A 109,428-nucleotide genomic window follows, 5' to 3' on the forward strand; every position below is an offset into this window, starting at 1 on the left:
ACTCCGGCGTCGTCGCGAAATTGATCTCACTGGTGTCCTGGATCGCCAGCACATGACGACCGGCGCTAGCCTCAGCCGTCGCAGCGCCCCAACCTTCAATCAGCCTGTCCGTCGTCACCCGAGCGTTCGCCAGGAACCGACAAAAGCCCACGATCCCGCTACGGGCTCCTCCAGCCAAGCGGCGCAGGCACACGCTCTCGCGCGACACCATCCGCTCCAGAAGCTGGACCCCCTTTTTTCGAGCCGTTCGTCACCGAACGACCCCAACAATCCCATAGATGACACCGCGACACCTCCCTCAGTACGTCGCCTACAGAATCACACACCAACCCGACGCCGCAACTCACAGATGAGTCATCGACGCAACGAAAAGATGTGTGCATCCCCTAGCCATTTTCGTGGGGCGAGGAACCCAAGCTGCAATGAAGGCGCGGCGCCGACATGAAGCGATTTTTCCTGATTATAGCAACTTTGTTCTTGCTTTGTGCCGGCAGCTATGCTACTAATTTGGGTATGGTGCTGATTGGCGCCGAGGACCCGCCGTCGAGGCGGGTTTTTTGTTTCACGGTTTGGCGTCACCTTTCGAGGACCCAGCGCTCACCTGATCCAGTTGCTCTTCCCCGAGCCCGGCAAATGCGCCAGAGTCGATTGTCGGCGGGGGTGCAATGGCTCGCCGCCGGGAGGGATCGTCCATGAACTTCGTGTTCTTCTCGCCGCATTTTCCAGCCAATGGCGCCGATTTCTGCGACCGGCTGAAGAAGGCCGGCGCCACCGTGCTCGGCATTGGCGACGCGCCGTTCGATGCGCTGGACGGCAAATTGAAGGCAGCCCTTTCGGAATATTACCGCATCGACGACATGGAGGAGTACGAGCCGGTGTTCCGGGCGATCGGCCATTTCATCCACAAATGGGGCCGCGTCGACCGGTTCGAATCGCTCAACGAGCATTGGCTGGAGCTGGAAGCCAATATCCGCACCGACTTCAACATCTTCGGCACCAAGCTCGACTTCGTCAAGAATTTGAAACGCAAGAGCCGCATGCGGGCGTTCTTCCGCAAGAGCGGCGTCGAAACCATCCCGCAGCGCAAGTGCTCCGACCGCGCCGGCGCCATGACCTTCATCCGACGTGTCGGCTATCCCGTGGTGGTGAAGCCGGATTCGGGCTCCGGCGCCTCGAACACTTTCAAAATCTCCAACACCGGCGAACTCGACAGCTTCTTCAGGGACAAGCCGGAAGGCGTCAGCTTCGTCATGGAGCAATTCATCGAAGGGCTGGTGGTGACCTATGACGGGCTGGTCAACCGCGACGGCGAGGTGGTGCTGGCCGCCAGCCACCGCTACGACCAGAGCGTCATGGAGGTGGTCAACCGCGACCGCCATATGAGCTATGTCTGTTTTCCCGAGATCAGCCGGGCGGTCGAGGAGGCCGGCAGGAAAATCCTCAAGGCGTTCGACGTGCGCGAGCGCTTCTTCCACATCGAGCTGTTCGAAACCAGGGACGACCGGGTCATCGCGCTGGAGGTCAACATGCGGCCGCCTGGCGCCTGGATGACCGATGCCATCAATTACACCTTCGATATCGATGTTTATGCCGCCTGGGCCGACATGGTGGTCAAGGACGCCGCCGGCGGCCCTTACAGGGGCAAGTATTTCACCGCCTATGCCAGCCGCAAGCGGCACCTCAACTATGTGCACAGCCATGCCGACGTGCTGGCCGCCCATGGCGACATGATCGTCCATCATCACGCCATCGAGGAGGTTTTCAGCCGCGCCATGGGAAACTACGCCTATCAGCTGCGCTCCACCGACCCGAAGGCGCTGCGCCGGGCGGTCGACTACATCCATGCGGAAAAGGCGTGAGGCGATGGACGTTTCCTACCACAAGGGTTTTGGCCGCAACCTCGGCCGCGACATGGAATACAAGCGCTACGGCCATGCCGGCCGACCCGTGGTTGTGTTCCCGACTTCGCAAGGGCGGTTCTACCAGTTCGAGGATTCCGGCGCGGTCTCGGCTCTCGCCGAGTTCGTCGACACCGGTCGCATCCAGTTGTTCACGCTGGACGGCATCGATGCGGAATCCTTCTTCGACCGCCATGCCGAGCCGGCCCATCGCATCGCCCGGCATGAAGCGTATTTCCGCTATGTGCGCGAAGAGGCGCTGCCGGAACTCCTGTCTGTCGCGGCCGAGTCCAATGGCGGGCGTACGCTGAAGCCGCTGTTTTGCGGCTGCTCGATGGGCGGCTACCATTCGTCGAATTTCGTCTTCCGCTTTCCGGAACTGGCCAGCGGCGTCATCGCGCTGTCGGGGGTTTACTCCACCCACGATTTCTTCGGCAGCGCGCTCGACGGACAGATTTTCTTCAACTCGCCGCTCGACTACCTGCCGGGTATCGTCGATCCGGGGCTGCTTGTCAGGCTGAAGGCGCTGCGGCTGATCTTCTGCTGCGGGCAGGGTGCCTGGGAGGAACGGATGCTTGCCGATACGCAGGCGCTGGAACAGATCCTGCGTGACAAGTCGATTCCGGCCTGGGTCGACTACTGGGGCGGCGATGCCGCCCATGACTGGCCGTGGTGGCACAAGCAACTGGTCTATTTCTTCGCTCGCTGGCTGGACGACGATCTGATGCACCGGCTGGATTAGGCCACCTGGAGGAAGGAAATGACCACGCCCGATGCCATCCGCCGCTTTGTCGAAGCCACCAACGCCGGCGACACCAAGGCTTTCCTCGAGACGTTCACGCCCGATGCCTTCCTGAGCGACTGGGGCCGGTCGTTCAAGGGCCGCGAGCAGATTGCGCGCTGGAACCAGTCGGACAATATCGGCGTGCAGTCCAAACTTAGCATCATTCGTATCGAACCGGCGGGCGAGACCTATCACGTCCGCATTGCCGTCACAGGCAACGGCTTCAACGGCGAGGGCGACATGGCATTCACCGTGGACGGCAACCGCATCTCCAGCCTGGTGATCAGCTGAAGGATATTTTGAGGGCCCTTTAGGCCACCTCGCCGCCACGGCCGCCGTTGCTCGCGCGGGACTCATTGGCTTGATGCCAAAAACATGACTATGTTTATCATCTTTTAGTGGAAACGCCAGGCCGGCTGTGGCATGCCGCAAAGGCGCCGACGTCCAGGGCGATCTCGAATTCAACGGCATCGAAAGGCTTAGCGATGGAGCAATTGAGTGCGCAAACCCGGATCAGCGGTGCCGCCATCCGGTCGGTGATGGACAGGCTGCGCGCCGAGCACGGCGAATCCGAGATCGATACCGGCCTTGCCGATCATTGGGAATTTCGCACGCACTACGGCTCGTTGAAAGCCGCGCTCGGTGACGACAACGTGCTGATCCGCGTCGCGGCCGAGGATGAAACCTGCCTGTCCTACATGAAGATGGCGGTCGCCGGCCATTTCTCGCAACATCTCGGCACGACCAGGGGCATCGCCTGGCAGGGCGACGGCAGCGATGCTGGCACGCCGGTGTTCTTCCGCGAGATCACGGTGCTGTCCTCGACGCGGATTTCTCCGCATATGCAGCGCGTCCGCTTCACCGGCAACGATCTCGGCCGCTTTGGCCGTGGCGGCCTGCATGTGCGGCTGCTGCTGCCGCCGCGCGGCAGGCTGCCGGTGTGGCCGTCGATGGGCGCCGACGGCCTGATGGTCTGGCCGTCGGGCGAGGACGCGCTCGTCGTGCGGGTCTACACGATCCGGGCACTGGACGCCGCAAGCGGCTGGCTGGATGTCGATTTCGTCCTCCACCCCGGTATGGATACGCCGGCGGCCGCTTTCGCCGAAAAGGCAGTTGCCGGCGAGATCATCGGCATGATCGGACCGGGCGGAGGCGGCGTGCCCGAGGCGCAAAACCTGCTGCTGCTCGGCGACGACACCGCGCTTCCGGCGATCGGCAGGATCCTGGAGCAGCTTTCGCCGTCAACCCGCGCCGAAGCGTTCATCGAGGTCGGTGGTCCCGACGATCGGATGCCGCTGGCCGCGGGCGAGACCGTTGCCGTCACCTGGCTCTATCGGCATGGGCGCGAGGCCGGCACGGCCAGCCTGTTATCGGCCGTGCTGCGACAGCGGAGCCGGACCGCGCTTGCCGACAATCTCTATGTCTGGGCCGGATGCGAGTTCGGCGATTTCCGCGAGATCCGCAGGATCGTCCGCAAGGAATGGGGTGTGCCGCGCGACCGGCACCTGGTCACCGCCTACTGGCGCCACGGGACGCAAGCGGCGGACGGCGGCGAAGAATAGCGCGCCGCCCCTCGGGGGCAGAGGATCGCATACGGATTCTTGCGAAGAAGACCCCCACCCCTAACCCCTCCCCACAAGGGGGAGGGGAACTTTTGCGGCAGAGCCACTCAGCGGCAAACTTCGACGATTCTAGCCGAAACAGCAGCGGCATCGTCCCCCTCCCCCTTGTGGGGAGGGGTTAGGGGTGGGGGTACGCGGCCTGGCAAATACCCCAAACTTCCATATGCGATTCCCCTGCTGCACAAGGGCGGGCGGGGTCAGTGGCGGTCGGATACGAAGGCGATCGCCGGGGCGGCCAGAAGCGCGACGAGGCCGGCGCCTGCGAAGAACGCGCCATAGCCGAAATACTGCGCGGCGTAGCCGGCCGCGATCCCGCCGGCCATGCTCATCAGTGCGTCCATGCACTGGAACAGCGTGAAGTCGACGCCCGCCTGTCTTGGATCTGACCAGCGCATGAACTGCGCGTAAAGCGCGACGAAACCGAGAGCCATGAAGCCGGACGAGCTGAGCACCGCGATGGCCATCAAAGCGGTGGTCGAGAAGCCGCCAAGAAAATCGAAGACCGAAAAGAAGAACAGCGATCCGGCCTGCAGGAAAAGCGCCAGGACGAGCACGTTGCGCGGGCCGAACCATTTAACGAGAGCGCCGCCGGCGAGTGCGGCAGCCAGGCCGACGAACATGCTGCCGACGCCGTTGACAAGTCCGACCATCGAGAGGTCGAGCCCGGCGTCGATCAGGAATGGTCCGAGCATGGCGAGTGCCGCCTTCTGGGCCAGGACATAGATGGCCGACGCTGCCAGGCCGCGCCGAATTTCGGGACGCTTCAACGCGTCGAGAAGGCTGGGAACATGCTCGCGCGTCTCCTCGCGCGCGCGGTTGGCCACGCCAAGCAGGAAGGGCAGACCGAGCGGCAGGAGCAGCAAGGCCATCGCCCAAACGGCGATGCGCCAGCCATAAGCGTCGACCAGAAGCAGAAACAGGCCGGCGCCGATGGCCGAGCCGAGATAGGCGCCGCCGACCTGCGCGGCATTGCCCCAGCCGTGGTTTTCCTTGGCCAGGCTCTGCACGGCGAAACCATCGCAGGCAATGTCGACGGTCGAGGCGGCGAAGGCGACGATGGTCAGGCAGGCCAGAACCGGCCAGGCCTCCGGGCCGAGCGCGCCGACGGCCCACAACCCGGCGATGGACACGAGCCCACCGGCGGCGACGATCGTGCCGGTGCGGTTCTTGCCGACCGGCGGCAGCCGATAGCGCTCGACGGCCGGCGCCCATAGAAACTTGAGCGCCCATGGCAGCGCGATCAGCGAGACCAGGCCGATCCGGTCGAGTGGCAGGCCCTGGTCGCGCATCACCGCCGGCAGGCCCGCCCAGGTGATGCCGCCGATTACGCTCTGCGCGACGTAGAGCCCGCCGATCGCCAGGACGATCGCGACAGGCGTCGATGCCCGGCTGGAAACGGCGATCGACATCAGAAGCGGTAGCGCAGGCTGGCGAACAGCGAGCGGCCCTCGTCGCGGTAGCAATAGCCGGCCGAGCAGATGGATTTTTGAGTGTCGAACAGGTTCTTGGCGTTGACCTGCAGCTTCACGCCCTCGAGTTTGGGATTGCGGTAGCCGAAATCGTAGGAGAGCGAGGCGTCGACGAAGGCGCGCGCGTCGTTCTTGAAGGTGTTGGTGTCATTGCCATAGCTCGAGCCGGCAACGCGAACGCCGCTGCCCAGCCCGACCCCCTGCAGCGTGCCGTCCTCGAACTGGTACTGCCCCCAGAGCGACAGGATGTGATTTGGCGTCGCCGACAGTTCCTTGCCTGCGGTTCCCGTGGCGCCGCGTTCGATTTTCACGCGCAGATAGGTGTAAGAGGCGAGTATGCTGAGGCCGTTGTCGAGCGAGGCGCTGGCTTCCAGTTCGACGCCGCGCGAGTTCAGGTCGAGCTGGCGCTGCTTGTTGATGCCGGTCGAGGCCTCGAAGACGACGCCATCCTTCTGGTCGATGTCGAACAGAGCGGCGCTGACGGCGGCGTTATAATCGGCAAATTCGTATTTGACGCCGATTTCCTTCTGCGTCGCAATGGTCGGACGGGCGACGCGACCGACAGGGCTGCTGACATCGTCATAGACGAAGCCGATATTGGGCGAGAACGACGTCGAATAGTTGACATAGGGCGTGATGCCCCATTCGGTCTGGTAGGACAGGCCGAGCCGGCCGGAAAGGGCACTGTCGTCCTGCTTGGACTTGGTGAAGTCGGCGGCGGTCGAGGTGGTGTCGGCCCAGTCGTAGCGACCGCTGGCGAACAGGGTGAAATCGTTCCACTCCATCTGGTCATGCAGGTAGGCGCCGAGCTGGTTCATCTCCTGCCCGCCAGAGTAAGGAACCGGAGCGGCCTTGATGTCGTCGACGGAAACGTAGGAAATACCGCTGCCGGCGTCATAATTAGACCAGGCGTAATCGATGCCGGCTACCGCCGTATGCCTGACCTGGCCGGTATCGAATTCGAACTGCGCCATGTTGTCGACGACGAAGTTCTTCATGATCTCGGTGTAGTGGCCCCAGTAGCGTTTCAGGTCCACGCCGTCCGGGTAATGACCGCTATATTCGATGTCGCTGTCGACGGCGCCGTAGCGAAGGTTCTGCCGGACCGTCAGCACGTCGTTGAAACGGTGCTCGAACTCGTAGCCGATGCGGCCCTGGGTCTGGTCGAAGTCGTTCCAGGCGGGATCGCCCTCATAAAGGTGCGTCAGAGCGCCGCCCGAATTGTAGAAGGCAGCGGTGCCGCCGGTGACGGATTTCGAATATTCGCCGAGGATGGTCAGCCTGGTGTCCTCATCCGGCTTGAAGGTGACTGCCGGCGCCAGATAGATCTTGTCGTCGGGATAACCGGGCAGGTCGGTGTCGCTGGTGTGGCCGAGGCTGGTGAAGCGATAGAGGATGCTGCCGTCTTCGTTCACCGGGCCGGAAGCATCGAGTGCGGCCTGGAAGCGATTGTGCGCGCCGAGCAGCATTTCGACCTCGCGGAACTGTTCTTCCTTGGGGCGCTTGGTGACGACATTGACGATGCCGCCCGGACCGCTGATGCCGTAAAGCGAGGAGGCCGGACCCTTCAGGATGGTGACGCCTTCGATGCCGTAGGGCTCGGTCTTGAACCAGGCGGAGGGGCCGTTGTACTGGCGCAGCCCGTCGCGGAACATGCCGTTGTAAAAGGCCTGGAAGCCGCGCAGGAAGAAGGCGTCGTAGCGGGTGTCGAAGCCGAAGCTGTTCGGATTGGCGCTTGCGACATAGCCGAGCGATTCGTTCAGCGTGCGTGGCTTCTGGTCCTCGATCTGCTTTTGCGTCACAACCGAAACGGCTTGCGGAATCCTAGAGATCGGCGTGTCGGTCTTGGTGCCGATGCGGTCCTTCTTGGCGACATAGCCGTCTTGCACGAGGATCTCGTCGCTCTCGGCATCGACCTCGATCTTGTTGAGAACGGTGACGCCGCCCTGGTCCTGGGCGTGAGCCGGCCCGGACAGGTCGAGCAGGGCCATGCTGCCCGGCAATGATAACCCCAGGAGCCATGTCATCGTCCGTTTCCGCATCAATTCGTCTCCACTCTTCCGTACATTGACGGAAGGGGCTCTCAAATCTGAGTATTTGAGTCAAGTTATTTTTTGAGCTCGTGCGGGTGCTGGCCCGATACGGTCGGCGGCAGCAAAGTGCGACCGGTTTCAGGAAAACCGGCTGCGAATCAGGCAGAGGCAAGCTGCTATCGTTTGAGGCTTCTCGCCACCAGCCGCGCCACGCTTGGGCCGACCAGAAGCACGATCAGGAAGCGTGCCGATTGCAGCGCCATGACGAAGGAGATGTCGACATGCTGCGCGGCGGCGGCGATGATGGCGACGCTGTCCATGCCGCCGGGGCTGGTTGCCAGATAGGCGGTCAGCGGATCGATGCCGAGCAGGCGGCTGATCAGGAAGGCGAGGCCGCCGCAAAAGACGATCAGGGCAATGATCGAGCCGACGATCTGCGGCAGCGCGCGGGCCGCGTGGCGCAAAATGGCCCTGGTGAAATTCAGGCCGATGCTCGGCCGATCATCGTATAGCTCAAGGCAAGCAGCCAGGGTGGCAACTGCATGGTCACGCCGAGCCCGAGATGGATCACGGTGCCGAAAATGAAGGTGCCGAGGAAAAACGGCGACGGCAGCCGGAAAAGCTTTCCGGCGAGGCCGCCGACCAGCGCCACGCCGAATGTTGCGGCCAAGCCTTGCGGGTCGACCGGCGGGAACCAGACGATGGCCGGCACCTCGATGCCTGAGGTGTCGACCCAAAGCTTGGCCACCAGGGCTGCCGTCATCGAGACGCAGATGACGCGCAGATAAAGCATGAAGGCGACGAGGCGCTGGTCGGCGCCGAAGGCACCGGCCATCAGCACCATGGCGGTAGCGGCGCCCGGCGACGAGCCCCAGACCGCGGTGGTGCCGGGCAGGATGCGCCAGCGGCTGATCAGCCAGCCGAGCAGGCTGGATGCCGCGACCGTCGCCATCACGACGCCAAGGAACAGCGGCCATTCCTTGTAGAAGACGGGAAAGATATCGGCCGAGATGGAACTGGCGACGAGGCAGCCGACGACCGCCTGGGCTGAGCCGAACAGAACCCGCGGCACGCGCACCGTGGCGCCGTTGGTGCCGGCAGCGATGGCCGCCAGCATCGGTCCGATCAAGAGCGCGGCGGGCAGGGCGGCGAGTTCCAGCGCGCCGGCAAACAGCACCGAGACCACCACCAGGACCGGCCACTGCCAGGCCCTGTGGATCCGCGCCAGATGCTCGATGGCCGGCGGGTTCGGGGAAGAATCCATAGATGGGCTCTTAGACCGGTGGCGAAAAAATGCGAACCCTTTTTGCGCGGAAAAGGGCTTGGGTGGTAATGGCACCAACCATCCGCAGCGATCCTTCGCGCCCCCCTCTGTCCTGCCGGACATCTCCCCCTCTAGTGGGGGAGATTGGATGTCACGTCGGCCTTCGCCAATCTCCAAAAAAGAGCGCTGTCGGCGAAGCTGCCAATCTCCCCACTTGAGGGGGAGATGGCCGGCAGGCCAGAGGGGGGCGCTGTCCCATAGGCCTCTCCCTCTATCCCGCCTTCACCGCCGGCAACCCGAACCCGCCAACAGGATGCGTCTCCACCTGGAACTCGAAGCCGGCGATGATCGGCCGTGCCTTGGCGATTGCCGCCTGGACTTCGGGCAGCTGCAGCGAAGCCTTGTGGCTTTCGGCGTCGGTCCACACTTCGGTCACCCAGATCGCGTCGGCATCGGCCGGGTCGGTGGCGATGATGTAGTTCAGGCAGCCGGGCATGGCGCCGGTGCTGGCGAGCAGGATATCCATCATTGCGTCACGCTGGCCGCGCATCGCCCGCATCTTGCCGATCAGTCCGTACATTCGCTTTGCTCCGTTGAGATGACGCAACCAGGAGTATGCAGTTCGCCGTCTACGGCATCAACTGCCCGCCATTCACCTCGATCACCTGGCCGGTGATGTAGCCGCTCAACAGATCGGAGGAGAGGAACAGATAGGCGCCAACGCAGTCCTCGGCGGTGCCGGCGCGGCCCTGCGGGATGGTGGCGATCATGCCCTTCATCTGGTCGTCGGTCGAGTAGCGCTCGTGGAAAGGTGTCGCGATCGTGCCGGGCGCCACCGCGTTGACGCGGATGTTGAAACCGATCAGCTCCTTGGCCATGCCGCGCGTGACGTTGGAGACGAAGGCCTTGGCCGAGCCGTACAGGCCGGCGCCGCCGCCGGCGCCGTTGCGCGCGGCGATCGAGGAGGTGTTGACGATGAAGCCACCCTGCCGCTTCAGCCATGGGATTGCCTTGCGCGAAGCTGTCAGCACGGAACGCGCGTTGAGGTCCATCACCGCGTCGTAATGCGCCTCGGTCTGCTCGGCATAGGCCACGCGGCCGAGCATGCCGCCGGCATTGTTGACGAGGCCGTCGAGCCGGCCGAAATGTTGCGCACTGTCCTCGACGACGCGCTCGACATCGGCGGGAATCGAGAAATCGCCCTGGGCGAGGAACACGTCGCCGCCGCCGTTGCGAATGGTCGCGGCCAGGTTTTCGGCAGCCGCGCGGCTCGAATTGTAATGCAGTGCGACGCGGCATTTCTGCGCGGCGTAGGCGAGTGCGAGCGCCGCGCCGATGCCGGTCGAGGCGCCGGTGACCAGGACCGCCTTTCCGGCAAGGTCGGGGATGACGAGAGAGGGGCTGACAAGGGTGGTGGTGGCTGGCACGTCTATTCCTCCGGGGACTCTGCCTGCTCTTCGTAGGCCCTCGCAGTCCTCGCGTTCAAGTCCGTAAAAGTTTAGGGCGGTTCACCGTTTCACGGAAACGGCGAACCGCTCCCTCTTTGTCTTGACGCAATTCCGGACGGCAAACCGTTTCACACTTTTCCTGGAATTGCCCTATGGCCTGAGATAGGCGTAGCCCTGGCGTTGCAATTCGGCGAGCTTGACGACGCCGCCCCTGTCGGCTGCATGGAAGCCGTCGAGCAGGTCGGCCAGGCCGATATCCATGCCGTGCATGGTGTTGGCGCAAGCGTGCGGGCTGAGCCCATCCTGGACAAGGCCGGCGAACCGCCCGGAAATGGCGGCCGATATACCCTTCGACTTGAAGGCGGCAAGTGCCGGGCCGTGCACGACAAGCGCGATGTCGACTTTGCCGTCGGTGCCTTCGAAGTGGTTCTTGATGTTGCCGAGCACGAAATTGACCTTGTCGAGATCGCTGAGGTGATAGGCGACCTTTTGCCTTTCCTCTTCGACGGCCTTGACTTCAATGGCTGCCGCCTTGGTGGGGCGCAGCCCGAAAAGCCCGGCGGCTCCGGCAAGACCGACGCGGAAAATATCGCGGCGTCGCATGGCTTCATCTCCCATTTGGCCGGCGCGCGCAATTTGCGTGGCCTCGGCCTCGATCCTAACATAAATTGAAGCCACGTCTTGTCGGGGCAGGGGGAGCCAGCATGATATCAAGGACCGTGATGGGCGCCGGAGTTGGGGTTGCCTTGCTCGCCGCCGTCGCCGGCTCTGCTTTCGCCGACGACACGCTCAAACTCACCGAGCTCAGCCCCGACGGCAAGGACGCCTGCTTCGGCCGCGTCTATGACGCCGCGCATCTCAAGTCGCATCCGCAGCAGAAGGTGACGCGCATCTTCTTCTATTACGGCCGCGATCCGGTCAGCCGGCCAAACGAGGAGCCAAGCGCCGGCATCGATTCCTCCTACAATGGCTTCATGGCGACGACGGTGCGCGGCGCCGAGGCGCCTGAATGGCTTGGCGGCTGGTGCAGTCATGAGTCGGAGGACGGCAAGACCGGCCCGATCCGGTGCGGTATGGACTGCGACCGCACCATGGCTTCGCTGAAGGTCGACGACAAAGGCCGGCTGATCGTCTCGGACGTGCAGCCCGACCTCTATCTCGACGCCGGATCGGAAGACGAGCTCGGCAAGGCGGAGTACGAAAGGCAGGCGCTGGGCAAGGACGACAACGGCTTCAGGCTCGATCCGATGCCGGCCGCCACCTGCAAGGCGGAGTTCGCGCGCATCGACCCGATCGATCCGGCACTTGGCCCGCCATTGCGCGAGCGGCTGAAGCCGGACCAGGCCTTCTGCTACGGACGCGACTACGACGCCGAGCATCTCGGCTCGCATCCCGACCAACTGACCCAGTCGATCAGGGTGTTCCGCGGACCGGTCGAGCTGGCGTCTTTCGCCAAGGAGGGCGATCCGGCCAATTGGCCAAGCGGCGCTATCGCCGTTTCGGTTACCACGCGGCAGAAATCGGCCAAGGTCACGCAGGTCTATAATTGTCAGGGCGAGGGCGACCAGTGGCGCTGCGCGGCGAGCGCGAAGACGGGTGCTGCGTCCTGTGACATCGCGCAAAGGGAGGTCTTCCTTCGCCGCGGCGCCAACGGCACGATGATGCTGGCCAACCCGAACAGCGGCCTGCCGATCATCGATCTGTGCTCGAAAGCGGCGGAAGGTGACACCAGCTCCGACGACAAGGTCTACCGGCTGGAGCCGATGCCGCAGGCTGCCTGCGGGCTGTAGCAGTTCAGAGACGCGATGCCGGCGGGACAGAGGGGGGTGCTGTCCCGCCGACCTCAAGGTTTTTGGATGGCGGCGTCCCGCTATCGCTTCACGCGAACGGCACGGCCGTCGTGCCCTTGGGCAGTTTCGCCTCGTCGTCGGGCTCGACATGGATGATGACCCGCACGGAAGGGATTTCGGCCTGCAGCGCGTCTTCGATGCGGTCGCAGATGACGTGGCTGGCGCCGACAGACATGTCGGCGTCGACGACCAGGTGGAACTCGATGAAGGTGGCGCGGCCGGCGATGCGCGTCTTCAGGTCGTGGACCTCGAGCGCGCCCTTGCAATTGGCCGAGATGATGTCGCGTATGCGGATATGTTCCTGGGTGTCGACGGCGCGGTCCATCAGCCCGTTCATCGACGAGCCGATGACGTGCCAGCCCTGCCACAGGATGTTCAGCGCCACGATCACGGCAAGAGCCGGATCGAGAACCTGCCAGCCGGTCAGCACGGCGCCGACCAGGCCGATGAACACACCGACCGAGGTCGCCACGTCGGTCATGATGTGCCTGCCGTCGGCAACGAGAGCCGGCGATTTTTCGCTTCGGCCGGTGCGGATCAGCGTCAAGGCCCAGACAGCGTTGATGACCGTTGCGACGCCATTGACGGCAAGGCCGGTCCATGGCTGTTCCAGCAGGGCGGGATGCTGCCAGGACCACCAGACCTCATTGAGGATCAGCAAGGCGGCAAGCACGATCAGCACGCCTTCGAGGACGGCCGAGAAATACTCGGCCTTGTGGTGGCCGAACGGATGGTCCTGGTCGGCTGGCTTGTAGCTGACCTGGATCGCCCAATAGGCGGCGGCAGAGGCAATGACATTGACGATCGATTCCAGCGCGTCCGAATAAAGCGCGACCGAACCGGTGACGTACCAGGCCACCAGCTTCAGGCCGAGCACGACGCAGGCGACGACGATCGACCAGAAGGCGAGGCTGGCGACCTTCTGCCTGGCGGCGGCTTTGATTTCCGCCGCGGTCACTGGGGAAAAGATCCCAACACTGAGCCCTCGAATTAAGCGGCCTTTTCCTTGGCCTTGCGCGGCAGGTGCGCGACGATGTTCTCGATGATGCGCATGCCGGCATTGTGGCCGAGCGTCATGATCGACTCCGGGTGGAACTGCACTGCGGCGATCGGCTCCTTGCGGTGCTCGAAGGCCATGATGATGCCGTCCTCGGTCTCGGCGGTGACGACAAAACCATCGGGCAGCCGCACCGGATCTGCAAAGATCGAATGATAGCGGCCGACCGTCACCTCCTTGGGCAGGCCGGAGAAGATGATGCCCGGCTTCGACACGCGGATGCGCGACGGCTTGCCATGCATCGGGATGTGCAGTTGGCGCAGCTCGCCGCCATAGGCCTCGGCCAGCGCCTGCAGCCCGAGGCAGACGCCGAAGATCGGCAGGTCGCGCGCACGGGCCCGCTTGATGGTGGCGGCGCAGTCGAAGTCCTTCGGCGTGCCGGGGCCGGGCGAGAGCACGACCAGGTTTGGCTTCAGCCGGTCGAAGATCTCATCCGGCACTGGTGTGCGCACCGTCGAGACATTGGCGCCGGTCTGGCGGAAATAGTTGGCGAGCGTATGAACGAAACTGTCCTCGTGGTCGACCAGCAGGATGTTGACGCCGTCGCCGACACGCGCGGTGCTGCGTTCGGTGCTGGCGGCATTGCCTGATTTGGCGTCGCGGATGGCGGAGAGCATGGCGGATGCCTTCAGTTCGGTTTCGGCTTCTTCTTCCTCGGGAATGCTGTCGAAGAGCAGCGTGGCGCCGGCGCGCACCTCGGCGATGCCGTCCTTGATGCGAATGGTGCGAAGCGTCAGGCCGGTGTTCATGTCACCGTTGAAATTGACCATGCCGATCGCCCCGCCATACCAGGCGCGCGGGCTCTTCTCGTTCTGCTCGATGAAGCGCATGGCCCATAATTTCGGCGCGCCGGTGACGGTGACCGCCCAGGCATGCGACAGAAAGGCGTCGAAGGCGTCCATGCCTTCGCGCAGCCGCCCCTCGATGTGGTCGACGGTGTGGATCAGGCGGGAGTACATTTCGATCTGGCGGCGGCCGATGACGCGCACCGAGCCCGGCTCACAGACCCTCGACTTGTCGTTGCGGTCGACGTCCGAGCACATGGTGAGTTCGGATTCGTCCTTCTTCGAATTGAGCAGCTTCAGGATCTGCTCGCTGTCGGAGATGGCGTCGTCGCCGCGCTTGATGGTACCGGAGATCGGGCAGGTCTCGACGCGGCGGCCGTTGACGCGCACGAACATTTCCGGCGAGGCGCCGATCAGATATTCGCCCTCGCCGAGATTGATGAAGAAGGAATAGGGCGAAGGGTTGATGCTCTTCAGCTTGCGGGAAATCTCGGAGGGCTGGGTTTCGCAGCGTTCGTAGAACATCTGCCCCGGCACCACTTCGAACAGGTCGCCGCGCTCGAAGCTCTTCATCGCCTTGCGCACCAGCTTGGCATATTCGCCGGGCTCGTGGTCGCCGCGCGGCGGGATGCGGTCGGCGGTCCTGAACGGCTCGACGATTTCGTCGCGCGGCAGGCCTTCGGTCGAGAAGCCATCGCCGGAATAGTCGTAGCGATCGGTCCAGGCCTTGGTCGAATAGTGGTCGACGACGAGGATCTCGTCGGGCAGGAACAGCACGAGATCGCGCTGGCTTGGCTTGCGCTCGAGCTTGTAGTCGACCGGATCGAACTGGAAGGCGAGGTCGTAGCCGAAGGCGCCATAGAGGCCGAGATTGGCGTCTTCCTCGGTCTTGAACAAAGCGGTGATGGCGCGCAGCACGGTGAAGACGGAGGGGACGCGGCTGCGTTCCTCCTCGGTGAAGACACGGCCGGGCCTGGCGACCTCGAGGCGGATGAGTCTGTTGGACGTCTCGGCGATCGTTACGTCGTCAAGGCCGGCAAGCACTCTGCCAATCACCGGCAAAAGCACCTCGCCGCGGCGGTTCAGCGCCTCGATGCGCATGGCGCGGCCGTGTGCCGAGATCACCACCGGCGGATCGATGATGGCGGTGTCCCAGCGCGTATAGCGGCCGGGATATTCGTAATTCGAGGAAAACACGGCGCCGCGGCGCGAATTCAGGCCATCGACATAGCCGTCGATCGCCCCCTCGTAAGGCCGGTCATGGCGCTGGCGGGTAATCGCCACGCCACCCGCCGTGACAAAGCGCTCGGCGCCATTCTCCAGAATTTTCGTCGTCATTGCCGTCTCCATCAGCGTCTTTGGGGCAACGGACCCGGGAATGGCTTGAAAAAACAAATGGCCGCCCGGACATTCCGCTGCGGCCACCCTCTATTGTCACGCGAACGCGTTCGAACAGGCCGCTGTCAGCGAGCCCACCACCAAATGGTCTTGATCGAACGCATATTCATGGCGAAATCCATAGCCGCGAAAAGCGGTATGCGCAACAGGTTTGAAAGTCTGTGGGGTGGCTGCCGCTTTCGCAACCCATGGCACATGGCCAAGACCGGCCGTCCTGCCTAGACTCTGCATCAAACAGCAGGAAGACGGGAAAACATCAAATGACCCAGCAGTTCGACCGCGCACGGACGTTCCATTCTCTCCATGTCAAGGGAAACCCGATTGTCCTCTACAATGCCTGGGACCCAGGCTCCGCCAAGATCATCGAGAAAGCAGGGGCCAAGGCCATCGCCACCGGAAGCTGGCCGGTCGCGGCCGCTTTCGGATTCGCCGATGGCGAGAAAATCCCGTTGGAACTGGCGCTCGAAAACATCAAACGCATCGTTGCGGCGGTGGATGTGCCGGTAACCATGGACCTCGAGGGGGGTTACGGGGTCGCTCCGGAGGTTGTCGCCCGCAGCGTGACGCTCGCCGTGCAGGCTGGAGCCGTCGGCTTTAATTTCGAGGATCAGATCGTCGGCGGCAGTGGGCTGCACGACATCGCCATACAGGTGAGGCGGATCGAAGCGGCTGCAGCGGCGGTGAAGACGTCGGGTATTCCGGCCTTCATTAACACCCGAACCGACATTTTCCTGAAGACTAAACCGAATGCGCACGACAAGGCTCTTCTCGATCAGGCGATCGAGCGGGCGCACGCCTACGAAAGGGCCGGAGCGCATGGCTTCTTTGCGCCGGGGCTTGCCGATGAAGGCCTGATCGAGGCGCTCTGCGAGGCAACGGCATTGCCGGTCAACATCATTGCCCTGGCGCATGTGCCGCCGCGCCAGAGGCTTGCCGAACTCGGCGTCGCCCGCGTGAGCCATGGTCCGGTGCCGTACCGGCAGATGGCCGAATGGCTGGAGGCCAAGGCGCGACAGGCGATTTCGGGGTAGCCTGGCGGGGTGCGTCAGTCCTCCAGCGTTCCCGACCTTGCATCGGCGCTCGTCCCGTCGCCGACCAGCTTCAAGAGGTCTTCGCCGGCGCGGATGATGCGGCGGGAACGCCGCGTCAGGATGAGGCCCGCCTGCGGCGCCAACACTTCCGTGCGGCCGTCGGGCTCGCCGGGCGCGTGGACGATGGTGGCAAGGCGCGCACCCTTGGTGACGCGGTCGCCCGGCTTCACGTCGTAAAGGATCGCGCCCGAGCGGGGCGCCGGCATCATCTCGATGTTTTCGAGCGGCGCGACGAGCCCAACGAAGCTGCCAGGCGCGGGCAGCGCCTGATCCTGGATGACGTCGCGCGCCACCAGCAGCCGGTAGAGCCCTTCGGCATCGGCGCCGGCGAGGGCGCCGTCGACATCGAGTATGCCGCGATATTCGACCGTGGTGGCGACGCGCCGGTCGAGGCACGCGACGTCGGCGGGAACGTTCTGATACGGCATGATCGAGGCGCCTTCGAAGGTGCCGTCGGGGTCTTCGTCCCACAGCATCACCGCGTCGACGCCCATGGCCGCTGCACAATCCGCCATGGCCGGCCACAGGCTGGTGTGGACGTAAAGATAGGCGAGGCCCTCATCGTCGCAATGCAGGTCGAGCACGATGTCGTGGCCAATGGAGAGCTGCAGCAGCCGCGTTTTCAGCCGCTGGTCGACCGTGCCGTGCGCCGGCAGCAGCGTGAGGTCGGGCGCGGCGAGCCGCGGAAAGCCGCGATTGAAATTGGTGCGCGTGCCCAGATGAAAGCGGCCCTGATGGTCGCCGTAAAGATATTGCGCGCGGCCGATCGGATTAGCCCAGGGCACGATGGTCATATTGCCGGTGATGCGGCCTTCGGCTTCCGCCTTGCTGAGCATCGGCATCAGCGTGTCGATGGCGACGACGCCCGGCAATTCGCCGGCATGAAGTGCCGCCTGCAGATAGGCGGAAGGCGCCGTCTTGTCCGTTCCGGCGAAGCGGAAGACGGGGAATTCGTAGGAAACGCCTTCGCTGTCGCCGGCGACGCGTTCGATGGACTTCTGCATGGGATGGCTCCGGGAGAAGAGGCGGAACACATGCCCTTTTGCCGCTGGGCTGTCGATTGGTCCAGTCGCTGCCGCTATGGGCGCACGATTCTACCCGGCCGTCACACCAGCGGCTTGAGTTCCTGGGCGATGGTCGGCAGAAGCTCCGAGACGTTCGGGTGGATGTGCACGGCGCGCGCCAGCGTGCTGACCGGCGCCTTGGCATACATCAGGTCGAGCACGCAGTGCACCGCCTCGTCGCCGCCCGGGCCGAGCACCGAACAGCCGAGGATCTCCTTGGTGTCGGCATCGACCAGGATCTTCATGAAGCCTTGCGTCTCACCTTTTTCGACGGCACGGCTGACGCGGGTCATTGGCCGCTGGCCGACCAAGGCGCGGCGGCCGGATTTCCTTACCGCGGCTTCGGTCATGCCGCAGCGGCCGAGCGGTGGGTCGATATAGAGCGCATAGGCCTCGATGCGGTCGCTGACCTTGCGCGGATCGTTGTCGAGCAGGTTGGCGGCGACGATCTCGTAATCGTTGTACGAGGTGTGGGTGAAGGCGCCCTTGCCGTTGCAGTCGCCCATCGCCCAGATGCCGGGCACGCTGGTGCGCAACTGGTCGTCGACGACGATGAAGCCGCGTTTGTCGACCTCGACGCCGGCTTTGTCGAGGCCGAGATCGTCGGTGTTTGGCGTGCGGCCGAGCGCCAGCAGCACATGCGAGCCGACCGCAGCCGCCTTGCCTGGCGAGAAGGTCACGGCGATTTCGTTGCCTCGCCTGGCGAAGCGGATGTCGTCGGCGCCGAGATGGACGGCAATGGCTTCGTTTTCGAGGATCGACAAAATGGCGTCCGAGACATCCTCGTCCTCGCGACCGATCAGGCGCGGGCTTTTTTCGATGACCGTGACTTCGGAACCGAAGCGGCGGAACATCTGCGCGAATTCGAGCGAGACATAGCTGCCGCCGACAACGATGAGATGGCGCGGCAGCACGTCGAGATCCATCATCGAGGAATTGGTCAGGTAAGAAATGCCGTCGATGCCAGGCAGGTCGGGCACCGAGGCGCGCCCGCCGGTGTTGAGGAATATCTTTTCGGCGCTCAGCAGATCGTCGCCGACGCGCACCGTGTTGGCGCTTACGAAGCGCGCATGGCCGCGATAGAGCGTGCATTTGTCCATGCCGGCAATCCAGTCTTCGAGATTGCCGCGGGCGTCGTTGGAGACCTTGTCCTTGCGCGCCTTGATCGCCTTGTAGTTTACGCCGACGGGACCGGACAGCGTCACCCCGTAATCCGCGGCGGAGCGGGCGAGATGCGCGGCATAGGCGCTTGCCACCATCGTTTTGGTCGGCGTGCAGCCGGTGTTGACGCAAGTGCCGCCGACCAGCTTTCGCTCGATCAGCGCCACGCTCATGCCGGCCGCATTCAGCCGGCCGGCGAGCGGTGGGCCGGCCTGCCCGGCACCGACGATAATGGCGTCGAATGTCTTTGCCGTCATGCCACCGCCGCCACGATCAGAAGCCCGCCGACGATCGCCACCGCGTCCTCGATGAAGGCGGCGGGCGGGTCGTTGCCGAAGGCGGTGGCCAGGCGCTTGCGCGCCTCGGCACCGCCCAGCGTGCCGATCACCGCGCCGATGGCGCCGGCGATCAGGCCGCCGATGATGGCGCCACCGGTGGCGCCGATCACCGCGCCGGTGAAAGCGCCCAAGACGATGCGCGTGCCGAATTGCTGCGGCACCTTGCGGCTCGGCGCCGAGGGCAGCTGGTCGGTGACCAGTTCGGCGATGGCCAGGATGGTGAAGATGCCGACGGCGATCCAGTGGCCCATGAAGCTCGCCCAGGTGCCGGCGACCGGCAACCAGCCAAGCCAGGCGCCCCAGGCAACCGCGGCGGGCGCGGTCATGGCGCGAAGCCCGGTAACGATGCCAATCAGGAGGGCAAGAATGTACAGCATGATTGATCCCTCGATGGCCGGCTTGGGACATATCCGAGAGAGCAAGCTACCATAGGTCCGGTATTTGACCAGAGGTGGTGTCGCCGCCGGCGCTTCCGTATTTGCAGCACTTGTGCTTTGGCAAAGATTGAGACTGGAGTTGCGGCCATGGCCGAAAGCGAACGCACGAAAATGGCGGCGGGCGAGTGGTATTGCTGCCTCGATCCGGAACTGGAGGCGTTGCGCATCACGGCGCGAGACGCGGTGTTCGAGCACAACAGCCTGCCGCCCCGGCAGCGTCGCGACATCGGGCCTGAATTGCGGACGCTGCTCGGCGCTGCGGGCGAGGGCGCCCGGATCGAGGCGCAGTTCCACTGCGCTTATGGCTTCAACATCTTTCTCGGCGACCGCGTTTTTCTCAATGCCGGCTGCATCATTCTCGATACGGCGCCAGTGCGCATCGGCAAGGGAACGCTGCTCGGCCCGAATGTGCAGATCTATTGCGCCGAGCACCACAAGGAGGCTGCCGGGCGACGGGCAGGGCTGGAGATCGCCAAGCCGGTCGAGATCGGCGACAATGCCTGGATCGGCGGCAGTACCGTCATCCTCGGCGGAGTCAGGATCGGCGATGGCGCTATCGTCGGCGCCGGTTCTGTGGTTACGCGCGACGTCGCGGCGAACACCACGGTGGTTGGCAATCCGGCACGGATAATCAGCAACAGCTGAGCACCGTGCTTCTGTCGCCGGTCATGTCCTCGTTCTGATGGACATAGGCGGCTGTGTCACTTGGCCGGAGGTGGATGCAACCGTGTGTCGAGCGCAAACGCCTCCCGGGTCTTCATGGCGTATGCCCCTCTGGCGAGGCTCGCGTCGAAGATCAGGTTCCAGCTACGCTGCGATACGGCGCTCGGAATCACCACGAACCGGTGCCGTTGCAGAAGATCGTCGCCAAACGCCTGTTGCCCGGAGCTCGGAATGCCCGGGCGCAACCAGTTGGGGTTGGGCACGGCGGCGGGGTCGACGATATGCACATCCGCGACATCGCTGACGATCGCTGCCGTCATGACATGCGCAATCGTGTCGAGCGCCCTGAAGCCCTTATGAACCGCAACCTCGAGGATCGCAGTCGACGGATCGATCGAGCAGTAGACGGCGCGCACGCCCTTGCTGTTCCAGCGTCCGCCCACCCTGTATGCGCTCTCGCCACTATCCCATGTAGGCGCAAACGCGGCTTGATCGAGGCGCCATCCGATGAGGTCGGAGCCACCAAGCGCCGCCGGCAGCGGCGTCATGCATAAACGCCATATTCAAGCCGTTCCAGATAGTCTTCTACAAGCTCGATCCCTGCCGGTGTCGCCAGAAGGTCGATTGGACGACGCTGGTCGAGCCCAATCGCCGGGCGCTCCAGCCATTGCTCTGCCTCCGCCTGCGAACCGAACACGTCGGTCGCTTTCGACAGGATCTCCGCGAACTTCCAGGTTCGTCCGCTCTGGTCCTGACTGAGAGGCTTGGACGGAGCATCCTTGCGGCGCTGGTAGGTGCGCAGGCTCATGCCGACGGCCTTCTCCAGCGAATCGGTCTTCTGGATGAAGACGAGTTGCCCGATAAGATGGTCCAGCGCTGAAGCCGGCAGGCCGTGCAGAAGCAACTCGTGGGCATCCAAAGCGCTGCTGAGGCGCCTTGCCAGAATGCGGCTGCCGCCTAGCAATCTAGCCACCTTCTGAAGTTCATTGTTTTTTGCTGCTGGCGCAGCCTTTTCCAATGCCATCGCCACGGCGAGCCCTCTTCGCGTCATCTGTCGCTTTAATATATGACAGATGACGCAAAGCCTTTCAAGCACGACAGGATCGAGAGCAGGGCAATCGCTTCAAGAGAAAAGCCAGATGGCAGTCCAAGGTCGGCACTGAAGCGATTGCCCTGGAATCGAGCGCGAGCCGAATTTCACCTCGGCATGTGCGCCACGCGCTCCTCCTGAGCACTCCTCGAGAATTCGCGCCGGTACTGCGCCGGCGAGGTTCTGAGGCGCGCTGCGAAGTGCTGGCGCAGCGAGGTAGCGCTGCCGAAGCCGGCCTCGAAGGCAACCGTGTCCATCGATTTTTCCGTTGCTTCCAGCAGCCGCTGCGCCAGCTGAACGCGCTGGTCGGTCAGCCAGTCGCCGAAACTGGTGCCGATCGTTTTCTGGAAACGGCGCGTGAACGTCCGGCGGGTGAGGCCAGCGAGACCGGCAACGCTGTCCAGACTGTGCGGCTCACCCAGGGTTTTGCGCACCGCTTCGAGAGCCTGGGTGAAGCGGTCCGCATTGCCGGTCCTGGCGATGGGACGTTCGATGAATTGCGCCTGCCCGCCCTGCCTGTGCGGAGAAAGCACAATCTGCCGGGCAAGGCGAAGTGCCGCCTCCGCGCCGTAACGAGCCCGTACGACGTGCAGGCAGCAGTCGAGCCCGGCGGCGACGCCGGCGGATGTCACGACATCGCCATTGTCGATGTAGAGCACTTCCGGTTCGACGAGAATGTCGGGATAGAGTTCCTGCAGCTGATCCGCGTAGGCCCAGTGCGTCGCCGCTCGCCGCCCCGAAAGCAGTCCGGTCGCCGCAACAGCGAACGTTCCCAAGCACAGTCCGACGATCAGCGCGCCGCGCTCGTGCGCGCCAAGCAACGCGTCGATCAATGCGGCTGGAGGCGAGCTCCCGAGATCCTTCCAGCTTGGCACGATGACGATGTCGGCGTCATTGAGCGCGGAAAGCCCGTGCGGGACGCTGATGGTCAGCCCGGCATCGGTGCGGATCGGCCCGTCCTCAATCGCGCAGACCCGGAAGTCGAAGCGCGGCAGGCCGAGCTCCGTGCGATCAGCGCCGAACACAAGACACGGCACGGAGAGATGAAACGGGCTGATGCCATCGAAGGCGATGGCGGCAACGGCAGGATCGGTCATGGGAGCTCCAGCAACGGGTGAGGCCGATTGTCCCAATTCTTTCGAATAATGTCAATCGGGACACTTTTTGCAATCCGGTGCCGAGCTTATCGTCCACCCATCAATGTCCAACGGGAAAGGAAAACCCCATGTCGCAACCAGCCAAAGACAAAGCTCCGCGCCGCGCCCTCATCGTCATCGATGTTCAAAACGACTATGATGGCGGCAACCTCGCCATCCAGCATCCGCCCTTCCGCGACAGCGTCGTCAATGTCGCGCGAGCGATGGACGCGGCCACCGAGGCAGGCGTCAAGGTGGTGGTCATCAAACAGTTGGCGCCGGAAACCTCACCGGTCTTCGCCAAGGGCAGCCATGGCGCCGAGTTGCACCCGGAAATCGCCAGGCGAGACCGCGACCACTACATCGAAAAGAACTTGCCCAGCGCCTTCACCGGCACGGACCTCGAGGAGTGGCTGCGCGCCAACTCTATCGATACGATCACGGTCATCGGCTACATGACTCACAATTGCGATCTGTCGACGGTCATCCACGCCGTGCATATGGGCTTCGAGGTCGAGTTCCTGTCGGACGCAACGGGGTCGTTGCCGTACGCCAACAGCGCCGGTTACGCTTCGGGGGAGGAAATCCATCGCGTCGTGACGATCGTATTGCAGTCGCGCTTCGCGGCCGTTCTCAAAACCGCCGAGTGGATCGATTGTCTGAAGACCGGCGTGGTACCCCAGCACGACACACCCTATGCCTCCAACCAGCGCGCGCTGGCGCGAAGCGCGGCGTAGGGACGAGATCGTCGCGAAGACGCCAAAAAGGGCGCCGCAGCGTTGCGGCGCCCTTTGCCGTTCAAGCGTTGATTATCCCTAAAACAGGCCTTCGATCTGGCCCATTTCGTTCAGGAAAATCTTTTCCGAGGATGGCGCTTTGGGCAGGCCGGGCATGGTCATCACCTCGCCGCAGATGATGACGACGAAGCCGGCGCCGGCAGACAGTCTGACCTCGCGCACCGGTACGGTGTGGCCGGTCGGCGCGCCGCGCAGATTCGGATCGGTGGAGAAGGAATATTGCGTCTTGGCCATGCAGACCGGCAAATGACCGTAGCCGGCGTGCTCCCAGGCGTGGAGCTGGTCGCGCACCGATTTGTCGGCGATCGCTTCCGAACCGCGATAGATGCGCTGGACGATGGTGTTGATCTTCTCGAACAGCGGCATGGCGTCGGGATACAGCGGGGCAAATTGCGACGCGCCGGATTCGGCCAACGCCACGACTCTTTTGGCCAGTTCTTCGATACCGGCCGATCCCTGGGCCCAGTGCTTGCACAGGATCGCCTCTTCGCCCATCGAGGCGACGTAGTCCTTCATCGCCTGGATCTCGGCCTCTGTGTCGGAGTAGAAATGGTTGATGGCGACCACAGCCGGCACACCGAACTGGCGGATGTTCTCGATGTGGCGGCCGAGATTCGCACATCCCTTCTTGACCGCCTCGACGTTCTCCTTGCCGAGGTCCTCCTTCTTGACGCCGCCATTCATCTTCATGGCGCGAACCGTGGCGACGATGACCGCCGCGGCGGGCCTCAGGCCGGCCTTGCGGCATTTGATGTCGAAGAACTTTTCGGCACCGAGATCGGCGCCGAAACCGGCTTCGGTGACGACGTAGTCGGCAAGCTTCAGCGCCGTCGTCGTGGCAACGACGGAGTTGCAGCCATGCGCGATGTTGGCGAAGGGGCCGCCATGCACGAAGGCCGGGTTGTTCTCCAGCGTCTGCACGAGATTGGGCTGCATGGCATCCTTCAAGAGTACGGCCATGGCGCCGTCGGCCTTGAGGTCGCGCGCATAGACGGCCGACTTGTCGCGGCGATAGGCGACGATGATGTCGCCGAGGCGCCTTTCCAGGTCCTTCAGGTCGGTCGACAGGCACAGGATGGCCATGACTTCCGAGGCGACTGTGATGTCGAAACCGGCCTCGCGCGGGAAACCGTTGGCGACGCCGCCGAGCGAACAGATGATCTCGCGCAGCGACCGGTCGTTCATGTCCATGACGCGGCGCCAGACGACGCGGCGGGTATCGATGCCGAGCTCGTTGCCCCAGTAGATGTGGTTGTCAATCAGCGCCGACAGCAAGTTATGGGCGGTGGTGATGGCGTGGAAATCGCCGGTGAAGTGGAGGTTCATGTCCTCCATCGGCACGACCTGCGCGTAGCCACCGCCGGCGGCACCGCCCTTGACGCCGAAATTCGGTCCGAGCGAAGCCTCACGGATGCAGACGATGGCCTTCTTGCCGAGGCGGTTGAGGCCATCGCCCAAGCCCACCGTCGTCGTCGTCTTGCCTTCGCCGGCCGGTGTCGGGTTGATGGCGGTGACGAGGATCAGCTTGCCATCCTTGTTGCCCTTCACCGACCTGATGAACTCGGCCGAGATCTTCGCCTTGTCGTGGCCGTAGGGCAGAAGATGTTCGCTCGGAATGCCGATCTTCTGGCCGATCTCCTGGATCTGCTTCTTCCTGGCGCCGCGCGCGATCTCGATGTCGGACTTCACTTCGGCCATGGACGACTTCCCTCTGAATTGGACGGATTTGACTAGTGTGGTCGCACGAATAGCCCGGCATTGCAGGCGCGGGCATGTTCTACCCCTGTCGCTGCCGCGGCGTCAACTTTCATGCAACTATGTTTCCTGCGAAGAAAATACCTCTGCGGCCGGCTGCCCTGCTACAGGTTCTTTTCGCGCCGGTTGCCGCGCCGTATAGAAGCCAGAGCAGGCGCGGTTCCGCCGTCTCAAAACAGCCGCGTAATACGCGAAAAGCGACAGAAGCAACGGCGCAAATTCACCAGCGCCGGCTGTGCGGGACGATCCGCTACTGCGTCAGCACGTTGCTGATCTCGACCATGTTCGAGCGCACCCTGAGTATGTAAAAACCCATCGTCGTCAGATGTGTCGGCAACAGCCAGCCGTCCTCGCGGCCATTGGCGATGATGAAGGGCTGGATGCGCAGCGCCGAGACGAACTGCGCGTCCATCGTATCCCACAGGTTCTGCAGGTGCTTTTCCTTGATGACGTCCTCGAAGTCGGCCTGTGCGCCCTTCATCAGCCCGTAATAGGCATAGAGCTGGCCATAGGCGAACCAGAAGCGGTCGTCGGCGCGAGTGTCGAACCAGCCATTATTGTGGTTTTCGGCACGCTCCTTGAGGATCGCCGAGGTCGAACCGATGTCGGACGAGATGCGGTCGATATACTGCTTGAGATTGTCAGCGCGGGCATCGAACGTCGCCTGGCAGGCTGCGAGGCGGGCGTTGAAGGAACGCAGCTTGCGCACCGCGTCACGATAGTAGCTCGGCGTCGGCGTCTTGGGGCCGAACGGGTTCAAGCCGAAATACCAGGTTTCCTCGTCGAACTGCAGATTGCCGCGGGCATCCTGCAGGTCGGCGTCGATCTGCGAGGTGGTGCGGACGCGGCCGAGATTATCGGCAAGCTCGGTCGCCGTACGCCGCACCGCCTGGTTGATGCCGCGCTGGAACGAAGCCTTGTTGTCCATGAACGGCGTGTGATCCCAGTCGATGCCGAACAGGCCGAGCTTGTAAAGAATCATCGACGACACCCAGGCATTCTGGTTGACGTTGAAGTCGGTCAGGTCGGCCGCAACCTGGGCAATGGCTGAATTTCCGCAGGTCTTGGCCGTGTCGGTGCCGGCGCCGGCGGAAACCTGTTCACCGGCGGAGCTGTTGCGTTTTTCGAACGTGTATTTGTCGACGTAATTCGGGTCGAAATTGTTCCACCACTGGGTGGCGTAGAAGAAGTTGACATAGAGACCGATCAGCACGAGCACAGCCAGGCCGAGCACCGCCTTCAGGATCCAGCCGCGTTGCGTGTACCAGCGCCCCGCCCACAGGAACGGCCACAGGATCGCGCCGATGAGCAGGCCGATGCCGCGGCCAATCCACTGGAAAATCCGGGTGAAGAAACTCACGATCGGATCAAGCATGGCGATGTCACCCCTCAGTCAGTCAAGCCGTAGAGGCGCGTGCGAAACGCCACCTTGTCCTTCAGATATGTGGTTTTCAGAACGTCCACAACATGCGATCGCCAGGCGTCGCTGAAGCCCTCATAGTCCCTGTAGAAGCCCGGCTTGTTGAAGACGTAACGCGAAACGAAGTCCTGCGGCACGAAGTCCGAGATCAGCTGGTTGGTCAGCCAGGCGTCGGCATGGTCCGGCTTGGCGCGGATGACCAGGAAGCGCTGCTGCGGGAACACGTCCTCGATCTTGAGATGGCCGAGCTGGGCGATCTCGCGCTTGGCGGCGTTGAGGAAGGGAAAATTGCCGTCCCTGGTGATCAGATCGGTATGGCCGTGGATCCAGGTCTGCAGCCAGACCTTGTCGACGTCGGTCAGATTGCGGTCGGGATCGGCGTCGCGGATCAGCGCGCGCACCACCATTTCGGCGCGATGCTCGAGATAACCGGAGGTTTCGATCCATGAGGCGCGCGGCAGCTCGATGCGGCCGGTCGAGGCGAGGAACTTGAACACCTTGTCGGCATCGTGGATCGAAAGGTAACTCACCTGCCACGGCCGCGAGCGGCGGAAACCGGGCGCTGCGGGGTCGCTGATCACCGTCGTCACGTCGGGATCGACGAACACATAGAGCCCGCCGAAATGGCTGGTCCAATAGGCATTGTGACGGAAGATCACCTGGTCCGGCACCAGCGCATTCTCGCGGATGTCGCCGCAGACCTTCGCCAGCTCGACCATGTGGGCCAGCATGGCGTTGTCGCGCCAGGCATCCGGCTCCTGCTTCAGCCGGTCGACCAGCTTGCCGAGCTCGGCGGCCTTGCCGAGCACATCCTCGGCCGACAGCACCTTGAACTCGACCTGGTTGATCGACAGCAGGTCCTCGATGTCGTCGACCTTGGGGACCGAATCCTCGATCTCGCCGTAGATGACGTCCTTGATCGTCAGCGCATCGATGGCGCGCTGGTTCTTGGACATGAACTCGTACATCAGCAGCGAGGTGTTGGAGAACGCCGTGTGCACCACCGGCAGGTCGATCTGCGACGGCGTCAGGATGATGAAGCGGCGGTTGACCTCGTTCGGATCGAGGTAGCTGTAGTCGCCGCATTCCTCGGCGACCTGCGGCGAGAAGCCAGTGCGGTCGATCTCGAAGCTTCTCAACTTGGTCGGCTTCAAGCCGAACGCGACCATCGCCTTGTTGTAGCGCTGGATCAGGTGCGGCTCGTCGATCGTCAGCAGCCGGCCGTAGATCAGCTCGTTGTCGCGCAACAGATCGGGTTTCTTGGCCATTATTCCTTCTCCGCGTTCACGGGGAGACGGTGCCCGAAGGGCGGATGAGGGGCGCGAACGCGCCTTCTCCCCTTGTGGGAGAAGGTGGCCGAGCGAAGCTCGGTCGGATGAGGGGTGTTCCAGCTTGACGAATACCCCTCATCCGTCGCCTTCGACGCCACCTTCTCCCACAAGGGGAGAAGGTGGCGTCGGCGCATCTCACGCATTCCACAGCCCCTTTTTCTTCAACCCCTCGATCTCGCGGACGGCACGCTCCCGCAGACGGGTGTCGCGGATCATCTTGGTCACCGCCGCATCATCGGACTTGTCGGAATAGCGGAATTCGGAATCCGCATAGCGGTTGATCTCCTGCATGACCATGTCCATCGAGAATGGCCCGCGCAGCTCCTCGATCATCGCTTTCTTGTCGTCGTAACCCTTGTGCATGAAGGCTTCCGGCTTTTCGAACCACTCGTCCGGCAATTCGATGTCCATGGCGCGCATCTTGATGGCATCGGTAACGTTCTTGATGGCGCGGCCGGTAAAGCGCGGCTCGGCATCCTTGATCAAGTGCAGATAGGTGCCGATGTCAGCCATCGTCTTCGGCGCGCCGTTTTCCTTCATGTAGCGCTCATAGACCTTCATCAGCCCGTCTTCCTGCGGCTTTTCATGTTCCTCATAGGCCTCCATCACCGCGCGCTGGATCTCTTGCGCCGCATAGAGCTTGTGGTCGCCGAGCGGGATCTTGTGGTTCTTGCCGGCGAGCAGAACGAAGATGTCGATGTAGTCGTCGCGGCTCTGCGGGCCATCGACCAGCCAGCGCGCGCCGGCGCGCTGGCGTAGCGCGTCGTCGACGTTTTCGGGATAGTTGGAGAACATGCCGAACGAGCAGTTGCCGCGCACCACGGTCGCCGCACCTCCAAAGGCGTCCATCAGGACGCCGGTGATTTCCTGCTGGCCGGCCGAGGCGCGGTCGTCGGACCGGCGTGCCGCCACCTGGTCGATATCGTCGATGGTGCCAAAGCCGATGACGCGCGGGTTCAGCACATTGTTGATGAACTGGCGGCAGTTCTGGCCCGACTTGCCCTGGTAGGAGGAGATCTGGTCGACGCCGAAATTCTCGTAGGCGAAGGGATAGCCGGCGACCTGGCAATAACCATTGAGAAGACCAGCGATCATCTGGATCAACGTTGTCTTGCCGGTGCCGGGCGCGCCATCGCCGATAAAGGTGAACAGGAAGCCGCCGAGTTCGACGAATGGGTTCAGCTCACGCTCGAAATCGTAGGCCATCAGCATCTTGGCAAGCTTGACCGACTGGTATTTGGCGATGTGGTTGCCGACGACCTCTTCCGGTTTTTTGAAGGTCATCACCAGCGGCTTTGCCCGCTTACCCGGCGCGACGTCGAAGCCGTCAAGGGTAAAATCGTCGACGTCGATGCGGATATGCGCGTTCTCGAACGGACCGATGCCGTCGAAGCGGCCCTTTCGCGCCAACAGCCCGTCGATGGCGACGCGGGCAAAGGCGCGGGCGCGGGTCATCAGGTCGGCATCGTCCTTCGAACCTGCTATCGCCCTGTCGAGCCCGGCCACGATCGACTTCACCGCATCCTGTGGCGTGTCGAACAGAAAGTCCGGCTCGGGCGTGTCGTTCGGCGCCTCGCCGTCGCTGTCGATCAGCTGGAACAAATAGGAGGCAAGGCTGAAGGCGGAGATGTAGGCAGAGGCCGACAGCAGCTTCTTGAAGGTGGCAGCTTCATCGCCTTCGAGCGGCGAGCGGGCGTTTTTCGCCTGCAGACTTTCGAGGTCCGAGCCCTCGGCGAAGACATCCGATATGGCCAGCGCTATCGCTGTGCCGCGCCGGGCGCGAAACAACAGCGTGTGCTGCGGGATGGTCAGCAACTGGTCGTCGGAATGGACGGCGGCGACGGTTTTGGAGAGCTCGACCTCGCGCGTGCGGCGCACCGAGCCGACCGAGACGGTAGAGACGAAGCGGCGGTTGGTGCCGGCAAGCGCGGTGCCGGACTCGCGCGATGGGTCCTCCAGCACGACGATGCGAGTGATGAAACTTTGCGCAGTGGCACGGTGCTTTTCAATTGCCGCTTCCGGGATGGTGGTCAGGCCGGTGTCCATGGAGGATGCTCCGCGATTTGACGGTCAGACGTCGCTGATGACCTGCCCTTTGGACAGGATGTGGACCTTGTAGCCCGAAAAGATCTTCTGCGCCTCGCCGGCGGCATAGAGCGCCTGATAGGCCTCGTGCGGAATCAGCGCATGGTTCTCGTAGTTGGACACGCCTTGCCGCGCGGCCTCGAGATCGTCGGTATTGATGAAGAATTCCTGTGTCGTCTTTTCGCTCGAAAACAGCCCCTTGCGGCCTGGCTTTTCGGCCTTGGAAAAGACCTCCTGGATGGTCCAGGTCAGCAGCCAGGCGTTTTCCGGCTTGCGCACCTTGGCCAGCACTTCGCTCACCGTCGAATTGTTGTCGGTAATCCCTGCAGAATAGAACGGGCCGAGCACGACGCGACGCAGCTGCTTGGGATGCAGCGGCTCGAAATCCTTGTCGAGGTTGACCGCGATGGTCGCCGGCGACAGCGCGTAGGCGGAATTCTTCTCGGTGAAATCGTCGAAACGATGGGCAAGCTCGGGATTGAGCAAGCCGTCGACCGGCAGCGGAATGTCGACCCTCTCATTAAGTTTGCCACCGGAGTCGACAAGCTGCCGGATCATGTCGTCCGAGGAATCCTCAACCGTCACCATATACACAAGCGGCAGGTTGGCGCTGCCGTCGAAGCACGCCCAGTGGACCAGATAATACGGGCGCAACGTCTTCGGATTGACCGACACCTTGACCGTCTGGGCCAGCGTGAACGGGCCGAAGGTGGTCTCGCTCTTGACGTCCTCGAGGTAAAGCCGCTCGGCCATCGACTTCTGCAGCGCTTCGGGGAATTCCTTGTGGCGCAGGATGAAGTCGGCCATTTCCTCGCGCAGCTCGCTGGCCGAAGGGATGACGGCGAGACGGCCGTCGGCCTGGAGCCGGTCGTTTTCCAGTTCGAGCAGGTTCTGGAAGACCGGAAAACCGCTTTCGGCGCGCGAGATGCGGAATGTCTCGGTGAAGCCCAGCCGGTTGCGCCAGCACGAGAACGACTTGTCGAGCCGCGCAATATATTCGGCGACGACCTTGGCGACGATGCCGTGCCGATAGAGCGGCGAGCGATCGTCGCGCATGAACACTTCGAGGCCGCCAAGTGCCGCCGTGATCGCCGAGAAATAGCGCGCCGCAGCTTCGTTTTCGGGGGTCATGCTGCCAGCCCTTGGGAGCAGTGCACGTGCAGCAATTACGACTGCACGTAATTTGCCGAATTGTGCTTCTTCATCACATCGTCGAAGCGGCGGGCGAAGGCATCGTCGGCGAGCTTCTTGCGGCGCTGGATGTCGGCGGTGGCGACCATGTTTTTCTCGTGCATTTCAAGCAGATCGCCGATGTGCTTTTGCGAGGCGGCACCAATGCCGGCCATGGTCTCTTCGGCGGTGTTGTCGACCTGGCTGCCCAGCGTGTTGATCTTGTGGGCGACATCCTGTTGGGCGGCGGTCTTCAGCGAATCTTCCAGCGCCTTGTACAGCACGATGCGCTGCTCGGTATCGATGGTCAGCTTGTTGATCAGCGTCGATTGCGCCGCGATCTGGTTGTTGAGGGAATCGACGAAGGTCTGGAACATCGAGGTGTAGCGCTCCAGCGTCTGGCTTTCGGCCAGCAATTCCTGCTCCTTGGCCTGCTTTTCGTTGTATTCCGTGGCCAGTTTCGAGCGTTCGCCTTCCAGCTGCGTGCGCTCCTTCTGGCTGGTCGAGGCGGCGATCTTGTTCTCGATGTCGAGCAGCATCGGGTTGAGCTCCTCGATGCGTTTCTGCACGGTCTCGAGATTGGACATGGTGGTCTTGCGGCGCTCGATCACCTGCGACAGGCTGGCCTCGGAGGTCTTGTAGCGCGTGTCGAGAACCTGCTTCTGCGCCTTGAGGATGCCGACGATGGTGTCGGATTTCGCCAGCAGCTCCTGCAGATTGCCGGCCAGCGACATGTTGCGGACGCGGTCGGTGCGCAGGCGCTGCTTGCGCTGGCTGGAGAAGACACCGACGAAATTTTCCCAGCCGGTGTAGTTCTTCATGCTCTCGAATTCGGCGCCGAAGACGTTGGTGGCGTCCTCGAGGCCGATAATCAGGTCGGCGATATTGCCTTCCATCACCTTCTGCTGCTTCAGCACGTCCTCGATGCGGGCATTCTCGATGTCGAAATTGGCGTCGCCGATCTTCTTGTCGGCGGTGGCGAGCGTGTCGAGCACAGTACCGGACTGCTCGATCTTGGTGCGCATGTCCTCAACGACCTGCTTGGTCTTGGCAATCTCGGCGTCGAAATTCTGCAATGTCGCCATTGGGGCCTCCCGCTTCGGCATCGGTTTCGTTTCGCAAACCGCCGCGAATATATGTGCCGGGTTTGGCGAATGAAAGACGGAAGACATGGGATTACAGGAAAACAAAAGAATTTCAGGAGGCCGACCGCAGGATAGTCAGGCAATGACTACGGTGTAACTGCCGTCCGGTCAGACACCGCTTCAACCGCGGCTGGACTTTAGGTCGGGGAGCGACGCTCAGGGCTTGGGATCGGCCTTGAGGTAGGCGATGACATTGGCGATGTCGTCGTCGCTGGTCAGGCCGGAGAAGGCCATTTTGTTGCCAGGGACCTTCTGCCGCGGCGCGCGCAGGTATTCGGCGAGGTTTGCTTCGTCCCAGACCAGGCCGGCGGCGCCGGCGTCCTTCATCCCCTGCGAGTAGCGGCTGAGATAACTGTCCGCGGTGCCGGCGGTGCGGCCGACGACACCCAGCAGATGCGGGCCGACCTTGTCGTGGTCGCTCGTTGCCTCATGACAGGCCATGCATCTGTTGAAGACTTTCTTGCCTAGAGCGGCATCGCCGTCGGCATGCGCGGCAAGAGCGCCGGCGATGAGGAAGGCAGCGGCAGACGAAATGGCTCGAAGCATGGGAACTCCCCGACGGCTCTGGCTGAGAGGTTCTGAAATAGCAAGCAGGCCTTAAACAAGCGCCGCACGATGGCGCGATTGGCGAACGAATGTCGGCCGGGAGGTCGGATGAAAGCAATAGCGCTGGTCAGGTTTTGGTGAAGCCGATGAAATCGTCGGGCACGGCGCGGCCCATTTCTTCTTCCCAATGGCGGCGGCAGAGCGAGACATAGACATCCTTGCCGATCGCCACCTGTTCGCCCTGTTTCGCCACCTTGCCGTCGGCGCCGAGGCGCACCACCATCGTCGCCTTGCGGCCGCAACGGCAGATGGTGCGCACCTCGCGCAGGTCGTCGGCGATTGCCAGCAGGGTGCGCGATCCGGAAAACAGCTTGCCTTGGAAATCGGTGCGCAGGCCGTAGCACATGACCGGGATGTTCAGCCGGTCGGCGATGCGGGCGAGTTGCCAGACTTGCTCCTCTTCGAGGAACTGCGCCTCATCGACGAAGACGCAATGGACCGTGGCGTGGTCGTGATGCTCGGCGACTCGGGCGAACAGGTCGTCGCCGTCGCGGAACATCTCGGCTTCCGTCTCCAGGCCGATGCGCGACGAGATCAGCCCGGTATCGCCCTTGCGGTAGTGGCCGGCGATGAACAGCATCGTCGTCATGCCGCGCTCGCGGTAATTATACGAGGCCTGCAACAGCATCGTCGTCTTGCCGGCATTCATCGTCGCATAATGGAAGTACAGCTTGGCCATGCCGTCCATTTAAGCCGAGTTGCAACAAAGCGGGGAGGGGGAGCGCCTACATTCCACCGGGAAAAGGCGACTTCCATCCGGAAAGCGGCGGGCGTGTCGCTGATCGGCCAGCCTGCGCCGTTGTTCGTGATTGCCTTAGTGCTTGAAACCGCAGCAGAATGATGTTTGGCTGACGGAACAAAGGCGGAGATAAACCGTCGCTCCGCTTCACCGAGAACTGAAATGGGAGAATTTTCATGTCGCGTATGAGTTCATTCGTCGCCGGCCTCGGCCTGGCGGCTTTTCTATCCACGACTGGGGCCTTCGCCGGCGATCCGGAAAGCTGCAAGACGGTGCGGCTGTCCGATGTCGGCTGGACCGACATCCAGGCGACCACCGGCGTCGCCTCGGTGCTGCTCACGGCGCTGGGCTACGAGCCGCAGGTGATCCAGCTTTCGGTGCCGGTGACCTATGCGTCGCTGAAGAACAAAGACCTCGACGTGTTCCTCGGAAACTGGATGCCGTCGATGACCAACGACATCAAGGACTATGCCGCCGAAGGCTCGGTCGAGACCGTCAGCGAAAATCTCAGCGGTGCCGGCTACGGCATCGTCGTTCCGACCTATGTCGCCGATGCCGGTGTCAAGACGCTGACCGATCTCGGCAAGTTCAAGGACAAGTTTGACGGCAAGATCTACGGCATCGAGGCCGGCAATGACGGCAACCGCATCATCCTCGACATGATCAAGGATCCGAAGACCAATCTCGAAGGCTTCGAACTGGTCGAATCCTCCGAGGCCGGCATGCTCACCCAGGCCGAGCAGTCGATGAAGAACAATGAATGGATCGCCTTCCTCGGCTGGACGCCGCATCCGGTGATGGGCGCCATGAAGATCACCTATCTCGAGGGGATGGGAGATAGCGGCTTTGGTGCTGCCACCGTGCATACCAATGTACGCAAGGGCTACATGAGCGAATGCCCGAACGCCGGCAAGTTCATCGCCAATCTGAAGTTCAACCTCGACATGGAAGGCGAGATGATGGACGCGATCCTGAAGGGCGGCGATGCCAATACGGTCGCGACCGACTGGCTGAAGAAGCACCCGGACGCGGTCGCTCCCTGGATCGCTGGCGTCACCACCTTCGACGGCGGCGATGCGGCGGCTGCGGTGAAAACGGCGCTCGGAAGCTGACCCGACCATCTGGCATGACGAGACAAAGGGCAGCCACGGTAGAAATGGCTGCCCTTTTTCATATCCTGTGACAAGATGACCGTCCGGCGAAGGACGGCGCCGGCAGAAGAGGGGCTAGATGGATCCGATCTCCAAATTCCTGGTCAGTTACAAGATTCCCATCGGGGCATGGGGGAAGGCGTTTTTCGGCTTTCTCACCGACAATTTCGACACCATCTTCAGGGCTTTTTCCAACAGCCTCAACTTCCTGCTCGACGGCATCGTCGACGGGCTGCTGTTGCTGCCGCCGGTTCTGCTGATCGCGCTGATCGCTCTGCTCGCCTATTTCCTGCAGCGCTCGAAAGGCCTGGCTTTGGCGGTATTCATCGGATTGCTGTTCATCCTCAACCAGAACCTGTGGAAGCAGACGGTGGAGACGCTGGTGCTGGTGGTCGCCGCCGCCGCCGTGTCGATGGCCATCGGCGTGCCGCTCGGCATCTGGGCCGCGCACAAGCCGAAGGTGTATCGCGTGATGCTGCCGGTGCTCGACCTGATGCAGACATTGCCGACCTTCGTCTATCTGATCCCGGTGCTGACATTGTTCGGGCTCGGCAACGCGCCCGGCCTCATCGTCACCATCATCTTCGTCATCCCGACCTCGGTCCGTCTCACCCATCTCGGCGTCACCTCGGTGCCGAAATCGATCGTCGAGGCGGGCGAGGCGTTCGGCGCCACCAAGCGCCAGCTGCTGTGGAAGGTCGAATTGCCTTCGGCGCTGCCGACCATCATGGCTGGGCTGACCCAGTCGATCATGCTGTCGCTGTCGATGGTGGTGTTCGCCGCCCTGATCGGCGCCGGCGGCCTCGGTACGGAAATCAACCGGGCGCTCGGTTCGCGCAGGATCGACCTCGGGCTTGAGGCAGGGCTGGCGATCGTCGTGCTCGCCATCGTGCTCGACCGGATGACGCGCATCGGCGTGGGAGGCAAGAAATGACCGTCGCCGTCGATTTCAGAAATGTCGACATCGTCTTCGGCGCCGACCAGGCAGGCTCGCTGGCGCTGATCGACAGTGGTGCAACCCGAGCCGAGATCCTCGAAAAAACCGGCAACGTACTGGGCTGCGCCGGCGCCAGCCTCACCGTGAACGAGGGCGAGATCTCGGTGCTGATGGGGCTTTCCGGCTCCGGCAAATCGACGCTGCTCAGAGCCGTCAACCGGCTGAACGTCGTCTCGCGCGGCCAGGTGCTGGTCAAGGACGGCGACGGTACGGTCGACGTCGTCACCTGCGACGAGGCGACGCTTCGGCGGCTGCGGCAGAAGCAGGTGGCGATGGTGTTCCAGCAGTTCGGCCTGCTGCCGTGGCGCACGGTGGAGGAGAATGTCGGCCTTGGCCTCGAGCTCGCCGGCGTACCCGAAGCCGAGCGCAAGGAGCGGGTGAACAGGCAACTGAAGCTGGTTCATCTCGACCAGTGGTCGAAGAAATATGCGCATGAGCTTTCCGGCGGCATGCAGCAGCGCGTCGGCCTGGCGCGCGCCTTTGCCACCGAGGCGCCGATCCTGCTCATGGACGAGCCGTTCTCGGCGCTCGATCCGCTGATCCGGACCAAGCTGCAGGACGAGTTGCTGCAGCTCCAGGCCGAGCTGAAGAAGACCATCATCTTCGTCAGCCACGACCTCGAGGAGGCGCTGAAGATCGGCACCCATATCACCATCATGGAAGGCGGGCGCATCGTGCAAACCGGCGCGCCGGAAGACATCGTGCTGCGGCCCGCCAACGACTATGTCCGCGACTTCATCGCCAATGTGAACCCGCTCTCGGTGCTGACCGCGTGGAACGTCATGCGCGACCGCCGCGACCTCGAACACGGCGAGAACGGCTGGGTGTGGCTCGACCGGCGCAGGACGACGCGTTTCAAGATCGACGAGCATGGGCTGGTGGCGGCGGCCGAGCGCGACGGCAAGCCGGCGGTCTGGGTGTCCTGCGCCGATGTCGAAGCCCAGCCGGAGGAGACGGCTCAGGTATTCTGGGCCAATCCCGGCACCTCGCTGAAGACCGTGATGCTGGCCATGCATCGCTCGCAGACCGCACCGGTGGCGCTGTTCGACGACCAGTCGCGCTTCGTCGGCGCCATCGGCGTCAGGGATGTGCTGAGCGCGGTGCTGCGACGGTAGCTCTCGTTCACTCACCGGCACGCCGGCGCGCCAATGGGTTCGGAAGGGATGAACGCCTTGCAAGCAAAAGGCATGCGCGTTGCATAGCTACATGGCTACACGCCGCGCTGGCCAGCACAAACTAACCAGCAGAATAGGAGTGTGAACGATACGCCCGAGAGTGACGGGAACTAGAGGACTTCACTCCTTGGCTCCGGAGTTAGCCTTCGGGGATTCTTCCGTCTAATAATAAGCTTTCTGCCGCCTAAGATTATATCCGCGCCAATAGCTTTTTGTTCGATCGCAATATCATCAAATTCTAAAAATGCAAAACCCCTGCTTAACCCTCCAGTTCTCGGAATAATCACGCTGGCAGGCTGATCATATTCTTTGAACGCCATGATAATGTCACGCTCTGACGTATTTGGCGGGATATTCCCAATATATAGCCCCTTCTCTTGGCTCTCCACGACCTTCTCGGGGGTAACATTGTAGATTTTATGAGGTGGCTCCCGTCCTTGCGATGACTCGCGTCGGTGAGTAGCGTCCCTTGCCGGTCTAACTTTAAATCGAGGAATATCGCGAACGCCAACTCCCTTGCGTTGCGAGAGTTGCTTAGCTTTCATTTTTGGCAGCGCAGTTTCGAATATACCTTTTGTTTGAAGAGAATGAACAATCTGCCGGTAGTTTTCTGTATCGACAATACCGATTCTACGAATAATTTCATTTGGAGAAATCAAATCCCCTCGCCTGCCCATAAGTATGACGGCCTTTTCGTCCGATGAAAGCTGGAGGCCATCATATTGCTCTAGCCAAAGAGCTTCATCCTTATTGTACATCGGCCGATGGTGCAAGGCCAAAGCAAACGAGCTTGCATCCGCAGTGATTTCTGGAGGGGCTAGTTCATTGTTCTTCATCAACTCAAATATACGCCGCATTCCTTCGCCCAATTCACGCATGACACCGATCTCACGAAGCGCCCTGGCCACATACGAGTTACGTGATTGATGAACCCCGCGAAGCGAAGTAATGTCTGCGACGGAGATTGAGGAGAGGAGACCTCCCGGATTCTTTATTTCTATTCGATCGTCAAAAACATATATTTCGATGCCTCGCCCCTCCTCCGAGTAATCTCGGTGGGCGATAGCGTTCACCAAAGCTTCTCGGCATGCTACCTCCGGATAGATGTACGTAGCTCTAAATCTCGCATCTTCCTGAAATCGGCAATTATCGGCTTGACGTACCACGGCTCACTTGGTAGGATCGCTTCAATTCAGAGGCAGTCCCATGAAACTCACCGATCCGATCTACACTGACGAAAACAAGGCCCGCGAGCACCTTGAAAGCCTTCATTGGCCTCATGGTCCGAACTGCCCTCATTGCGGCAATGCCAATCCCGACCGCATCACCAAGCTTCAGGGCAAGTCCACGCGCCCCGGCGTCTACAAATGCAAGGAATGCCGCAAGCCGTTCTCGGTGACTGTCGGCACCCTGATGGAGCGCAGCCATATCAAGATCAACGTCTGGCTTGCTGCGATGCATCTGTTGACCTCATCGAAGAAAGGCATGAGCGCGCACCAAATGCACCGCATGTTGGGTATCACCTACGAAAGCGCTTGGTTCCTTTGCCATCGCCTTCGTGAAGCCATGCGCGACGAGCCCAAGTCGTCGGGTCCGCTTGGCGGCAAGAACAAGGTTGTCGAGGCCGACGAAGCCTATGTTGGCGGCAAGGCGAAGAACCGCGCACATCGCGAGCCTGCCCCGAAGAAAGCCGTTCTGTCGCTGGTCGAGCGCGACGGTCGCGTTGCCTCGTTCCATGTCGCCAACGTGACCGCTGCTACCGTGCGCCCAATCATCGTGACGACCGCCGACCGCGCCAGCGCCCTTATGACCGACGAGAGCGGCATCTATCCGCGCCTTGGCCGGGAATACGCAAGCCACGGCACCGTGAACCATTCGGCGAATGAGTATGCCCGCCTTGGCGGCTTCATGCACATCAACACCGCCGAGAACTTCTTTTCGATCCTTAAGCGCGGCATCAATGGCGTCTATCACCAAGTCAGCGAAGCGCATCTGCACCGCTATCTTGCCGAGTTCGATTACCGCTACAACAACCGCATCGGCCTCGGCGTCACTGACACCGAACGCTGCGAACGCGCCATCAAGGGTATGGTCGGGAAGCGCCTTACCTATCGGCGGACTAACGAAGCCGGTCACGCTTAAGCAGAAAGCGAAGCGACTCCTAAACAAGCGCAAAAAGAAGTAGCCTCTCCTTTCAGACGGGAGGGATGGTTTATGACAAGCTTAGCGGAAAGCCTGCGACAGGCTGCGATAGAGGTATGCAATAGCTACCAACAGCGCAGCCATACTCTGAAAAAAGACCTTAAGCGTGCGCAACTTAGCGTTCTCGAAATACAGGCGTCTCTTGATGCGTCGAACCTCTCGGTTAAGCGCATCAACAGCTTTCAACCGGACATCGGCGGGGATTTGCAATGTCCCCAATGCTGGATCGCCAACGGACGCCAAATGTCTTTGACCCCTCAGTCTAGCGGCACCGAGATTGACCTGTTCCGATGCCGCCAATGTCATTTCGACTTTTCCTTTTGAGCATTCGCGGACTTCGGTTGGGCCTTCTTTTCGCCCTTCCCATGCTTGGGCTGTGGCGGCATCTTCAAAACGCGCTTCGCCAGATCGTCGCGGCGCTGGTCGGCCTTATCCTGGTCTTTGTCTTTGGGGGCTTTCTGCATGGACGAAACTTTCGAAGAAAACGTTCGTAGCGAAAACGCATTTATATATCGGCTGGGGCTTGTCATCACCGAATGGCAGTGGGTCGAAGCCGCTTGCTATGAATTATACGCCGCCATCATGCGGGGCGCGAACAAGAAATTGATTTCGGTGAACTGGCACAACGTCCAAAGCTTCGATGCGCGGATAACATTGCTCGAACGGTGCATATTTTTCGTCTTGCCTGTCGAGACGCGCGACAACGAATGGAAGGATCTAAAAAAGGCCATCCGGGAGGCTAGCGAACAGCGCAACGCAATCGTTCATTCCACCTTCGGTGTTGAGTTTCATGACGGCGTAGGAACGCCCCGCCTGTCTCCTAGCCACATGGACGCTACGGCGATTGTGAAAAAGCGCGCCATGAACCCGTCGTACGTTTACGGCATCGAGCGATTGCAGGAAGAGGGCGCAAAATTCAAAGCGCTGTCACACCAAATCAAGGGTTTCGCCAGACTCCGCTTTCCACATCGCGAGGAAGACGGCGGCGGCTAGATCACCTGCATCACCAACAGCAATCGCTTCTGTGCTTTCCAATGCGCGGGTCAATTCGGCCGCGCCAGCGATACGCATTTCCTCAGAAATTACCCTGTCGTCTCGTGCCGGCCTGTCGGGCAATTTCCATATCCTTCGAAGTTTGGTACGTCAACCAGATAATTGCCCTGAAATCGTGTAGTAACTAAATGGGGCCTGAGGTTATCCCACGCCTCGTCGATTAGTCTAAATATATTTGTCTTTACAGTCGAGTCGTTTGTAACGTTATATGACGCCCCCGCCCCGAGGTTTGTGCCACTTACCCTAAGTATCCGTACCTGCACACGTGGGTGCCAGCGATCGGATGATTTTGCAAAGAGTAACAATGCTGCTCTTCGAACTCGCAAGCCGCTACCGGCGTCATACTCCGCAAGTCCGAGGTATTGTAGACACTTGTCTACGCTGATGCCCTGCGAAACTTGCTCTGCTACTATCTTGAGCATCTCGGGTTCGAGATCGGCAACTGAGGCGCCATCTACGAACTCGCGATCATATTCACGCGAAGAGACTTCTCGCCTGTCGAACTGGATCTGCTCTGCAGGAACAGGCACGGACTCCAAATCATTTCGTTTTAGACAGCGGCCGTCTGAAGTGAGATAGATATGCTTTGTACCTTTTGGAATACGGAAATAAATTACTCTCTTTCCTTCGATCTGGGCGTCTCGGCAGAGTACTGATTGCAATTGTGTATCTTTATGGACATGAGACCTTGGCGCATCTTTAATTCGAGCTATCTCTTCGGCGGTAAAGTCATCGGTTCCAGTTAACGCGCCATCATCTTCGACTCCGATAAGCAACTCGCCTCCGTCGGCGTTCGCGAACGCGACCAGGGCTTCACCAACGTCTTTGCATACATCCCTAATTTGCCTTTTTGTTTTTTGTCCCGGAGGACCAGCGTAAGCACTTTTGAATTCTCGAAACTGCCCTTCCGCCAGCGACACGGCGATGGAGATCTGCTCTTTGATATTCAATGGCTCTGACATCAATCCCCCCGACGACATGGCGACTCCTTTGTAATGGCAAGTCGGCCAGACGATTATTCTATCGTAGTCGAGTTCGTATCGAACGCGAAAGGGTGAGCACACAAAATAAGCAGTTGGAGCGTCGGTCATATCGCGGGCAAGGCAACATATGTTGTTCTCAAACAGCTAGGCACGGCGCCGGCAAATAAATCGCGGCCGCTGACGCTTACACCGCCAGCGGCAATCTCAGCTCCGTCATCAGGCCGCCATCGGGATGGTTGGACAGGCTGACTTCGCCGCCGGCGCTACGGGCGATGTTGCGGGCGATGGTCAAGCCGAGGCCGAGGCCGCCGGTCTGACGGTTGCGCGACTGTTCCAGGCGCACGAACGAGCCGAACACGGCGTCGAGCTCGGCTTGCGGTATGCCCGGACCCTCGTCATGGATCGCCAGCGTGATTGTCTTGCCTGATTGACGCAGGCTGAGATGCGCCCTCTTGCCATAGGTCACCGCGTTCTGGACGAGATTGGTGACACAGCGCCGTAGCGTGACCGGCCGCGCGACGCAGATCAGGCCGCGCGAGCGCGCGTCCTCATTGTCGAAGGAGACCTCGTCGAAGCCGTCGGCGATCGATTCTACCAGCGACCAGAAATCGATCCTCTCGCTCTTCTCCTCGGTCACCTCGAAAGTGGCGAAGTCGATGACTGAGCTGGCAATGCCTTCGATGTCGGCGAGGTCGTGCGCCAGTGCGGCGCGCACGGACGAATTCCTCAGCAGTTCGAGGCGCAGCCGCATCCTGGTCAGCGGCGTGCGCAGGTCGTGCGCCAGTGCGGCGGCAAGATGCTCGCGGTCCTCGACGTAGGCGCGCAGTCTTGCCTGCATGGCATTGACCGCCTTTGCCGCGGTACGCACCTCGCGGCTGCCGCTCTCGGCGATCGGCGGGCTCTTCAGGTCCTCGCCGATCCGCTTCACCGCGGTCTCCATCATCCGGTAGGGCGCCGTCAGCCGGCGCAGCGACCAGATCGAGGAAGCCACCACCAGCCCGGCGATCAAGGCATAAAGTGGCAGGCTATCGAAGCTCAGTATCGGCCCGGCCGGCGTGTTCGGCTCGGTGAAGTTCAGCCATTGGCCGTCGGCAAAACGAAGCGAAGCCGTCAGCTTGTCGCTCTGGGCGAAATCGGCCGCCAGCACCAGCAGGTCGCGCTCGACCTGGCCAATATCGGGACCGGCGACCGTCCCGCCGGGAGCGTCGGCTTCGTGCGTTGCCGGGTCGCGGCGGACCCGCGCGTCGGTGATGCCGAACTTCGATAGCCGGCCGACCAATATGTCCTCCAATTCGGCCAGCTCGTCGTCGCCGGCTATCGAGGAAGTAACGGCGGGCGTGTTGGAAACGGTGAGCGCATAAGTGGCGTTGAACAGGCCGGAGGCCGTCGCCTTGCGCTGTTCGGGGGTGGCGTCATGCATCAGCTGTACCAGCGAGAAGGCGCGGTCGTTCAGCCGGTAGAGATCGACGACGTCATTGGCGGCGGCACGGTCGCGCGAAACGATGTAGAGGGTCGCGATCTGGCTGATCAGCAGGCCGGCGATGACGATGAGCAGCACCCAGACCGGCAGCGTTTGCGGCAGGATGCGTCTCATTCGGCGGTCGTCTCAGGCAGGAACTGGTAGCCGCCGCTGCGCACCGTCAAGATCAGCTTCGGCGTTTTCGGGTCGTCCTCCATCTTGCGCCGCAGCCGACTGACCAGAATGTCGACACTGCGGTCGAAGCTGTAGCCGCTGTCGCCGCCGGACAGCTCGATCAGCTGCTCGCGGCTCAGTACGCGCTGCGCGCTCTTGACGAAGGTCTGCAGGAGATTGAATTCGGCCATCGTCAGCTCGATCCTGACGTCGCCGGGCGCCATCAGCCGGCGGCGCGAACAGTCCATCGTCCAGCCGGCGAAATGGTAGATCTGCCGCGAGGCGGCGCGTCGCGGTTCGGCGGCGCCATTGCGTCTCAAGACGGCACGAATGCGTGCGAGCAACTCGCGCGGATCGAAGGGTTTCGGCACGTAGTCGTCGGCGCCCATCTCTAGGCCAACCACGCGGTCGGTAGTTTCGGTAACCGCGGTCAGCATGATGATCGGCGTCGAATAATTGGCGCGCAACTCGCGGCAGAGCTCCAGCCCGCTCTTGCCGGGCAGCATGACGTCCAGGACAATCAGGTCGACCTGGGCGCGGCGCAGGATGGTCTCCATCTCGGTGCCGTCGGCGGCGATCGATGTATGCAGCCCTCGCTTCTGGAAAAATTCCTGAAGGAGGTCGCGAATGCCCTTGTCGTCGTCGACGATCAGTATGTGGGGGTCGGATTTCACCGGGAACCTGTCATTTGTGGATCGCCCAAGCGCTGCTTCGGCCGTCAGCCAGACGATAGAATTCAGGCCATAAGTTGGCCAGTGGAGATCGGCTGCCCGATCCGGGCTGCCCAGAAACAATCCAGAAACAAAATTCTACAATCCGGAAAAACTGCCGAAAAAAATCAAAGGCATAAGTGGTGCCGTGGCGGTCAGGTCATCGGCTGCGACACGCGTTACGGGATTACGGACAGACCAATGCAAAGGTTCTCGATCAGTCTGATGGGTGCGTTGCTTTCCATTTCGCTCGTCACGGCCGCGGTCGAACATGCCGATGCAAAACTGGCCGATGCGAAGGTGGCCAATGCAAAGGCGGCCGATGCAAAGGTGGCGACCACCCGCAGCGAGCGTTGCATCGATCTGAACCGCCAGTTTGACGAAGCCCTCGAAACCCATGCCGCGGCAACGCAGGTCACCGCTGCGAAAGCACTTCAAAGAAAGGGAAACCGGTTCTGCGCCAACAAGAAACAGGCACAGGGAATCCGGATGCTCGCGAACGCTTTGAAGCTGCTTGGAGTGACACCGATCGATCCCGTTCAGTGACACTCAATCCGATCTGCACAAAAAGGAAGTGAAGCCATGAAAAAGTCCCTCCTCTCCGCCCTCGGTCTCGCCATCGCGCTAGCCGTCTCGATGCCGGTTCTCGGCGCCAGCAGCGCCAATGCCGCGACCACCACCCCGGCTGCGACGACAACGACGACCGCTGCGCCGGCCAAGGCCGTGAAGAAGGTCGCTGCCAAGAAGACCGTCAAGAAGCACAAGAAGCACGCGGTCAAGGCAGCTCCGAAAGCCTGATCAAGCGACATCTTTCTACCCTATGAGAAGACCGCTCCAGTTGCGATTTGCCTGGAGCGGTCGTCTTTTTTGTTGCGTGCAGACAGTAGGGCCAGTCCCGGCCCACACCCCCGTTGAACGCCAGACGGCAGTTCCCACATAGGCACGGACTTTTGAACTGCGCCTGCCGGGAAGCCGATCGCGCGCGGTTGAATGGACGACCGCTTTTGCCCATGTCAAAATGACCGCAAAGCTGTCGTACGCAATTGCCGGTCCAATGCCTGAAATCACGACAAAACCCCGTACCAGCACGAAGCCGAAGGTCGAACGGCCGAAGCTCTACAAGGTCATCCTGGTCAATGACGATTTCACGCCGCGCGAGTTTGTCGTGACGGTGCTGAAGGCCGAGTTCAAGCTCAGCGAAGACCAGGCGCATAGGATAATGATCACCGCGCACCGGCGCGGCGTCTGCGTTGTCGCCGTCTTCACCAGGGATGTCGCCGAGACTAAGGCGGCGCGCGCAACCGATGCCGGCAAGGCCAAGGGCTACCCGCTGATGTTCACGACGGAGCCGGAGGAGTAGGGCGGTTCGCTTTCTTCCTTCTCCCCTTGTGGGAGAAGGTGGCCGAGCGAAGCTCGGTCAGATGAGGGGTGTTCCAGCTTGGCAAGGACGGCACTCCGTCCAGCACCCTCAACCGTCTTGGCGCTGCGCGCCACTCCACCTTCTCCCACAAGGGGAGAAGGATAAACCGCGTTACCGCCCTTCGCGGTACCACATCGAGCCCATCGCCAGAAGCAGCAGGCCGAGGCCGAGGAAGCCGCCGAACAGCGGCACGCGCGAGACGGCCTTGAGCACGCTGTCGTCGGTGGTGCGCAGGCCGATCCAGTCATCGCCGGAGGCAGCGCCCGAGGAACGGACCGGAACGATCGAGGGCAGCGTGACCGTGCTGGTGAGAGTGCCAAGTGCCGAGGCCGGCGCCAGCCGGCGAACGCTGCCGCCGGTTGCCTCAGCCGGTGGTTTGAGCCGGTTCTCGGTGGAGACGACGTCGGTGAATTCCGGCGCGTTGACCGGCCCGACATGGGCCAATGCCGTCAGGTCGCCATTGCCGACCTGATAGAGACCGATTTCGCTGGTCTCGACGCTGCCGAGGAAGACGCCTGGTTCGGATTTCTCGAGCCTGACGATCAGTGCCTTGCCGGACGGCGTGATGACTTGCGCCGGGCCGGGGTCGTCGCTCATCGTCTGGCGGCGGATTTCCAGCACCATGCCGCGGCCGTCGGCGGTCAGCCGCTCTTCCTCGAGTTCGGGCTCCTTCATTAGCCAGTGGGCGATGCGCCGGTAGAGTTGGACGTGGGGGCCGCCGCCCTCGAAGCCGCGCGCCCACAGCCAGCCCTGGTCGGACAGAAGCATGCCGACGCGGCCTTCGCCCTTGCGATCGAGCAGTAGCAGCGGCCGGTTGTCGGCGCCCTTCATCACCACCTCGCCCTCGGGGTTCTCAACGCCGATGGTGCGGAACCAGCGGCTCCAGTGCGGCGGCTCGGTCGCGGAGCCGTCGAGCCCGCGCGTTACCGGATGACGCTGGCCGGTATCGGTGAGGCGCGGATAGAAGGCCTTGTCGATGACCTCGCCGGTCGGCATTGCCGGCAGCGCCGACATCAGCGGCGTGCGGGCGATCGAGCTTTCGCCGGCATATTCGGGGCCTGCCGCGATCAGTAGCGCGCCGCCCTTTTCGACATACTCGGAGATGTAGTCGTAATAGAGGATCGGCAGCACGTCGCGGTGCTGATAGCGGTCGAAGATGATCAGGTCGAAATCCTTGATCTTCTCGACGAACAGCTCGCGCGTCGGAAAGGCGATCAGCGACAATTCGTTGATCGGCGTGCCGTCCTGCTTTTCCGGCGGGCGCAGGATGGTGAAGTGCACGAGGTCGACCGAAGCGTCGGATTTCAGCAAATTGCGCCAGGTGCGCTCGCCGGCATGCGGTTCGCCGGAAACAAGCAGCACGCGCAGATTTTCGCGGATGCCGTCGATCAGCGCGATGGCGCGGTTGTTGGTGTCGGTGAGTTCGCCCGGCTCGTGGTTGATGGCGAGTTCGACGATGTTTCGCCCGGCGCTGGGAATGGTCACCTGCAGCGGCATCGCCTGGCCGATGTTGGCGTGCTCGACCGATACCTGCTCGCCGTTGACCGATACGCGGACATCGACCGGGCCGGTTTCGTTGTTGGTGGCGATGACGCGATATGTCATTTCGAGCGGCTTGCCGACCAGCCCGAATCGCGGCGCATTCTCGAAGCGGATGCGGCGGTCCTTCTCATGCTCGTTGCCGGTAATCAGCGCATGCAGCGGGGCATTGAAGTCAGGTGCGCCAAGCGGCGCGTCATGCACCTCGCCATCGGTGATCATGATGGCGCCGCCGATGCGCGAGGGCGGCACGTCGCGGAAAGCATTTTCGAGCGAGGAAAACAACCGCGTCTCGGTGCGCTCGTCGGCGGCTTCGGACTTGCCGGCCTCGACGACACGGACGTCGAACTGCTTGAAGCGGCCGAGACGCCGCTGAAGCCCGGCCAATGCCGCGTCTGTCTGCTTGGTGCGGTCGCCTATATCCTGGCTCTGACTGCGATCGACGACGACGGCGACGATGCTTTTCAGCGGCTCACGTTGTTCGTCGAGGAACACCGGATTGAGCAGCGCCGCAGCCAGGGCAATCAGGGCTGCCAGGCGGAAGACCGCGCCGCGCTGGCGAAACCAAAGGCCGACCAGCGCCAGCAGCAGCAGCGGTATCAGAACCACGGCGAGCAGTGGCCAGGTGATGAGCGGTTCGAAGGAGAGCGACCAGTTCATGGTCTATTGCCCCAGCCGTTCGAGCAGCACCGGGACGTGCACCTGATCGGATTTGTAGTTGCCGGTCAGCATGTACATCATGATGTTGACGCCGGCACGCAGCGCATAGATGCGCTGCATCGGATCCGACGGCACCGTCGGCAATAGCGGGTCGCCATTCTCGTCGACGGCCCAAGCGCCGGCGAAATCATTGGCGGTGATCATGATCGGCGAAACGCCGTCGCCGGTGCGCACCGGGCGGTTCTCGGTGTTGCTGGCTTCGAGCGATGCCTCGACCCAAAGCGGGCTGCCGGCAAAACGGCCAGGAAACTCCGGAAGGATGTAGAAGGATTTGGTCAGCACGTGGTCCGACGGCACCGGCTCCAGCGGTGGCACGTTGAGGTTGCCGAGGATGTCGCGCAGCCGCTCCGTCGCCGGGCTGGTCGAATCCGCACCAATGCCATTGGCGAACTGGTCGCGGGTGTCGAACAAGACCGTTCCGCCCTGCTGCATGTAGGCGTCGATGCGGGCGATGGCGGCCTCGCTGGGCAGCGGGGCCGAGGGATCGATCGGCCAGTAGATCAGCGGATAGAAGGAAAGTTCGTCCTTCGAGATGTCGACGCCGGCCGGTGCTCCGGGTTCGAGCGCGGTTTTCTCGATAAGAAAGCGGGTCAGGCCTTCGAGCCCGGCGCGGCTGATCGAATCGACACCCGGCTCGCCGGTCAGCACGTAGGCGATCCGGGTCTTTGAAATGTCCCCGATCGCCTCCGTATCTCCCGGTTTGGCGTCGTCGGCACGCGCGACGTCCGCGTGGCCAATCAAGGCGCCGAGCGCAATCAGCAGGACGGCTGCCGTCGCCGCAGCGCCGGCACGGCGCGGCCGGCGCGACAACAGGCCGCCCATCCAGAATACGGCAAGCGTGTCGAGCACCATCAGCACCAGGGCGGCCGTGACAAGCGGACCTTTGAGGTTGTGCTGCTCGTCGAAGGCATACTGGATGGTGGTGACCGGCACCGTGATTTCAGGCCGGGCCAGCGGCCTGAATGCGCTGTCGCCGCCGAGCAGATTGTGAGCGAACACTCCTGTCTCGGAGCCGTAGAGGCCGGGCGGGTTTTCCAGCGTCACCGGCAGCGGGCCGGCGCCGGGCACCAGCGGCCTGGCATCCGGCGTCGGCGGCACCAGCGTGCCGTCGGCGGCGATCATACGATAGGGTGCCAGCGACGTGGCGGCGGCCTCGGCATTGGCGACAGCCGCGCCCTGGTTGCGCGACAATTGTACGATGCGCCGCAGCATCTCGACGAAGCTGCCGGAGATCGGCAGGTTGGACCACGTCGCCTCGGGGGTGACGTGGAACAGTACGAGGGTGCCCTTGTCCTTCCTCATCCCGGTCACCAGCGGCGTACCGTCGGCAAGCGTGGCCCAGGTGCGCTCGACAATGTCGGGCGTCGGCTCGGCCAGCACCTGCCTGGTAACGGTGACCTCGGTCGGCGGCGCGAGGTCGGCGAAGGGACCGGTTTTCGGGAATTCGGTGACCGGCTGCGGCGCCGTCCATGACAGCGCGCCGCCAAGCGATCGCTCGCCGGTGCGCAGCCGGACCGGCAGCAGATCGTCGTCATTGCCGGCAGCGGCCAGCCGCGAACCGGCAAAACGCACCAGCGTGCCGCCCTTGTCGACCCAGTCAACCAGCCTTTGCCGCGCTTGTTCCGGAATGGTGCCGACATCGGCCATGACGATCATCGCCGGCTTCTGGTCGAGCAGTTGCGGGATCGCGTCGGCGAGATCGACGCTCGACGGCTCGACCAGATCGGCGAACGGCTGCAGGGCGCGGCGGATGTAGTAGAGCGGCGACAGCAGCGGTTGCGCCTGGTCGGCCTCGGCCTGCGACAACAGCCCGACGCGGCGGCGTTTTGAGCTCTCATCGAGCACGCGGACGGCACCGGCCTGGCGCTCGCCGTCGAGCGCGACGTAGGCGAAGTCGTTACGCAGTTCGAACGGCACCGCCATCGTGCTGGTGGCGGTGGTTCCGCCCGGGGCAAAGGTCAGCGTCGCGTCGGTAATGCGGCGGCCCTTGTCGTCGAAGGCGCCGGCGGTCACCTGTGCAGGCGCCGGATCGCCCGGTGCGCGGATGGCGGTCAGGGCGAAGCCGTCGACCTGATTGTCGGCGCCGGTCAGGCCGGTCAGCGACAGCCGATCGGAGACGGCCCAGACGACGCGTGCTGCGTTCTTTGACAACAACGTGTTGAACGCGGCTTCGTCGCCTTGCGCCGCCAAGCCATCGGCGAGCACTGCGACGCTGGCGCCCGGCAGCGACTCCAAGGCTGACGCTACGCGGGCATAGACGGCGGGGCGGTCGGTCGGGATCGGCCGCGGCTTTGCCGCGCGCAACCGGTCGAGCGCCGCAGCGGCATCGAAGGGACCGATCTCGGCATTGGGCTTTTCGGCGGTGAAAGCGATGAGCACCGGCACGCCGTTCGAATTGGCATCGGCGATCAGCCGCTCGGCGGTGGCGACCCGCTTGCCCCAGTCGGCGGCACTTGCCCAGTCATTGTCGATCACCAGCGCCAGGGCAGCGCCCTCGGCCGGCAGCTTTTCGCGCGGATTGAAGACCGGTTCGGCAAGTGCTGCCACGACAAGCGCGGCCATCAGCAGCCTAAGCAGCGTCAGCCACCAAGGGCTTTGCTGCGGCGTTTCTTCGCGCCTCAGCACGCGGGCGAGAATCCTGAGCGGCGGAAACACCTCGGTTTGCGGTCTTGGCGGGGTCAGCCGCAGAAGCCACCAGATCACCGGCAGCGCCAGCAGGCCCCACAGCAGCATCGGCGCCCCGAAGGAGAGCGGCAGCCAACTCATGCGCGGGCCCTCCCGGCAAAGCTGCCTTCGCCGGTCATCGCCATGTGGATGCGCACCAGCGCCTCGGAGGCAAGACGGTCGGTATGATTGACGGTAAAGCTCCAGCCAAGCCGTTTGCACCACGCGGCCAATTCCTGGCGGCGGGCGGCATAAAGCAGGCGATATTCCTCGCCCAGCATTTCGGCGCGGCCGGCGGTCAACTTGTCGCCGGTCTCAGGATCGGTGAATTCGGTGCGCCCGGCATAGGGGAAGCTTTCCTCGGCCGGATCGGCGACCTCGACCAGGTGGGCGCGCACGCCGTGGCGGGCGAGCACGTCCAGCCACGCCATGGTGTCCTCGACCGGGTCGAGGAAATCGCTGACGAGAACGATGTCGCAGAACCGGCGAATGCCGGATAGGTCGGGCTTTGCCGGCAGGTCGGCGGCGTGCATCAGTTGCGCCGCGATGCGCTCGGCGCCATTGCGGGCGGTGAACGGGTCGGTCAGGCCCGGCCAGGCAATGCGCTCGCCGCTGCGCGACAAAAGCTCGGCCATGGCCAGCGCCAGCACCAGGGCGCGCGATTCCTTGGGAACGCTGGCTCCGGTCGATTTGTAGAGCATGGAAGGCGAGGGATCGGCCCACAGCCACACCGTGTGGGCGGCCTCCCATTCACGGTCGCGGACATAGGTGTGATCGTCGCGGGCGGAACGGCGCCAGTCAATGCGCGAGGAATCGCCTTCGACATAGGGCCGGAACTGCCAGAAATTCTCGCCGATACCGCGCTTGCGGCGGCCATGCCAGCCGGCAATTACCGTGTTGACGATGCGGCGCGCCTCGACCAGCAGGTCCGGCACCAACGAAGCCCGCAACCGGCCTCTGGCGAGCGCATCGCGCGTCGCTGCCGGTGCCTGCGCTTCACCGATGCGCGCCATCAAATCCCTTTCGCGAGCTTCGCCACAACATCGCGAACCGTGGTGCCCTCGGCGCGGGCGGCGAAGGTCAGCGCCATGCGGTGCTGCAGCACCGGCTCGGCGAGCGCGCGGACGTCGTCGACCGACGGCGCCAGCCGGCCGTCATAGAGGGCGCGGGCGCGGGTGCACAGCGTCAGCGCCTGGCTGGCGCGCGGGCCTGGGCCCCAGGCGACGTGCTTGTCGGTATCGGCGTTGCCCTGGCCGGGGCGCGCTGAGCGCACCAGCTTGAGGATCGCCTCGACGACGCTTTCCGGCACCGGCATACGGCGGATGAGCGTCTGGATGTCCTTCAGCCGCGCCGGCTGCAGCACGTTTTCAGCCTTGGCATCCTCGATACCGGTGGTTTCCAGCAGGATGCGGCGCTCCGCCTCGATCTCGGGGTAGAGGATATCGACCTGCATCAGGAAGCGGTCGAGCTGCGCTTCCGGCAGCGGATAGGTGCCTTCCTGCTCCAGCGGGTTCTGCGTCGCCAGGACGTGGAACGGTGACGGCAGATCATGGCGCACGCCGGCAATGGTGACGTGGTATTCCTGCATCGACTGCAGCAGCGCCGACTGGGTACGCGGCGAGGCGCGGTTGATCTCGTCGGCCATCAGCAGTTGCGCAAAGATCGGCCCGGAAATGAAGCGGAACGAACGCTTGCCGAATTCATCCTGCTCCATCACCTCGGAGCCGAGAATATCCGATGGCATCAGGTCGGGTGTGAACTGGATGCGGCGCGAATCGAGGCCGAGCACGATGCCCAGCGTTTCGACCAGCTTGGTCTTGGCGAGGCCGGGCACCCCGACCAGCAGCGCATGGCCGCCGGCCAGCAATGCGACGAGCGTGCGCTCGACGACGCTTTCCTGGCCGAAAATGACCCGGCCGACGCCGTCACGGACCCTCGAAATGTCGGCCAGCGCTTTCTCGGCCTGCGCCACCATGTCCTTTTCGCTGATTGGGCTTTCCTTGATCATAACGCTCATGCAGCATCGATCCTTCTGTTGGAAACACCGCTTGGCACCTTGGTGCCGCAAAGAATGCCGCGATTCGGCCTCGCATGGCGCCTGCAATGAACTTAAATCACAGACTTAGGCTGACAAGCGGAACAACAGTGACTATTTCGTGACCATGACGGAAGCCGCCGACTATCGTGAAGAGAGGCTGACGGCCGCGACCGAGGCGCGCGGGCTGGAGGCGCTGGTCTCGCGCGCGACGCGCGCCGGCAAGGGGCCGGCGCCGGTGGAACGCTGGAATCCGGCATTTTGCGGCGATCTCGACATGGAAATCAAGCAGGACGGCACCTGGTTCTATCTGGGAACGCCGATCGGCCGGATGCCGCTGGTGCAGCTTTTTTCCTCAGTGCTGCGCAAGGACGCGGACGGTAGAACCTACCTGGTGACGCCGGTGGAAAAGGTCGGCATCCGCGTCGCCGACGCGCCCTTCATTGCCGTCGAGATGGACGTGTCGGGCGCCGGCGACGGACAAATCGTCACCTTTCGCACCAATGTCGGCGACGTGGTAGAGGCTGGGGCGGGACACCCGCTGCGCTTCGTCGATGAGGACGAGACAGGTGGCCTGAAGCCTTATGTGCTGGTGCGCGGGCGGCTGGAGGCGCTGGTGGCACGGCCGGTGATGTACGAGCTGGTCGAGCACGGCGAAGAGATCGACATCGGTGGCAAGACGATGTTTGCCGTCCGTTCCAAAGGCGAGGTCTATCCGATCATGCCGGCTGAGAAACTGAAACGGCTGAGCGCATGATGGACCGCCTATGATGGATCAGGTGATGCCGTTGCCGTTTTCCGCTGCCGGGTTTCGCCAGCGCGTCGCGGCGCAGCCGCTGGCGCATGCCGGCGACGATTTTGGCGACCACCGCTTCAATCCGGGCCATCCCAGGCTGAAGCTGGCCAAGGCGCTGCGCGATGCCGCCGTGCTGATCCCGGTGGTCGATCATGGCCATGAAGCCACGGTCCTTTTGAGCAGGCGGGCGGAAAAGCTTCGCAACCATTCGGGGCAGGTGGCTTTCCCCGGTGGTACCATCGATCCAACCGATGCGAGCCCGGAAGCGGCAGCGTTGCGCGAGACATCCGAGGAGATCGGTCTCGATAGTGATTACATCGAGATCATCGGCCGTCTGCCGGACTACGTTTCCGGCAGCGGCTATCGCATCGCCCCGGTGCTCGGGATTGTGCGGCCCGGTTTCAGCCTGACGCTGAATTCCGACGAAGTCGATGCCGTCTTCGAGGTGCCGCTGGGCTTTCTGATGGACCCCGCCAACCACACCAGAGACAGTCGCATGTGGAACGACCTCGAATGGTTCTATTACGAGATGCCCTATGGCGGCCAGCGCATCTGGGGCGTCACCGCGGGCATCATCCGTACGCTTTATGAAAGGCTCTATTCGTGAGCGATCCAGTGTCGATCGCGGGCAAGGCCGGGTGGCTCGGCGAACGCCACCTGCAGCGCCTGCTCGCCGCGCTGACTGATGGCGGCGAGGAGGCGCGTGTCGCCGGCGGTGCGGTGCGCAACGCGCTCATCGGCCAGCCGGTCGCCGACATCGACATCGCCACCACCACGGTGCCCGAGGAAACCATCCGGCGCGCCGAGGCGGCAGGCTTCAAGACGGTACCGACCGGCATCGAGCATGGCACAGTCACCGCGGTCGGCCACGGCAAGGCCTATGAGGTCACCACGCTGCGTGCCGATATCGAAACCGACGGCCGGCGCGCCAAAGTGTCGTTCGGCCGCGACTGGAAAGCCGACGCTGAGCGGCGTGATTTCACCATCAATGCACTCTATGCCGAAGCCGATGGAACGGTCGTCGATCTGGTCGGCGGTATCGCCGATATCGAAGCGCGGAGGCTGCGATTCATCGGCGATCCGGAAGCGCGTATCCGCGAGGATTATCTGCGCATCCTGCGTTTCTTCCGTTTCTTCGCATGGTATGGCGACGGCAGGCCGGATGCCGAAGGGTTGAAGGCTTGTGCCCGGCTGAAGCAGGGGCTCGACCAGCTCTCGGTCGAGCGCGTCTGGTGGGAATTGAAGAAATTGCTGTCAGCGCCAGATCCGTCGCGGGCGCTGCTGTGGATGCGCCAGGCCGGCGTTCTGACCGCCGTTTTGCCGGAAAGCGAGAAATGGGGCATCGATGCCATCCACGGGCTGACCAAGACCGAGAAGGATCTGGCCTGGGCGCCGGACCCGCTGCTCAGGCTGGAAGCCATCGTGCCGCCGGATGCCGCGCGCATGAAAACGCTTGCCGAGAGATTGAGGCTTTCCGTGAGCGAAGCAAGCCGGCTGCGGAATTGGGCGATCACAGCTGCCGTCGATCCGAAAACGACCGAAGGAGAGTTGGCGAAAAGGCTTTATTTTGGCGACCGCCAAGGCTTTGTCGATCGGTTGCGGCTGTTGCTCGCTTCCGCTCGAGCCCGCGCGGTCGAGGACAATGACGCACTGCTCGAAGCCGGCGGCTTCTCGCGCCTGCTTGCCTTCGCTGCAAAATGGCAAAACCCTGTTTTTCCGGTCAAGGGCGCCGATCTGACGACGCTTGGCGCATCACCGGGGCCGAAGCTTGGTGCAACGTTGAAGAATCTCGAAAAGGAATGGGTCGAGTCCGGTTTTGCGCTTGATCGCGGCGCGCTGCTCAAGCGCGCCGCGGAGGCACTCGAATCCTGACTGTCACGCTGCGTCGCGGGCCTTTTCGATGCGCGAGCGGATCGCCTCGATCATCGTCTCGCGGATCACCGTCTCGCCGTGCGTCTCGCGCAGATGCTCGACGGCACGGCGCATGACCTCAGCCTCCTCCTCGGCGCGTGTGTGCCACTCGCAGCCGGGTACGAGCGACCCGCAATGGAATTCCTTCATCGGCTTCTCCTCATCTCCTCCTTGGAGCGCCGCGCAGCGCACTGACACGGAAGCTCCAGACCTTTGATTGCGCGATCCGGAAACCGCGTACGGTATCCGGGCTACACGCTGGCCAGCTAAGCATAACACGATCGAACGGTTTTGGTTGCCTTAGAGTGCCGTGCGTCCAAGCCGACACGCGGCCCTCTGGTGATCGGGTTGCGAAAAGGCGGAGCATCGCTGCTCCGCCCTCTTACGCCACCCAGGAGTAAGACCTCGTCTTGCTCCAGCGGGCAGGACATCACTTCACGATCTTGACTGCCTCGGCAATTTTATCCTTGCCGCTCATATCCCACGTGACGCGGACCTTTTCGCCGACCTTCAGGCCAGGATCCTTGAAGGTCTGGGGCAACGTAAAGGTGGCTCCGTTATCCAGAACTAGGCTCATCGCCGTTCCATCAAAGCTTTTGATCGTGCCGGTGGTGTGCTTGACCGCAGCGAATGCGGCAGTACCAGAGGCGAGAACGGCAGCGGCGGCTGCGGTCATAATAAGCTTGCGCATGGCATGCTCTCCTGGAAAATGCGGGCACCGCTTGGGAAAGGTGCCCCATTCAATCATGGGCCGTCCGGTCACGTCGGGTCGCGGCTCTCGGGAGTAAAGAACCGCCGGCGTTTCCCGGCCCGACGCGACAAATAACCCAATCTTTACAATGGTATATTAGACGAAAAAGATATTTTCTGGCGCGCCTTGCGCCACATTCGCCGTCAAATTCTGGGGATTTGGACCCGATTGCGGCTCACGTCGTGCTCACCGAGATTTTACGGCCATTTCGCTTCTGGCGGCAGGCTGGACAGGATCGAGGCGACATTGCCGCCGGTCTTCAGCCCGAAGATGGTGCCGCGATCGTGAAGCAAGTTGAATTCGACATAACGGCCGCGGCGGATGAGCTGCTCGTCACGGTCGCCATCGGTCCAGTTGTCATTGAAGTTGGCGCGCACCAGATGTCCGTAGACGACGAGAAAAGATCGCCCGACGTCCTGGACGAAGTTGAAATCGGCGTCCCAGCCGCCTTTGTCCTCATCCGAATGCAGCCAGTCGAAGAAGATACCGCCGGTACCGCGTGGCTCGTCGCGGTGCGGCAGGTAGAAGTACTCGTCGCACCAGGCTTTGAATTTCACGTAGTCGGCGATCGCCGCGTTCTTCTCGCAGGCAAATTGCATCGCTCTGTGGAAGGCGATCGTGTCGGGGTCGTCCTGGCTGCGGCGGCGGTCGAGCACCGGTGTCAGGTCGGCGCCGCCGCCGAACCACTGGCGCGAGGTGACGACCATGCGCGTGTTCATATGCACGGCCGGCACGTTGGGGTTCCACGGATGGGCGATCAGCGAAATGCCGCTTGCCCAGAAGGAGGGGTCCTCTTCGGCGCCCGGCATCTGCTTCCTGAATTCGGGCGAGAACTCGCCGTGGACGGTCGAGGTGTGGACGCCGACCTTCTCGAAGACGCGGCCGTGCATCATCGACATGATACCGCCGCCGCCCTTGCCGGCATCGCGTTGCCACGGCGTCTTTTCGAAGCGGCCGGGCGACCAGCTAGCCTGCGGCCCCTGCAGGTCCTGCTCGATCTGCTCGAAGCTGGCACAGATGCGCTCGCACAACGTCTCGAACCACAGCCGTGCCTTCGTCTTCTTCTGTTCGATGTCGGCTGGCAGCCCCGCCGGTATCTCGGGTCGTTGCAAATCCTGTCTCCGGTTGCGGGCGCGCCCGACAAATGACTCGTCTTTTCCGGCCGCGATCCCTAATCTCTTGGGTGCAAGGGTCAAGTGTGAATGGAGTTCTTTCGTGCGCACCCCGGCAAGACCGCCGCTGGATGGCCTGAAGAAGAGGCTCGACCGTTCGCGCGCCGAGAACGCGCGCATGCCGCGCGACGGCTTCCTGCGCGAGACGTTCGTGCTGCCGCGCTCCGATGCTCGTCTCAAGGCGAAGGAATGGTTCGAGCGCTTTCCCAAGCAGGCCTATTGGACCGAGATCGAAAGCTGGTTCGAGCGGCCGGGCGACGCCATCGAATTCACCATCAGGCGGCTGCCGGCGGCCGATTAACGCTCCGGTCTCGAGGCTGAACGTATCAGGGCTAGTTCATCTGCCCTGAACGATCTTGATAAACACGCTTCTGTCGCCCGTTCCAAGATGCGCTCTTTTCATCTCGGCATACGTCAGCCGCCCATTCGCGAAGGCCCGCACGGTTCTTCCGCACCAGACACGTGGCGCCGCGGCTGCGCTGACATTCATGATCTTGCCAGCTTCCTGCTTCGAACTGAGAGGCGATTGCTCCGAATGCCTGATGCATTCCGTAAGCACTTTCTTATACATGGCAGGACTGCCCTGAACCAAAGTCCTTGCCGTATTCCATTCACCTTCGCTCGGCATGCATCCAGCCAACACAATGGCGCCAAGCAACGCGGCGTAAGTCTTGTATGCAAATTTCAATTCTGCCCCCCAAGGTTAGTTGCAGGGGCGTATCAAGCACGGGCACATGAACTTCACAAGACTGTATAGTGACTAACGGACAGGATAAGTTCGCTGAACCCGTCCAGACCGTCATGGCTTCAACGCACGACCAGCCTGCGGGCGCCCGCGCCGTCCCTTGCCAGCCTGTCGTTCTTATTCCGCAGCGGACATTTGTCGATCGACATGCAGCCGCAGCCGATGCAGTCGCTCAGCCCGTCGCGCAGCTTCTTGAGCTGACTAATTTTCTGGTCGAGGTCGTCGCGCCAAGCCGTCGAAAGCAGGTTCCAATCCTCGCGCGTCGGCGTCCGGCCTTCAGGCAATGATCGAAGGGCTGTGCCGATCTCGGCCAGCGAAATGCCGACCTCCTGCGCTACCTTGATGATCGCCACCCGTCGCAGCACGTCGCGGCCGTAACGCCGCTGGTTGCCTGATGTGCGGTGGCTGCGGATCAGCCCGCGCGCTTCGTAGAAATGCAGCGCCGACACCGCCACGCCGCTGCGCATCGCCACCTGGCCGACTGTTAATTCCGTTGCCGCAGCCATCTCCGATTTTCCGCTTGACCTCAAGTTAAGTTGAGCTTGTAGCGAAGAAGCCTCGAAGATGCAAACGGCAGGAGAAGGCGATGGGCGTCTGGATGAGAATGACCGGAGAGGACGCAGTGTTGCGTGAGGACGACGCCTTGGTCGCTGCGGCCGGCGATCGCGTACACATCCTAGCGGAGCTGCCGGATCGCCTCGGCCGCCACCATCGCAACGGAAAGCGCGACGTTGATGCTGCGCGCGCCGGGCTGCATCGGGATGATCAGTCGCGCATCCGCCGCCTCATGAACGGCGTCCGGCACGCCTGCGGATTCACGGCCGAACAAGAGAATGTCGTCGCCGGCAAAGGCGAAATCCGTGTAGGCGGCAGCTGCTTTGGTCGACAGCAGCACCAGCCGCCGCTTGGCAAGCTTGCGCCAGTCCTCGAAGGCGTGCCAGTCGACATGCCGGGTGAGCGCCGCCATTTCGAGGTAGTCCATGCCGGCCCGTTTCAGCGCCCGGTCACCGAGCGGGAAGCCCGCCGGTTCGATGATATCGACGCCGAGACCGAGGCAAGCGGCGAAGCGCAGGATTGTCCCGGTGTTGCCGGCGATATCAGGCTGGTAGAGCGCGATGCGGAGACGGTCGTTCATTTCCGCGTCTTTCTAATAAGTGGCAGATCAGCCACAGAGCTCTCGCGGTTTTGGAAATTCCTGGACTGGCGGGTGGTCATTTTCTGCGAAGTCGGTTATACGGCCAGCATTGTCAACCCGAACCGATGGAGGGGTAATTCATGATGGCCATGCACATCCACCACCCCTCTCGTGGGCTTACCAGCCCGACGGCGGTTTCGGTACGACGATTCTCCTGACCTTCTAGACTTCAATCGCACCGATTCCCGCCGAAACCTTTTCGGCCTTTGAAGGAATCCTGCGATGTTTTTCAAGCTGTGGAAGGGGCTGAACGCCCCACCTGAACACGCTTCGACCGATGCCACCTTTGCCGCGCCGCGCGTGCCCGCGGCCTGGGTTGGTTCACCCTTCTACCTGCATCTTCAACTGGAGGACGGACCGATGTTCGATCCCTGTAGAATACCCGGCTCAAGAAGCCTGCACGAGCGCAAGACTGCGACCTGGGCGCTTTTGATCGGCGAGACCTACTCGTCGGCGGTTCACGCCGAGACCCGCCGGCGTCCGCATCGCGGCATGCTGCCGGACGTCGATTTCTCGCGCGCCGTTCCGGACTATAGCCGGCCGTCGCTGGTGCGCCGGATCATCAGGCTGATCCGGCCTGGTGCAAAAACCGGCGCGAAAATCCGGATCGTCAAAACGTCGTCAGCATCGTCAAACGAGACTGTCGGCGAAAGGCCCGCGACAACCTATATAGCGCGAAGCAGGACCGGCGAGGCGGACGATTCCGTATCGCCGGTCCTTGACGCCATGCGGTCTGGGCACCTCGTCCGTTCGCGTGCCGCGTGAGCGGAAACAGTATTGTGAGCATCTCTATGTTTAGCTGGTTTGAAAAAAAGCTCGATCCGTTCCCTGCCAAGGAGCCGGTCGAGCCGCCGCGGACACTGATCGCCTTCTGCGTGCATTATACGCGCGGCGCGTGGCCCTACATCGCTCTCGATGCGGTACTGGTGACGGCCATCGCCCTTGCCGAGGTGTGGATGTTCGGCTTCATGGGCCGGATCGTCGACTGGCTGTCCGGACAGAATCGCGAGACGTTCCTGCAGACCGAAGGCTTGAAGCTGGTCGGCATGGCATTCATCGTGGTTTTCGCGCTGCCGGCGACGGTCTGGTTCCATTCGCTGCTCAACCAGCAGACGCTGATGGGTAATTATCCGATGCGTATCCGCTGGCAGGTGCATCGATACCTGCTCAAGCAGTCGATGAGCTTCTATCAGGACGAGTTTGCCGGGCGCATCGCGACCAAGCTGATGCAGACCGCGCTCGCGGTGCGCGAGTGCGTCATCAAGCTCATCGATGTGCTCAACTATATCGTCGTCTATTTTCTCGGCATGCTGTTCATTGTCGGCTCGGCAGACTGGCGGCTGGCTGCGCCGCTTGCCGTCTGGCTTGCCGGATATGTCCTGCTGTTGCGCTATTTCATCCCGCGGCTGGGCAAGGTCGGCGAGGAGCAGGCCAATGCGCGCTCAACCATGACCGGCCGTGTCGTCGACAGCTACTCCAACATCCAGACGGTCAAGCTGTTCTCGCATGCGCGGCGCGAGGCATCCTTCGCCAAGGACGGTATGGCCGGCTTTCTCGATACAGTCTACCGGTCGATGCGGCTGGTGACACAGCTCTACGGCCTGCTCTACGTCCTGAATTCGCTGCTGTTGTTTTCGGTCACCGCAATCTCGCTATGGCTGTGGCTCGGCCAAGCCGTGACGATCGGCGCCGTCGCCCTGGTCATCGGCCTCGTGCTTCGGCTCTGGGGCATGTCGCAATGGATCATGTGGGAGATGTCCACGCTGTTCGAGAATATCGGCACGGTGCAGGACGGCATCGCCTCGATCTCGCTGCCGCGCCTCGTCGAAGACCGGCCTGGCGCCAAGGATATTGCCGTGACCAAGGGGGAGATCCGTTTTGAGGACATCCGCTTCCATTATGGCAAGCAGAAGGGCGTGATCGAAAGCCTGTCGCTGACGGTGAAGCCGGGCGAGAAGGTCGGCATCGTTGGCCGTTCGGGTGCCGGCAAGTCGACGCTGGTCAATCTTCTGTTGCGCTTCTATGACCTCGAAAGCGGCAAGGTCCTGATCGACGGCCAGGACATTGCGGCGGTGACGCAGGACTCGCTGCGCGCCCAGATCGGCATGGTCACGCAGGACACCTCGCTGCTGCATCGCTCGGTGCGCGAGAATATCCTCTATGGCCGGCCGGACGCCAGTGACCAGATGCTGATCGAGGCGGCGCGGCGCGCCGAGGCGCTGGATTTCATCGCCGGATTGTCGGATTCTAACGGTCGCAAGGGTTTCGACGCGCATGTCGGCGATCGCGGCGTCAAATTGTCCGGCGGCCAGCGGCAACGCATCGCCATAGCCCGTGTCATGCTGAAGGACGCGCCGATCCTCATTCTAGACGAGGCGACCTCCGCGCTCGATTCCGAGGCCGAGGCGGCCATCCAGGAGAACCTCTACAGACTGATGCAAGGCAAGACCGTCATCGCCATTGCGCACCGGCTGTCGACGATCGCCGCCATGGACCGGCTCGTCGTCATGGACAAGGGCCGAGTCATCGAGGAAGGTTCGCATGAGGAACTCGTTGCCAGCGGCGGGCTCTACGCCCAGCTCTGGCAACGCCAGTCGGGCGGCTTCCTGCTCGACGACGGCCCCTCCGCCAACGATGCAGCCGCCAACGATGCAATCGCCAAGGGTGAAGCCGCCGAATGATGACTGCCATCTACCGCTGGTTCGAGAACTGGGTCTATCCATTCCGGGAGCCCGCGGACCTTCGGCCACCTGCCGGCGTCAGGGGTTTCCTCTGGCATTATGTCGGGCAGGCGAAGATCGCCTTCTTCGCCATGCTGGTGATCGGCGGCATCGCGCCGCTGGTCGAAGCCGGACTGTTCTACTTTGTCGGGCGGCTGGTCGACATCCTCGACCAGCTTCCCGGCGAACGCAGCTGGCACGCGCTGTGGACTGCCGCCGGCCCGGAACTTGTCTTCATGATCGCCGTGGTGCTGGTCATCCGCACCATCGTCGTCGGCCTGTCGGCGCTGGTCGACGAGCAGACGATCACGCCGGGTTTCTATAATCTGGTGCGCTGGCAGGCGCATCGCCATGTCTCGCGCCAATCCTACGCCTTCTTCCAGAACGACTTTGCCGGACGTATCGCGACCAAGGTCTGGCAGGCGGGACAGGCGACCGGCGATCTGATGGAAAGCTTCATCGAGGTCGTCTGGTTCATGGTCGTCTATACGGTAACGACGCTGGCGCTGGTCGCCGGGCTCGATCTCCGGCTGGCGGTGCTGGTGGTGATCTGGATTACCGCCTTCGGCTTGCTGGCCAGGCGCTATTTGCCGGCGATCCGCAAGCATGCCGAAGCCACCGCCGAAGCCGGCTCGATGATCACCGGCCGCCTTGTCGATTCCTATTCGAACGTCCAGACGCTGAAACTGTTCTCGGCCAATGGCGACGACCGCTACATCAGGAACGGCTTCGACATCTATCTCGACGCGCTGCGCCCGTTCACCCGCAGGCTGACCGGCGTGCGCATGGCACTGACGATGCTGTCGGGCATTATGATCACGGCGATCGCCTGCTTTGCCGTTTATCTCTGGGTCGAGGGTTCGATCACAGTCGGCGCCGTGGCTTTCACGCTGTCTTTGGTGCTGCGGCTGAACATGCTGCTCGGCCGGCTGATGATGCAGCTCAACGGCATCTTGCGGAACCTCGGCGTGCTGGAAAACTCCAAGGCGCTGATCTCACAGCCGCTCGGCCTGACCGATGCGCCGGACGCGAAAGAGATTGTCGTCGGCGGCGGGCGTATCGACGTCAGCAATGTCGAGTTCCACTACGGCAAGGGGTCCGGTGTGCTCGACGGCATCGACCTCGTCGTGCGGCCGGGCGAAAAGGTCGGCCTGGTCGGCCCGTCCGGCGCCGGCAAGACGACCTTGGTCAATCTGATCCTGCGCCTCTACGACCTCGAGAGCGGCAAGATCACCATTGACGGGCAGGACGTCTCCAGGGTCACGCAGAATTCGCTGCGCGCCAATATCGGCGTCGTCAGCCAGGATACGGCACTTTTCCACCGCTCGCTGCGCGACAACATCAAGCTCGGCATGCCGGAAGCGACCGACGCCGAGGTGGTCGCGGCAGCGAAGAAGGCCGAGGCGCACGAGTTCATCCTCGGCCTGCGCGATAATCGCGATCGTATCGGCTACGAGGCCTATGTCGGCGAGCGCGGCGTCAAGCTCTCCGGCGGCCAGCGCCAGCGCGTGGCGATCGCCCGCGTCTTCCTCAAGGATGCACCGATCTTGGTGCTCGATGAGGCGACCTCGGCGCTCGATTCCGACATCGAGGCGGCGATCCAGGAAAATCTGGCAAGGCTGATGGAAGGCAAGACGGTCATCGCCATCGCGCATCGGCTGTCGACCATTGCGGCACTCGACCGGCTGGTGGTGCTCGACGAGGGCCGCATCGTCGAGCAAGGCACGCATGACGAGCTGGTCGGGCTCGACGGGCTCTATGCCAGGCTGTGGAAGCGGCAGTCCGGCGGCTTCCTGTTCAACGAGGAGAGCGCGCTGGCCGAGACCCGGCCGGCGGAGTAGTTTCTAAAAACCGGAGTAGACCATGGCGGTGAGAATGCCATCGAATTTCGGACGGTCCGGCGCGCAGGAGAGCGCGTTGGACCTGCTTGGCCATGAAATCCTCGGCGAGAAGGCGGCCGCGCTCGGCCGCGCCGGCCGGCGCGTCGAGGAAACATTGACGAGGCTGCGCGAGAATGGCGACAGCGACGATCGAGCCCGGCTGCTCAGGGATGCAGCCGAAGCGGTGCACGGGTATTTCATCCAGCGCGAACTCTGCGGCCTGCGCAAGCACGACGCGGTGATCCGGGAATACAACATTCCCAAGGCCGTGCTGGCCAGGCTCGGCGCCAGCGCATGATCCGAACCGGAATCGGTTTGGGAAGCGTTATTCCAGCCACTCGGTGATGAAGCTGCCGTTCTCGTGTATGTCGGTGGTTTCCAGCGGGCCTGGCCCGAGATTGGTGAATTTGTGCGGCGTGTTCGGCGGTACGACCAGGCTCTGGCCGGCTGTGGCCTCGATCTGCCGGTCGCCGACGGTGAACAGACCGGTCCCGGTCCGGATGATAAAAATCTCGCAATAGGGATGGCTGTGCAGCCTGGGGCCGCCGCCGATCTCGGGCAGGTAGTTGAAGATCAGGCAGCTGCGGGAGCCGTAAGCTCCGCCTTGCAGCTCGCCCTGCCAATGGTCGGGCCAGCGGTCGGGCGCTTCGGCCCATTTGTCGCGGTCTATGACATGCGCCATAGGCCGAGGATAAACCGGGCCAGCGCCAGCTGTCGAGGCGAACGCAGCCATTTGGTTTTGCTGCTGTTTTCCAATCGTTCCGCCGTGCGAATTACGCCCCCGCGACAATCTGCCCTTGTGCCTTCACCCGTCTGGACAAAAACAGGCTTCACGCATAAACCCAAGTCCCAAATGCCGGAGGAATTCGCTAGCCTGTTCGCCATGCGCAGTCGGGCCGGCGCGATTGAGCGGGGAACAAGGCTCGGCCGCCGGCACGGAAGAGGCGAAAGGATCAGGCACCCGTGAGCGCAACCGACACCCAGGATCCCAACCGTCGTGATTTTCTCTACGTCGCCACTGGCATGGCGGCGGTGGTCGGCGCGGGCGCCGTTGCCTGGCCATTCATCGACCAGATGCGCCCGGATGCCTCGACGCTGGCGCTCGCCTCGGTCGAGGTCGACGTCTCCTCGCTGACGCCGGGAATGTCGCTCGTCGTGAAGTGGCGCGGCAAGCCGGTTGTCGTGCGCAACCGCACCGAAAAAGAGATGAAGGACGCCGAGGCGGTCAATCTCGCCGAGCTCAAGGATCCAATTGCCCGCAATGCCAACCTGCCGGCCGACGCGCCGGCAACCGACGCCAACCGAACCACGCCGGGCAAGGAAGCCTGGATGGTGATGGTCCAGGTCTGCACCCATCTTGGCTGCATCCCGCTCGGCCAGGAAGGCGATTTCGGCGGCTGGTTCTGCCCATGCCACGGTTCGCAATACGATACGGCCGGCCGCATCCGGAAGGGGCCGGCGCCCGAGAACATGGCGGTGCCGGTGTTTCAATTCATTTCCGACACCAAGATCCGTATCGGCTGAGGCAAGGGATATTTTCCATGAGCGAGGGACACTCGACCTATACGCCCAAGACCGGCATCGGACGCTGGTTCGATTCGCGCATGCCGCTGCCGCGGCTGGTCTATGACAGCTTCATCGCCTATCCGGTGCCGCGCAATTTGAATTACGCCTGGACCTTCGGCGGCATCCTCGCGCTCATGCTGGCGGCGCAGATCCTGACCGGCATCGTGCTGGCCATGCATTACGCGGCCGACAGCACTCTCGCCTTCGATTCGGTCGAGAAGATCATGCGCGACGTCAATTCCGGCTGGCTGCTGCGCTACCTGCATTCGAACGGCGCGTCGTTCTTCTTCATCGCGGTCTACATCCATATCTTCCGCGGGCTCTACTACGGCTCCTACAAGGCGCCGCGCGAGCTGCTGTGGATCCTCGGCTGCATCATCTACCTCTTGATGATGGCGACCGGGTTCATGGGCTATGTGCTGCCCTGGGGCCAGATGAGCTTCTGGGGCGCCACCGTCATCACCGGCTTCTTCACCGCCATCCCGCTGGTCGGCGACTGGATCCAGCAGCTTTTGCTCGGCGGCTTCGCGGTCGACAATCCGACGCTGAACCGTTTCTTTGCGCTGCATTACCTATTACCGTTCATGATCGCCGGCGTCGTCGTGCTGCACATCTGGGCGCTTCACGTCGTCGGCCAGAACAATCCGACCGGCATCGAGGTCAAATCGAAGACCGACACGCTCGCCTTCACGCCTTACGCGACCATCAAGGACGGGTTCGGCATGATCGTGTTCCTGTTCGTCTTCGCCTATTTCGTCTTTTATCTGCCGAACTATCTCGGCCATCCGGATAATTACACCGTGGCCAACCCGCTGAAGACGCCGGCCCACATTGTGCCGGAATGGTACTTCCTGCCGTTCTACGCGATCCTGCGCGCTATCACCTTCAATATCGGGCCCATCAATTCCAAACTCGGCGGCGTGCTCTGCATGTTCGGCGCGATTGTCATGCTGTTCCTGGTGCCGTGGCTCGACACCTCGAAGGTGCGCTCGGCAGTCTACCGGCCCTGGTACAAGCTGTTCTTCTGGCTGTTCGTGGCCGACGCCATCCTGCTCGGCTGGCTGGGCTCGCAGCCGGCCGAGGGCAGCTATGTGTTCATGGCGCAGATGGCGACGCTGTTCTACTTCGCCTTCTTCCTGGTAGCGCTGCCGGTACTTGGGCTGATCGAGACGCCGCGGCGGCTGCCGAATTCGATCACCGAGGCGGTGCTCGGGAAGAACAAGGGTGGCGGTGGACATCCTGCCGGCGCCACGGCCGCGCCGGAAACCAAAGGCTGAGCATGATCCCGAAAAGTGGAAACCGGTTTTCGGACAAGATCATGCTCGAGACGATGACAGCGCGTCAGAGAATCTCAAGGGGATTTGCATGAAGAAGATTCTCACCTCGCTGGCGCTGCTTGGCCTTGTGGCCGCGGGCATTGGGGCCACAGGCACTGGAGCGCGCGCCCAGGAAGAGGCGCACAACGAGGCGGCGCCGACGCATTTCCCAATACACGAACCAAAGGAAATGGACTGGAGCTTCGCCGGGCCGTTCGGCACCTACGACAAGGCCCAGCTGCAGCGCGGGCTGAAGGTCTACAAGGAAGTCTGCTCAGCCTGTCATTCGATGAATTTGGTGGCGTTCCGCACGCTGGAAGGCCTTGGCTATTCGGATGCGCAGATCAAGACGCTGGCGGCCGAATACACGATCCACGACGGCCCGAACGATGCCGGCGACATGTTCGATCGCCCCGGCAAGCCGTCCGACCATTTCCCGGCGCCGTTCCCCAATGCGGAAGCGGCGGCGGCGGCCAATGGCGGCGCAGCACCGCCCGACATGTCGCTGCTGGCCAAGGCGCGCGGCGTTGAACGCGGCTTCCCGCGCTTCGTCTTCGACATCTTCACGCAATATGCCCAGGGCGGTCCCGACTACATCCACTCGCTGCTGACCGGCTACGACCAGCAGCCGCCGGCGGGCATGGTCATACCGGAAGGCACGCACTACAATCCGTACTTCCTGTCCGGCGTGTCGCTGAAGATGCCGAAGCCGCTCTCCGACGGCCAGGTTACCTATGATGACGGCGCGCCGCAGACGGTCGACCAGTATTCGCGCGACGTGTCGGCCTTCCTGATGTGGGCGGCCGAGCCGCACCTCGAGGACCGCAAGAAGACCGGCTTTCGCGTGCTGGTCTTTCTGCTTCTGTTCGGTGCGCTGGTCTACCTGACAAAACGCAAGGTGTGGGCCGGCGTGGCGCACTGACCGCTGCAACACACGAGACCGGGAGGGCGTCGAAAGGCGCCCTTTTCATTGCAGGCATTTCGATTCATTGCAGCCGTCGCTGAGCACCCCCTTTGCCGGACAATTTTCCGTCAGGCGTCACATGGCGGTAGCCGGACTTGGCTGCCCCGGGTTACGATTGGCCAATTCCTTTCACGTCTTCAGTCGAATCCGACGAAAGGTCCGGAGAGCCGCTTGATGAAATCCTCGCTCGAAGACACGCTGCTTGCCGCGATCCGCACCATTCCGGATTATCCCAGACCCGGCATCCTGTTTCGCGACATTACGACACTGCTCGGCAATGCGCGGGCCTTCCGCCGGGCGATCGACGAGCTGGTGCATCCCTATGCCGGCCTGAAGATCGACAAGATCGCCGGCATCGAGGCGCGCGGCTTCATCCTCGGCGGCGCCATCGCCCACCAGCTTTCGGCCGGCTTCGTGCCGATCCGCAAGAAGGGCAAGTTGCCTTACGAGACGGTGCGCGTCGCCTACAGCCTGGAATACGGGCTGGACGAGATGGAGATGCACAAAGACGGTGTTTCTCCAGGCGAGAAGGTAATCCTCGTCGACGATTTGATCGCCACCGGCGGCACGGCCGAGGCGGCCGTCAAGCTATTGCGGCAGATCGGCGCCGACATCCTCGCCGCCTGCTTCGTCATCGACCTGCCGGACCTTGGCGGCCGAGAGAGGTTAGAGGCGCTCGGCGTACCGGTGAGGACGCTGATCGGGTTTGAGGGGCATTGAGCGTTTCTTCCTTCTCTCCTGTGGGAGAGGGAAAGAACTCCGCTCATTCCACCTTCACCAGCACGGCACTTTCGAATTCGATGACCTTGTCGCCGGTCGAATCGAAGGCCTCCGAGCGGAGCGTCAGCAGCCGCCAGCCCGGTCGCGAGGCAATGGGGCGATGGGCCAGCGCGGTGCGGGTGAAAGTCACGGTTTCCCCGGCATAGACAGGTTTGGGCCATTTGAGGTTCTTGAAGCCGGGCGAGGGGCCGAATTCCGGCACCGGCCCAGGACCGGGCCAGCGGGCGACCTCTGCCTCTATGCCAGCCTCGAGGTTCAATTTCATCCAGGTGGCGGCGGTGTGCCAGCCCGAGGCGCAGAGCCCGCCGAATATGCTGTTCCTCGCCGCCTCTTCGTCGATATGGAATATCTGCGGGTCGTATTTGCGGGCGAACGCCTTGATCGCCTCCGGTTCGAATCGATGTGAACCGAGCGTGACGGTGATACCGATGCAGAAGAATTCGTCGAGGCTCACGCACGGCCCTCGCGGGTGAGGAACATGACGGTGTTTTCGAGCTCGAAAACACCTTCGCCACGCTGGTTGAACAACTCGCTGCGCATGGTCACCAGGCCAAGCCGGGGCTTCGATCTGGACAGTCGCTTGGCAAGGACGGTGGTGCTGCCGGTCAACAGGTCGCCGGCCAGGACTGGCCGTTTCCATTTGACCTGGTCGACGCCCGGCGCGCCCTGGGAGGTCGAGTCGAGCAGGAAGGCATCGCACAGCATGCGCATGAACATGGCGCAGGTGTGCCAGCCCGAAGCCGCCAGCCCGCCGAGAATGCTGGCCTGGCCCGCGGCCTCGTCGAGATGCATCGGCTGGGCATCGAATTCACCGGCGAATTCTATGATTTCGGCGGCACTTACCAGCTTGGTGCCGAGGTCGAGCGAAGCGCCCTCGACAAAATCCTCATAAGCCCAGGTCTTTGCGGTCATGATCTGGAAATCCTGTTCAGGATTGTACGATCGCTACGGGTCCGGGTCCCGGATGCAGGCAGCGTGGCATTTGGTCAAGCAATTTCTATTGCGCCAGCCCGCTGCGCCCAAGCCGCAGCGCGGTATTGACGACCCTATAGCCAGCCGCGGCGGCGGAAATACCAGAAGGGCAGGATTGCCGAAAGCACCATCATGCCGATGGCGAAGGGATAGCCAAAGTGCCATTTGAGCTCAGGGATGATGTCGAAATTCATGCCGTAGATCGAAGCGACAAGCGTCGGCGGCAGGAAGATGACAGCGGCGACGGAGAAGATCTTGATGATGGCGTTCTGCTCGATCGAGATCATGCCGAGCGTCGCGTCGAGCAGGAAGCTGATCTTCTGCGACAGGAAGGTGGCGTGGTCGGCGAGCGACAGGACGTCGCGTGACAAGGTCTTGATGCGAGCGCGGCTGTCCTTGCTCATTCTGCTTTGCGTGGAGGCATGGGCGAGAAAGCCGGCAAGGCGCTGCAGCGAGATCAGGCTGTCGCGGATCGAGGAGGCGAGGTCCTCCTTGCGGCCAATGCCTTTCAACAGCTCCTGGAAGTCGCGGTTGCGCTTGGAAACCTTGGTCGAGCGTGCCTCGAAGATGTCGCGCGAGATCGCCTCGACGTCGCGGCCGGCGCGCTCCAGAATGTCGGCGAGGCGGTCGACGATCGCCTCCAGCAGTCCGATCAGGATGGTGTCGCCGCTGGTGCAACCGGTCGCCACCTTCTCGGCGCGCAGCGGAAAGGTCTTGAACGCCTTCGGTTCGTGGTACCGCACGGTGATCAGCCTTTTGCCGGCGAGCACGAAGGTGACCGGCGACATCAAGGGATCGTCCAGCTCGGTCTGCGCAGGCAGGATGGCGGTCATGAAGTAAGCGCCGTCCTCGACGTAGAGACGGCTCGAGATCTCGATCTCTTCCATCTCTTCGCGGGTCGGAACGGCGATGCCGAGCCAGGTCTCGATTGTCGTCTCTTCTTCCTTTGTCGGGTTGAAGAGGTCGACCCAGACGACAGTGTCGCTGTTTTGCAGGAGATCGTCGACCAGGCGCAGGCGATCATTGTCGACGACGAAGGCCTTGATCATCGCCGGGTCTCCCTTGCTGTTGCCAAAGAGCGTTCGTTTGGAGGGGGCGCGTCAGTCACATCGCACGGACGCGGGCAGGCGAGGCGCGAGGCCGGTGCAGAGGCCCCTTAGACCCCGCACGATGGCCCGTCAAGCAGCGCAAGAGGCACTGCGACACCCTGCTTTGAAGTTTGTCATCGAGCGACGGCAATGGTGACCATTGGGCTCCCTCGCCAGGTCAGGTGTTGAACTTGAACAGCATGATGTCGCCGTCCTGGACGACATACTCCTTGCCTTCGTCGCGCGCCTTGCCGGCCTCCTTGGCCGCGACTTCGCCGCCCAGCCTGACGAAGTCCTCATAGGCGATGGTCTGGGCGCGGATGAAGCCGCGCTCGAAATCGGTGTGGATGACGCCTGCCGCCTGCGGCGCCTTGGCGCCCTTGTGCACGGTCCAGGCGCGTGTCTCCTTGGGGCCAACGGTAAAGTAGGTGATGAGCTGGAGCAGCTCGTAGCCGGCGCGGATGACCTTGTTCAGGCCGGGTTCGTCCAGACCGAGCGTTGCCAGGAATTCCATTTCCTCTTCGTCCGAGAGCTGGGCGACCTCGGCCTCGATCGCCGCGGAAATCACAACGGTGCGGGCACCTTGCGCGGCGGCCATCTTCTCGACCGCCCTGGTATGCGCGTTGCCGGTGGCGGCATCGGCTTCCGCGACGTTGCAGACGTAAAGCACCGGGTGTGAGGTCAAGAGATTCAGCCCCTGCAGGATGCGCAGATCCTCAGCCGAGATGCCGTTGAGCAGGATGCGGGCGGGCTTGCCGGCCTGCAGCAGTTCAAGCGCCGCTTCCATCATCGGAAGTACGGTCGCTGCTTCCTTGTCCTTGCCGGCGGCACGCTTGCGGATCTGCACGATGCGGCGCTCAAGGCTGTCGAGGTCGGCAAGCATCAATTCGGTCTCGACGGTCTCGGCATCAGCGACAGGATCGATGCGGCCCTCGACATGGGTGACGTCGTCATCCTCGAAGCAGCGCAGCACATGGACGATGGCGTCGACCTCACGGATGTTGGCGAGGAATTGGTTGCCAAGCCCTTCGCCTTTGGAGGCGCCACGCACCAGGCCGGCAATGTCGACGAACGAGATGCGGGTCGGGATGATCTCCTTCGACTTGCCGATCGCGGCGATCTTCTGCAGGCGCGGGTCGGGCACCGCCACCTCGCCGGTATTCGGTTCGATGGTGCAGAACGGATAATTGGCGGCCTGCGCCGCCGCCGTCCTGGTCAACGCATTGAAGAGCGTCGACTTGCCGACATTGGGCAAGCCAACGATGCCGCATTTGAAACCCATTTTTGTCTGGTCCTATCGGGAAATCGAAATTTGATCAGGGCTATGGGCGAAAGCGCCGATGATCGTCAAGGCGCAATTCAATTCAGACGCTGCGAGATGTCATCGGTGCCTATCGCCAACGAACGAACGCCGGACCTGCTCAGTATTTGCAGAAGATGCCAGAACGCGTCGACCTCAGCGGTTCCGAAATCGATGGTCAGTTGCCCGTCGAGCAATTGCGCACTGTGAATGACGTTTCCGACGGTCTCCGATGTTTCACGCTCGCCATCGATATCGAACCAGCCGCGAAACCATTCGTCGAAGAGATCGCCGTCGAGCTCATTTATAGGGAATTTAAAATGAACCTCATCCCACCTGAAAGGTGAGATGAGGACATCCATTCCACCCATCCCGGCGTGAATATCCGGAGAGAATTTCACATAGGAATCGCTGTTGATGAATTGCGGATTTGGCTGTCCGTCATTACTGACGAAATCAACCGCGATGAAATTTCGATAGAAGGAATCGACGTTCGAAAACTTGATTTCGGTCGCATGCGATCCTTGGCTGCTGCGAGCAAGTTCGCCGGCAGCGGCGACGAAATAATCAACATACTTCTGTCTGATGAGACGGACCAATTCCTGAATGTCATCCAGATCCATGGCTCAGTCCTTGCCGCCAAAAAGCTTCTTCAGCATGGCCGCCATCGGGCCGGTTTCGGGCAGCTTGGCCGCCGGCTGCTGCGGCCGCGCCTGGCGGACGTGGCTTTGCGCCTTTGGCGCCTTGGGCGGCGGGCGATCGTCGTCGTCCGTCGGCGTGAGCTTGTCGCGCAGCGCCAGCGTCACGCGGTTCATGAACGAATTGTCGTCGCCCTTGGCAAGCAATCCGGCACTATCGGCGATTGCGTCGAGCAGCACGTCCAGCCATTCGCGGTCGCCCTTGGCGAAATCGCCAAGCACATGGCCGTGCACCATTTCCTTGACGCCGGGATGGCCGACGCCGATGCGCACACGGCGAAAATCCTTGCCGACGTGCTGGTCGAGCGAGCGGATGCCGTTGTGGCCGCCGGAACCGCCACCGACCTTGACCCGCACCTTGCCGGCGGCAAGGTCGATCTCGTCATAAAAGACAGTCAGCGCCGAAGGGCCGAGCTTGTAGAAGCGCAAGGCTTCGCCGACCGACTGGCCGGACAGGTTCATGAAGGACTGCGGCTTGATCAGGATCACTTTTTCGCCGGCAAGCGTGCCTTCGGCGATCAGGCTCTGGAATTTCTTCGACCAGGGCGAAAAGGAATGGCGGCGGGCGATCGCGTCCGCCGCCATGAAGCCGACATTGTGCCGGTTGTTGGCGTATTTCGCGCCCGGATTGCCGAGGCCTGCAAAGACAAGCATCGTCGCCTCCGGGCGGGAAGGGGTTACTTCTCTTCGGCGGCAGGAGCCGCTTCGGGCTCAGCCGCTTCAGTCGTCTCTTCCGCGGCCTCCGGCTTCATCGCCGAGGAGCCGGCAATGGTCGCGATGGTGAAGTCGCGGTCGGAGATCACCGGCTTGACGCCGGCCGGCAAGGTGATGGCCGAAATGTGGATCGAATCGCCGATATCGGTACCGGTGAGATCGATGGTGATGAAATCCGGGATCGCATTGGCCGGGCAGTGGAACTCGACCTCGTGGCGCACGATGTTGAGCACGCCGCCGCGCTTGATGCCGGGCGACTTGTCTTCATTGATGAAGTGCACGGGCACGTCGACATTGACTTCGGTATCCTTGCCGATGCGCAGGAAATCGACATGGACAGGGAAATCCTTGACCGGGTCGAGCTGGAAATCCTTGGGCAGAACCTGGATCTTGTTGCCGTCGACATCGATCGTGGCGACCGTGGTCAGAAACCCGCCGCCATGGATCTTGTAGTAGATGTCCTTGTAGATCAGCGCAATCGCCAGGGGAGGCTGCTTGTCGCCGTAAATCACTGCAGGCACTTTACCGTTGCGGCGAACTGCACGGGCGGACCCCTTACCGACCTGTTCGCGCGCTTCGGCCTTGAGCTCGTAAGTATCGTGGCTCATGGCATTTCCTTTCGCGTTGTTCTGGAGCGCTCACGGTCAGCGTGGCTGGGCCGTAAACGTCGAAAGCCGACATAGCTAACGCATGACCTGGTCCGAAAACCGGAATCCACTTTTCGGAATCATGCGGGAAGGCGGCCTTCCGCCGCGTTGCCTCCAAGGGTGTCTACGCGGGTGGCGGCTCTATAGCGGAAGGTGGCGCGAGGTGCAAGCGGGCGGAAGGGCGCCAGGGATGGACCGTGTCCCATCAGGCTGGAAGTAGCAGTGCCGAAAGCAATCCTGCAACGTACAGCCCAACCCCGAAAGACAGATGGGCCATAAGCTGCGCAGGCGCGCAGTGCGCGGATTGGGAACTTTCGAAGCCGCGATGCCGATCCCAAAAGCCGGTTGCATCACGAAGAACGGGGCGACGATGGTGCAGACGCCGATCAACAGGGCCGGAAGCACTGTCGGGTGCCGTGCCCAGTCGAGGCCCCACACTCCAATCAGCGCTGCGGCAAATACGATGCCGGTCGCGTAATGCGCACTCCATCCAATGGCGGTTTCGCCGCGAACGCGGGCAGCTTGTGCGATATTCGCATGTGCAAAACGTCCATGTGGAAAGTGCCCGATCCAGCGGCCGACCCAGGCGTAATCAAGCGGTGGAATCGCGAACATTCGCTTCAGAAACCATCCCCAGAGATCCGTCAGGGCTGTCGCGCCGATTCCAATGACGGCCGCACGGACAACGAACTCCAACATTTTGGCATCTCCTGTTTCACCTGTCAGACATTAACCAAAAAGAATCAATCATTCAACATATTGATTGATTAATTGAGTGATGCTAGCTATGTCATATGAAAAGCGCGGACGTTCACCACCCAATCTTCGACGAAATAGCGGATCTCGCCCGCACCTTGGGGCATGCCCACCGGCTGGTTCTGTTGCGTCACATTGCCGATGGCGAACTGGCCGTCGAACAACTGACGCAACTTTCCGGGATCGCGTTAGCGAATACGTCGCAGCATCTTCAGCACCTCAAGCGAGCGGGCTTGGTGCAGACCCGGCGAGACGGAAAACGCGTTCTGTACCGGCTTGCAGATGGCCCAATCGAAAACGTGCTTGCGGCGCTGCGAAATCTTGCAAACCACAGACGCCAGCAGATCCGTGAGTTTATCAACGATAGCATCAGCCAGCCGGACAGGTTGGAAAACATCTCGCGCGAGGAACTCGTGCGCCGCATGCGAAACGACGAAGTCGTGCTGCTCGATGTCAGGCCGCAGAACGAATTCGTAGCGGGGCATTTGCCGGGTGCGATCAACATTCCCGCTGACGAGTTGGAGCAGCGGCTTGCGGCGCTCCCACGGGAAAAGGTCGTTGTCGCCTATTGTCGTGGAGTCCAGTGCGTTCTGTCGGCCGACGCCTTGGCAATCCTCAGGGCACGAGGCTGGGCCTCGCGCCGGTTCGAAGGCGGCTTCCCCGACTGGGTGGCTGCAGGCCTGGGGGTAGAGGGCGTGAATTACGAAAGCGGTTAACGGCCGCCAAATCGGCGTCGCCGGCCAAGCCCGAACACAAATGGAAAGGTGGGACCGCGGCGGGGCAATGCCCACGGCGGGTGGACGGCGCGCGCCGGCAGCATGGAAGGGAGCCAATGAACACCTATTCGGAAACAAGCGGTGGAACCGGCGTTGCGGAAGGGAAGGTTTCCAGCGAGTGGCGAGAACGGTGCGATAAAGAGTTTCGCTCTACCTTCTATGGCTTCCGCTCGACCAGCATGTAGCCGATCCCACGAACCGTCTGAATGCTGGCCGATGCATCCGGCCCGAGCTTCGCACGCAGATAGCGAATGTATACCTCCACGATCTTCGTCCCGGGTTCGAAGCTGTATGACCAGACATTGTTGAGGATGCGCTCGCGGCTAACCACTTTCCCCGCATTGAGCATGAGAAAATGCAGAAGGTCGAATTCACGTCGGGTAAGGCTGATTTCCCGGTCGCCGTCCGCGAAACGACGAGCGCTCGTGTCGAGATTGAGGCGGCTCACTCGAAGCAACTGCCGATCCACTGCACCCTGACGGCGTCGGCGCAGCGCGTCAATCCTGGCCACTAGTTCATCAAACGCAAACGGTTTCGTCAGGTAATCGTCGGCACCGCCCTTGAGCCCATCTACGCGATCCTGAATTGTCTCCTTCGCGGTCAGCATCAGGATGAGAACCGGCCACTGCTCCAATCGCACGATCCGGCACAGCTCAAGGCCGTCCAGGTAGGGAAGCAGACGGTCCAGGATCACGAGATCGAATGGATCCGTACGAATAATGGCTAATCCCTCGCGACCGTCCTCCGCGACACTCACGTGGAAGCCTTCGGCCTCCAACCCCCGGCGGAGAAAGTCGGAGACACGCCGGTCGTCTTCAACGATCAGGATTCGAATCATGGGTGCGATGTACCAGCGGCAGTCTGATTCTGAGGAGGGTTCCCGAAGGCTCAATTCCTTCAAGGCCGATTGTGCCATTGTGCCCGTCTATAATCTCCTTGGCGATCGCGAGGCCAACACCAAGGCCGTCGGCTGCGGACCTCCCGCCGACACGCCCGCGATAATAACGGTCAAACACGAACGGGAGATCGTTGACATCGATCCCTGAACCGTTGTCGCGGATGGCGATCTCAACCATTCCATGACGCTCAGCCATCTCGACTGCTATCGTCTGATATGGCTTTGAGTACTTTATGGCGTTGTCGAAGCCGATCAGCAGCGCTTGCTTTAGGCGCTGGGCGTCACCCCGAATGAGGCAATGGTCTGGGTTGAGCGACAGATCAACGGAAATCTGCTTGGGACCTGCGAGTACGGAAGCCTCCTGAACGGCCGCCTTCACCACCTCACCGGTATCGATGTTGTGCAAGGAGAACCTGAAATTTTCGGCTTCGGAGCGGGCGAATGCCAGAAGGTCCCCCAGGTTGCGAGCCATATCTTCAGCGTAATTGCGGATTCGGCTCAGAGCTTCGCGGTAAGGTCGAACACGCGGTTGGCCGCGGAGGGCAACGTCGGCCTCTCCGCGGAGAATCGTCAACGGCGTGCGGAGTTCGTGGCTTGCCTCCGCAAAAAATTGTGTGCGTCGGCTATCGATAGCTCTCAGTTGCTCATTGGCTTTCCGCAGTTCACGGGTGCGCAACTGAACCTCCGCCTCCAAGCGGTCCTGTACCGAAATCAGAGCAGCACGTTCGATCTCGAGGGCCTCGGCCATGCTGTTGAAACTTCGCGAGAGGGAAGCGAACTCGTCGCGTCCGGTCGCGGAAACGCGATGGTCGAGCTTGCCTGCAGCGATGGCTTTGGCGCTTTCGTTCAGTTCACGCACAGGTGTGGCGATTGATCGTCGCAGGACGAGGCCGAACCCTAGACTGCCCAGCATGAGCAACGCAGCGAAGCCGCCGGTCAGCAGCAGCAGTCGCCATTGTGCGCCACGGACGCGGGCGAGTTCCTCTCCAACCTCCCTGCGCTCATCGTGCAAAGCGGCTTCGATCATTTCTTCGAGATCGCTCTCTAGTCGATGCTCCACATCGTTGCGGAAGGCGTCTACGATGCCCTTTGGATCCCCCTTTGTTCGCTGGCTAAACAGTCGCTGGGCGGCCCGATCGATCGCCTTAAACAGCGCCTTGATGCGGCCGACGAATCTGAGTTCGGCCTCCTCCTGGCGTCTATCGCTCCAATATCCGAGAGCGCCGAGTTCCTCGCGAGTGGCGCCCTCCAGCTTGTAGAATCCGGATTTCACTGCTTCTCGTGCCGCTTCGAAATCCGGCATTTGCTCGGGCCCAAGCAGCAAGACTTCAGCGAGTTGCTCGGTGTAATTGTTGGCATGCCCATTGAGTTCGGCGAGCGCCTCGAACCGCCCGTGGACGCTGTCGATTCGGCGGACGAATTCCTCTGTCAGCTGGAGTGTTGCGAATGCCAGTCCTGAAATCAGTCCGACAAGGGCGAGAATGACGATTTGAAATAGGAAGATGCGGCCTCGAACGGTCATGCGGTAATCCTGCCGGCGATCGGATAATGCCTCTCACCAAATTCTAACCGGAGCCCTCCCAAGCGTCTAATCGGAACCTCCTAAGTTCGAGCGGAGGGTGTGCGACGCCCTCATCGCCACGTTGGCGACGAACTAGACGAGGTTTCGGTTGGCACAAGTAGATTTTCGGACCGACAGTGACGCCACCCTTCGGGAAAGGACACCGCCGGTGCTCTGGCCGATATGGCGAGCCGCACTGATCGGAACCTGTGCATCCCTGTGTGTGGCCATCATTGAATTCGGCCTCCCCGCGCTCCCGTCCGACGCCCGGCGAGCGCTCGAGATCCTGCTTGTCGCGATCATCGGGTGGACCTTAACGCGGTTCGACGATGCCTTCGTTGCAATCGCCGCCGGATTGGCAATGGCGCTGCTGGTCAACCGTGATCCAGGCGCGCTGTTTCATGCGCTCGGCGATGAGTTGATCTGGCTATTGCTTGCCTCCTTCATATTGGCGGCCACCTTCAAGGCGAGTGGGGTCGCAGATCGCGTTCTCGGCCTCGTGACGGGGCGCATGCGATCGGTTCGCACAATCGCCTATTCTTTGACGGCCGTCATGATCGCCACAGCCTTCGTCATTCCGTCGACCTCAGGTCGCGCAGCTTTGATGATCCCCGCCTATCAGGCGATCGCGGGACGCTGTGGAAGCGCCCGGTTGCGAAGGGCCTTCGCGCTGCTGTTCCCCACTGTTATCCTGCTCTCGGCCATTGCATCGCCCGTCGGCGCCGGTGCCCATCTGCTGGCGATCGAAATGGTCGGCCGCCTCTCGGGTGTGAAAGTAAGCTATCTGGAATGGATCGCTTTCGGCCTGCCGTTTGCGGCCGTGAGCACCTTCCTTTCGGTCGAATGCCTGCTCCGGCTTTTCCTGTCGCCGGTCGAACGGCGGATGACCCTTTTGCAGCCAACGACGGTGACTAGTGGCGGTGCCGGATTGGCACGGCAGCCGATACTCTGGATCGCCGGCGGGGTTGTCATCGCGTGGCTGACCGAACCTGTCCACGGACTTGATGCCACCGTTATCGCTCTTGGCGGCGCTCTCTTGGCCACGCTTCCTGGAGTCGGCTCCGTGGCGTTTGGCGATGCAATCAAGAGTGCGGAGTGGAAGCTGCTCTTGTTTCTGGCGGCGACGATCTGCTTGGCAGACGGCCTGACGGCATCAGGCCTCAATCGGTGGTTGATCGAGACCACTGTCGATCCACTGCGCGGCACCGGCTTGGGCCCGTTGGCGCTTATCTCCTTATTAGCCTTGCTTGGGCTTTTCAGTCATCTCGTGATCCACAGTCGCACGGCGCGTGTCTCGGTGCTGCTGCCCCCGGCGCTGATGCTCGCATCAACAGCGCGGCTCGACCCTCTCCTTGCAATGTTTGTCCTCGTCTCGGCGACTGGCTTTTGCCAAACCCTCGCGATCTGCGCGAAACCGGTGGCGCTTTTCGCGGGGGTCGACGAGGAAGGCTACGGCCCGAAAGACCTCGCCTTGCTCAGCTCAATCCTGCTGCCGATGCAGTTCATCCTCATCGTCGTGTTCGCGGTCGCCGTGTGGCCAGCCACCGGAGCCCTGCTCAACACGCTCCATCTGCAACTTCCTGGAGAGCCGTAGAATGTCGAAAAAGAAAGGATTGACGAAACGAAGACGGCTTCGAGTATTGGTCGCACCCTCCGGCTTTAAGGAGAGCCTCGGCGTTCGTGATGTCATCGCTGCATTGGCGCGGGGCGTTCGCAATGCCGTTCCGACAGCAAAGATCCTGGGCCTTCCAATGGTGGATGGTGGCGAGGATTTTACGCGGACCCTTGTTGAATTGTCTGATGGCGAGCTGCATTCCGTCACAGTGACGGGACCGGTGGGACAACCCGTGGCGGCCGATGTCGGTTTTCTCGGGCGAAGAAAGAAACGGACAGCAGTTCTGGAAATCGCGGCGGCTGCCGGGCTCCGGCTCGTCCCCACGGACATGCGTGACCCGACCCGCACTACAAGTTATGGGGTTGGTGAGTTGATTCGTTTTGCGCTCGATCTTGGCGCGGAAAGAATTCTGATCGGCTGCGGTGACTCGGGTGTCAACGATGCAGGAACCGGCATGGCCCAAGCATTAGGCGTGCGTCTGCTCGATGGCGGCGGCCGTCCCATTTCGGGGAGCGGCTCGGCCCTCTCATCGCTAGCTCCTGTCGATCTTTCCAGTCGTGATCATCGCCTTTCGAATGTTCGTATCGACGTCGCGGTAAATCCCTACAACATGCTGCTCGGCGAGAGAGGCGTCGCCCGGGTGTTCGGCCCGCAAAAGGGTGCAACACCTGACCAGGTGGTTTTGCTCGAGCAGGGCATGGAAAATGTCGCTCACGTCGTTCGCCGCGACCTCGGCGTCGACGTGACGCCGCTTGTCGGCGGAGGAGCTTCCGGGGGACTCGGCGCCGGACTTCACGCCTTTGCTGGGGCCCGGCTACATCCGCGCTTCGACCTGATCCTGCGGTATATGGATCTCGATCATCGGCTGTCAAACGCCGACATCGTCATGACAGCCGAGGGTGGCCTGGATGGTCAGACGAGCTTTGGAAAGATACCAGCCGAGATTGCCCGGCGCGCGAAACGTCACAATCTGCCTGTCATCGCCTTGGCCGGAACGATCGGAGCAGGTGCAGAGGCGACCCACGACATCGGCATCGATGCCTTCTTCAGCATTCTGTGCCGACCGTGTTCCCTCGAAGACGCGATCCGTGACGCCGACACGCTGCTGGCGAACGCTGCCGAGCAGGCATTCCGGCTGATGCGGGCGACGCGTGCTTTCAAGTTCAGATGACGGAGCGTGTCAGCCAATGGCCGCGATGTCGCTACGCGGCGGCCCTGACCGGCTCGAAGTCTATGTCGAGAACCGAATTTCGCGCTGCCCGGTGGGCGGGGAAGCCGAAGTCCAACCCAAACTTCACCCGATCGTGGTCCCCGCCTTGAGCTTCCTCGCCTCCTTCATGTTGGGAAGAAAAACCGTCAGCAGCCCGAGTAGCGGCAAATACGAGCAGACCTGGAAGACGAAATCGATGCCTTTCATGTCGGCGACGACGCCAAGCACGGCGGCGGCGATGCCGCCCATGCCGAAGGCGAAGCCGAAAAAGATGCCGGCGATCATGCCGACGCGGCCGGGCACCAGTTCCTGCGCGAAGACGACGATGTTCGAGAAGGCCGAGGACAGGATCAGGCCGATCAGCACGGTGAGAACCATCGTCCACTCGAAATTGGCATAGGGCAGGGCCAGCGTGAAGGGCAGCACGCCGACGATCGAGAACCAGATCATCGCCTTTTGTCCGTAGCGGTCGCCGAACGGGCCGCCGAGCAGGATGCCCAGGGCCGAGGCGCCGAGGAACAGGAACAGCATGACCTGCGACATCTGCACCGAAACGCCGAATTTATGGATGGCATAGAAGGTGTAGTAGCTGGACAGGCTGGCGATGTAGGCGTTCTTGGTCAATACCAGCAAGGTCAGCACCGCCAGCGCGCCCAGGACCTTGCGGCGCGGGAAAGGCGAAACGAAGCCTGCCCCCTTGCGGGTGCCCTGTGCGGCGCGCAGGCGGCTGTACCAGCCGCCAACCTGCCACAGCACGATGATGCCGATCAGCGAGCCGCCGGCAAACCAGGCGATGCTGGTCTGGCCGAAGGGCACGACGATGAATGCTGCCAGCAGCGGCCCCATCGCCTGGCCGAAATTGCCGCCGACCTGGAACAGCGACTGCGCAAGACCGAACCGGCCACCGGAGGCGAAGCGGGCGATGCGCGAGGATTCCGGGTGGAAGATCGCCGAGCCGATGCCGATCAGCGAGGCGCCAATGAGGAGCAGCGAGTAATGTCCGGCATAGGCCAGCACGACCAGCCCGATCAGCGATGAAGCCATGCCGTAGGGCAGCGAATAAGGCATCGGCCGCTTGTCGGTAATCATGCCGATCACCGGCTGCAGCAAGGATGCCGTCACCTGGAAGGTGAAAGTCAAAAGGCCGATCTGCCAGAAATCGAGACCGTAATTGTCCTTCAGCAGCGGATAGATCGCCGACAGCAGCGACTGCATGATGTCGTTGATGCAATGGCAGAAGCTCACCGCCAGGATGACGGTGAAGGCCGTCGCCTGAGCTGAAATGTGGCTGGCCGCTGCCGGCTTGGCGTCGGCGGTTGCTGCGGTATCGGTCAAGGCAGGCTCCGTGGTCTTTTTAGCGGGCGCTTCCGCAGGCGGTCTTATAGGCCGCAGCCTTATACGTTGCTTGTCACGCGACTTCTTTCGTGGTTTGGTCCAATAGTTTCGCAAGTGGGCCATAGCTGATGCCGCATGGCAGGGAAATGTTCAGAGCGGGCGACACCGATCTCGGGCTGTTGCATGAGCGTCGCTGGCAATGGCTGGAGCAGGCCGTAGGGCCGGCAGTGGCGCTGCCGACCGAATATCCGGACGGCTACCATGTGCCACGGCACCATCATAGCCGCAGCCAGTTGCTGCACGCGCTGGTCGGTGTCGTGCTGGTGACGACGCGGCATGGGCGCTGGATGGTGCCTCCGGACCACGCGATGTGGATCCCCGCCGGCACCGAACATTCCGTCGAGATGCTGGGCGACGTCAGCATGCGGTCCGTCTATGTGATGCCGGAGGCCATTCCCGGCCTGCCGGACGGGTTGCGTGTCGTCGGCATCACCGACCTGATGCACAGCCTGATCGTGGAATCGGAAAAGCTGCCGCAAGGCGCCGAGCTGGAGGGGCGGGGCGGACTGATCATGAAGCTCCTGCTGCACGAAATCCCGAACCTGCCGGAACGGCCGCTCGGCCTTCCGTTCCCGTCCGATGCAAGGCTGGCGACGCTGTGCCGGCGCTTCGTCTCGGCACCGTCACCGCATGCGACGATCGACGAGTGGGCCGCTATCGTCGGCATGAGCCGCCGCTCTTTCACCCGCGCGTTCCACCGCCAGACCGGATTGTCGCTGTCGACCTGGCGTCAGCAGGCCTGTCTGTTCGCGGCGCTGCCACGGCTGGCCGACGGCGAGCCGATCACGAGGGTGGCGCTCGATCTCGGCTATGACAGCGTGCCGGCGTTCATCACCATGTTCAAGCGCATGCTGGGAGCCTCGCCACGCGGTTACATGCGGGGCGCCCGTGATGCTGGTGAAGGTGTACGACGAATAAGCGGTCCGGCTCGGCCTGAGTCGCAGCCCTGAAGGGCGTCGCGTTCGACCGGCCTCATGCGACGCGCTTTGGGTTCTTGCTTTTATGCATGTCGTTATCGCAAAACCGCTGCACTTTGCGCGACACGCATTAATCGAACAGGCTCGACACCGATTCCTCGGTCGCCGTGCGCGAGATCGCCTCGCCCATCAATTCGGCGATGGAGATGACGCGGATATTGGCGGCGTCCAGCACTGCCTGGGTCGGCTGGATGGAATCGGTGATGACCAGTTCCTGCAGTTTCGAGGCGCCGATGCGGGCGATGGCGCCGCCGGACAAAACGCCATGGGTAGTATAGGCGGTGACACTCGTGGCGCCATCGGCAAGCAGCGCATCGGCCGCATTGCACAGCGTGCCGCCCGAATCGATGATGTCGTCGATCAACAGGCAATCCTTGCCGCGCACGTCACCGATGACGTTCATGACTTCCGATTCGCCGGGGCGCTCGCGGCGCTTGTCGACGATGGCAAGCTGGGCGTCGATGCGCTTGGCGAGCGCGCGGGCGCGGACCACGCCGCCGACATCCGGCGACACCACCATGACATTGGCAAGCTGCTTGTATTTCGCCTTTACGTCGCGGGCCATGACCGGCACGGAAAACAGATTGTCGGTCGGGATGTCGAAGAAGCCTTGAATCTGGCCGGCATGGAGATCCAGGGTCAGCACCCGGTTGACGCCCGCCCTCGTGATCATGTTGGCGACCAGCTTGGCCGAGATGGGTGTGCGGCCCGAGGCGCGGCGATCCTGCCTGGCATAGCCGAAATAAGGAATAACTGCAGTGATGCGCTTGGCCGAGGAGCGCATGAAGGCGTCGATCATGATGAGCAGTTCCATCAAATGATCGTTAGTCGGGAACGAAGTGGACTGCAGGATGAAGACGTCCTCGCCGCGCACGTTCTCCTGGATCTCGACGAAGATTTCCTGGTCGGCGAAGCGCCTGACGCTGGCCTTGCCCAGCGGAATGTTGAGGTAGCGGGCGACTGATTCGGCCAGCACCCTGTTGGAATTGCCCGCGAAGAGCTTCATGCACCGTTCCTGGCGAAGGATTGAGAGACTCCGATAGCACTCCAGCCTCTTAGTCGGGCTTTTAGCGGCCCGCGCCGGTATTGCAAGCGTCGTGAATGGGAATCCGCCGGCTAATCTCAATAAACGCTTACGGCTTGAGCATGCGGCGATAGAGCCAGTTCCATGCCGACGGAATCGGGATAGCTCTATCTTTCAGTCTGAGCATGCTCTTTTCCGAAAACCGGATTCCACTTTCGGAATTATGCTCCAGGTCAGCCGGCGCCGCCGCCAAGCCAAGTGGCGAACTGGTCGATTGTCTGGTCGGCAATTGCCTGCATGGTCGCCGGCGCGACCGCCGTCCAGCCTTCGCCGCCGCCAACAGAGGGCGCCTTCTGCTGGCCGTTGATGCGATGCAGCCGGTTGCCGGCCGGGTCATAGATGTCCCAGACATAGATGACGGTAGTGTCCTTGCCTTCCGTCATGGTCGAGAAATAGCCCTTGAGCACATGCGTTGGGGTCTGGTCGGTGCTGCCGGCCAAGGTGATGCCGCGCTGCCTGGCGCGTGTCTGAAGCTCGGCGGTCAGCGGTGTCGCGGCTTCTACCGAGGCGCCGACGATCGGCGCCACCTGCAGCCGGGTCCGCGCAATGGCAGCCGCGCTTTTGGCGAGCGGCACGGCTGCTGCAGCGGAAGGCTGCGCTGTATCTGCAGTTTGCGCGGTGCCGGCAGGCTGAGCCGGAGTTGCGGGGGGCGTTGCGGCACCTCCGGCTCCGGAGAGCGATTGCGTCGATTGTGGGGCAATGGCCGAGGGTTCGAGAACGTCCTTCGCATTGGTGCAGGCCGCCAGTGCCAGCGCCACGAGCAATGACACGGTCGTCACATGCGATCGTCTCATTAGCCTGAAAACTCCTTGGCGACGAACGCCCCTCACACTCTTTCCATTATGGATTCACTGCACGATCAAGTCGAGATCATGGCGGGACAGCGGCTTCGGCTGGGATTCGGTGGTCAGATAGGTGCGGCCAAGCGTCATCGCGGTTTCGGTTTCGGAGTCCATGATGATCATATGGGCGAACAGCGTCATGTTCGGCGCAATCGGTTCGGGATTATCCTGATAGAACATTGGCATATCCATCCAGGACGGGGTGAAGCGGGCGCCGAGCGAATAGCCGCAGGCATTGAGCCGGTGCTTGGTCAAATTGTGGGCTTCGAGGGTGCGGGCATGGGCGTCGAACACGTCGCCGAACGTATTACCGGGCGTCATCGCCTTCTCGACTGCAAGTAGCGCGGCGCGGGCGGCATCGAACAATTCCTGGTGGCGTTTCGATACCTTGCCGGTCAACACCGTGCGCATCATTGCCGCATGGTAGTGGTGGAAGACACCGGCCCATTCGAGCGTCAGCTGGTCGTTCTTGGTGAGCTTGCGGCGACCGGCCTTGTAGCGGCAAAGCAGGGCGTCGACTCCGGAGCCGATGATGAACTCGTTGGCCGGATAATCGCCGCCGCCGGCAAAGATCGCACCTTGCATGGCGGCGAGGATCAGCGCCTCATCGCCGCCCTGCTTGATCAGCGGCAGTGCTGCGTCCAGCGCGTCGTCGGCCAGATTTGCGGCTTTTTCCGCCTTGGCGATTTCTGCCGGGCTCTTGAACAGCCGTAGCCGGCTGACAATGCCGGAGGCATCCGCGATCTGCCCGAAGGTCTGCAACTGCTCGTCGAGGCGCCGGCCATTATAGGCGGTCAGGCCGTGGGTGTCGTATTCGACGCCGATCCGGGCGCCGAGCAGGTCAAGCTCGTTGAGCAGATTGCGCAGATCTACCGCCGGATTGGCGCCGTTGCGGTCCGTCCACAAAACGATGTTGTCGATGATCGAGGTGTGGCGCGCCTGGCGCAAGTCGGCCGAACGCGTCAGCAGCACCATCGAGCCGTCGGCCTTGACCACCAGGCACTGGAAAAAGCAGAAGCCGAAGGTGTCGTAGCCGGTTAGCCAATACATGCTTTCCTGGGCAAACAGCAGGACGGCGTCGAGCTTCTTTTCGGCGATCTCGATCATCAGTCGATCGCGCCGCGCGTCGAATTCCGAGCGTTCGAAATGCAGCGCCATCAGTCAGCCTCCAAAACGATTGCCGAAACCTGCCGCCCGTAGTCGGGCTCGTTGCGATGCGTGCTGCGCCGATAGGAGTAGAAAAGCTCTTCCTCGGCATAGGTGCAGCGGCCAAGTCCCTCGGCGTTGACGCCAGCCTTGGTCAGCCGGTCGACCGTGTAGCGGTTGAGATCGAACATCGCGTGTCCGGCATTTGCGGAGGGCGCGAAATAGCGAGCATTGCCGGCATCGGCGTCGACGAAACGGGCGACGAATTCCGGTCCGACTTCGTAATTCCGCGGGCCGATCGAAGGACCGAGCACTGCGACGATGCGGTCGCGCCGGGCGCCGAGGCTTTCCATTGCCGCGATGGTGTTTTCCAGCACTCCGGTGAAAGCGCCTTTCCAGCCGGCATGGGCGGCGCCGATAATGCGCGCCTCGGCGTCGGCGAAGAGGACCGGTCCGCAGTCGGCGGTCGAGGCACCGACGGCAATGCCCGGCCGGTCGGTGACAATGGCGTCGGCCTTGGGCCGCTCGCCGGCAAAAGGCTCCCTGGCAATGACGACGTCCGGCGAATGAACCTGGTGAGCGGTCAGCAGATGGTTTGCAGGCACGCCCATCCATTCGGCGACCCGGCGGCGATTCTCGCGCACCAGCGTCTGGTCGTCGTTCGAGCCGGTGCCGATGTTGAGGCCCCGGTAGATGCCGCTGGAAATGCCGCCGACTCGCGTGAAGTAGCCGTGGCGGATGCCTTGCGCCGTTTCCAGCAAGGGCGACCGAACGGGATCCGGTTTGGTCTGATTCAGCATGGCGGCTTTGTTGTCCGTATGGGCGATTTCGTCAAGCGAGTTGAAGGGGCGCAGTTGAAGACTGGTCAGTTGAAGGCTGGTCAGTTGAAGGCTGGCGCAGTTGATGTCGGGCGCTAGTCGGAGACGGGAGAGTGAGAGAGGCGGCAGCGAAAAGTCAATCCGTGCTTGGAAACGGCGGAACGGCAATGCCGGCGGGGAGGACGGCAAGCACCTTGAAGAGTTCGCCCATGGCCAGCGGGCCGGCGAGGCGCTCGACGTCGGCCGCGATCTTTTCGCGAGCTGCCTCATCGGCATTGGCGCCGAGCCGGCCAGCTCGTTCGAGAAGCCCCATCTTGAGCAGGAATTCACCTTGCGTTGAGAGGTGGGCATCGAGGCTGTGTGCCCGAACGGTTGCCGCGAGGGCAGCGAAATCGACATGGGCTGTGAGATCGGCCTGCCCCGGATTGGCCAGCACGTCCTCATGACCGTGCTTGCGCAAGGCCTGCAAGGTGTCGCCGATCCCGGGCTGGAGGTGACCGTAGTCGAGAAACAGGCCGGCGCCGCCAAATCCGGCAAGTCGCCCGGCGATGGCCGCCATCAGGGCGGCGCGGGCTGGCGCCACCTCGACGATGGCACCTTGCGGCGCATTCTCGGCACCCTCCGGCAGCAGCATCGGGTCAAGCGAGCCGGCGCCGACGAAAAAGCGCAGCCGGTTCGCATCGTCGAGACCGATCATCCGCTCGCGCCAGCCGGCTCCGGCGCGGACGAACTGGCGGATGGGCACCGCGTCAAACAGCTCGTTACCAACAATCAGAAGCGGCGCCTGCGGTAGTGTGTCGACGGCCTCATGCCAGACGATGGTGGCCGACGTCCCGGCAAGCGTTCGTTTCTGGACCTCGGTCAACCGCGGACTGGTCTCGATCAAGGCGAACGATGCGCTGGCGGTAAGCGTCGGATCGAGCCGCGAAAGCGTGCGCAGCATATCTCTCATCAGCGTGCCGCGGCCGGGGCCTATTTCGGCGATGGCGACCGGCGTCGGCCGGTCGATCGCCAGCCACGCCTGGTAGAGCCAGATGGCGACCAGTTCGCCAAACATCTGGCTGATCTCCGGCGCGGTGACGAAGTCGCCGGCGGCGCCGAACGGCTCGCGTGTCGTATAATAGCCGTCCTGCGGATCGAACAGGCAGAGCGCCATGTATTCGCTGATAGGGATCGGTCCCACGGCACCGATCAGCTCGGCGATGCGGGTCTTCAGCCGCGTCATGCCGGCTGCGGTTTTGTCACCGGCTTGGCTGTAGCCATCGCCCAGATGCCGGCCAGCACCATCGGCAGTGACAGCACCATTCCCATGGTCAGCCAGCTCGTGCCAAGGAGGTAGCCAAGCTGCTGGTCGGGCTCGCGAAAGAATTCGACGAAGATGCGCGAGGCGCCATAGCCGGCGATGAACGCGCCGCCGACGAAGCGCGGCGCCTTCAGCTTGAGCCGCGAATGGGTGAGGAAGCGCAGGACAAGGAACAACACCAGCCCTTCGAGGAGCGCCTCGTAGATCTGGCTCGGATGGCGTGCAAATGGACCGCCATTGGGGAATTCGAATGCCCATGGAACGTCGGTCGGCCGGCCCGATAGTTCGGAATTGATGAAGTTTGCCAGGCGAACGAGGCCAAGCCCCACCGGCACGCCGGCGGCAACCACGTCGAACAGCGACCATGTGCGGATGCCACGAGACCGGGAAAACAGCGTCATGGCGAGAATGACGCCGATCAGGCCGCCATGAAACGACATCCCGCCCTGCCAGACGGCGACGATATCGAGCGGATTGGCAATGTAGCGCGGCAGGTCGTAGAACAGCACGTAGCCGGTGCGTCCGCCGAGCACCACACCGATGGCTGCCCAGACGATGAAGTCATCGAGGTCGACGGGCTTCATCGGCAGGGTGCCGTCGGGCCACAGTTTTGGGTTGGTGACGAGGCGCTTGGCATACCACCAGGCGAACAGAATGCCGACGATGTAGCCGACGCCGTACCAATGCACCGCCAGCGGTCCGATCCGGACGATGACCGGGTCGATGTTGGGAAAGGGCAGGGCGGCCAGCGGCAGCAAATATTCGCTCAACAGGGTCTCCGGGTTCCCAATCAGGTTCGGGCGCGGACCATGCGGCAGGCTTTTGGCGGGGTCAAGGCAAGCATATGCTTGCATTCCGAATCGTGCGCCACTACGTCAATTCGACCAAGCGAGGATTTGCCATGGCGACCGGACCGAACCGCATTCTCGATGAATTCGCCAAGCTGATGACCGATGCAGCCGGTGCCGCGCAAGGCGTGCGGCGCGAGGTGGAGACCGCCTTCAGGGGCCAGGCCGAGCGCATACTCAACTCCATGGACGTGGTGCAGCGCGAGGAATTCGAGGCCGCTCGCGACATGGCGGCGAAGGCCAGGGAAGAAAACACCCGCCTCGCCGCTCGCATCGAGGCGCTCGAGGCCAGGCTTGCCGAATTGACCGGTCAAGCAGCGCCTGCGGCTGCGTCAAAGCCGCGTGTAAAAAAATAACAAGAAATAAATTGTTAAACTTTTCCACAAAGCCGGATCGCAAAAAGCGCTTTGTCGTGAATCGCTTACCGGTACTGCGTGAATCTTTGTGACAGCGCCTTTCCACATGCGAATGACGCAGTGCGAAAAATTTGGCTGGTCACGCGACTCCCGATCAATAGACTGAATTTGTTGCATGATTCGGAGCAGGGTCATGCGCCGGGCGGTGGGGTCCGGTCCGGGGTCTTTGCGTTGACGAAGTCCTGGCCGTCCGAGTTCTAGGCAGAATTGTTCGAGTGTGCCTCTCCCGCGGAGCGTGTGGTGGCGCTCCCAGAACGACAGGAAGCATTTCATGGAACTTCTCGAACTCGAATTCTCCCGCGAAATCCATCCGGTGGATGTTATCGAGCAGGTGGCGCACAACAACGATTGGTCCTTCGAGCGGGCCGGCGACGACGAGATATCGATCTCGGTTGCCGGAAGCTGGACCGACTACCACGTTTCATTCTCCTGGATGGAGGACTACGAGGCGCTGCACCTGGCCTGCGCCTTCGACATCAAGGTCCCGGAGGCGCGCGCGCTCGAGGTGATGCGGCTGCTTTCGCTGATCAACGAGCAGATGCTATTTGGCCATTTCGACCTCTGGGAGCAGGAAGGCGCCATCATGTTCCGCCAGTCGCTGCTGCTGGCCGGTGGGGTCGAGCCGTCGAGCCAGCAGGTCGAGGTGCTGCTGTCGTCGGCGCTGGAAGCCTGCGAATGCTATTTCCAGGCGTTCCAGTTCGTCGTCTGGTCGGGAACTTCGGCCAAGGATGCGTTGGCCGGCGTGCTGTTCGAAACCTACGGAAACGCCTGACCGTCGATGGTTTCGAGCAACGCGCGAAAACCCGAGATCAGCTTTGCCGATTTCGACCGCGTCGACATCCGCGCCGGCACGATCGTCGAGGCCGAGCCTTTTCCCGAGGCGCGCAAGCCGGCGATCAAATTGAAAATCAACTTCGGTCCCGTGATCGGGGTGAAGAAATCCTCGGCCCAGATCACGAAATATTATACGCCCGAAACCCTAATCGGCCGGCAGGTGTTCGCTGTGGTCAATTTCCCGCCGCGTCAGATCGGGCCATTCATGTCGGAAGTGCTGACGCTCGGCTTTCCTGACGAGGAGGGCGCCGTCGTCCTTGGCGCGATCGAGCGCAAGGTGCCGGACGGCGGCAGGTTGTTCTAGCTGCGCTGTTGTTCACGCAGCCAGTTTACGCGTGGTACCCAGCGCCTCTTCGACCGTTTCCATGAACATTTCCGCGCAGGCCTTCCAGCTGTAGCGCATCGCGCGTTGCCGCGCCTCGGCGCGGTCGACGTGAAGGGCGGCGAGCGCTGCTTGCCGCAGGTCGTCCGACACCGCGCCGCCGATGCCGTCACCCACAATATCGATCGGTCCGGTGACTGGATAGGCTGCGACCGGCGTGCCGCTGGCCAGCGCCTCGATGATGACGTTGCCGAACGTGTCGGTGCGGCTGGGGAAGACGAAGGCATCGGCCGAAGCGTAGATCTCAGCCAGTTCGTCGTTCGGACGATGGCCAAGGAAATGGGCATCGGGATATCTGGCCTTCAGCTTCGCCAATTCCGGCCCTTCGCCTACGATCACCTTGCTGCCCGGCAGGTCGAGGTCGAGGAAGGCCGGCAGGTTCTTTTCGATCGCCACGCGGCCGACGCAGAGGAAGATCGGTCCGGGAAATCCCAGGTCCTTTCGTTTGTCCGGCCGAAAATGATCGGTGTCGACGCCGCGCGTCCACGGCCGGAGCTTGGTGAAGCCGCGCGCCGCAAGATCGTCGGCAAGCGACTGGGTGGCAACCAGCGTGCCCTGTCCTGAATTGTGGAAATCACGCAGCCAGCGATAGGCCCATGCTTCAGGTACCGGCAGGCGCGCGCTCAGATATTCCGGAAAACGTGTGTGATAGCTGGTCGTGAACGGGCGGCCGGCGTTGCGGCAGTAGCGCCGGGCCATAATGCCGAGCGGTCCTTCGGTGACGATATGGATGTGATCCACCTTGCGTGCCTCGATCAGCTGCGCCACGCGGTGCGGTGTCGTCAGCGCCAGCCTGATATCGGGATAGGTCGGCAGAGGCAGGGTGCGAAAGATATTCGGCGTCAGGAAGTCCGTCTCGATATCGAAGGATTTCAGGGTCTCCGAGAGGCGCTCCAGCGTGTGGACGACGCCGTTGACTTGCGGGCGCCAGGCGTCGGTGACCATCAGGATGCGCATGGCGGTCCCTTGGCGGCAACCTTGATTGGCTTGCCGCGATGCCTGAACGGCGACCACGCCGCCACTCTGGCCTCGCACCGGCGCACCCGGACAGGCGCGGGGTCGAAATGAGGCCGCAGGGCCGAATCAATCAGGATCGCGCGCTTCATTGGCGCTCTTCACCATGGTTTCATGACGGGCCGATGAAGGCCGGGTGTCGCTGCCGTCAAGCGGGGACCTTGATCACCGCCCGAAGGCCGCCGAGCGGGCTGCGTTCGAGGACGATGTCGCCGCCATGGCTGCGGGCAATGTCACGTGCGATGGAGAGGCCAAGGCCGGTGCCGCTGGCGTCGAGGTTGCGGGCCTCGTCCAGCCGCACGAACGGCTTGAATACATCCTCTCGCTTTTCGGGCGGAATTCCCGGGCCGTCATCGTCGATGGTGACGAGCAGCGAACCGCGCCCATGATTGGCATTGATCTCCACCGTCTTGGCATAGCGGAATGCATTGCCGACGACGTTGGACAGCAGCCGGGCAAAGGCATTGGGGCGCACGTGCACATGCGGATCGCCGACAAGCACGGTCGACAGCTTGCGCTTGCGCAGCGCGGCTTCCTCGCGAAGCTTGTCGAAGAAGGCTTCGAGATCGAACTGACCGGCGTCTTCCGAAGCTTCGCCGCGTGCAAAGGCAAGGTAGCCTTCCAGCATCGACTGCATGTCGTCGATGTCCTGGTCGAGTGCCTGGGTATCGGCCGCCTTGGTCCCGGCAAGCGCCAATTGCAGTTTGAAGCGGGTGAGGATGGTCCTCAGATCGTGGCTGACGCCGCTCAGCATGGCGGTACGCTGCTCGAGCTGGCGTTCGATGCGTTCGCGCATCTGTATGAAGGCAAAGCCGGCACGGCGGACTTCCTCGGCTCCGCGCGGGCGAAAATCGCGCGGCATCGGCCGGCCCTTGCCGAAGCTCTCGGCCGCCTCGGCCAGCGTCAGAATCGGCCGGATCTGGTTGCGCAGGAAGGGAATGGCGATCATCAGCAGCACCAGCGAGGTGCCGACCATCCAGATCAGGAAAATATGGGTGTTCGATGCATAGGCCTGGCTGCGGCGCACGAAGACGCGCAGCACCTTGTTCTCGAGCTGGACGCGGACCTCGACGATATTGGAATTGCCGACCGTATCGATCCAGAACGGACGGTTGATCTGGCGGGTGATCTCGGACGAAAGGATCTCGTCGAGGATCGAGAAGAACGGCTTTGGCCCGGGAGGCGGCAGCGGGTCGGGCGGCAGGAGGTCGACTTTCAGCTGCATGCGATCCTGGGCGATGCGGATGACGTTGGCGTAGTCGGCGTCGTGCGGATAGGTCTCTATCAGGTCGATGATGGCGGCGATGTCGCGCACCGTGGCCTGCGACAGGCGCTGCGTCACGGTCTGCCAGTGGCGCTCCATGAAGACAAAGGCGACGACCGACTGCAGCATGATCATCGGCGCGATGACGATGATCAGCGAACGGGCATAGAGCCGCTTCGGCATGTAAAGCGACACCAGGCGCCAGAAACGGTTCCAGGCGCGCGGCACGGCCTTGAGCGCCCGCGTCGCGCGAGCGCTCAAGCCGCCATCTCCCGGCCGTTCGAGTTGCGTGGTCGCCATTCGTCTTTTCGCTCACCGGCGGCCCGGCAAAGGACCGCTTTCGGCGACATTCTATTCCACGCTGAGCCGATACCCAATACCGCGCACTGTCTGCAGCCAGACCGGATTGGACGGATCGCGTTCGATCTTGCGGCGGAGCCGATTGATCTGGACGTCGATCGTGCGCTCGCCGACCTCGGATTCATCGCCGACAAGCTCATGCCGCGGTATCGTTTCGCCGGCACGCGCAGCGAAGATCGCCAGGATTTCCTGCTCGCGGTCGGTCAGCTTGAGCGCCTCGCCGCCGCGCTTCAGCTCACGCCTGGCGATCTGGAACGTATAGGGGCCAAAGACCAGCTGTTCGACCTTAGGCGTTGTCGCGGGGCCGCCGCGGCGCAGGATATTGTTGATACGCAGGATCAGCTCGCGCGGGTCGAACGGTTTAGGCAGATAGTCGTCGGCGCCGGCCTCGAGCCCGGTGATCCGGCTGTCGGTTTCGGACAGTGCGGTGAGCATCAGGATCGGCACGTTTTTCTCCGCCCGCAGCGCCTTGGTGAGGTCGACGCCAGTTTCACCCGGCATCATGACGTCGAGCACGATCAGATCGAAGTCGAGGCCGGCGAGCTTGCGCCGCGCCTCGCCGGAATTTCCGGCGACGGTGACGCGAAAGCCGTTTTCGGTCAGATACTGTTTCAGAAGATTGCGGATACGGGTGTCGTCGTCGACCACCAGCAGATGCGGCGCGTCGTCTTCCGGTGCTGTCGGATGATCAACCCTCTCAATGGTCTCCATGGTTTTTCCCTGACATCTTTGCGGGCACAATGTCGATCTGCGCCCTTAGTTCCGGATTGACCATCGCTTCAAGGAACCGTTCGATAACGGCGCGTTCGGTGGCTCCGGAATCTTCCAATGCAGCATGGATGCGGCGCGACTGTGGCCGCGCCAGCGCCAGCGCCAGGGCACGGCCCTTGGCCGTCGGGTAGAGTTCGCGCTGGCGGCGGTCGCGGGGGCCCTGCAATTGCACGATATGGTCGGTGTCGATCAGTTGCTTGAGCACGCGCGCCAGGCTCTGCTTGGTGATCTTGAGCACGTCGAGGAGCTCGGCGACCGTCAGCCCGGGCCGGCGATTGACGAAATGCAGAACCCGGTGATGGGCACGGCCAAAACCGTATTCGGCCAGGATCTGGTCCGGATCGGAGGTAAAGTCGCGATAGGCGAAGAAAAACAACTCGATGATGGCGAAATCGATGCCGTCCTCGTCGGTGATCGCCGTCCTGATCGGTTCTGCGGCTGCGTGGCTCGTCATCTTTTCTCCGTGTGAAGCAGGAAATTATGTCAGCACTATTGACGTATTTTCCGCGCGATGGTAATTTTTGGCAAGCTTTTCGGCGGATTGCGAACGAAAAGGCAAGCGAAGCCGTTTTTTCCGGAACTTCCTGAGTTTGCCAGACCTTAAATATCCGCCTACGCTTTGAGACAATGGCCGCCCACAGCGGCCGAAACGAAACACGCAACGACACAATGATGTGCGGGCTGCCGCCCGCGGGAGGTTACCATGGCATCCGTTCCCTTCGACCAACTGGACGGCTTTATCTGGATGAACGGCGAATTCGTCAAATGGGCCGACGCCAAGATCCACGTCTTGACCCACGGGCTGCACTACGCCAGCGCGGTATTCGAGGGCGAGCGCGCTTATGGGGGCGAAATTTTCAAGCTGACCGACCACACCGAACGCCTGCATGAATCGGCGCGCCTGCTTGGCTTCAAGATACCCTACTCGGTCGCCGAGATCGACGACGCCTGCCGCACGCTGTTGAAGAAGCAAGGTTTCCAGGACGCCTATGTCCGGCCGATCGCGTGGCGCGGCAGCGAACAGATGGGCGTTTCCGCACAGAACAGTCGGATCAACTGCGCCATCGCCATCTGGCAGTGGCCAAGCTATTTCGACCCGGCGCAGAAGCTCAAGGGGATCCGCCTCGACATGGCCGAATGGCGCCGCCCCGACCCGCGCACCGCACCGTCGAAATCGAAGGCGGCCGGCCTCTACATGATCTGCACCATGTCCAAGCATGCCGCCGAGGCCAAGGGCTATGCCGACGCCATGATGCTCGACTGGCGTGGCCAGGTGGCGGAAGCGACAGGCGCCAACATCTTCTTCGTCAAGGACGGCAAGATCCATACGCCCAAGCCTGATTGCTTCCTCGACGGCATCACCCGCCGCACGGTTATCGGCCTTGCCAAGGACCGCGGTTTGGAGGTGATCGAGCGCGCCATCATGCCGGATGAGCTTGAAGGCTTCCAGCAGTGCTTCCTCACCGGGACGGCAGCCGAGGTGACGCCTGTTTCGGAGATCGGTCCATACCGATTCGAGGTCGGCGAAATCGCCAAGACGCTGATGAATGACTATTCTGCGGCCGTTCAGCCCAAGCACGCAATCGCTGCAGAATAACGAAAGTCACAGCTTTTTTAACTAGTAAGGGCGGTTTTCGGGCCGCCCCTTTTATTTAAGCGCTTCTGCATTTGACTTTCACACAATTCGGCGTCTCATGATGGGGTCGGCCCGGGAGGCTGGCAGCTATGGAGGGACTGGAAATATGGATATGAACACGCTTCTTCCGATCATTATTCAGGTGATTACGGGTATCATCGGTGGTCAGGCGGTTGGCGCGGCTATCAAGACTGCGGCGATGGGGCAGCTTACCAAAATCCTGGGCGGCGCTGTCGGCGGCGTCGGCGGTGCGGCCATCCTCAACAGTCTGCTGGGTGGCTCGGTCGATCCGGCAGCCGCCGCCACGGCGGCAGGGGCCGGCAGCGCGTTGAACATTTCAAATATCGTTGGCGGTGCCGGCGGCGGCGCCATCCTGACCGGCATCATCGGTGCGGTCATGAACGCGATGAAGAAATAAGCTTTGACGTTTCAGGTTTTCAAATGGGCGGCTTCGGCCGCCCATTTCGTTTGCCGTTTGTGGGAGCGGTGGACGCCGTTCGCGTGTGTCTCTACATCAGGGCCTGGTTCAAGGTTGGAGCTCTCCTGACGCGTTCGAGGGGACGCGCAGCGCTCCGACAGCGTGAAAGGACGAATATGGGTCAGCTCAACGCCGGCATCGTGCCGGTCACGCCGTTCCAGCAGAACTGCACCATCCTCTTCGACATGGACGACAGGCAAGGCGTTGTCGTCGATCCGGGCGGCGACATCGACAAGGTGCTGGCGGCGCTCGAGGACAATGCGATCACTGCCGGCGCGATCTGGATTACGCACGGCCATATCGACCATGCCGGCGGGGCCATGGAACTGAAGGAGGCGCTCGGTATCGAGATCATCGGTCCGCATGCCGCCGACCGGCCGCTGCTCGCCAATCTCGAGAACCAGGCAAAGCGCTACGGCATCACCGATCCCGTGCGCAACTGTGTCCCCGACCGGTTCCTTGCCGAAGGCGAGACCGTTTCGTTCGGCTCGCACGTGTTCGAGGTGCTCCATTGTCCGGGCCATGCACCCGGCCACGTCGTCTACTATAGCCGGGCTGCGAAGTTCGCCCATGTCGGCGACGTGCTGTTCCGCGGTTCGGTCGGCCGCACCGATCTGCCGGGCGGCAACCACGCCGCGCTGATCGCCTCGATCAAGGAGAAGCTTTTGCCGTTGGGCGACGACATCGGCTTTATCTGCGGCCATGGTCCCGGCGGCCGTTTTGGTGAGGAGCGGCGGAGCAATCCTTTTCTGGTCTGAAAGCGCTTGCCGGAAACAAAAAGCGCGGCCTGTGCGACCGCGCTTTTTTCCGACGGGAAACTGCCTCCGCTAATTGGCGGTGCAGAAATGCTGTTCGCCGTCATAGCCGGTGAACGTGCCGGTACGGGCGTTGAAGCTCCGGTAGCGGTCCGAGCAGTATTCGTACCAGCCGCGGGTCCACGGCTCCGCATAGCTTTCGGCATAGGCCACGCGCGGCTGCACGTAATAACGGCGCACCGGGGCAGGCCTGTAGTATTCATCATCATAGGCCGGGTCGTAATAGCGGGGCTGCGGGCTGGCGAGCGCACCGCCGATCAGGGCACCGGCCGCAAGGCCGAGCACGCCGGCCGCAACGGCGTCGCCGTGGCCGTGGTGGCGGCGGTGATGGCGCCATTCGTCGGCATTGGCCGCGGGCAAGGTCGCAAGCGTGGTCGCAACGACCGCGGCGGACAGGATGGCAGTCTTGAAAATTCGGTTCATGTCGGTCTCCTTCGTGCCGGCCCGGGTCGTTTTCGGGGGATGCGGTCCGGCTTTAACGAAGATTAATATGCGACCGTGGCTGAACGGGGGCTGAACGAAATTTGACCAGGCGGTTCATCTAACTGGGCGGTTCAAGCGTGCGGCAAACACCGCAGGCCAGACCGGCCCACGTCCATTCTGTCCGGGGGTGGTTCAGCCGATCGACAGGTTGACGGCTTTCGGACCCTTGCCGCGCTTGTCCGGCTCGGTGTCGAATGTCACTTTCTGCCCATCCTCAAGACCGGGAAGACCCGACGCCTGCACGGCCGAAATATGGACGAAGACATCCTTTGCCCCGTCGTCCGGCGTGATGAAGCCGAAGCCCTTGGCGTGATTGAAGAATTTGACGGTGCCGGTCTGCGGCATGGGAAGCTCCTTTGATCCCACAAGTCCAGTCTCGGGCCGGCAAATGCCCGGACGGAAATTTGTCCTTTATTTTAGTGCCATCGGCAAGAGAAAGTTTTGCGGGTGCGGGCAAGCATCCCGGAACACAAAAGGCGCGACGAAAACCGCCGCGCCTTTACAGAATTCAAGTTCACTCCAAAAGCCTTGCAGCATCCTCACCCCGAAAGGACGCGCGGCACGCTGTGGTTTCAGGCAGCGCGGAGATTGACCGCTTTCGGACCCTTGCCCATACGGTCGGGCTCGACATCGAAGGTGACCTTCTGACCGTCGACGAGCGTGCGCAGCCCGGAAGCCTCGATCGCCGAGATGTGGACGAACACATCCTTGGCGCCGCCATCGGGCGTGATGAAGCCGAAGCCTTTGGTAGCGTTGAAGAATTTAACGGTGCCGGTCTGGGCCATTGGGGAAACTCCTTCACCCGTGTCAGTCTTGGTGGTTCCGCCCGCCGCCTGGCGCCGTGGGCAAGTCCCGGTGGTTGCTTCGGCAGTCATGCATTGGCGCATGGTAAAACCCCCCGCCGAAAACGGGGCTGTCAGAGATTCACAGTATCGGGGAAAGGTCGTCCAAAACGTTCCGCTCTCCGGGTCGCAAATGCCCGAACACAAAATTTATCGCACGGAAACGTGATGCTTGCAAGACACAGCCGCGGGCGGCCCCAACAGGGGCATCCCGACGCATCGCACCGATAGTACCGGTTTTCTGCGCGGTCATCGGCCAGACTTCACCCAGGCATGGTCCAGCAAGCGGGGCAGGTGCTGTCTTGGCTTGCGCCGCAATACCGCCCTGGCTCGCCCAGTTGCAAACAGGGGTTGCATCTGGCAGCGGAATGACGAGGATCGGCCTGACCCAGGCACCATTTGTGCAGGCAGGAGTTTCAAGGGAGGGAACATTCATGCGGTTTCTTGCGACAATCTTTCCGCGGCAGGTTTTTTCCATCCTGTTCCTGTCGGCAATTCTCGCAGCCTGCACCGTCGTGGTGGATGATGAGGGGCCGGGGCCGCGCCCGCCACGGCCGGGGCCGCAATTCTGCACTAGGCAATATGACCCGGTCTGTGCCCGGCGCGGCGGCGACCGCCAGACCTTCGCCAATGCCTGCCTTGCCGAACGGGCCGGATACCGCATCATTCGCGAGGGCGAGTGCCGCGGCGGTGGTGGTAGCGGTGAGGAGCAGACATTCTGCACCCGCGAATACCGCCCAGTCTGTGCCCGTCGCCATGGCGAACTGCGCACATTCCCCAACGAATGCGAAGCCCGCGCGGCGGATTATCGCGTCGTCGATGACGGGCCCTGCTAGCGCACCGACCTACAGCCTGGCCGGATAAGCACCATCTGGGGGCCGGCGTAGAGCTCAGCGCCGTTCCCGTTGGAGATGCGCAGGCGACGCGGATCTGCGGCATCATCAGCGTGTGAAGCAGCGTTGCGGCGCGTCGGCTCAGTTGGCCGGGTTGTCGACCGGTTCGAGATTGTCTTCCGTGGTGACCCGCTCATAGGTCTCCTGATCGCTGCGGATGCGATATTGCGGCGAGCCGTCCTTGACCGGCAGCCGGCTTTTGATCTGGAACAGCTCCGCGGTCTTTTGGGCAAGGCCGGTGCGGCTCTTCATGCGGACGGTCTGGCCGACGGTGAAGATATGCGCCGGCGTGTCCGTGCGCCGCGCATTCTGCTGGAAGCGGATCATGTGACATTCTCCTGGTCGTGCCGAAGCGCTGCGTCGAGCTCGGCATGGTCAATGGCGACAAGCTGGCTGGTCGCGCTTTTCACTGTCCTTGCCGGCAGATGGATGAAAGTGGCGACGCGGCGCCAGGCAGGCCAGGACATGCCGTCGATCAGTTCTTCGTCGTGGTCGATGTCATAGTCGCCGGCCGGCTGCACGCCATCCAGCCCGCCAAGCACGAAAGGTGCCGCGAAATGCGCTATGGAATGGGTGGTGCGAGCAGACATTCTTGTGCCTCGAAGTTCTCGCTTGTGCCTTGAAGTTCTCGTGCCTTGAAGTTTCTTTCCGGCCTGCCCCGGAAGCGGAGCCTGCATTGCGGTACCAGGTGTCGGCGATTTGGATAAGTTTGGCGGGCCGAGAATCCCTGACACCGCGGGGCCAAGCATGACCCAAAACGGTTTCTTACCATTAGTCTGAAAATACGGCTTATTCAAGAAGTTTTCGGCCTCTTACCCCTACCAACGTGAAATTACTTTTCTATAGTTATCTGCAGAACGATGATACGGTCCCGGTGCACCTCAAAAATTGTTTGAAGAAATTCCGAAAAAATTCCTCCGGCATTTGTATTTATCTAGCAATGGAAGGAAGAGAGTCATGAACTCCGCAAGAACACCGGATGTCCCGACAGTTGCAGTCAGTCCTGTCGCAAAGCCGATAAAGGTCTTGTCGCCGCGTCTCACGATAAGAAGCGACGAGGCGGCAAGGCGAAGGATTGCCGACACCGACGGCACGGCGCGGCGGGCGCGCCAGCTTGCCGAAAGCAACCGCCTGATTTGACGCGCAAGCCATGACGCTCAATTTTCCCAATCCCAGCCGCTCCTATGACGCGGCGGCCAAGCGCATTCGTTTCGTCGGCCATGACGGCATGCTCGAAGTCCCGTTCTTTGTCGAGGTCGCGGCACTTTCGGCGGCAAACCCGGCTGCAAGCGGAGCCGAGGCCGAATTCCTCAGCGCCTTCGACGCCAAGCGTTCGTCGATCCAAGAGATTGCGCGCCAAGCCTACTCGCACGGCCGCAGGAACATGTATGTGCTGACGCCGGCCGACTTTCGGTAGGCTCCCCCGGGTTCGAAGGTTTGCTTCGTAGCGACCGCCGTCTGCTCTTGCACGCGCCGCAGCGATGGCCTAGATCGCGGCAGGCGGACAACACGGCAGGTTTCCCATCAACAGAGATCCGAGACAACCGGCAGGCGCACGTTACGGCTCAGGCGGACAGCCGCCGCTGGGGCTCGACCAGCACGTGCAGCAGGCGCTGCAGCTGCACCAGGCCGGGCGTCGGCAGGAAGCCGAGGCGCTTTACCGACAGGTGCTGGCGCAAAAGGCCAACCACCCGGCTGCTGCGCATTTCCTCGGGCTTCTGCTGCACCAGACCGGGCGCAGCGCCGAGGGGCTGGCGCTGATCGAACAATCGGTGCGTCTGCAACCGAACAATCCGGATTTCCTCAACAATCTCGGCACCGTGCTGCGCGACCTCGGCCGGGTCGCGGCCGCCGCCGATCTCTTCCGCAAGGTGGTGGCGATTCGGCCGGACCAGCTGGCGGCGCGTGACAATCTCGGCTCGTCGCTGAAGCAGCTCGGCCAATTCGAAGGCGCCGAGGATATTTATCGCGGCACGATCGGCCGCAACCCGTTCCATGTCCGCGCCCGCGTCGGGCTTGCCGAAACGCTGCAGGAAGCGGGCCGGCTGGATGAGGCACTGGCTGTTTTTCGCGAGGCGCTGACGATCCGGCCGAAGGATGCCGATCTTTTGCACGGCCTGGGTGTCGGGCTGATGGAAAAGGGCAATCTCGACGAGGCTGCGGATCTTTTCAGGCAGGCGCTGGCTGTGGACCCCGGCATGGCGAGGGCCTGGCTGATGCTTACCCAGGTCAAGCGCCAGAAGGAGCGCGACGCCGAGCTTGCCCGCATGGAGGCGGAGCACGCCAAGGCGCCGCAAGGCAGCCTGGCGCGCATGCAGCTTTCCTTCGGTCTCGGCAAGGCCAATGACGATCTCAGGGAGTATGGCCGCGCCTTCGACTATTTCGCCGAAGGCAACGCGATCCGCCGCCAGGGCATCGACTACGACGCCGGCAAGACGCGCGGCGAGTTCGAGGCGATGAAGGCGGTGTTCGACAAGGCCTTTTTTGAAAGGCACAGGCCGAGCGGGATAGCCGAGGACACGCCGATCTTCGTCGTCGGCATGCCGCGTTCCGGCACCACGCTGGTCGAGCAGATCATCGCCAGCCATCCGCAGGTCTATGGCGCCGGCGAGCTCAGCATATTGAAGACGGCGGTCGGCAAGCAGTTTCCGCTCAGCATGAAGGGCGGCTTTCCCTGGGGCATCGCCGACATGCCAGACAAGGCCTATGCCGAGGCCGGCCAGGCCTATCTCGACATGCTGCACGCCCGCTATCCGGGTTCTCGGCACGTCACCGACAAGATGCCCGGCAATTTCCTCTTGGTGGGCTTCATCCATTTGATGCTGCCGAAGGCCAAGATCATCCATTGCGCGCGCGATGCGGCGGCGACCTGCCTGTCGATCTACAAGGTGCACTTCCGAGGCGACAGCCATCGCTACGGCTACGATCTCGACGAGCTCGCCGATTTCCACAATCTGTACACCGACATCATGGCGCACTGGCACGCCGTGCTGCCTGATGTCGTGCACGACGTTCGCTACGAGGATTTCGTCGCCGACCAGGAAGGCCAGTCGCGGGCGCTGATCGCCCATCTCGGCCTGCCGTGGGACGACGCCGTGCTGTCGTTCCACCAGACCGACCGGCCGGTGCGAACGGCGTCGGCTGCGCAAGTGCGCCAGCCGATGTATCAGGGCTCGGTCGACCTGTGGAAGCGCTATGGCGACCGGCTGAAGCCGCTGCACGACAAACTTGATCGAGGGGCGCCTACAGCTCGATGAAGGGCTGAAAACCGCCAAAGATCATGCGCTTGCCGTCGAACGGCATGGTCTCCCAGTCCGACTTGAGGCGCGGGTCGGCCATCACCTTGGCCATCACCGCGTCGCGGCTCTGGCGCGATTCGTAGACCACCCATGAGAAGATGACGACCTCGTCGTCCTTGGCCTGTACGGCGCGCGGGAACGAGGTGAGCTCGCCATAAGGGACGTCGTCGCCGACGCATTCGACGTAGGCAAGAGCACCGTGCTCCTTCCAGACGGCGCCGGTTTCCGCCAGCTTCTTGTAAGCATCGAGCTTTGCCTTCGGTACGGCAAGTACGAAACCGTCGACATAGGACATCTGATTTCCTCCATGCGATCGTTTTCCTCTCCCTCTGGAGCGGGAGAGGTGATTTCAGACACAGCCTGTGTGGAATGCTAAGCTGCTTTCACCGGTGCGTTCATTGCCCATTCGACGCCGAACGGATCACGCATATTGCCCCAGCGATCACCCCAGAACATCACCTGCAACGGCACGACTTCCTCGCAGCCCGCCTCGACGGCTCGCTGCCACCAGGCGTCGATGTCGTCGCTGCCGAGATGGAGCTGCATGGTGTAGCCCTGCGGCTTCACAGCGGCCATTCCATGCTCGGGATAGAAGTCGGAAAGCATCAGGGTCGAACCGTTGATGTGGAGATGGATATGCATGGTGCGGCCCTGTTCGTCCGGCGGATAGGCAAAGACCTGCTCGGCACCGAAGGCCTTTTGGTAAAATTCTGCGGCTTTGAAAGCGCCGTCCAGCTGAAGGTAGGGCGTCAATCCGCCAAGCACTTTGGCGGCGGGCTGGGTCTGCGGCTGGTCATTCATGTCATGCTCCTCTTTGCGTCTGGTTTGCCTTTGCGGACCACAGGACGAACGGAACGGCGACGATCCTACACGGCCGATGGTTTTTTGGATTCGAAATGGCGCCTGCCGCGACGGCCAACTGCCACCTTTCAACCTTCGATGCGAATCCGCGGGCTGTTTTGCGCGTCGACGACGATTTCCGGCCAGCCAATATCTTTGCGCAGCTCGATCGGCAACGAAAGGATGGCGCGTTCGCTGCGATAACGGGCGCGAGCCGCCGAGTAACGCGTCACGGCGTAACCTATGGATGACAGAATAGACATGATGCTTTCTCCTCGATTGGCGCCGGCATCACCGTGTCGGCAACCCAAGGACGTGGCATGCGATCATCATCCGACAGAGCGCCGGAATTTTTTTCCGCAAGCCTTCAGCCGCCGGCTTCGGCAACCTCCCGGAAGAACTCCTCCGGGCTGTCGATCTCGGTCAATCGCCGTTTCTCGATCAGCCAGAAGCGGTTGCCAACCGCGCGGATGAAGGAGCGGTCGTGCGAGGCAAGCAGGCAGCTCGCCTGATGTTCCAGCAATTCCGCTTCCAGTGCTTCCTGACCATCGATATCGAGATGATTGGTCGGCTCGTCGAGTAAATAGAAATTGGGATTGGCGAGCCTCAGCGCCAGTATCATCAGCCGCGCCTTCTGTCCGCCCGACAGCACGCCGATCCTGCGCTCCTGCATGTCGATGCTGACGCCGGCGCCCGCCAGCAGCGAGCGGGCGCGCTGCTCGCCGACATCGAATCTGCGCGAGAGCATCGCCAGCGGCGTGTCGTCGCCGCCGATGCCCGACAATGCCTGGTCGCTATAGCCGAGCACCGTCGACGGCGTCACCTTCAGGCTTCGCGCCGCCGTTTCCGGCTCGACGATGGCGTTCCGGATCAGGCCGATCAGCCGTGACTTGCCGACGCCGTTACGGCCGAGCAGGACGATGCGGTCGCCTTGGCAGATGTGGCGCTTGCCGGTGCTGAACAGAACCGTGCCGTCAGGTGTTCCGACCACCAAATCGTCGAGCGTGATCAGCACCTTGGCATGGCTGCCGCGATTGGCGAGCTTGATCGCGCCCGCCGATCTTTCGCGGTGTGCCGGCGCTGCCGCTTCTTCCAGACGCTCTGCCCGCTGGTTGAGCTGCTTGGTCTTGACCGTCAAAAGGTCGCTGCCGGAATTGATGCCGATATTGTTGAGCTTGGCGGCCTGCCGGCGCAGCTGCTGCGCCACTTTCATGTCGCGCTGGAATTTGCGCTCGGTCGAGGCATCGACTTCGCTCAATGCGTCCCTGGCTCGTGAATAGGGCAGCGAGAATACCGGCGACTGTTCGGGGCGCAGGAACAGCGTCCGGTTGGTCGTAGCATCGAGAAAAGCGCGGTCGTGGCTGGCAATCACCAGCGGCACCTCACGTGGCAGCGCGTTCAGCCAGGTCTCGAGCTGGCTGATCTTGCCGAGATCGAGGTGATTGGTCGGCTCGTCGAGAAGCAGGACGTCGGGGTTGGTGACCCAGATGCGGGCGATCAGCGCCAGCCTTTGCCAGCCGCCGCTCAAGGCCCGCATCGGCCGCGCTCGCATCGGCTGCGGCACGTCGAGCGAGTCGAGAACCACGTCAACGCGCCATTGCTCGCTTTCGGCCTGCTCGGCCGGCAAGGCGTCGGCCACCACCTCATGAAAGCTGCGCCAGGCGAGCGCTGCGGGGACGACTTGCTCGACATAGCCGACGCGCAGGCCGCGCGTGCGGGTGATGTCGCCTGATGTCGGCTCGATCTCGCCGGTCAGGCACTTCAGCAAAGTGGATTTGCCCCGACCATTGGCGGCGACGATGCCGAGTCGGTCGCCGGTGCCGATCGTGAGGTCGAGGTTGCAGAAGAGCGGCGCACTCATGGTGACGCCGAGAGACTTGAGGCTGATCAGGGCCATGTCGATTTCTCTGGTCTGTCCGGAGTGAATTCCGGTTCAATGCACTTTGACGGTGCGCAGGCTGGCCATCAGGCTCAGCGTTGCAGCACCACGAAGGGCGGACCAAAAAAATCGAAGCGGGAAGAAAAACCCGGACCGTCCCTGGTCAGCCCTGCAAGCAAGCTCGCAGGGCAGGGACAGGGCCGCGCTGACGGTGGTGAGAAAATAACACGCAGCCCTCCTTTCAAGACGTTCGAGTTGTAGAAACTGGCTACACCAAGGGTAGGGCCGATGGCAAGTGGCTAGGCTCCCCCTTCTCCACTTGTGGGAGAAGGTGGCCGCGAAGCGGTCGGATGAGGGGTGCTCCAGCTTGGCACCGACGGCGATCCGTCCAGCACCCCTCAACCGTATCGGCGCTGCGCGCCGATCCACCTTCTCCCACAAGGGGAGAAGGGAAGCTCGCTACCGTCCCGGCCGACCCGTCTTGCCGGGCCGGCGCTTTTCACGGCGGGCGTCGGCGGGGTCTTCGTAGGAGCCGATGCCGGCGCGCTGGCGGACAATGGGTTTTGCAAAATCGTCGCGATCCTTCGCGCCCCCCTCTGCCCTGCCGGGCATCTCCCCCACACGGGCGGAGATCGGCTGCTGCTTCGCCGGAACTTTTCCCTCGACCGGCTTTTCCGTCCGCCGCACGGTCATCTCATCGAGCGAATTCTTCTTGAACAACGGTTTTATCGGCTCGCCGGGGATGCCGAAATCGGAGCCGTGCGCCTCTTCTGCCGACTGCTTCTTGAACAGCGAACGCGACACTGCGCCGGCAGGGGTCGGCATGTCGGTGCCGGGTCCCATGGCGTCGAGCGAGGGTTTTGCGAAGAGCGGTTTCTTGACCGGCACGGCACCGTCGGCCCCCATCTCGTCGAGCGCGGGCTTACGGAAGAGACCCTTGCCGTCGTCGTCGACCGCCCGGTGTATGGCACGGCCCTTGTTGTGCTTGCCCTTTTCGCGGCCTGAGACCGGGCTTTCCATGTCGGCATATTTGGCCAGCGGATCGTCGGAGATGGACAGCTCCATCTCGCGCAGCCGCTTGATCTCGTCGCGGATGCGGGCCGCCTTCTCGAAATCGAGGTTGGCGGCGGCGTCGCGCATCTGCTTGTCCATCGCGTCGAGATGCGCCTTCAGATTGTTGCCCATCATCGCGCCGGCGCTGTCGGTGAACTGCGAGATGTCGGCGCGGACATGGTCCTTCTCGTAGACCGAGTCCAGGATGTCCGAAATGCGCGACTTGACCGATTCCGGGGTGATGCCGTTGGCCGCGTTCCACTCCATCTGCTTTTCGCGGCGGCGGTTGGTCTCGGCCATCGCCCGCTCCATCGAGCCGGTGATCTGGTCGGCGTAGAGGATGACCTTGCCGTCGACGTTTCTGGCGGCGCGGCCGATGGTCTGGATCAGCGATGTTTCGGAGCGCAAGAAGCCTTCCTTGTCGGCGTCAAGAATGGCGACGAAGCCGCATTCGGGAATGTCGAGGCCTTCGCGCAACAGGTTGATGCCGACCAGCACGTCGAAAGCGCCGAGGCGCAGGTCGCGCAGGATCTCGATGCGCTCCAGCGTGTCGATGTCGGAGTGCATGTAGCGCACGCGAATGCCTTGCTCATGCAGATATTCGGTCAGGTCCTCGGCCATGCGTTTGGTCAGCACTGTGACCAGCGTGCGGTAGCCGGCCCTGGTGGTCTCGCGGATTTCGCCCACGACATCGTCGACCTGCGTCTTGGCCGGGCGCACCTCGACCGGCGGATCGATCAGGCCGGTCGGGCGGATGACCTGTTCGGCGAAGACACCGCCGGACTGCTCCATCTCCCAACCGCCGGGCGTTGCGGAAACCGCAACGGAAAGCGGGCGCATGGCGTCCCACTCCTCGAAGCGCAGCGGCCGGTTGTCCATGCAGGACGGCAGGCGGAACCCATACTCGGCCAGCGTCGCCTTACGGCGAAAGTCGCCGCGATACATGCCGCCGATCTGCGGTATGGTGACGTGGCTTTCGTCGACAAAGACCAAAGCGTTGTCGGGGATGTATTCGAACAAGGTCGGCGGCGGATCGCCCGGCTGGCGGCCGGTCAGATAGCGCGAGTAATTCTCGATGCCGGCGCAGGAGCCCGTCGCTTCCAGCATCTCCAGGTCGAAGCGGGTGCGCTGCTCAAGCCGCTGCGCCTCGAGCAACCGACCGGCCCGTTCGAGTTCGACCAGCCTGTGCTTGAGCTCTTCCTTGATCGACTTGATGGCCTGGTTCAAGGTCGGGCGTGGCGTCACATAGTGCGAATTGGCATAGATCTTGACGCTCTTCAGCTCGCCGGTCTTTTGGCCCGTCAGCGGGTCGAATTCGGTGATCGCCTCGATCTCGTCGCCGAACAGCGAGATGCGCCAGGCGCGGTCCTCGAGGTGAGCCGGGAAGATCTCGATCGTGTCGCCGCGCACCCGGAACGAGCCGCGGACGAAATTGATGTCCTGGCGCTTGTATTGCTGGGCGACGAGGTCGGCGAGCAGCGCGCGCTGGTCGAGCCGGTCGCCGATCTGCATCTGGAAGGTCATCGCCGTATAGGTCTCGACCGAGCCGATACCGTAAATGCAGGACACCGAGGCGACGATGATGACGTCGTCGCGCTCGAGCAGCGAGCGCGTCGCCGAATGGCGCATGCGGTCGATCTGCTCGTTGATCGAGGATTCCTTCTCGATGTAGGTGTCGGTCCGGGGCACATAGGCCTCCGGCTGGTAATAGTCGTAGTAGCTGACGAAATACTCGACGGCGTTTTCCGGGAAGAATTTCTTGAACTCGGAATAGAGCTGCGCGGCCAACGTCTTGTTGGGCGCCAGGATCAGAGCGGGGCGCTGCGTCTCCTCGATCACCTTGGCCATGGTGAAGGTCTTGCCCGAGCCGGTGACGCCGAGCAGCACCTGGGTACGGTCGTTGCTGTTGACGCCCTCGACGAGATCCTTGATCGCGGTCGGCTGGTCGCCGGCCGGCTCGAAATCCGAGACCATCCTGATGGCGATGCCGCCTTCGGATTTCTCCGGCCGGGCAGGACGGTGCGGCGTCCACAGCACGCCGTCCTTGTGCAGCGGATTGCCGGATTCGATCAGTGCCGACAGCGCCGCGACGGTCGCGGTGACGCCGCCCGAAGCCATGGTCTCGGCTTCTTCCAGGGAGACATCGAGGCCAGCGACAGGGTTGAGACCGGCCGCAGTGCGCTCCCGCGCCGAAGCCGCGCCGCCCATCGAGGTGCCGCGTGCAGTACGGCCGGGGGAAGAGGAGCGCTCCGGGATTTTCTTGGCAGACTTGGCGCCTTCCCTCCCCCTCGAGGGGAGGGTGGCGGCGGAGCCGCCGGGTGGGGTCGGTGCGGCAGTACTCGGCGTTCCTTTGCGTCCCGCGCTGCCTCCGGCGACCCCCTCTGTCGCCTTCGGCGACATCTCCCCCTCGAGGGGGGAGATTTGGCGCCCTTCCTTCTCGGCTTCCTGCTCTATCTGCTCGGCCCAGTCGGCGATCGAGCCGGTCAGCGGGGCGCCGGTGAACTCGGTCTGCGGCGCCTCGGCAAAGCCGCCCTTGTACAGGGGCTCCGACGCATCGAGGAAATCGGTCAGCGGACTGCGCCGCTTGGGCGGTGAAGCGCGCTCGTCATTCGCCGGCGGAGGCGTTTTCTTGTCGGGGAGTCTGGCCATGGCCCGAATATGGGAGGTATCGGCCAAAATGGAAAGAGCGGAGTGGCCGGTGGCGCGAGGCGCAATTTGGCTCCTGACAGCAGGCTGTCAGGAGCAGGGTCTAAGCACGCCCTCAATTAAACCAAAGCGCGAACGTCAGAAACCCGGCGCCGCCGAACTGGCGCTGGATCTGGTTGAACTCCTCGCTGGTGAGAATCTTGCCGCGTTCGAGATAGGGCGCGATGGCCGGACCGGTGATCGACAGCACCAGGTCGAAGGGCTTCGGCTCGTCGAAGAAGCGCTTCATGTTGATGCCTTTGTCGGCGATGCGGAAATGCGGCAGCAAGGTGCGGCCTTCCAGCAGATCCTCGGCCATGGCCAAGGCGGCGAGCCAGGCCTGCACCTGCTGTTCGCCGACTTCGAGGCCGGTGAGCGGGCTGGCGCCTTTCTGCTGCGGGCCGGGCAGCCATTCACGGTCATTGTCGGTCTCGGCTCGGATGGCTTTCCAGTCCTCGCGCGACAGCCGGATCATTTCCATGAGATGGCGGCGTGCCGCTTGCCGGCGCTCAGGCTCGACCACTTGCCAGTTAATGAGATGCACCAGGGAGATGAAATCGGCGAGACGCCATTCGGACGACAGAATGCCGCCGCCCATGCCACCGTCCAGCGGAACGAGCGTGTCCTGCAGTGGCAGTTTTGCGCGCGGGAACAGCATGTGGAAGGAGCCGTCGAAGGTGTTTTTGAAATCATGCGCCAGCCAGAAGTCGGCCTGCGCCATCAGGAACTCGGCATAACCCTGCAGCCAGTAGCCGTCGGCGCGGTCGAAGCGGAAAGTGAGGGCGGGCGCGGCCGCGTCTGGCGCACCGCCGCCGCGTGACAGAGACGCCATGATCGCCGCGGCGCTTTCGTCCGGCGCGATCGTGCCGTCCTCGTTGAGGTCGATGCCGAGGCGGGTGAGGTCGATGACCATGCCGATGTCCGCGTCGGCGGGTACCGAACCCAGCGTGGCTGCGGATTTCTCCAGCCGGTCGCGGAAGGCGACGAGAATGGCGCGGAATTGTTCGTAGTTCAGCGGCTCGGGATTGGCATTGTCCGGCACCGGCAGCCGCATCAGCGGCAGCATGAACGATTGCGGGCTGTCGAAACCGTGGCGGTGCAGACCGCCAGCCAGGATCTCCA

Annotated in this window: 112 protein-coding genes and 1 pseudogene (1 of these 113 only partly in view); 42 read left to right on the top strand and 71 right to left on the bottom strand. The window is 62.4% G+C overall.

Annotated elements, in window-relative coordinates; translation table 11 throughout:
- Positions 1-692 precede the first annotated feature (692 nt).
- From NKI24_RS07775 to NKI24_RS07790, 4 genes are all read left to right on the top strand, one after another.
- Positions 693-1,859 carry an ATP-grasp domain-containing protein gene (locus tag NKI24_RS07775; protein WP_352744270.1) on the top strand — a complete coding sequence of 389 codons (1,167 nt, stop codon included), beginning with the start codon at positions 693-695 and terminating at the stop codon, positions 1,857-1,859.
- Between the two features lie 4 nt (positions 1,860-1,863).
- Positions 1,864-2,640, top strand: coding sequence for an esterase family protein (locus NKI24_RS07780; protein ID WP_352744273.1), 777 nt, complete (start codon positions 1,864-1,866; stop codon positions 2,638-2,640).
- An 18-nt stretch (positions 2,641-2,658) separates the two neighbouring features.
- The gene (locus NKI24_RS07785; protein WP_352469698.1) at positions 2,659-2,973 is read left to right on the top strand and encodes a nuclear transport factor 2 family protein; all 315 of its coding nucleotides are present in this window, start codon (positions 2,659-2,661) and stop codon (positions 2,971-2,973) included.
- Positions 2,974-3,167: 194 nt separating this feature from the next.
- On the top strand, positions 3,168-4,244 hold the full coding sequence (locus NKI24_RS07790) for a siderophore-interacting protein (RefSeq protein ID WP_352744277.1): 1,077 nt from the start codon (positions 3,168-3,170) through the stop codon (positions 4,242-4,244).
- Positions 4,245-4,501: 257 nt separating this feature from the next.
- Here the strand turns inward: NKI24_RS07790 and NKI24_RS07795 are convergent, their stop codons facing one another.
- The 6 genes and pseudogenes from NKI24_RS07795 to NKI24_RS07820 all read right to left on the bottom strand — a co-directional run bounded on the left by NKI24_RS07795 (position 4,502) and on the right by NKI24_RS07820 (position 11,121).
- Positions 4,502-5,713, bottom strand: a complete 1,212-nt coding sequence (locus NKI24_RS07795; protein WP_352744279.1) for an MFS transporter — start codon at positions 5,711-5,713, stop codon at positions 4,502-4,504.
- Positions 5,713-7,800, bottom strand: a complete 2,088-nt coding sequence (locus tag NKI24_RS07800) for a TonB-dependent siderophore receptor (RefSeq protein ID WP_352744282.1) — start codon at positions 7,798-7,800, stop codon at positions 5,713-5,715. The genes NKI24_RS07795 and NKI24_RS07800 overlap by 1 nt, the downstream gene beginning before the upstream one ends.
- 182 nt (positions 7,801-7,982) lie before the next feature.
- Positions 7,983-9,070: pseudogene (locus tag NKI24_RS07805) on the bottom strand (AbrB family transcriptional regulator).
- Positions 9,071-9,341: 271 nt separating this feature from the next.
- Positions 9,342-9,650: a putative quinol monooxygenase gene (locus tag NKI24_RS07810; RefSeq protein WP_352450553.1), complete on the bottom strand. Its 309-nt coding sequence runs from the start codon at positions 9,648-9,650 to the stop codon at positions 9,342-9,344.
- A 49-nt stretch (positions 9,651-9,699) separates the two neighbouring features.
- A complete protein-coding gene (locus NKI24_RS07815) occupies positions 9,700-10,497 on the bottom strand; it encodes an SDR family NAD(P)-dependent oxidoreductase (protein WP_352450552.1) in 798 nt (265 codons plus the stop codon).
- Positions 10,498-10,668: 171 nt separating this feature from the next.
- Positions 10,669-11,121 (bottom strand): DsrE family protein, encoded by a 453-nt coding sequence (locus NKI24_RS07820; RefSeq protein ID WP_352450551.1) that lies wholly within the window; start codon positions 11,119-11,121, stop codon positions 10,669-10,671.
- A gap of 101 nt (positions 11,122-11,222) precedes the next feature.
- Here NKI24_RS07820 and NKI24_RS07825 point away from each other — a divergent pair, with 101 nt between their 5' ends.
- Positions 11,223-12,308 carry a hypothetical protein gene (locus NKI24_RS07825; RefSeq protein WP_352744286.1) on the top strand — a complete coding sequence of 362 codons (1,086 nt, stop codon included), beginning with the start codon at positions 11,223-11,225 and terminating at the stop codon, positions 12,306-12,308.
- A gap of 88 nt (positions 12,309-12,396) precedes the next feature.
- On the opposite strand, the gene NKI24_RS07830 is transcribed toward NKI24_RS07825, so the two are convergent.
- Positions 12,397-13,326: a cation diffusion facilitator family transporter gene (locus NKI24_RS07830; RefSeq protein ID WP_502895031.1), complete on the bottom strand. Its 930-nt coding sequence runs from the start codon at positions 13,324-13,326 to the stop codon at positions 12,397-12,399.
- 32 nt (positions 13,327-13,358) lie between these two features.
- Positions 13,359-15,548 carry an anthranilate synthase gene (locus NKI24_RS07835; RefSeq protein WP_352744288.1) on the bottom strand — a complete coding sequence of 730 codons (2,190 nt, stop codon included), beginning with the start codon at positions 15,546-15,548 and terminating at the stop codon, positions 13,359-13,361.
- Positions 15,549-15,868: 320 nt separating this feature from the next.
- On the opposite strand from NKI24_RS07835, the gene NKI24_RS07840 reads away from it, so the two are divergent.
- A complete protein-coding gene (locus NKI24_RS07840; protein ID WP_352456438.1) occupies positions 15,869-16,639 on the top strand; it encodes an isocitrate lyase/PEP mutase family protein in 771 nt (256 codons plus the stop codon).
- A gap of 14 nt (positions 16,640-16,653) precedes the next feature.
- On the opposite strand, the gene NKI24_RS07845 is transcribed toward NKI24_RS07840, so the two are convergent.
- The 3 genes from NKI24_RS07845 to NKI24_RS07855 all read right to left on the bottom strand — a co-directional run bounded on the left by NKI24_RS07845 (position 16,654) and on the right by NKI24_RS07855 (position 19,639).
- Entirely contained in the window at positions 16,654-17,703 is a 1,050-nt protein-coding gene (locus NKI24_RS07845; protein WP_352744290.1) for a M14 family metallopeptidase, read from the bottom strand.
- A gap of 101 nt (positions 17,704-17,804) precedes the next feature.
- Complete coding sequence (locus tag NKI24_RS07850) at positions 17,805-19,181, bottom strand: FAD-containing oxidoreductase (protein WP_352706062.1); 1,377 nt, start codon at positions 19,179-19,181, stop codon at positions 17,805-17,807.
- Positions 19,178-19,639 (bottom strand): DUF4126 domain-containing protein, encoded by a 462-nt coding sequence (locus NKI24_RS07855; RefSeq protein ID WP_352744294.1) that lies wholly within the window; start codon positions 19,637-19,639, stop codon positions 19,178-19,180. The genes NKI24_RS07850 and NKI24_RS07855 overlap by 4 nt, the downstream gene beginning before the upstream one ends.
- Positions 19,640-19,786: 147 nt before the next feature.
- Here NKI24_RS07855 and NKI24_RS07860 point away from each other — a divergent pair, with 147 nt between their 5' ends.
- Positions 19,787-20,344 carry a sugar O-acetyltransferase gene (locus NKI24_RS07860; protein WP_352680887.1) on the top strand — a complete coding sequence of 186 codons (558 nt, stop codon included), beginning with the start codon at positions 19,787-19,789 and terminating at the stop codon, positions 20,342-20,344.
- 56 nt (positions 20,345-20,400) lie between these two features.
- Here NKI24_RS07860 and NKI24_RS07865 read toward each other — a convergent pair whose 3' ends face one another.
- The 3 genes from NKI24_RS07865 to NKI24_RS07875 all read right to left on the bottom strand — a co-directional run bounded on the left by NKI24_RS07865 (position 20,401) and on the right by NKI24_RS07875 (position 22,549).
- Positions 20,401-20,910, bottom strand: coding sequence for an RES family NAD+ phosphorylase (locus NKI24_RS07865; RefSeq protein WP_352744297.1), 510 nt, complete (start codon positions 20,908-20,910; stop codon positions 20,401-20,403).
- Complete coding sequence (gene parS, locus NKI24_RS07870) at positions 20,907-21,386, bottom strand: type II RES/Xre toxin-antitoxin system antitoxin (RefSeq protein WP_502901439.1); 480 nt, start codon at positions 21,384-21,386, stop codon at positions 20,907-20,909. The genes NKI24_RS07865 and parS overlap by 4 nt, the downstream gene beginning before the upstream one ends.
- Before the next feature lie 173 nt (positions 21,387-21,559).
- The gene (locus tag NKI24_RS07875) at positions 21,560-22,549 is read right to left on the bottom strand and encodes a helix-turn-helix domain-containing protein (protein WP_352744300.1); all 990 of its coding nucleotides are present in this window, start codon (positions 22,547-22,549) and stop codon (positions 21,560-21,562) included.
- Positions 22,550-22,677: 128 nt separating this feature from the next.
- Between NKI24_RS07875 and NKI24_RS07880 the strand changes: the two genes are divergently transcribed.
- Positions 22,678-23,325: a cysteine hydrolase family protein gene (locus NKI24_RS07880; protein WP_352744303.1), complete on the top strand. Its 648-nt coding sequence runs from the start codon at positions 22,678-22,680 to the stop codon at positions 23,323-23,325.
- 78 nt (positions 23,326-23,403) lie between these two features.
- Here NKI24_RS07880 and NKI24_RS07885 read toward each other — a convergent pair whose 3' ends face one another.
- From NKI24_RS07885 to NKI24_RS07920, 8 genes are all read right to left on the bottom strand, one after another.
- Complete coding sequence (locus NKI24_RS07885) at positions 23,404-25,083, bottom strand: formate--tetrahydrofolate ligase (RefSeq protein ID WP_352744306.1); 1,680 nt, start codon at positions 25,081-25,083, stop codon at positions 23,404-23,406.
- A gap of 307 nt (positions 25,084-25,390) precedes the next feature.
- Complete coding sequence (locus NKI24_RS07890; protein ID WP_352450540.1) at positions 25,391-26,515, bottom strand: DUF2333 family protein; 1,125 nt, start codon at positions 26,513-26,515, stop codon at positions 25,391-25,393.
- A 14-nt stretch (positions 26,516-26,529) separates the two neighbouring features.
- Positions 26,530-27,828 carry a DUF6638 family protein gene (locus NKI24_RS07895; RefSeq protein WP_352683898.1) on the bottom strand — a complete coding sequence of 433 codons (1,299 nt, stop codon included), beginning with the start codon at positions 27,826-27,828 and terminating at the stop codon, positions 26,530-26,532.
- Between the two features lie 198 nt (positions 27,829-28,026).
- Positions 28,027-29,937 (bottom strand): AAA family ATPase, encoded by a 1,911-nt coding sequence (locus tag NKI24_RS07900; RefSeq protein ID WP_352744309.1) that lies wholly within the window; start codon positions 29,935-29,937, stop codon positions 28,027-28,029.
- Positions 29,938-29,961: 24 nt separating this feature from the next.
- A complete protein-coding gene (locus NKI24_RS07905) occupies positions 29,962-31,107 on the bottom strand; it encodes a hypothetical protein (RefSeq protein ID WP_352744310.1) in 1,146 nt (381 codons plus the stop codon).
- 35 nt (positions 31,108-31,142) lie between these two features.
- Positions 31,143-32,231 (bottom strand): hypothetical protein, encoded by a 1,089-nt coding sequence (locus tag NKI24_RS07910; RefSeq protein ID WP_352450536.1) that lies wholly within the window; start codon positions 32,229-32,231, stop codon positions 31,143-31,145.
- Positions 32,232-32,447: 216 nt separating this feature from the next.
- The gene (locus NKI24_RS07915; RefSeq protein WP_023679507.1) at positions 32,448-32,837 is read right to left on the bottom strand and encodes a c-type cytochrome; all 390 of its coding nucleotides are present in this window, start codon (positions 32,835-32,837) and stop codon (positions 32,448-32,450) included.
- 127 nt (positions 32,838-32,964) lie between these two features.
- The gene (locus NKI24_RS07920) at positions 32,965-33,576 is read right to left on the bottom strand and encodes a thymidine kinase (RefSeq protein ID WP_023679506.1); all 612 of its coding nucleotides are present in this window, start codon (positions 33,574-33,576) and stop codon (positions 32,965-32,967) included.
- A 236-nt stretch (positions 33,577-33,812) separates the two neighbouring features.
- Between NKI24_RS07920 and NKI24_RS07925 the strand changes: the two genes are divergently transcribed.
- The 3 genes from NKI24_RS07925 to choV all read left to right on the top strand — a co-directional run bounded on the left by NKI24_RS07925 (position 33,813) and on the right by choV (position 36,899).
- Positions 33,813-34,748, top strand: coding sequence for a choline ABC transporter substrate-binding protein (locus NKI24_RS07925; protein ID WP_292660734.1), 936 nt, complete (start codon positions 33,813-33,815; stop codon positions 34,746-34,748).
- A gap of 118 nt (positions 34,749-34,866) precedes the next feature.
- A complete protein-coding gene (choW, locus tag NKI24_RS07930) occupies positions 34,867-35,721 on the top strand; it encodes a choline ABC transporter permease subunit (protein ID WP_254819158.1) in 855 nt (284 codons plus the stop codon).
- The gene (gene choV / locus NKI24_RS07935) at positions 35,718-36,899 is read left to right on the top strand and encodes a choline ABC transporter ATP-binding protein (RefSeq protein ID WP_352744314.1); all 1,182 of its coding nucleotides are present in this window, start codon (positions 35,718-35,720) and stop codon (positions 36,897-36,899) included. Before choW ends, choV begins: the two co-directional genes overlap by 4 nt.
- Positions 36,900-37,069: 170 nt before the next feature.
- Here the strand turns inward: choV and NKI24_RS07940 are convergent, their stop codons facing one another.
- A complete protein-coding gene (locus NKI24_RS07940) occupies positions 37,070-38,032 on the bottom strand; it encodes an ATP-binding protein (protein ID WP_352744316.1) in 963 nt (320 codons plus the stop codon).
- Positions 38,033-38,165: 133 nt separating this feature from the next.
- Here NKI24_RS07940 and NKI24_RS07945 point away from each other — a divergent pair, with 133 nt between their 5' ends.
- Positions 38,166-39,101, top strand: a complete 936-nt coding sequence (locus NKI24_RS07945; RefSeq protein WP_352744319.1) for an IS1595 family transposase — start codon at positions 38,166-38,168, stop codon at positions 39,099-39,101.
- 81 nt (positions 39,102-39,182) lie between these two features.
- On the opposite strand, the gene NKI24_RS07950 is transcribed toward NKI24_RS07945, so the two are convergent.
- Both NKI24_RS07950 and NKI24_RS07955 read right to left on the bottom strand, forming a co-directional pair.
- A complete protein-coding gene (locus tag NKI24_RS07950) occupies positions 39,183-39,467 on the bottom strand; it encodes a hypothetical protein (RefSeq protein WP_352744322.1) in 285 nt (94 codons plus the stop codon).
- Positions 39,464-39,625, bottom strand: coding sequence for a hypothetical protein (locus NKI24_RS07955; protein ID WP_352744325.1), 162 nt, complete (start codon positions 39,623-39,625; stop codon positions 39,464-39,466). Before NKI24_RS07955 ends, NKI24_RS07950 begins: the two co-directional genes overlap by 4 nt.
- Between NKI24_RS07955 and NKI24_RS07960 the strand changes: the two genes are divergently transcribed.
- Complete coding sequence (locus NKI24_RS07960) at positions 39,624-40,154, top strand: hypothetical protein (RefSeq protein WP_352744328.1); 531 nt, start codon at positions 39,624-39,626, stop codon at positions 40,152-40,154. The genes NKI24_RS07955 and NKI24_RS07960 overlap by 2 nt on opposite strands.
- Before the next feature lie 89 nt (positions 40,155-40,243).
- Here the strand turns inward: NKI24_RS07960 and NKI24_RS07965 are convergent, their stop codons facing one another.
- The 3 genes from NKI24_RS07965 to NKI24_RS07975 all read right to left on the bottom strand — a co-directional run bounded on the left by NKI24_RS07965 (position 40,244) and on the right by NKI24_RS07975 (position 43,504).
- Positions 40,244-41,176, bottom strand: a complete 933-nt coding sequence (locus tag NKI24_RS07965; protein WP_352744331.1) for an AlbA family DNA-binding domain-containing protein — start codon at positions 41,174-41,176, stop codon at positions 40,244-40,246.
- A 205-nt stretch (positions 41,177-41,381) separates the two neighbouring features.
- Positions 41,382-42,791, bottom strand: coding sequence for an ATP-binding protein (locus tag NKI24_RS07970; protein WP_352744333.1), 1,410 nt, complete (start codon positions 42,789-42,791; stop codon positions 41,382-41,384).
- Entirely contained in the window at positions 42,788-43,504 is a 717-nt protein-coding gene (locus tag NKI24_RS07975) for a response regulator (protein ID WP_352450530.1), read from the bottom strand. The genes NKI24_RS07970 and NKI24_RS07975 overlap by 4 nt, the downstream gene beginning before the upstream one ends.
- A gap of 237 nt (positions 43,505-43,741) precedes the next feature.
- On the opposite strand from NKI24_RS07975, the gene NKI24_RS07980 reads away from it, so the two are divergent.
- The 3 genes from NKI24_RS07980 to clpS all read left to right on the top strand — a co-directional run bounded on the left by NKI24_RS07980 (position 43,742) and on the right by clpS (position 44,900).
- A complete protein-coding gene (locus NKI24_RS07980) occupies positions 43,742-44,086 on the top strand; it encodes a hypothetical protein (protein ID WP_023679500.1) in 345 nt (114 codons plus the stop codon).
- A 36-nt stretch (positions 44,087-44,122) separates the two neighbouring features.
- The gene (locus NKI24_RS07985; protein WP_352450529.1) at positions 44,123-44,338 is read left to right on the top strand and encodes a hypothetical protein; all 216 of its coding nucleotides are present in this window, start codon (positions 44,123-44,125) and stop codon (positions 44,336-44,338) included.
- A gap of 256 nt (positions 44,339-44,594) precedes the next feature.
- Positions 44,595-44,900: an ATP-dependent Clp protease adapter ClpS gene (clpS, locus tag NKI24_RS07990; protein WP_023679498.1), complete on the top strand. Its 306-nt coding sequence runs from the start codon at positions 44,595-44,597 to the stop codon at positions 44,898-44,900.
- Positions 44,901-45,071: 171 nt separating this feature from the next.
- Here the strand turns inward: clpS and NKI24_RS07995 are convergent, their stop codons facing one another.
- From NKI24_RS07995 to NKI24_RS08010, 4 genes are read right to left on the bottom strand one after another with little or no spacing between them, the layout of a single operon-like run.
- Entirely contained in the window at positions 45,072-47,159 is a 2,088-nt protein-coding gene (locus tag NKI24_RS07995; RefSeq protein ID WP_352744337.1) for a hypothetical protein, read from the bottom strand.
- Positions 47,160-47,162: 3 nt separating this feature from the next.
- Positions 47,163-49,985: a DUF4159 domain-containing protein gene (locus NKI24_RS08000; RefSeq protein WP_352450527.1), complete on the bottom strand. Its 2,823-nt coding sequence runs from the start codon at positions 49,983-49,985 to the stop codon at positions 47,163-47,165.
- Positions 49,982-50,896: a DUF58 domain-containing protein gene (locus tag NKI24_RS08005; protein WP_352450526.1), complete on the bottom strand. Its 915-nt coding sequence runs from the start codon at positions 50,894-50,896 to the stop codon at positions 49,982-49,984. Before NKI24_RS08005 ends, NKI24_RS08000 begins: the two co-directional genes overlap by 4 nt.
- Complete coding sequence (locus tag NKI24_RS08010) at positions 50,896-51,900, bottom strand: AAA family ATPase (protein WP_352450525.1); 1,005 nt, start codon at positions 51,898-51,900, stop codon at positions 50,896-50,898. The genes NKI24_RS08005 and NKI24_RS08010 overlap by 1 nt, the downstream gene beginning before the upstream one ends.
- Positions 51,901-52,045: 145 nt before the next feature.
- Here NKI24_RS08010 and NKI24_RS08015 point away from each other — a divergent pair, with 145 nt between their 5' ends.
- The 3 genes from NKI24_RS08015 to NKI24_RS08025 are packed head-to-tail and all read left to right on the top strand — an operon-like array spanning position 52,046 to position 54,586.
- Positions 52,046-52,675 (top strand): DUF1285 domain-containing protein, encoded by a 630-nt coding sequence (locus NKI24_RS08015; protein WP_352456465.1) that lies wholly within the window; start codon positions 52,046-52,048, stop codon positions 52,673-52,675.
- Between the two features lie 13 nt (positions 52,676-52,688).
- On the top strand, positions 52,689-53,321 hold the full coding sequence (locus tag NKI24_RS08020; RefSeq protein ID WP_352743299.1) for a CoA pyrophosphatase: 633 nt from the start codon (positions 52,689-52,691) through the stop codon (positions 53,319-53,321).
- A complete protein-coding gene (locus NKI24_RS08025) occupies positions 53,318-54,586 on the top strand; it encodes a CCA tRNA nucleotidyltransferase (RefSeq protein ID WP_352450523.1) in 1,269 nt (422 codons plus the stop codon). The genes NKI24_RS08020 and NKI24_RS08025 overlap by 4 nt, the downstream gene beginning before the upstream one ends.
- A 3-nt stretch (positions 54,587-54,589) precedes the next feature.
- On the opposite strand, the gene NKI24_RS08030 is transcribed toward NKI24_RS08025, so the two are convergent.
- From NKI24_RS08030 to hemF, 3 genes are all read right to left on the bottom strand, one after another.
- Positions 54,590-54,775, bottom strand: a complete 186-nt coding sequence (locus NKI24_RS08030) for a DUF1059 domain-containing protein (RefSeq protein WP_292662162.1) — start codon at positions 54,773-54,775, stop codon at positions 54,590-54,592.
- Between the two features lie 280 nt (positions 54,776-55,055).
- Positions 55,056-55,316, bottom strand: a complete 261-nt coding sequence (locus NKI24_RS08035; protein WP_023679489.1) for a DUF1344 domain-containing protein — start codon at positions 55,314-55,316, stop codon at positions 55,056-55,058.
- 257 nt (positions 55,317-55,573) lie between these two features.
- Positions 55,574-56,488, bottom strand: coding sequence for an oxygen-dependent coproporphyrinogen oxidase (gene hemF / locus NKI24_RS08040; RefSeq protein ID WP_352469726.1), 915 nt, complete (start codon positions 56,486-56,488; stop codon positions 55,574-55,576).
- Positions 56,489-56,591: 103 nt separating this feature from the next.
- On the opposite strand from hemF, the gene NKI24_RS08045 reads away from it, so the two are divergent.
- Positions 56,592-56,849: a hypothetical protein gene (locus NKI24_RS08045; RefSeq protein WP_352744344.1), complete on the top strand. Its 258-nt coding sequence runs from the start codon at positions 56,592-56,594 to the stop codon at positions 56,847-56,849.
- 36 nt (positions 56,850-56,885) lie between these two features.
- On the opposite strand, the gene NKI24_RS08050 is transcribed toward NKI24_RS08045, so the two are convergent.
- The 3 genes from NKI24_RS08050 to NKI24_RS08060 form a co-directional block, all read right to left on the bottom strand.
- Complete coding sequence (locus NKI24_RS08050; RefSeq protein WP_156937440.1) at positions 56,886-57,236, bottom strand: hypothetical protein; 351 nt, start codon at positions 57,234-57,236, stop codon at positions 56,886-56,888.
- Between the two features lie 119 nt (positions 57,237-57,355).
- A complete protein-coding gene (gene soxR, locus NKI24_RS08055) occupies positions 57,356-57,799 on the bottom strand; it encodes a redox-sensitive transcriptional activator SoxR (protein ID WP_023679485.1) in 444 nt (147 codons plus the stop codon).
- 170 nt (positions 57,800-57,969) lie between these two features.
- On the bottom strand, positions 57,970-58,428 hold the full coding sequence (locus NKI24_RS08060; protein ID WP_352450521.1) for a tRNA (cytidine(34)-2'-O)-methyltransferase: 459 nt from the start codon (positions 58,426-58,428) through the stop codon (positions 57,970-57,972).
- A 282-nt stretch (positions 58,429-58,710) separates the two neighbouring features.
- Between NKI24_RS08060 and NKI24_RS08065 the strand changes: the two genes are divergently transcribed.
- Genes NKI24_RS08065 through NKI24_RS08080 form a run of 4 tightly spaced genes read left to right on the top strand, consistent with a single transcriptional unit; the run spans position 58,711 to position 63,386 of the window.
- Positions 58,711-59,253 carry a hypothetical protein gene (locus NKI24_RS08065; RefSeq protein WP_352456905.1) on the top strand — a complete coding sequence of 181 codons (543 nt, stop codon included), beginning with the start codon at positions 58,711-58,713 and terminating at the stop codon, positions 59,251-59,253.
- Positions 59,254-59,279: 26 nt separating this feature from the next.
- A complete protein-coding gene (locus NKI24_RS08070; RefSeq protein WP_352744349.1) occupies positions 59,280-61,169 on the top strand; it encodes an ABC transporter ATP-binding protein in 1,890 nt (629 codons plus the stop codon).
- A complete protein-coding gene (locus tag NKI24_RS08075; protein WP_352744351.1) occupies positions 61,166-63,049 on the top strand; it encodes an ABC transporter ATP-binding protein in 1,884 nt (627 codons plus the stop codon). Before NKI24_RS08070 ends, NKI24_RS08075 begins: the two co-directional genes overlap by 4 nt.
- Before the next feature lie 22 nt (positions 63,050-63,071).
- Complete coding sequence (locus NKI24_RS08080; RefSeq protein ID WP_352744354.1) at positions 63,072-63,386, top strand: DUF6665 family protein; 315 nt, start codon at positions 63,072-63,074, stop codon at positions 63,384-63,386.
- Between the two features lie 27 nt (positions 63,387-63,413).
- On the opposite strand, the gene NKI24_RS08085 is transcribed toward NKI24_RS08080, so the two are convergent.
- Complete coding sequence (locus NKI24_RS08085; RefSeq protein ID WP_352744567.1) at positions 63,414-63,770, bottom strand: cupin domain-containing protein; 357 nt, start codon at positions 63,768-63,770, stop codon at positions 63,414-63,416.
- A 281-nt stretch (positions 63,771-64,051) separates the two neighbouring features.
- On the opposite strand from NKI24_RS08085, the gene petA reads away from it, so the two are divergent.
- The 4 genes from petA to NKI24_RS08105 all read left to right on the top strand — a co-directional run bounded on the left by petA (position 64,052) and on the right by NKI24_RS08105 (position 67,654).
- Complete coding sequence (gene petA / locus NKI24_RS08090; RefSeq protein ID WP_352450516.1) at positions 64,052-64,612, top strand: ubiquinol-cytochrome c reductase iron-sulfur subunit; 561 nt, start codon at positions 64,052-64,054, stop codon at positions 64,610-64,612.
- Positions 64,613-64,629: 17 nt separating this feature from the next.
- Complete coding sequence (locus NKI24_RS08095) at positions 64,630-65,931, top strand: cytochrome b (protein ID WP_352450515.1); 1,302 nt, start codon at positions 64,630-64,632, stop codon at positions 65,929-65,931.
- 88 nt (positions 65,932-66,019) lie between these two features.
- The gene (locus tag NKI24_RS08100) at positions 66,020-66,892 is read left to right on the top strand and encodes a cytochrome c1 (protein WP_023679477.1); all 873 of its coding nucleotides are present in this window, start codon (positions 66,020-66,022) and stop codon (positions 66,890-66,892) included.
- 216 nt (positions 66,893-67,108) lie between these two features.
- The gene (locus NKI24_RS08105; RefSeq protein WP_352450514.1) at positions 67,109-67,654 is read left to right on the top strand and encodes an adenine phosphoribosyltransferase; all 546 of its coding nucleotides are present in this window, start codon (positions 67,109-67,111) and stop codon (positions 67,652-67,654) included.
- Between the two features lie 43 nt (positions 67,655-67,697).
- Here the strand turns inward: NKI24_RS08105 and NKI24_RS08110 are convergent, their stop codons facing one another.
- From NKI24_RS08110 to NKI24_RS08145, 8 genes are all read right to left on the bottom strand, one after another.
- Positions 67,698-68,168, bottom strand: a complete 471-nt coding sequence (locus NKI24_RS08110) for a MaoC family dehydratase (protein WP_023678444.1) — start codon at positions 68,166-68,168, stop codon at positions 67,698-67,700.
- Positions 68,165-68,626 carry a MaoC family dehydratase gene (locus tag NKI24_RS08115; protein WP_023678443.1) on the bottom strand — a complete coding sequence of 154 codons (462 nt, stop codon included), beginning with the start codon at positions 68,624-68,626 and terminating at the stop codon, positions 68,165-68,167. The genes NKI24_RS08110 and NKI24_RS08115 overlap by 4 nt, the downstream gene beginning before the upstream one ends.
- A 134-nt stretch (positions 68,627-68,760) precedes the next feature.
- The gene (gene corA / locus NKI24_RS08120) at positions 68,761-69,735 is read right to left on the bottom strand and encodes a magnesium/cobalt transporter CorA (RefSeq protein ID WP_352450513.1); all 975 of its coding nucleotides are present in this window, start codon (positions 69,733-69,735) and stop codon (positions 68,761-68,763) included.
- 217 nt (positions 69,736-69,952) lie between these two features.
- Positions 69,953-71,056, bottom strand: coding sequence for a redox-regulated ATPase YchF (gene ychF, locus NKI24_RS08125; protein ID WP_352450512.1), 1,104 nt, complete (start codon positions 71,054-71,056; stop codon positions 69,953-69,955).
- Between the two features lie 77 nt (positions 71,057-71,133).
- Positions 71,134-71,697 (bottom strand): hypothetical protein, encoded by a 564-nt coding sequence (locus tag NKI24_RS08130; RefSeq protein ID WP_352450511.1) that lies wholly within the window; start codon positions 71,695-71,697, stop codon positions 71,134-71,136.
- Between the two features lie 3 nt (positions 71,698-71,700).
- Complete coding sequence (gene pth, locus NKI24_RS08135; RefSeq protein ID WP_352450510.1) at positions 71,701-72,426, bottom strand: aminoacyl-tRNA hydrolase; 726 nt, start codon at positions 72,424-72,426, stop codon at positions 71,701-71,703.
- A gap of 23 nt (positions 72,427-72,449) precedes the next feature.
- A complete protein-coding gene (locus tag NKI24_RS08140) occupies positions 72,450-73,094 on the bottom strand; it encodes a 50S ribosomal protein L25/general stress protein Ctc (RefSeq protein WP_352744359.1) in 645 nt (214 codons plus the stop codon).
- Between the two features lie 180 nt (positions 73,095-73,274).
- Positions 73,275-73,832, bottom strand: a complete 558-nt coding sequence (locus NKI24_RS08145) for a DUF2938 domain-containing protein (protein ID WP_352744362.1) — start codon at positions 73,830-73,832, stop codon at positions 73,275-73,277.
- Between the two features lie 95 nt (positions 73,833-73,927).
- Here NKI24_RS08145 and NKI24_RS08150 point away from each other — a divergent pair, with 95 nt between their 5' ends.
- Positions 73,928-74,605, top strand: a complete 678-nt coding sequence (locus NKI24_RS08150) for an ArsR/SmtB family transcription factor (RefSeq protein ID WP_352450508.1) — start codon at positions 73,928-73,930, stop codon at positions 74,603-74,605.
- 217 nt (positions 74,606-74,822) lie between these two features.
- Here the strand turns inward: NKI24_RS08150 and NKI24_RS08155 are convergent, their stop codons facing one another.
- Positions 74,823-75,503, bottom strand: a complete 681-nt coding sequence (locus tag NKI24_RS08155; RefSeq protein ID WP_352450507.1) for a response regulator transcription factor — start codon at positions 75,501-75,503, stop codon at positions 74,823-74,825.
- Complete coding sequence (locus tag NKI24_RS08160) at positions 75,481-77,085, bottom strand: sensor histidine kinase (protein ID WP_352450506.1); 1,605 nt, start codon at positions 77,083-77,085, stop codon at positions 75,481-75,483. The genes NKI24_RS08155 and NKI24_RS08160 overlap by 23 nt, the downstream gene beginning before the upstream one ends.
- Positions 77,086-77,347: 262 nt before the next feature.
- Here NKI24_RS08160 and NKI24_RS08165 point away from each other — a divergent pair, with 262 nt between their 5' ends.
- Together NKI24_RS08165 and NKI24_RS08170 are read left to right on the top strand one after the other, a co-directional pair.
- Positions 77,348-78,718, top strand: a complete 1,371-nt coding sequence (locus NKI24_RS08165; protein WP_352744367.1) for an SLC13 family permease — start codon at positions 77,348-77,350, stop codon at positions 78,716-78,718.
- 1 nt (position 78,719) lies between these two features.
- The gene (locus NKI24_RS08170) at positions 78,720-79,910 is read left to right on the top strand and encodes a glycerate kinase family protein (RefSeq protein ID WP_352744369.1); all 1,191 of its coding nucleotides are present in this window, start codon (positions 78,720-78,722) and stop codon (positions 79,908-79,910) included.
- 123 nt (positions 79,911-80,033) lie between these two features.
- On the opposite strand, the gene NKI24_RS08175 is transcribed toward NKI24_RS08170, so the two are convergent.
- Positions 80,034-81,284: an MFS transporter gene (locus NKI24_RS08175; RefSeq protein ID WP_352450503.1), complete on the bottom strand. Its 1,251-nt coding sequence runs from the start codon at positions 81,282-81,284 to the stop codon at positions 80,034-80,036.
- A gap of 128 nt (positions 81,285-81,412) precedes the next feature.
- Here NKI24_RS08175 and NKI24_RS08180 point away from each other — a divergent pair, with 128 nt between their 5' ends.
- Positions 81,413-82,294, top strand: coding sequence for an AraC family transcriptional regulator (locus NKI24_RS08180; RefSeq protein ID WP_023678428.1), 882 nt, complete (start codon positions 81,413-81,415; stop codon positions 82,292-82,294).
- Between the two features lie 97 nt (positions 82,295-82,391).
- Here NKI24_RS08180 and NKI24_RS08185 read toward each other — a convergent pair whose 3' ends face one another.
- The 6 genes from NKI24_RS08185 to lgt form a co-directional block, all read right to left on the bottom strand.
- A complete protein-coding gene (locus tag NKI24_RS08185) occupies positions 82,392-83,327 on the bottom strand; it encodes a ribose-phosphate pyrophosphokinase (protein WP_023678427.1) in 936 nt (311 codons plus the stop codon).
- 251 nt (positions 83,328-83,578) lie between these two features.
- Positions 83,579-84,199: a hypothetical protein gene (locus NKI24_RS08190; RefSeq protein ID WP_352450502.1), complete on the bottom strand. Its 621-nt coding sequence runs from the start codon at positions 84,197-84,199 to the stop codon at positions 83,579-83,581.
- Between the two features lie 54 nt (positions 84,200-84,253).
- Positions 84,254-85,405, bottom strand: coding sequence for a M24 family metallopeptidase (locus NKI24_RS08195; RefSeq protein ID WP_352450501.1), 1,152 nt, complete (start codon positions 85,403-85,405; stop codon positions 84,254-84,256).
- Entirely contained in the window at positions 85,405-86,193 is a 789-nt protein-coding gene (gene pgeF, locus NKI24_RS08200; protein WP_352450500.1) for a peptidoglycan editing factor PgeF, read from the bottom strand. The genes NKI24_RS08195 and pgeF overlap by 1 nt, the downstream gene beginning before the upstream one ends.
- A gap of 154 nt (positions 86,194-86,347) precedes the next feature.
- Positions 86,348-87,436: a class I SAM-dependent methyltransferase gene (locus NKI24_RS08205; protein ID WP_352744373.1), complete on the bottom strand. Its 1,089-nt coding sequence runs from the start codon at positions 87,434-87,436 to the stop codon at positions 86,348-86,350.
- Complete coding sequence (gene lgt / locus NKI24_RS08210) at positions 87,433-88,284, bottom strand: prolipoprotein diacylglyceryl transferase (RefSeq protein ID WP_352744376.1); 852 nt, start codon at positions 88,282-88,284, stop codon at positions 87,433-87,435. The genes NKI24_RS08205 and lgt overlap by 4 nt, the downstream gene beginning before the upstream one ends.
- Before the next feature lie 131 nt (positions 88,285-88,415).
- Here lgt and NKI24_RS08215 point away from each other — a divergent pair, with 131 nt between their 5' ends.
- The 3 genes from NKI24_RS08215 (at position 88,416) to NKI24_RS08225 (ending at position 89,916) form a co-directional block, all read left to right on the top strand.
- Complete coding sequence (locus NKI24_RS08215) at positions 88,416-88,718, top strand: accessory factor UbiK family protein (protein ID WP_352450558.1); 303 nt, start codon at positions 88,416-88,418, stop codon at positions 88,716-88,718.
- A gap of 331 nt (positions 88,719-89,049) precedes the next feature.
- Positions 89,050-89,550 (top strand): type III secretion system chaperone family protein, encoded by a 501-nt coding sequence (locus NKI24_RS08220; protein ID WP_023678420.1) that lies wholly within the window; start codon positions 89,050-89,052, stop codon positions 89,548-89,550.
- Positions 89,551-89,556: 6 nt separating this feature from the next.
- Entirely contained in the window at positions 89,557-89,916 is a 360-nt protein-coding gene (locus NKI24_RS08225; protein ID WP_352450496.1) for a tRNA-binding protein, read from the top strand.
- 12 nt (positions 89,917-89,928) lie between these two features.
- Here NKI24_RS08225 and NKI24_RS08230 read toward each other — a convergent pair whose 3' ends face one another.
- The 4 genes from NKI24_RS08230 to NKI24_RS08245 all read right to left on the bottom strand — a co-directional run bounded on the left by NKI24_RS08230 (position 89,929) and on the right by NKI24_RS08245 (position 93,857).
- Complete coding sequence (locus tag NKI24_RS08230; RefSeq protein ID WP_352450495.1) at positions 89,929-90,951, bottom strand: glycosyltransferase family 4 protein; 1,023 nt, start codon at positions 90,949-90,951, stop codon at positions 89,929-89,931.
- A gap of 205 nt (positions 90,952-91,156) precedes the next feature.
- Positions 91,157-92,572, bottom strand: a complete 1,416-nt coding sequence (locus NKI24_RS08235) for an ATP-binding protein (RefSeq protein ID WP_023678416.1) — start codon at positions 92,570-92,572, stop codon at positions 91,157-91,159.
- A gap of 51 nt (positions 92,573-92,623) precedes the next feature.
- Complete coding sequence (locus NKI24_RS08240; RefSeq protein WP_352744380.1) at positions 92,624-93,343, bottom strand: response regulator; 720 nt, start codon at positions 93,341-93,343, stop codon at positions 92,624-92,626.
- Positions 93,330-93,857, bottom strand: a complete 528-nt coding sequence (locus NKI24_RS08245; protein ID WP_023678414.1) for a MarR family winged helix-turn-helix transcriptional regulator — start codon at positions 93,855-93,857, stop codon at positions 93,330-93,332. The genes NKI24_RS08240 and NKI24_RS08245 overlap by 14 nt, the downstream gene beginning before the upstream one ends.
- A 249-nt stretch (positions 93,858-94,106) precedes the next feature.
- Here NKI24_RS08245 and NKI24_RS08250 point away from each other — a divergent pair, with 249 nt between their 5' ends.
- From NKI24_RS08250 to NKI24_RS08260, 3 genes are all read left to right on the top strand, one after another.
- Positions 94,107-95,000 carry a branched-chain amino acid aminotransferase gene (locus tag NKI24_RS08250; RefSeq protein WP_352450493.1) on the top strand — a complete coding sequence of 298 codons (894 nt, stop codon included), beginning with the start codon at positions 94,107-94,109 and terminating at the stop codon, positions 94,998-95,000.
- 145 nt (positions 95,001-95,145) lie between these two features.
- The gene (locus tag NKI24_RS08255) at positions 95,146-95,457 is read left to right on the top strand and encodes a hypothetical protein (RefSeq protein WP_352450492.1); all 312 of its coding nucleotides are present in this window, start codon (positions 95,146-95,148) and stop codon (positions 95,455-95,457) included.
- 176 nt (positions 95,458-95,633) lie between these two features.
- Positions 95,634-96,275, top strand: coding sequence for an MBL fold metallo-hydrolase (locus NKI24_RS08260; RefSeq protein ID WP_352450491.1), 642 nt, complete (start codon positions 95,634-95,636; stop codon positions 96,273-96,275).
- 69 nt (positions 96,276-96,344) lie between these two features.
- Here NKI24_RS08260 and NKI24_RS08265 read toward each other — a convergent pair whose 3' ends face one another.
- The 3 genes from NKI24_RS08265 to NKI24_RS08275 form a co-directional block, all read right to left on the bottom strand.
- Positions 96,345-96,755: a BA14K family protein gene (locus NKI24_RS08265; protein WP_023678410.1), complete on the bottom strand. Its 411-nt coding sequence runs from the start codon at positions 96,753-96,755 to the stop codon at positions 96,345-96,347.
- A 192-nt stretch (positions 96,756-96,947) separates the two neighbouring features.
- A complete protein-coding gene (locus NKI24_RS08270) occupies positions 96,948-97,160 on the bottom strand; it encodes a cold-shock protein (RefSeq protein ID WP_006202521.1) in 213 nt (70 codons plus the stop codon).
- A 227-nt stretch (positions 97,161-97,387) separates the two neighbouring features.
- Positions 97,388-97,600 carry a cold-shock protein gene (locus NKI24_RS08275; protein ID WP_006202520.1) on the bottom strand — a complete coding sequence of 71 codons (213 nt, stop codon included), beginning with the start codon at positions 97,598-97,600 and terminating at the stop codon, positions 97,388-97,390.
- A gap of 491 nt (positions 97,601-98,091) precedes the next feature.
- On the opposite strand from NKI24_RS08275, the gene NKI24_RS08280 reads away from it, so the two are divergent.
- Complete coding sequence (locus NKI24_RS08280) at positions 98,092-98,493, top strand: Kazal-type serine protease inhibitor family protein (RefSeq protein ID WP_352450490.1); 402 nt, start codon at positions 98,092-98,094, stop codon at positions 98,491-98,493.
- 138 nt (positions 98,494-98,631) lie between these two features.
- Here the strand turns inward: NKI24_RS08280 and NKI24_RS08285 are convergent, their stop codons facing one another.
- Both NKI24_RS08285 and NKI24_RS08290 read right to left on the bottom strand, forming a co-directional pair.
- Positions 98,632-98,877, bottom strand: coding sequence for a hypothetical protein (locus NKI24_RS08285; RefSeq protein ID WP_023678408.1), 246 nt, complete (start codon positions 98,875-98,877; stop codon positions 98,632-98,634).
- Positions 98,874-99,140, bottom strand: coding sequence for a hypothetical protein (locus NKI24_RS08290; protein WP_023678407.1), 267 nt, complete (start codon positions 99,138-99,140; stop codon positions 98,874-98,876). Before NKI24_RS08290 ends, NKI24_RS08285 begins: the two co-directional genes overlap by 4 nt.
- A gap of 367 nt (positions 99,141-99,507) precedes the next feature.
- Between NKI24_RS08290 and NKI24_RS08295 the strand changes: the two genes are divergently transcribed.
- From NKI24_RS08295 to NKI24_RS08305, 3 genes are all read left to right on the top strand, one after another.
- Positions 99,508-99,690, top strand: coding sequence for a hypothetical protein (locus NKI24_RS08295; protein WP_023678406.1), 183 nt, complete (start codon positions 99,508-99,510; stop codon positions 99,688-99,690).
- A gap of 10 nt (positions 99,691-99,700) precedes the next feature.
- Positions 99,701-99,967 (top strand): DUF1488 family protein, encoded by a 267-nt coding sequence (locus tag NKI24_RS08300; protein WP_352450489.1) that lies wholly within the window; start codon positions 99,701-99,703, stop codon positions 99,965-99,967.
- 184 nt (positions 99,968-100,151) lie between these two features.
- On the top strand, positions 100,152-101,807 hold the full coding sequence (locus NKI24_RS08305) for a tetratricopeptide repeat-containing sulfotransferase family protein (protein ID WP_352450488.1): 1,656 nt from the start codon (positions 100,152-100,154) through the stop codon (positions 101,805-101,807).
- On the opposite strand, the gene NKI24_RS08310 is transcribed toward NKI24_RS08305, so the two are convergent.
- From NKI24_RS08310 to NKI24_RS08335, 6 genes are all read right to left on the bottom strand, one after another.
- The gene (locus tag NKI24_RS08310) at positions 101,794-102,144 is read right to left on the bottom strand and encodes a DUF1428 domain-containing protein (RefSeq protein ID WP_352744385.1); all 351 of its coding nucleotides are present in this window, start codon (positions 102,142-102,144) and stop codon (positions 101,794-101,796) included. The two genes, NKI24_RS08305 and NKI24_RS08310, sit on opposite strands and share 14 nt — an antisense overlap.
- 77 nt (positions 102,145-102,221) lie before the next feature.
- Entirely contained in the window at positions 102,222-102,650 is a 429-nt protein-coding gene (locus NKI24_RS08315; RefSeq protein WP_352744388.1) for a VOC family protein, read from the bottom strand.
- Positions 102,651-102,778: 128 nt separating this feature from the next.
- Positions 102,779-102,952, bottom strand: coding sequence for a hypothetical protein (locus tag NKI24_RS08320; RefSeq protein WP_023678401.1), 174 nt, complete (start codon positions 102,950-102,952; stop codon positions 102,779-102,781).
- Positions 102,953-103,056: 104 nt separating this feature from the next.
- Positions 103,057-104,586, bottom strand: a complete 1,530-nt coding sequence (locus NKI24_RS08325; protein WP_352744391.1) for an ABC-F family ATP-binding cassette domain-containing protein — start codon at positions 104,584-104,586, stop codon at positions 103,057-103,059.
- Between the two features lie 441 nt (positions 104,587-105,027).
- Positions 105,028-108,270 carry an excinuclease ABC subunit UvrB gene (gene uvrB / locus NKI24_RS08330; protein WP_352744394.1) on the bottom strand — a complete coding sequence of 1,081 codons (3,243 nt, stop codon included), beginning with the start codon at positions 108,268-108,270 and terminating at the stop codon, positions 105,028-105,030.
- A 112-nt stretch (positions 108,271-108,382) separates the two neighbouring features.
- Positions 108,383-109,428, bottom strand: the 3' portion of a protein-coding gene (locus tag NKI24_RS08335) for a hypothetical protein (RefSeq protein ID WP_352744396.1). It continues 208 nt past the right edge of the window; only the last 1,046 of its 1,254 coding nucleotides appear in the window; its start codon lies beyond the right edge, outside the window; it ends in the stop codon at positions 108,383-108,385.

The sequence above is a fragment of the Mesorhizobium sp. M0701 genome (assembly GCF_040320365.1).
In the GTDB taxonomy this organism is placed as follows: domain Bacteria; phylum Pseudomonadota; class Alphaproteobacteria; order Rhizobiales; family Rhizobiaceae; genus Mesorhizobium.

What these genes read in the sequence shown, in the direction of transcription:
- NKI24_RS07965 (WP_352744331.1), bottom strand. Translation starts at nt 41,176, where the DNA reads ATGTCAGAGCCATTGAATATCAAAGAGCAGATCTCCATCGCCGTGTCG.
- NKI24_RS08250 (WP_352450493.1), top strand. Translation starts at nt 94,107, where the DNA reads ATGGCATCCGTTCCCTTCGACCAACTGGACGGCTTTATCTGGATGAAC.
- NKI24_RS08035 (WP_023679489.1), bottom strand. Translation starts at nt 55,316, where the DNA reads ATGCGCAAGCTTATTATGACCGCAGCCGCCGCTGCCGTTCTCGCCTCT.
- NKI24_RS07785 (WP_352469698.1), top strand. Translation starts at nt 2,659, where the DNA reads ATGACCACGCCCGATGCCATCCGCCGCTTTGTCGAAGCCACCAACGCC.
- NKI24_RS07970 (WP_352744333.1), bottom strand. Translation starts at nt 42,791, where the DNA reads ATGAGACGCATCCTGCCGCAAACGCTGCCGGTCTGGGTGCTGCTCATC.
- NKI24_RS08245 (WP_023678414.1), bottom strand. Translation starts at nt 93,857, where the DNA reads ATGACGAGCCACGCAGCCGCAGAACCGATCAGGACGGCGATCACCGAC.
- NKI24_RS07780 (WP_352744273.1), top strand. Translation starts at nt 1,864, where the DNA reads ATGGACGTTTCCTACCACAAGGGTTTTGGCCGCAACCTCGGCCGCGAC.
- NKI24_RS08180 (WP_023678428.1), top strand. Translation starts at nt 81,413, where the DNA reads ATGCCGCATGGCAGGGAAATGTTCAGAGCGGGCGACACCGATCTCGGG.
- NKI24_RS08060 (WP_352450521.1), bottom strand. Translation starts at nt 58,428, where the DNA reads ATGAACGACCGTCTCCGCATCGCGCTCTACCAGCCTGATATCGCCGGC.
- NKI24_RS08190 (WP_352450502.1), bottom strand. Translation starts at nt 84,199, where the DNA reads ATGAGACGATCGCATGTGACGACCGTGTCATTGCTCGTGGCGCTGGCA.
- NKI24_RS07845 (WP_352744290.1), bottom strand. Translation starts at nt 17,703, where the DNA reads ATGCAGAAGTCCATCGAACGCGTCGCCGGCGACAGCGAAGGCGTTTCC.
- NKI24_RS08320 (WP_023678401.1), bottom strand. Translation starts at nt 102,952, where the DNA reads ATGTCTATTCTGTCATCCATAGGTTACGCCGTGACGCGTTACTCGGCG.
- NKI24_RS08235 (WP_023678416.1), bottom strand. Translation starts at nt 92,572, where the DNA reads ATGGCGACCACGCAACTCGAACGGCCGGGAGATGGCGGCTTGAGCGCT.
- NKI24_RS08070 (WP_352744349.1), top strand. Translation starts at nt 59,280, where the DNA reads ATGTTTAGCTGGTTTGAAAAAAAGCTCGATCCGTTCCCTGCCAAGGAG.
- NKI24_RS08295 (WP_023678406.1), top strand. Translation starts at nt 99,508, where the DNA reads ATGAACTCCGCAAGAACACCGGATGTCCCGACAGTTGCAGTCAGTCCT.
- soxR (WP_023679485.1), bottom strand. Translation starts at nt 57,799, where the DNA reads ATGGCTGCGGCAACGGAATTAACAGTCGGCCAGGTGGCGATGCGCAGC.
- NKI24_RS08115 (WP_023678443.1), bottom strand. Translation starts at nt 68,626, where the DNA reads ATGACCGCAAAGACCTGGGCTTATGAGGATTTTGTCGAGGGCGCTTCG.
- NKI24_RS08150 (WP_352450508.1), top strand. Translation starts at nt 73,928, where the DNA reads ATGAAAAGCGCGGACGTTCACCACCCAATCTTCGACGAAATAGCGGAT.
- pth (WP_352450510.1), bottom strand. Translation starts at nt 72,426, where the DNA reads ATGCTTGTCTTTGCAGGCCTCGGCAATCCGGGCGCGAAATACGCCAAC.
- choW (WP_254819158.1), top strand. Translation starts at nt 34,867, where the DNA reads ATGGATCCGATCTCCAAATTCCTGGTCAGTTACAAGATTCCCATCGGG.
- uvrB (WP_352744394.1), bottom strand. Translation starts at nt 108,270, where the DNA reads ATGGCCAGACTCCCCGACAAGAAAACGCCTCCGCCGGCGAATGACGAG.
- NKI24_RS08300 (WP_352450489.1), top strand. Translation starts at nt 99,701, where the DNA reads ATGACGCTCAATTTTCCCAATCCCAGCCGCTCCTATGACGCGGCGGCC.
- NKI24_RS08140 (WP_352744359.1), bottom strand. Translation starts at nt 73,094, where the DNA reads ATGAGCCACGATACTTACGAGCTCAAGGCCGAAGCGCGCGAACAGGTC.
- NKI24_RS08100 (WP_023679477.1), top strand. Translation starts at nt 66,020, where the DNA reads ATGAAGAAGATTCTCACCTCGCTGGCGCTGCTTGGCCTTGTGGCCGCG.
- NKI24_RS07860 (WP_352680887.1), top strand. Translation starts at nt 19,787, where the DNA reads ATGGCCGAAAGCGAACGCACGAAAATGGCGGCGGGCGAGTGGTATTGC.
- NKI24_RS08255 (WP_352450492.1), top strand. Translation starts at nt 95,146, where the DNA reads ATGGATATGAACACGCTTCTTCCGATCATTATTCAGGTGATTACGGGT.
- NKI24_RS07795 (WP_352744279.1), bottom strand. Translation starts at nt 5,713, where the DNA reads ATGTCGATCGCCGTTTCCAGCCGGGCATCGACGCCTGTCGCGATCGTC.
- NKI24_RS08220 (WP_023678420.1), top strand. Translation starts at nt 89,050, where the DNA reads ATGGAACTTCTCGAACTCGAATTCTCCCGCGAAATCCATCCGGTGGAT.
- NKI24_RS08000 (WP_352450527.1), bottom strand. Translation starts at nt 49,985, where the DNA reads ATGAGTTGGCTGCCGCTCTCCTTCGGGGCGCCGATGCTGCTGTGGGGC.
- NKI24_RS08275 (WP_006202520.1), bottom strand. Translation starts at nt 97,600, where the DNA reads ATGGCCCAGACCGGCACCGTTAAATTCTTCAACGCTACCAAAGGCTTC.
- NKI24_RS07950 (WP_352744322.1), bottom strand. Translation starts at nt 39,467, where the DNA reads ATGACATTGGCGGCATCGGAACAGGTCAATCTCGGTGCCGCTAGACTG.
- NKI24_RS07980 (WP_023679500.1), top strand. Translation starts at nt 43,742, where the DNA reads ATGCAAAGGTTCTCGATCAGTCTGATGGGTGCGTTGCTTTCCATTTCG.
- NKI24_RS07790 (WP_352744277.1), top strand. Translation starts at nt 3,168, where the DNA reads ATGGAGCAATTGAGTGCGCAAACCCGGATCAGCGGTGCCGCCATCCGG.
- NKI24_RS08260 (WP_352450491.1), top strand. Translation starts at nt 95,634, where the DNA reads ATGGGTCAGCTCAACGCCGGCATCGTGCCGGTCACGCCGTTCCAGCAG.
- NKI24_RS08240 (WP_352744380.1), bottom strand. Translation starts at nt 93,343, where the DNA reads ATGGAGACCATTGAGAGGGTTGATCATCCGACAGCACCGGAAGACGAC.
- NKI24_RS07890 (WP_352450540.1), bottom strand. Translation starts at nt 26,515, where the DNA reads ATGCTTGATCCGATCGTGAGTTTCTTCACCCGGATTTTCCAGTGGATT.
- NKI24_RS08080 (WP_352744354.1), top strand. Translation starts at nt 63,072, where the DNA reads ATGGCGGTGAGAATGCCATCGAATTTCGGACGGTCCGGCGCGCAGGAG.
- NKI24_RS07900 (WP_352744309.1), bottom strand. Translation starts at nt 29,937, where the DNA reads ATGGACACCGGCCTGACCACCATCCCGGAAGCGGCAATTGAAAAGCAC.
- NKI24_RS08095 (WP_352450515.1), top strand. Translation starts at nt 64,630, where the DNA reads ATGAGCGAGGGACACTCGACCTATACGCCCAAGACCGGCATCGGACGC.
- NKI24_RS07905 (WP_352744310.1), bottom strand. Translation starts at nt 31,107, where the DNA reads ATGACCCCCGAAAACGAAGCTGCGGCGCGCTATTTCTCGGCGATCACG.
- clpS (WP_023679498.1), top strand. Translation starts at nt 44,595, where the DNA reads ATGCCTGAAATCACGACAAAACCCCGTACCAGCACGAAGCCGAAGGTC.
- NKI24_RS07960 (WP_352744328.1), top strand. Translation starts at nt 39,624, where the DNA reads ATGGACGAAACTTTCGAAGAAAACGTTCGTAGCGAAAACGCATTTATA.
- NKI24_RS08020 (WP_352743299.1), top strand. Translation starts at nt 52,689, where the DNA reads ATGGATCAGGTGATGCCGTTGCCGTTTTCCGCTGCCGGGTTTCGCCAG.
- NKI24_RS08280 (WP_352450490.1), top strand. Translation starts at nt 98,092, where the DNA reads ATGCGGTTTCTTGCGACAATCTTTCCGCGGCAGGTTTTTTCCATCCTG.
- NKI24_RS08130 (WP_352450511.1), bottom strand. Translation starts at nt 71,697, where the DNA reads ATGGATCTGGATGACATTCAGGAATTGGTCCGTCTCATCAGACAGAAG.
- NKI24_RS08185 (WP_023678427.1), bottom strand. Translation starts at nt 83,327, where the DNA reads ATGAAGCTCTTCGCGGGCAATTCCAACAGGGTGCTGGCCGAATCAGTC.
- NKI24_RS08310 (WP_352744385.1), bottom strand. Translation starts at nt 102,144, where the DNA reads ATGTCCTATGTCGACGGTTTCGTACTTGCCGTACCGAAGGCAAAGCTC.
- NKI24_RS08065 (WP_352456905.1), top strand. Translation starts at nt 58,711, where the DNA reads ATGTTTTTCAAGCTGTGGAAGGGGCTGAACGCCCCACCTGAACACGCT.
- NKI24_RS07775 (WP_352744270.1), top strand. Translation starts at nt 693, where the DNA reads ATGAACTTCGTGTTCTTCTCGCCGCATTTTCCAGCCAATGGCGCCGAT.
- NKI24_RS07835 (WP_352744288.1), bottom strand. Translation starts at nt 15,548, where the DNA reads ATGACGACGAAAATTCTGGAGAATGGCGCCGAGCGCTTTGTCACGGCG.
- NKI24_RS08160 (WP_352450506.1), bottom strand. Translation starts at nt 77,085, where the DNA reads ATGACCGTTCGAGGCCGCATCTTCCTATTTCAAATCGTCATTCTCGCC.
- NKI24_RS08005 (WP_352450526.1), bottom strand. Translation starts at nt 50,896, where the DNA reads ATGGCGCGCATCGGTGAAGCGCAGGCACCGGCAGCGACGCGCGATGCG.
- NKI24_RS07800 (WP_352744282.1), bottom strand. Translation starts at nt 7,800, where the DNA reads ATGACATGGCTCCTGGGGTTATCATTGCCGGGCAGCATGGCCCTGCTC.
- parS (WP_502901439.1), bottom strand. Translation starts at nt 21,386, where the DNA reads ATGGCATTGGAAAAGGCTGCGCCAGCAGCAAAAAACAATGAACTTCAG.
- NKI24_RS08285 (WP_023678408.1), bottom strand. Translation starts at nt 98,877, where the DNA reads ATGATCCGCTTCCAGCAGAATGCGCGGCGCACGGACACGCCGGCGCAT.
- NKI24_RS07955 (WP_352744325.1), bottom strand. Translation starts at nt 39,625, where the DNA reads ATGCAGAAAGCCCCCAAAGACAAAGACCAGGATAAGGCCGACCAGCGC.
- NKI24_RS08010 (WP_352450525.1), bottom strand. Translation starts at nt 51,900, where the DNA reads ATGAGCGTTATGATCAAGGAAAGCCCAATCAGCGAAAAGGACATGGTG.
- NKI24_RS08225 (WP_352450496.1), top strand. Translation starts at nt 89,557, where the DNA reads ATGGTTTCGAGCAACGCGCGAAAACCCGAGATCAGCTTTGCCGATTTC.
- NKI24_RS07820 (WP_352450551.1), bottom strand. Translation starts at nt 11,121, where the DNA reads ATGCGACGCCGCGATATTTTCCGCGTCGGTCTTGCCGGAGCCGCCGGG.
- NKI24_RS07880 (WP_352744303.1), top strand. Translation starts at nt 22,678, where the DNA reads ATGTCGCAACCAGCCAAAGACAAAGCTCCGCGCCGCGCCCTCATCGTC.
- NKI24_RS08195 (WP_352450501.1), bottom strand. Translation starts at nt 85,405, where the DNA reads ATGGCGCTGCATTTCGAACGCTCGGAATTCGACGCGCGGCGCGATCGA.
- NKI24_RS07875 (WP_352744300.1), bottom strand. Translation starts at nt 22,549, where the DNA reads ATGACCGATCCTGCCGTTGCCGCCATCGCCTTCGATGGCATCAGCCCG.
- NKI24_RS08215 (WP_352450558.1), top strand. Translation starts at nt 88,416, where the DNA reads ATGGCGACCGGACCGAACCGCATTCTCGATGAATTCGCCAAGCTGATG.
- NKI24_RS07985 (WP_352450529.1), top strand. Translation starts at nt 44,123, where the DNA reads ATGAAAAAGTCCCTCCTCTCCGCCCTCGGTCTCGCCATCGCGCTAGCC.
- NKI24_RS07920 (WP_023679506.1), bottom strand. Translation starts at nt 33,576, where the DNA reads ATGGCCAAGCTGTACTTCCATTATGCGACGATGAATGCCGGCAAGACG.
- NKI24_RS07910 (WP_352450536.1), bottom strand. Translation starts at nt 32,231, where the DNA reads ATGGCGACATTGCAGAATTTCGACGCCGAGATTGCCAAGACCAAGCAG.
- NKI24_RS08075 (WP_352744351.1), top strand. Translation starts at nt 61,166, where the DNA reads ATGATGACTGCCATCTACCGCTGGTTCGAGAACTGGGTCTATCCATTC.
- NKI24_RS07895 (WP_352683898.1), bottom strand. Translation starts at nt 27,828, where the DNA reads ATGGCCAAGAAACCCGATCTGTTGCGCGACAACGAGCTGATCTACGGC.
- choV (WP_352744314.1), top strand. Translation starts at nt 35,718, where the DNA reads ATGACCGTCGCCGTCGATTTCAGAAATGTCGACATCGTCTTCGGCGCC.
- NKI24_RS08030 (WP_292662162.1), bottom strand. Translation starts at nt 54,775, where the DNA reads ATGAAGGAATTCCATTGCGGGTCGCTCGTACCCGGCTGCGAGTGGCAC.
- ychF (WP_352450512.1), bottom strand. Translation starts at nt 71,056, where the DNA reads ATGGGTTTCAAATGCGGCATCGTTGGCTTGCCCAATGTCGGCAAGTCG.
- NKI24_RS07945 (WP_352744319.1), top strand. Translation starts at nt 38,166, where the DNA reads ATGAAACTCACCGATCCGATCTACACTGACGAAAACAAGGCCCGCGAG.
- NKI24_RS07915 (WP_023679507.1), bottom strand. Translation starts at nt 32,837, where the DNA reads ATGCTTCGAGCCATTTCGTCTGCCGCTGCCTTCCTCATCGCCGGCGCT.
- NKI24_RS07865 (WP_352744297.1), bottom strand. Translation starts at nt 20,910, where the DNA reads ATGACGCCGCTGCCGGCGGCGCTTGGTGGCTCCGACCTCATCGGATGG.
- NKI24_RS08265 (WP_023678410.1), bottom strand. Translation starts at nt 96,755, where the DNA reads ATGAACCGAATTTTCAAGACTGCCATCCTGTCCGCCGCGGTCGTTGCG.
- NKI24_RS08315 (WP_352744388.1), bottom strand. Translation starts at nt 102,650, where the DNA reads ATGAATGACCAGCCGCAGACCCAGCCCGCCGCCAAAGTGCTTGGCGGA.
- NKI24_RS07850 (WP_352706062.1), bottom strand. Translation starts at nt 19,181, where the DNA reads ATGACGGCAAAGACATTCGACGCCATTATCGTCGGTGCCGGGCAGGCC.
- NKI24_RS07885 (WP_352744306.1), bottom strand. Translation starts at nt 25,083, where the DNA reads ATGGCCGAAGTGAAGTCCGACATCGAGATCGCGCGCGGCGCCAGGAAG.
- NKI24_RS08155 (WP_352450507.1), bottom strand. Translation starts at nt 75,503, where the DNA reads ATGATTCGAATCCTGATCGTTGAAGACGACCGGCGTGTCTCCGACTTT.
- NKI24_RS08230 (WP_352450495.1), bottom strand. Translation starts at nt 90,951, where the DNA reads ATGCGCATCCTGATGGTCACCGACGCCTGGCGCCCGCAAGTCAACGGC.
- NKI24_RS07995 (WP_352744337.1), bottom strand. Translation starts at nt 47,159, where the DNA reads ATGAACTGGTCGCTCTCCTTCGAACCGCTCATCACCTGGCCACTGCTC.
- NKI24_RS08105 (WP_352450514.1), top strand. Translation starts at nt 67,109, where the DNA reads ATGAAATCCTCGCTCGAAGACACGCTGCTTGCCGCGATCCGCACCATT.
- NKI24_RS08270 (WP_006202521.1), bottom strand. Translation starts at nt 97,160, where the DNA reads ATGCCGCAGACCGGCACCGTCAAATTCTTCAATCACGCCAAGGGCTTC.
- NKI24_RS08145 (WP_352744362.1), bottom strand. Translation starts at nt 73,832, where the DNA reads ATGTTGGAGTTCGTTGTCCGTGCGGCCGTCATTGGAATCGGCGCGACA.
- NKI24_RS08015 (WP_352456465.1), top strand. Translation starts at nt 52,046, where the DNA reads ATGACGGAAGCCGCCGACTATCGTGAAGAGAGGCTGACGGCCGCGACC.
- corA (WP_352450513.1), bottom strand. Translation starts at nt 69,735, where the DNA reads ATGATCAAGGCCTTCGTCGTCGACAATGATCGCCTGCGCCTGGTCGAC.
- NKI24_RS08205 (WP_352744373.1), bottom strand. Translation starts at nt 87,436, where the DNA reads ATGACGCGGCTGAAGACCCGCATCGCCGAGCTGATCGGTGCCGTGGGA.
- NKI24_RS08085 (WP_352744567.1), bottom strand. Translation starts at nt 63,770, where the DNA reads ATGGCGCATGTCATAGACCGCGACAAATGGGCCGAAGCGCCCGACCGC.
- NKI24_RS07810 (WP_352450553.1), bottom strand. Translation starts at nt 9,650, where the DNA reads ATGTACGGACTGATCGGCAAGATGCGGGCGATGCGCGGCCAGCGTGAC.
- pgeF (WP_352450500.1), bottom strand. Translation starts at nt 86,193, where the DNA reads ATGCTGAATCAGACCAAACCGGATCCCGTTCGGTCGCCCTTGCTGGAA.
- NKI24_RS07925 (WP_292660734.1), top strand. Translation starts at nt 33,813, where the DNA reads ATGTCGCGTATGAGTTCATTCGTCGCCGGCCTCGGCCTGGCGGCTTTT.
- NKI24_RS08170 (WP_352744369.1), top strand. Translation starts at nt 78,720, where the DNA reads ATGTCGAAAAAGAAAGGATTGACGAAACGAAGACGGCTTCGAGTATTG.
- NKI24_RS08290 (WP_023678407.1), bottom strand. Translation starts at nt 99,140, where the DNA reads ATGTCTGCTCGCACCACCCATTCCATAGCGCATTTCGCGGCACCTTTC.
- NKI24_RS07855 (WP_352744294.1), bottom strand. Translation starts at nt 19,639, where the DNA reads ATGCTGTACATTCTTGCCCTCCTGATTGGCATCGTTACCGGGCTTCGC.
- NKI24_RS07840 (WP_352456438.1), top strand. Translation starts at nt 15,869, where the DNA reads ATGACCCAGCAGTTCGACCGCGCACGGACGTTCCATTCTCTCCATGTC.
- NKI24_RS08325 (WP_352744391.1), bottom strand. Translation starts at nt 104,586, where the DNA reads ATGGCCCTGATCAGCCTCAAGTCTCTCGGCGTCACCATGAGTGCGCCG.
- NKI24_RS07825 (WP_352744286.1), top strand. Translation starts at nt 11,223, where the DNA reads ATGATATCAAGGACCGTGATGGGCGCCGGAGTTGGGGTTGCCTTGCTC.